At 35.2% G+C, this 100,704-nt stretch carries 86 protein-coding genes, 3 tRNA genes and 4 pseudogenes; 52 read left to right on the forward strand and 41 right to left on the reverse strand.

Going from position 1 to position 100,704, the window contains the following annotated elements; all coding sequences use genetic code 11:
• Positions 1-132: 132 nt before the first annotated feature.
• The 11 genes from BN2628_RS00685 to der all read left to right on the forward strand — a co-directional run bounded on the left by BN2628_RS00685 (position 133) and on the right by der (position 9,452).
• Positions 133-639 (forward strand): NADPH-dependent FMN reductase family protein, encoded by a 507-nt coding sequence (locus BN2628_RS00685; RefSeq protein ID WP_044231042.1) that lies wholly within the window; start codon positions 133-135, stop codon positions 637-639.
• Positions 640-907: 268 nt separating this feature from the next.
• A complete protein-coding gene (gene rplM / locus BN2628_RS00690; protein ID WP_021929979.1) occupies positions 908-1,363 on the forward strand; it encodes a 50S ribosomal protein L13 in 456 nt (151 codons plus the stop codon).
• Positions 1,364-1,368: 5 nt separating this feature from the next.
• A complete protein-coding gene (gene rpsI / locus BN2628_RS00695) occupies positions 1,369-1,755 on the forward strand; it encodes a 30S ribosomal protein S9 (RefSeq protein WP_044231041.1) in 387 nt (128 codons plus the stop codon).
• A 127-nt stretch (positions 1,756-1,882) separates the two neighbouring features.
• Entirely contained in the window at positions 1,883-2,722 is an 840-nt protein-coding gene (gene rpsB, locus BN2628_RS00700; RefSeq protein WP_044231040.1) for a 30S ribosomal protein S2, read from the forward strand.
• A gap of 91 nt (positions 2,723-2,813) precedes the next feature.
• On the forward strand, positions 2,814-3,635 hold the full coding sequence (tsf, locus tag BN2628_RS00705) for a translation elongation factor Ts (RefSeq protein WP_044231039.1): 822 nt from the start codon (positions 2,814-2,816) through the stop codon (positions 3,633-3,635).
• A 144-nt stretch (positions 3,636-3,779) separates the two neighbouring features.
• Positions 3,780-4,931: a sensor histidine kinase gene (locus BN2628_RS00710; RefSeq protein ID WP_044231038.1), complete on the forward strand. Its 1,152-nt coding sequence runs from the start codon at positions 3,780-3,782 to the stop codon at positions 4,929-4,931.
• 201 nt (positions 4,932-5,132) lie between these two features.
• A complete protein-coding gene (locus BN2628_RS00715; RefSeq protein WP_044231037.1) occupies positions 5,133-5,717 on the forward strand; it encodes a YceD family protein in 585 nt (194 codons plus the stop codon).
• A gap of 12 nt (positions 5,718-5,729) precedes the next feature.
• On the forward strand, positions 5,730-5,915 hold the full coding sequence (gene rpmF, locus BN2628_RS16610; protein ID WP_021929986.1) for a 50S ribosomal protein L32: 186 nt from the start codon (positions 5,730-5,732) through the stop codon (positions 5,913-5,915).
• 89 nt (positions 5,916-6,004) lie between these two features.
• Positions 6,005-6,997 carry a beta-ketoacyl-ACP synthase III gene (locus BN2628_RS00720; protein ID WP_044231036.1) on the forward strand — a complete coding sequence of 331 codons (993 nt, stop codon included), beginning with the start codon at positions 6,005-6,007 and terminating at the stop codon, positions 6,995-6,997.
• A 181-nt stretch (positions 6,998-7,178) separates the two neighbouring features.
• Positions 7,179-8,063, forward strand: coding sequence for a GTPase Era (era, locus tag BN2628_RS00725; RefSeq protein WP_044231045.1), 885 nt, complete (start codon positions 7,179-7,181; stop codon positions 8,061-8,063).
• 75 nt (positions 8,064-8,138) lie between these two features.
• Positions 8,139-9,452, forward strand: coding sequence for a ribosome biogenesis GTPase Der (gene der, locus BN2628_RS00730; RefSeq protein ID WP_044231044.1), 1,314 nt, complete (start codon positions 8,139-8,141; stop codon positions 9,450-9,452).
• Between the two features lie 138 nt (positions 9,453-9,590).
• Here the strand turns inward: der and BN2628_RS00735 are convergent, their stop codons facing one another.
• Together BN2628_RS00735 and BN2628_RS00740 are read right to left on the reverse strand one after the other, a co-directional pair.
• A complete protein-coding gene (locus BN2628_RS00735; protein WP_044231035.1) occupies positions 9,591-9,785 on the reverse strand; it encodes a PG1828 family lipoprotein in 195 nt (64 codons plus the stop codon).
• 131 nt (positions 9,786-9,916) lie between these two features.
• Positions 9,917-11,590, reverse strand: coding sequence for an AMP-binding protein (locus tag BN2628_RS00740; protein ID WP_044231034.1), 1,674 nt, complete (start codon positions 11,588-11,590; stop codon positions 9,917-9,919).
• Positions 11,591-11,742: 152 nt separating this feature from the next.
• Between BN2628_RS00740 and mtaB the strand changes: the two genes are divergently transcribed.
• The 3 genes from mtaB to BN2628_RS00755 are packed head-to-tail and all read left to right on the forward strand — an operon-like array spanning position 11,743 to position 14,978.
• The gene (mtaB, locus tag BN2628_RS00745) at positions 11,743-13,065 is read left to right on the forward strand and encodes a tRNA (N(6)-L-threonylcarbamoyladenosine(37)-C(2))-methylthiotransferase MtaB (protein WP_044231032.1); all 1,323 of its coding nucleotides are present in this window, start codon (positions 11,743-11,745) and stop codon (positions 13,063-13,065) included.
• A 6-nt stretch (positions 13,066-13,071) separates the two neighbouring features.
• Positions 13,072-13,977 carry a lysophospholipid acyltransferase family protein gene (locus BN2628_RS00750; protein ID WP_044231031.1) on the forward strand — a complete coding sequence of 302 codons (906 nt, stop codon included), beginning with the start codon at positions 13,072-13,074 and terminating at the stop codon, positions 13,975-13,977.
• An 8-nt stretch (positions 13,978-13,985) separates the two neighbouring features.
• On the forward strand, positions 13,986-14,978 hold the full coding sequence (locus BN2628_RS00755; RefSeq protein ID WP_055095661.1) for a glycosyltransferase family 2 protein: 993 nt from the start codon (positions 13,986-13,988) through the stop codon (positions 14,976-14,978).
• Positions 14,979-15,051: 73 nt separating this feature from the next.
• On the opposite strand, the gene BN2628_RS00760 is transcribed toward BN2628_RS00755, so the two are convergent.
• Positions 15,052-15,618, reverse strand: a complete 567-nt coding sequence (locus BN2628_RS00760) for a hypothetical protein (RefSeq protein ID WP_044231129.1) — start codon at positions 15,616-15,618, stop codon at positions 15,052-15,054.
• A 154-nt stretch (positions 15,619-15,772) separates the two neighbouring features.
• On the opposite strand from BN2628_RS00760, the gene BN2628_RS00765 reads away from it, so the two are divergent.
• Positions 15,773-16,765: a GSCFA domain-containing protein gene (locus BN2628_RS00765; RefSeq protein ID WP_044231127.1), complete on the forward strand. Its 993-nt coding sequence runs from the start codon at positions 15,773-15,775 to the stop codon at positions 16,763-16,765.
• A 4-nt stretch (positions 16,766-16,769) separates the two neighbouring features.
• Positions 16,770-19,235: a bifunctional UDP-N-acetylmuramoyl-tripeptide:D-alanyl-D-alanine ligase/alanine racemase gene (locus tag BN2628_RS00770; protein WP_044231124.1), complete on the forward strand. Its 2,466-nt coding sequence runs from the start codon at positions 16,770-16,772 to the stop codon at positions 19,233-19,235.
• 156 nt (positions 19,236-19,391) lie between these two features.
• On the opposite strand, the gene BN2628_RS00775 is transcribed toward BN2628_RS00770, so the two are convergent.
• Genes BN2628_RS00775 through BN2628_RS00785 form a run of 3 tightly spaced genes read right to left on the reverse strand, consistent with a single transcriptional unit; the run spans position 19,392 to position 21,780 of the window.
• Positions 19,392-20,408, reverse strand: coding sequence for a nucleoside hydrolase (locus tag BN2628_RS00775; RefSeq protein ID WP_055095617.1), 1,017 nt, complete (start codon positions 20,406-20,408; stop codon positions 19,392-19,394).
• Positions 20,409-20,417: 9 nt separating this feature from the next.
• The gene (locus tag BN2628_RS00780) at positions 20,418-20,798 is read right to left on the reverse strand and encodes a MerR family transcriptional regulator (protein ID WP_055095620.1); all 381 of its coding nucleotides are present in this window, start codon (positions 20,796-20,798) and stop codon (positions 20,418-20,420) included.
• 10 nt (positions 20,799-20,808) lie between these two features.
• A complete protein-coding gene (locus BN2628_RS00785; RefSeq protein WP_044230607.1) occupies positions 20,809-21,780 on the reverse strand; it encodes a M23 family metallopeptidase in 972 nt (323 codons plus the stop codon).
• A gap of 206 nt (positions 21,781-21,986) precedes the next feature.
• Here BN2628_RS00785 and alaS point away from each other — a divergent pair, with 206 nt between their 5' ends.
• Entirely contained in the window at positions 21,987-24,611 is a 2,625-nt protein-coding gene (alaS, locus tag BN2628_RS00790; RefSeq protein WP_044230608.1) for an alanine--tRNA ligase, read from the forward strand.
• Between the two features lie 524 nt (positions 24,612-25,135).
• Here the strand turns inward: alaS and BN2628_RS00795 are convergent.
• Entirely contained in the window at positions 25,136-25,678 is a 543-nt protein-coding gene (locus tag BN2628_RS00795) for an FKBP-type peptidyl-prolyl cis-trans isomerase (RefSeq protein ID WP_044230609.1), read from the reverse strand.
• Between the two features lie 379 nt (positions 25,679-26,057).
• Between BN2628_RS00795 and BN2628_RS00800 the strand changes: the two genes are divergently transcribed.
• Complete coding sequence (locus tag BN2628_RS00800) at positions 26,058-27,335, forward strand: pseudouridine synthase (RefSeq protein ID WP_044230658.1); 1,278 nt, start codon at positions 26,058-26,060, stop codon at positions 27,333-27,335.
• Between the two features lie 83 nt (positions 27,336-27,418).
• Positions 27,419-28,825, forward strand: coding sequence for an asparagine--tRNA ligase (asnS, locus tag BN2628_RS00805; RefSeq protein WP_044230610.1), 1,407 nt, complete (start codon positions 27,419-27,421; stop codon positions 28,823-28,825).
• Between the two features lie 55 nt (positions 28,826-28,880).
• Here the strand turns inward: asnS and BN2628_RS00810 are convergent, their stop codons facing one another.
• Genes BN2628_RS00810 through BN2628_RS00830 form a run of 5 tightly spaced genes read right to left on the reverse strand, consistent with a single transcriptional unit; the run spans position 28,881 to position 32,066 of the window.
• Positions 28,881-29,414 (reverse strand): GNAT family N-acetyltransferase, encoded by a 534-nt coding sequence (locus BN2628_RS00810; protein ID WP_052431620.1) that lies wholly within the window; start codon positions 29,412-29,414, stop codon positions 28,881-28,883.
• On the reverse strand, positions 29,380-30,165 hold the full coding sequence (locus BN2628_RS00815) for an energy transducer TonB family protein (RefSeq protein ID WP_044230611.1): 786 nt from the start codon (positions 30,163-30,165) through the stop codon (positions 29,380-29,382). Before BN2628_RS00815 ends, BN2628_RS00810 begins: the two co-directional genes overlap by 35 nt.
• 17 nt (positions 30,166-30,182) lie before the next feature.
• Complete coding sequence (locus BN2628_RS00820; protein WP_044230612.1) at positions 30,183-30,605, reverse strand: ExbD/TolR family protein; 423 nt, start codon at positions 30,603-30,605, stop codon at positions 30,183-30,185.
• Between the two features lie 11 nt (positions 30,606-30,616).
• Positions 30,617-31,321 carry a MotA/TolQ/ExbB proton channel family protein gene (locus tag BN2628_RS00825; protein WP_044230613.1) on the reverse strand — a complete coding sequence of 235 codons (705 nt, stop codon included), beginning with the start codon at positions 31,319-31,321 and terminating at the stop codon, positions 30,617-30,619.
• Positions 31,322-31,352: 31 nt separating this feature from the next.
• Positions 31,353-32,066, reverse strand: coding sequence for a pyridoxine 5'-phosphate synthase (locus BN2628_RS00830; RefSeq protein WP_044230614.1), 714 nt, complete (start codon positions 32,064-32,066; stop codon positions 31,353-31,355).
• Positions 32,067-32,253: 187 nt separating this feature from the next.
• On the opposite strand from BN2628_RS00830, the gene BN2628_RS00835 reads away from it, so the two are divergent.
• Together BN2628_RS00835 and BN2628_RS00840 are read left to right on the forward strand one after the other, a co-directional pair.
• Positions 32,254-32,913 (forward strand): CBS domain-containing protein, encoded by a 660-nt coding sequence (locus BN2628_RS00835; RefSeq protein WP_044230660.1) that lies wholly within the window; start codon positions 32,254-32,256, stop codon positions 32,911-32,913.
• A 5-nt stretch (positions 32,914-32,918) separates the two neighbouring features.
• Positions 32,919-33,791: an NAD kinase gene (locus tag BN2628_RS00840; RefSeq protein WP_044230661.1), complete on the forward strand. Its 873-nt coding sequence runs from the start codon at positions 32,919-32,921 to the stop codon at positions 33,789-33,791.
• A gap of 67 nt (positions 33,792-33,858) precedes the next feature.
• Here the strand turns inward: BN2628_RS00840 and BN2628_RS00845 are convergent, their stop codons facing one another.
• Both BN2628_RS00845 and BN2628_RS00850 read right to left on the reverse strand, forming a co-directional pair.
• Entirely contained in the window at positions 33,859-34,956 is a 1,098-nt protein-coding gene (locus tag BN2628_RS00845) for a PspC domain-containing protein (RefSeq protein WP_021930012.1), read from the reverse strand.
• Between the two features lie 16 nt (positions 34,957-34,972).
• Positions 34,973-35,320, reverse strand: a complete 348-nt coding sequence (locus tag BN2628_RS00850; protein ID WP_021930013.1) for a PadR family transcriptional regulator — start codon at positions 35,318-35,320, stop codon at positions 34,973-34,975.
• 134 nt (positions 35,321-35,454) lie between these two features.
• Between BN2628_RS00850 and BN2628_RS00855 the strand changes: the two genes are divergently transcribed.
• The 9 genes and pseudogenes from BN2628_RS00855 to BN2628_RS00895 all read left to right on the forward strand — a co-directional run bounded on the left by BN2628_RS00855 (position 35,455) and on the right by BN2628_RS00895 (position 46,623).
• Entirely contained in the window at positions 35,455-36,165 is a 711-nt protein-coding gene (locus BN2628_RS00855) for a M48 family metallopeptidase (RefSeq protein ID WP_055095624.1), read from the forward strand.
• A 176-nt stretch (positions 36,166-36,341) separates the two neighbouring features.
• Positions 36,342-36,809, forward strand: coding sequence for a ribosome assembly cofactor RimP (rimP, locus tag BN2628_RS00860; protein WP_021930015.1), 468 nt, complete (start codon positions 36,342-36,344; stop codon positions 36,807-36,809).
• 4 nt (positions 36,810-36,813) lie between these two features.
• Positions 36,814-38,067 carry a transcription termination factor NusA gene (gene nusA / locus BN2628_RS00865; RefSeq protein WP_021930016.1) on the forward strand — a complete coding sequence of 418 codons (1,254 nt, stop codon included), beginning with the start codon at positions 36,814-36,816 and terminating at the stop codon, positions 38,065-38,067.
• 113 nt (positions 38,068-38,180) lie between these two features.
• Positions 38,181-41,075, forward strand: coding sequence for a translation initiation factor IF-2 (gene infB / locus BN2628_RS00870; RefSeq protein ID WP_055095627.1), 2,895 nt, complete (start codon positions 38,181-38,183; stop codon positions 41,073-41,075).
• Positions 41,076-41,222: 147 nt separating this feature from the next.
• Positions 41,223-41,738 carry a CvpA family protein gene (locus tag BN2628_RS00875; RefSeq protein WP_055095628.1) on the forward strand — a complete coding sequence of 172 codons (516 nt, stop codon included), beginning with the start codon at positions 41,223-41,225 and terminating at the stop codon, positions 41,736-41,738.
• 128 nt (positions 41,739-41,866) lie between these two features.
• A pseudogene (sufB, locus tag BN2628_RS00880) lies at positions 41,867-43,197 on the forward strand (Fe-S cluster assembly protein SufB); the annotation flags it as partial.
• A 26-nt stretch (positions 43,198-43,223) separates the two neighbouring features.
• Positions 43,224-43,976 (forward strand): Fe-S cluster assembly ATPase SufC, encoded by a 753-nt coding sequence (gene sufC, locus BN2628_RS00885; protein ID WP_055095629.1) that lies wholly within the window; start codon positions 43,224-43,226, stop codon positions 43,974-43,976.
• Positions 43,977-44,052: 76 nt separating this feature from the next.
• Positions 44,053-45,396 (forward strand): Fe-S cluster assembly protein SufD, encoded by a 1,344-nt coding sequence (gene sufD, locus BN2628_RS00890; protein WP_055095662.1) that lies wholly within the window; start codon positions 44,053-44,055, stop codon positions 45,394-45,396.
• A 12-nt stretch (positions 45,397-45,408) separates the two neighbouring features.
• Positions 45,409-46,623 carry an aminotransferase class V-fold PLP-dependent enzyme gene (locus BN2628_RS00895; protein ID WP_055095631.1) on the forward strand — a complete coding sequence of 405 codons (1,215 nt, stop codon included), beginning with the start codon at positions 45,409-45,411 and terminating at the stop codon, positions 46,621-46,623.
• Between the two features lie 68 nt (positions 46,624-46,691).
• On the opposite strand, the gene BN2628_RS00900 is transcribed toward BN2628_RS00895, so the two are convergent.
• Complete coding sequence (locus tag BN2628_RS00900; protein ID WP_021930023.1) at positions 46,692-47,549, reverse strand: enoyl-ACP reductase FabI; 858 nt, start codon at positions 47,547-47,549, stop codon at positions 46,692-46,694.
• A gap of 277 nt (positions 47,550-47,826) precedes the next feature.
• On the opposite strand from BN2628_RS00900, the gene BN2628_RS00905 reads away from it, so the two are divergent.
• A complete protein-coding gene (locus BN2628_RS00905) occupies positions 47,827-48,786 on the forward strand; it encodes an ROK family protein (protein ID WP_044230665.1) in 960 nt (319 codons plus the stop codon).
• 197 nt (positions 48,787-48,983) lie between these two features.
• On the opposite strand, the pseudogene BN2628_RS00910 reads toward BN2628_RS00905, so the two are convergent.
• The 4 genes and pseudogenes from BN2628_RS00910 to BN2628_RS00925 form a co-directional block, all read right to left on the reverse strand.
• A pseudogene (locus tag BN2628_RS00910) lies at positions 48,984-50,139 on the reverse strand (acyltransferase).
• 21 nt (positions 50,140-50,160) lie between these two features.
• Entirely contained in the window at positions 50,161-51,162 is a 1,002-nt protein-coding gene (locus tag BN2628_RS00915) for a D-alanine--D-alanine ligase (protein ID WP_021930026.1), read from the reverse strand.
• A gap of 51 nt (positions 51,163-51,213) precedes the next feature.
• On the reverse strand, positions 51,214-52,290 hold the full coding sequence (locus BN2628_RS00920; RefSeq protein WP_154668355.1) for an RluA family pseudouridine synthase: 1,077 nt from the start codon (positions 52,288-52,290) through the stop codon (positions 51,214-51,216).
• Positions 52,287-52,910 carry a PASTA domain-containing protein gene (locus tag BN2628_RS00925; RefSeq protein WP_257606330.1) on the reverse strand — a complete coding sequence of 208 codons (624 nt, stop codon included), beginning with the start codon at positions 52,908-52,910 and terminating at the stop codon, positions 52,287-52,289. The genes BN2628_RS00920 and BN2628_RS00925 overlap by 4 nt, the downstream gene beginning before the upstream one ends.
• A gap of 281 nt (positions 52,911-53,191) precedes the next feature.
• On the opposite strand from BN2628_RS00925, the gene BN2628_RS00930 reads away from it, so the two are divergent.
• Positions 53,192-54,085, forward strand: coding sequence for an AAA family ATPase (locus BN2628_RS00930; protein ID WP_021930029.1), 894 nt, complete (start codon positions 53,192-53,194; stop codon positions 54,083-54,085).
• A 590-nt stretch (positions 54,086-54,675) separates the two neighbouring features.
• Here BN2628_RS00930 and BN2628_RS00935 read toward each other — a convergent pair.
• From BN2628_RS00935 to BN2628_RS00950, 4 genes are read right to left on the reverse strand one after another with little or no spacing between them, the layout of a single operon-like run.
• Positions 54,676-55,437, reverse strand: a complete 762-nt coding sequence (locus BN2628_RS00935; RefSeq protein ID WP_021930031.1) for a creatininase family protein — start codon at positions 55,435-55,437, stop codon at positions 54,676-54,678.
• 33 nt (positions 55,438-55,470) lie between these two features.
• Complete coding sequence (locus BN2628_RS00940) at positions 55,471-56,640, reverse strand: AGE family epimerase/isomerase (RefSeq protein WP_021930032.1); 1,170 nt, start codon at positions 56,638-56,640, stop codon at positions 55,471-55,473.
• Positions 56,641-56,652: 12 nt separating this feature from the next.
• On the reverse strand, positions 56,653-57,570 hold the full coding sequence (locus BN2628_RS00945; RefSeq protein WP_021930033.1) for a dihydrodipicolinate synthase family protein: 918 nt from the start codon (positions 57,568-57,570) through the stop codon (positions 56,653-56,655).
• A 26-nt stretch (positions 57,571-57,596) separates the two neighbouring features.
• The gene (locus BN2628_RS00950; protein WP_055095667.1) at positions 57,597-58,838 is read right to left on the reverse strand and encodes an MFS transporter; all 1,242 of its coding nucleotides are present in this window, start codon (positions 58,836-58,838) and stop codon (positions 57,597-57,599) included.
• 510 nt (positions 58,839-59,348) lie between these two features.
• On the opposite strand from BN2628_RS00950, the gene BN2628_RS00955 reads away from it, so the two are divergent.
• The 12 genes from BN2628_RS00955 (at position 59,349) to BN2628_RS01005 (ending at position 74,727) form a co-directional block, all read left to right on the forward strand.
• Positions 59,349-60,785, forward strand: coding sequence for a TolC family protein (locus BN2628_RS00955; protein WP_055095635.1), 1,437 nt, complete (start codon positions 59,349-59,351; stop codon positions 60,783-60,785).
• Positions 60,786-60,820: 35 nt separating this feature from the next.
• Positions 60,821-61,819, forward strand: coding sequence for an HlyD family secretion protein (locus tag BN2628_RS00960; RefSeq protein ID WP_055095637.1), 999 nt, complete (start codon positions 60,821-60,823; stop codon positions 61,817-61,819).
• A 49-nt stretch (positions 61,820-61,868) separates the two neighbouring features.
• The gene (locus tag BN2628_RS00965; protein WP_055095669.1) at positions 61,869-63,050 is read left to right on the forward strand and encodes an ABC transporter permease; all 1,182 of its coding nucleotides are present in this window, start codon (positions 61,869-61,871) and stop codon (positions 63,048-63,050) included.
• 35 nt (positions 63,051-63,085) lie between these two features.
• On the forward strand, positions 63,086-64,324 hold the full coding sequence (locus BN2628_RS00970) for an ABC transporter permease (RefSeq protein ID WP_055095639.1): 1,239 nt from the start codon (positions 63,086-63,088) through the stop codon (positions 64,322-64,324).
• 195 nt (positions 64,325-64,519) lie between these two features.
• Positions 64,520-64,699: a hypothetical protein gene (locus tag BN2628_RS17350; RefSeq protein WP_021930039.1), complete on the forward strand. Its 180-nt coding sequence runs from the start codon at positions 64,520-64,522 to the stop codon at positions 64,697-64,699.
• 197 nt (positions 64,700-64,896) lie between these two features.
• Positions 64,897-65,970 (forward strand): HNH endonuclease signature motif containing protein, encoded by a 1,074-nt coding sequence (locus BN2628_RS00975; RefSeq protein ID WP_082430115.1) that lies wholly within the window; start codon positions 64,897-64,899, stop codon positions 65,968-65,970.
• Between the two features lie 17 nt (positions 65,971-65,987).
• The gene (locus BN2628_RS00980) at positions 65,988-68,384 is read left to right on the forward strand and encodes an endonuclease (RefSeq protein WP_055095643.1); all 2,397 of its coding nucleotides are present in this window, start codon (positions 65,988-65,990) and stop codon (positions 68,382-68,384) included.
• Between the two features lie 2 nt (positions 68,385-68,386).
• On the forward strand, positions 68,387-69,463 hold the full coding sequence (corA, locus tag BN2628_RS00985; RefSeq protein ID WP_021930042.1) for a magnesium/cobalt transporter CorA: 1,077 nt from the start codon (positions 68,387-68,389) through the stop codon (positions 69,461-69,463).
• A gap of 117 nt (positions 69,464-69,580) precedes the next feature.
• Entirely contained in the window at positions 69,581-70,090 is a 510-nt protein-coding gene (locus BN2628_RS00990; protein ID WP_021930043.1) for an RNA polymerase sigma-70 factor, read from the forward strand.
• Positions 70,091-70,183: 93 nt separating this feature from the next.
• Positions 70,184-71,011: a FecR family protein gene (locus BN2628_RS00995; protein ID WP_055095645.1), complete on the forward strand. Its 828-nt coding sequence runs from the start codon at positions 70,184-70,186 to the stop codon at positions 71,009-71,011.
• The gene (locus BN2628_RS01000) at positions 71,011-73,695 is read left to right on the forward strand and encodes a TonB-dependent receptor (protein ID WP_055095647.1); all 2,685 of its coding nucleotides are present in this window, start codon (positions 71,011-71,013) and stop codon (positions 73,693-73,695) included. The genes BN2628_RS00995 and BN2628_RS01000 overlap by 1 nt, the downstream gene beginning before the upstream one ends.
• A 3-nt stretch (positions 73,696-73,698) precedes the next feature.
• Complete coding sequence (locus tag BN2628_RS01005; protein WP_055095649.1) at positions 73,699-74,727, forward strand: DUF4249 domain-containing protein; 1,029 nt, start codon at positions 73,699-73,701, stop codon at positions 74,725-74,727.
• A gap of 373 nt (positions 74,728-75,100) precedes the next feature.
• Here BN2628_RS01005 and BN2628_RS01010 read toward each other — a convergent pair.
• Both BN2628_RS01010 and BN2628_RS01015 read right to left on the reverse strand, forming a co-directional pair.
• Positions 75,101-75,178 (reverse strand) — tRNA-Val (locus BN2628_RS01010).
• A gap of 59 nt (positions 75,179-75,237) precedes the next feature.
• A tRNA-Val gene (locus BN2628_RS01015) sits at positions 75,238-75,312 on the reverse strand.
• Positions 75,313-75,458: 146 nt separating this feature from the next.
• On the opposite strand from BN2628_RS01015, the gene purB reads away from it, so the two are divergent.
• On the forward strand, positions 75,459-76,802 hold the full coding sequence (gene purB, locus BN2628_RS01020) for an adenylosuccinate lyase (protein WP_044230631.1): 1,344 nt from the start codon (positions 75,459-75,461) through the stop codon (positions 76,800-76,802).
• A gap of 56 nt (positions 76,803-76,858) precedes the next feature.
• Here purB and BN2628_RS01025 read toward each other — a convergent pair whose 3' ends face one another.
• The 7 genes from BN2628_RS01025 to BN2628_RS01055 form a co-directional block, all read right to left on the reverse strand.
• Positions 76,859-80,275: an AAA domain-containing protein gene (locus BN2628_RS01025; RefSeq protein ID WP_044230632.1), complete on the reverse strand. Its 3,417-nt coding sequence runs from the start codon at positions 80,273-80,275 to the stop codon at positions 76,859-76,861.
• Between the two features lie 6 nt (positions 80,276-80,281).
• Complete coding sequence (locus BN2628_RS01030) at positions 80,282-80,992, reverse strand: DUF4919 domain-containing protein (RefSeq protein ID WP_044230633.1); 711 nt, start codon at positions 80,990-80,992, stop codon at positions 80,282-80,284.
• A 180-nt stretch (positions 80,993-81,172) separates the two neighbouring features.
• On the reverse strand, positions 81,173-81,847 hold the full coding sequence (gene phoU, locus BN2628_RS01035; RefSeq protein WP_044230634.1) for a phosphate signaling complex protein PhoU: 675 nt from the start codon (positions 81,845-81,847) through the stop codon (positions 81,173-81,175).
• Positions 81,848-81,905: 58 nt separating this feature from the next.
• Positions 81,906-82,658 carry a phosphate ABC transporter ATP-binding protein PstB gene (gene pstB, locus BN2628_RS01040; RefSeq protein WP_021929527.1) on the reverse strand — a complete coding sequence of 251 codons (753 nt, stop codon included), beginning with the start codon at positions 82,656-82,658 and terminating at the stop codon, positions 81,906-81,908.
• A 19-nt stretch (positions 82,659-82,677) separates the two neighbouring features.
• Positions 82,678-83,541, reverse strand: a complete 864-nt coding sequence (gene pstA, locus BN2628_RS01045; RefSeq protein ID WP_055095651.1) for a phosphate ABC transporter permease PstA — start codon at positions 83,539-83,541, stop codon at positions 82,678-82,680.
• A gap of 1 nt (position 83,542) precedes the next feature.
• Positions 83,543-84,730 (reverse strand): phosphate ABC transporter permease subunit PstC, encoded by a 1,188-nt coding sequence (gene pstC, locus BN2628_RS01050; protein ID WP_055095653.1) that lies wholly within the window; start codon positions 84,728-84,730, stop codon positions 83,543-83,545.
• Positions 84,731-84,837: 107 nt separating this feature from the next.
• Positions 84,838-86,163, reverse strand: coding sequence for an MATE family efflux transporter (locus BN2628_RS01055; RefSeq protein ID WP_021929524.1), 1,326 nt, complete (start codon positions 86,161-86,163; stop codon positions 84,838-84,840).
• Between the two features lie 168 nt (positions 86,164-86,331).
• Between BN2628_RS01055 and BN2628_RS01060 the strand changes: the two genes are divergently transcribed.
• Positions 86,332-86,766 (forward strand): hypothetical protein, encoded by a 435-nt coding sequence (locus BN2628_RS01060; RefSeq protein ID WP_021929523.1) that lies wholly within the window; start codon positions 86,332-86,334, stop codon positions 86,764-86,766.
• A gap of 105 nt (positions 86,767-86,871) precedes the next feature.
• Here the strand turns inward: BN2628_RS01060 and BN2628_RS01065 are convergent, their stop codons facing one another.
• Genes BN2628_RS01065 through BN2628_RS01075 form a run of 3 tightly spaced genes read right to left on the reverse strand, consistent with a single transcriptional unit; the run spans position 86,872 to position 89,575 of the window.
• On the reverse strand, positions 86,872-87,402 hold the full coding sequence (locus tag BN2628_RS01065; protein WP_021929522.1) for a BamJ family beta-barrel-assembly machinery protein: 531 nt from the start codon (positions 87,400-87,402) through the stop codon (positions 86,872-86,874).
• A gap of 14 nt (positions 87,403-87,416) precedes the next feature.
• Positions 87,417-88,025, reverse strand: a complete 609-nt coding sequence (locus BN2628_RS01070; protein ID WP_021929521.1) for a LemA family protein — start codon at positions 88,023-88,025, stop codon at positions 87,417-87,419.
• Positions 88,026-88,027: 2 nt separating this feature from the next.
• A complete protein-coding gene (locus BN2628_RS01075; RefSeq protein WP_021929520.1) occupies positions 88,028-89,575 on the reverse strand; it encodes a glycine--tRNA ligase in 1,548 nt (515 codons plus the stop codon).
• 229 nt (positions 89,576-89,804) lie between these two features.
• Between BN2628_RS01075 and BN2628_RS01080 the strand changes: the two genes are divergently transcribed.
• From BN2628_RS01080 to BN2628_RS01100, 5 genes are all read left to right on the forward strand, one after another.
• On the forward strand, positions 89,805-92,516 hold the full coding sequence (locus tag BN2628_RS01080; RefSeq protein WP_055095655.1) for a DNA gyrase/topoisomerase IV subunit A: 2,712 nt from the start codon (positions 89,805-89,807) through the stop codon (positions 92,514-92,516).
• Positions 92,517-92,532: 16 nt separating this feature from the next.
• Entirely contained in the window at positions 92,533-93,399 is an 867-nt protein-coding gene (locus BN2628_RS01085) for a DUF3316 domain-containing protein (protein ID WP_021929518.1), read from the forward strand.
• Positions 93,400-93,447: 48 nt separating this feature from the next.
• Positions 93,448-94,461, forward strand: coding sequence for a S41 family peptidase (locus BN2628_RS01090; protein ID WP_257606331.1), 1,014 nt, complete (start codon positions 93,448-93,450; stop codon positions 94,459-94,461).
• 43 nt (positions 94,462-94,504) lie between these two features.
• Positions 94,505-94,586: transfer RNA gene (locus tag BN2628_RS01095), tRNA-Leu, on the forward strand.
• A 102-nt stretch (positions 94,587-94,688) separates the two neighbouring features.
• The gene (locus BN2628_RS01100) at positions 94,689-94,970 is read left to right on the forward strand and encodes a putative quinol monooxygenase (protein ID WP_044230644.1); all 282 of its coding nucleotides are present in this window, start codon (positions 94,689-94,691) and stop codon (positions 94,968-94,970) included.
• Positions 94,971-95,102: 132 nt separating this feature from the next.
• Here the strand turns inward: BN2628_RS01100 and BN2628_RS01105 are convergent, their stop codons facing one another.
• Positions 95,103-95,810, reverse strand: coding sequence for an SIMPL domain-containing protein (locus BN2628_RS01105; RefSeq protein ID WP_044230645.1), 708 nt, complete (start codon positions 95,808-95,810; stop codon positions 95,103-95,105).
• Positions 95,811-95,980: 170 nt separating this feature from the next.
• Between BN2628_RS01105 and BN2628_RS01110 the strand changes: the two genes are divergently transcribed.
• On the forward strand, positions 95,981-96,409 hold the full coding sequence (locus tag BN2628_RS01110) for a hypothetical protein (RefSeq protein ID WP_044230646.1): 429 nt from the start codon (positions 95,981-95,983) through the stop codon (positions 96,407-96,409).
• Positions 96,410-96,584: 175 nt separating this feature from the next.
• Here BN2628_RS01110 and BN2628_RS01115 read toward each other — a convergent pair whose 3' ends face one another.
• The 5 genes and pseudogenes from BN2628_RS01115 to BN2628_RS01135 form a co-directional block, all read right to left on the reverse strand.
• Complete coding sequence (locus BN2628_RS01115; RefSeq protein WP_044230647.1) at positions 96,585-97,688, reverse strand: ABC transporter permease; 1,104 nt, start codon at positions 97,686-97,688, stop codon at positions 96,585-96,587.
• A gap of 7 nt (positions 97,689-97,695) precedes the next feature.
• Entirely contained in the window at positions 97,696-98,808 is a 1,113-nt protein-coding gene (locus BN2628_RS01120; protein WP_044230648.1) for an ABC transporter permease, read from the reverse strand.
• A gap of 50 nt (positions 98,809-98,858) precedes the next feature.
• Positions 98,859-99,587, reverse strand: a pseudogene (locus BN2628_RS01125) (ABC transporter ATP-binding protein); the annotation flags it as partial.
• 11 nt (positions 99,588-99,598) lie between these two features.
• The gene (locus BN2628_RS01130; RefSeq protein ID WP_044230649.1) at positions 99,599-100,519 is read right to left on the reverse strand and encodes an ABC transporter ATP-binding protein; all 921 of its coding nucleotides are present in this window, start codon (positions 100,517-100,519) and stop codon (positions 99,599-99,601) included.
• Positions 100,519-100,704 (reverse strand): annotated as a pseudogene (locus BN2628_RS01135) (hypothetical protein); the annotation flags it as partial. The gene BN2628_RS01130 and the pseudogene BN2628_RS01135, both read right to left, overlap by 1 nt.

The following is a 100,704-nucleotide window of genomic DNA, read 5'->3' on the forward strand; positions in this document are numbered from 1 at the left end:
CCTTCCCGGATCACTCAAAAGGATAAGAATATTATTTCCATCCTCTATTGTAGAAATTGATTTTTATGGGGAAGGTAATGAACAAAAGTTCTATCTATGTGTTTCTTCTATGATATTAATAATATTTGTAGTATGGAGCGGATAAGTATAATATATGATTTAAAGAGTGGAATTTCTCAAGAATGTTCTAAAGCATTAGCTGAAAAGCTAAAGGTAGATTCTGATTTGATATTTGATGTGGATAAGGTTTCATCAGATTTATTAAAAGAATCTAATGTTGTTGTATTAATTTCAGCTGCTTGGTGTGAAAATAATTGCGCTTTGATGTTGGAGTGTTTTAATAATATTGACCTTAAAGGAAAAACTATTGCATTGGCTGGTCATTTTGCTAATCTTGAGGATGTTGATGCCTTTTGTGGTGTAATGCGTAATATTGCAAATAAATTGAATACTAAAGGTGCTGTATTTATTGGCAAGCTACCTTTTTATCATTTTTGTCAAGAAAATGAAATTTTTACTCCTGATGAAATTTATGCAGGAGTTGCCATTAATGAAGCAAAAATTGGAACAGTGACATCTAAGAGCGTAATGGAAGAAACTAAATCGTTAAATAATAATCCTCGAAATGAGGATATGTGATTCTTGCTAAAGCTGATACTCCTTTTAATGTAGACTAACTTGGATGTTATGAATTGGAAGTAATAAATTGTGCGATGGAAGAAGTAGGTTAATATGACTACTTCTTTTTTTATTGAAAAGTTTTGTATTTCAGATAAAAAGCGTACCTTTGCGAGCCGATTATTATCAAAATTTGAGAAAATTTTAAGTGGCTATGCTTTGCTTCTGTGTCCGAAGTGGGTGTAGTTGCGTGTAATTTAAGTAATTAACAAATTAAAAAATTAAGCAAGTGGATACTTTAAGTTATAAGACCATTTCTGCAAACAAAGCAACTGTACAAAAAGAATGGGTTGTGGTTGATGCAACCGATCAGGTGCTGGGACGTTTGTCGGCTAAAGTTGCGAAGCTATTGAGGGGTAAGTATAAACCAAGTTATACTCCGCATGTAGATTGTGGCGATAATGTAATTATTATTAATGCGGAGAAAGTAGTTTTGACAGGGAAAAAGTGGACAGATCGTGTATATTTGAAATTTACGGGCTATCCTGGTGGTCAAAGGAAATTTTCTCCTGCTGATTTACAGAAAAAAGGTGATGCCAAATTATTTAATCGCGTAGTTAAAGGCATGTTGCCTAAAAATAAACTCGGTGCTAAATTGCTGGGTAACCTTTATGTATATGCTGGGTCTGAACATCCGCATCAGGCACAACAACCTAAAACAATAGATATAAACTCTCTTAAATAAGCAGTATGGAAGTAGTTAATGCAATAGGAAGACGAAAAGCTGCGGTTGCCCGTGTATTCGTAAAAGAGGGAACTGGTGTTATTACCATCAATAAGAAAGATTTAACAGTATATTTCCCTTCAAGTATCCTTCAATTTATCGTAAAGCAACCATTGTCTACTTTGGGTGCTACCGAAAAATATGATATTAAAGTAAATCTTGACGGTGGAGGTTTCAAAGGTCAAGCGGAAGCTTTACGTTTAGCAATTGCTCGCGCATTGGTGAAAATTAATCCAGATGATAAGCCCGCTTTGAAAGCTGAAGGATTTATGACTCGTGACCCTCGTTCTGTAGAGCGTAAAAAACCAGGACGTCCCAAAGCAAGAAAAAGATTTCAGTTTAGCAAACGTTAATAGTATTTGTAGGGTTTTCACGACAAGTATTAAGCGTTTAGTATCCAAATTGCAGAGATTCCTAATACATGAGGGGACTACCCTGCAATTGATTTAGTAGAAAGTAAACGAATTAAAAAGAAAGAAAATGTCAATTACAAATTTCGACCAATTATTAGAAGCCGGTGTTCATTTTGGGCATTTGAAGAGAAAATGGAATCCGGCAATGGCTCCTTATATTTTTATGGAGCGCAATGGTATTCATATCATTGATCTTTATAAGACAGTTGCTAAAGTTGAAGATGCCGCAGCTGCATTAAAACAGATTGCTAAATCTGGTAAGAAGGTACTTTTTGTTGCAACGAAGAAACAGGCAAAACAAGTAGTTGCAGAAAAAGCAGCTTCAGTAAATATGCCTTATGTTATTGAACGGTGGCCGGGTGGTATGCTTACAAACTTTCCGACTATTCGTAAGGCGGTTAAGAAAATGGCGACTATTGATAAGATGACAAAAGATGGAACTTTTGATAATCTTTCGAAACGTGAGAAGTTACAGGTTACTCGTCAACGTGCTAAATTAGAGAAGACATTAGGTAGTATTGCTGATTTGACGCGCCTCCCATCTGCTTTATTTGTTGTTGATGTTATGAAGGAACATATTGCAGTACGTGAAGCTAATCGTTTGGGCATTCCTGTATTTGCAATGGTAGATACAAATTCTGATCCTTCGAATATTGATTATGTAATTCCTGCCAATGATGATGCAACAAAATCTATTGAGGTGATTTTGAATGCTGTTTGCGGTGCTATGCAAGAAGGCTTAGAAGAAAGAAAAGCAGAAAAAATTGATACTGAAGCTGCTGAAGGTGAAGCTCCCAAGAAAGAGAAGAAAACTCGTGTAGCAAAAAAAGAGAGAACTAAAAAAGAAGACGACGAGGCTTTAAATGCTAATGTCGCAGAGAAGTTCCTCAAAGATACGGAAGAATAAGAAAATCGGATAGGAGAGTAAAAGAGTAGGGCTTATTGTGGTTCTACTCTTTCGCCGCTTATTTTAATAACAAAAAATTAGGAGATAAATTATGGCTGTAACATTGGCAGATATAACTAAGCTTCGTAAAATGACAGGAGCTGGTATGATGGATTGTAAAAACGCATTGAATGAAGCTAATGGCGATTTTGACGGTGCGATGGAAATAATCCGTAAGAAAGGAAAAGCTATTGCTGCAAAGCGTGAGGATCGTGAAGCATCTGAAGGTTGTGTTTTGGCTGCAGTAAAAGATGGTTTTGCTGCTATTGTAGCTTTAAAATGTGAAACTGATTTTGTTGCACAGAATAAAGACTTCATTGCCCTTACTCAGTCTATATTGGATGCTGCATTGGAAAGTAAACCTACGGATATTGAAGCGTTAAAGTCTATGATTGTGAATGGACGTCCAGTGTCAGAATTAATTGTTGATCAGAGTGGTATTACTGGAGAAAAGATGGAACTTGGTTTTTATGAATTCGTTTCTGCTCCATCGACAATATTTTATATTCATCCGGGAAACAAATTGGCAACTATTGTGGGATTTAATATGCCAGTTGAATATCAGGTGGCTCGTGATGTTGCCATGCAAGTGGCAGCTATGAATCCTATAGCTGTTGGACGCGACGACGTCCCAGCAGAAGTTGTGGCAAAAGAATTAGAGATTGCAAAAGAGAAAGCTCGTGAAGAAGGTAAAAAAGAAGAAATGTTAGATAAGATTGCACAAGGTCGTATCAATAAGTTCTTCCAGGAGGCCACATTGCTTGAACAAGCATTTGTAAAAGAACCCAAAGAGAGCATCCAGCAATATTTGAAATCTCAAAATAAAGATTTAACTGTAACAGCATTTAAGCGAGTTACGTTGAATGCTGAATAAAAAATATTTTTTCTATAAAATTGAAAACGGCTGTCTTATATAAGATGGCCGTTTTTATTTGTTTTATAAGTTTGTATTTTTACTATGCTGCAATAAAGGTTTGTATATGTCGTTAATATTTAAGAATAGCAATAAAATTATAGCATGCAAAATATTTATGATACTCGACAGAAAATAAAGACTATCTTTTTACTTATTTCTGTTATATTGGTTGGAGGCTTTTTATATGTATCTAATAAATTAGTTCATGACCTTTCGATTGAAGAAAGAAATAAAATGGAGATTTGGGCAGATGCTACTCGTGCTGTTGCTAGTGAGGATATGAATATGGATATGGGATTGATTCTGAAAATTATTCAGAGCAATACCTCTATTCCTGTTATTATTGCAGATGAAAATGACATAATAAAGCAAACTTTAAATATTAAGATTCCTCAAGATAACCCAGATAAATTCTTGGAGAAAAAACTGCAGGATTTTAAAAAAGGTTCGAACATAATTGAGATTTACCTTGATAAAAATACAAAGCAATATCTTTATTATGACGATTCTATTTTGCTGAAACGACTTTCTTATTATCCTCATGTGCAATTAGGAGTAATGATATTGTTTATTTTGATAGCCTATTTAGCACTCATGAGTAGTAAGAAAGCTGAGCAGAATAAAGTTTGGGTTGGGCTTTCGAAAGAGACTGCTCATCAATTAGGAACTCCTATTTCATCTCTCATGGCGTGGATGGATTTGTTGGAGCTTAATGGTGTTGATAAGGGCCTTTTGGCAGATATGGGAAAGGATATAAAACGATTGTCTATTATTGCTGAGCGCTTTTCTAAAATAGGATCTAAACCTGAGATGGATTTTGTCTATGTTAATGAAGTATTAACCAATGCGACAGAATATATGCGTCGTAGGGTTTCTAATAAGGTAAAAATAACGACACATGTACCTGAAGAAGCTGTAGGAGCTATGATGTGTTTGCCATTGGTTGAATGGGTCATAGAAAATCTGTGTAAAAATGCGATTGATGCTATGGATGGACAGGGAAGCATAGATATTTACTTAAAAATAGATGCTCAAAAGTGCTATATCGATGTAAAGGATACAGGAAAGGGAATATCTCGAAAACATTTTAAAACTGTATTTAATCCAGGATATACAACTAAAAAGAGGGGATGGGGATTAGGTTTGACCTTGGTAAAAAGAATAATAGAAGAGTATCATGATGGTAAAATATATGTAAAGGAGTCGGAAGTAAATAAAGGTACTACATTTCGAATAGAGTTAAAAAAAGTTTAAATGTATTTTGGAGTCATAGGATGATGTATTATTGTCTATAATGAAGAATAGGTGTCAGTTTTTTATATGATAGGAAACATTGAGCCTTTTTAAAAAGTGTTTATTTTGTTGATTTTTGCAAAGATGGAATAAAAAGAGCTGAAAATTTTATTCAGAAAGATTATTTTTTATACCTTTGCAGGGTTTTAACGACTGTAACCGTTGGGAAAGTTTAATTTATATAAGATTCCACTCAAAAGCCTTCCGGAAGGAAGCCAGATTTATGAGTATCAATTGGACGATCAGTTCTTTAGGAATATTGATAGCACTGAAGTTCAAAGGGGAAAGGTGAGTGTTGTGTTGACTGTGAGAAAGTCGGCAGAAACGTTTGAGTTGAATTTTGAGATTGCTGGCGTTATACAAATTCCATGTGACCGATGTCTTGATTACATGGATTTTGAGGTTGCTACGCATGAGCGGATATACGTGAAATTTGGGAAAGAATATAGTGAAGAAAGTGATGATATAGTGATTGTCCCTGAGACGGAGGGTGAGATTAATGTGGCTTGGTTCATATATGAGTTTATAGCATTAACTATTCCGTTAAAACATGTACATCCGGTAGGAAAATGTAATAAGGCGATGAGCTCACAGTTGAAAAAGCATCGGGCACATATAGTAGGAGAAAATGATGATGACGCTGAAGAAGATGACGGTGCCCTTTATGATGACGATGATTCTGAAATTTCAGAAGTAAAAACAGACCCGCGATGGGACGAGTTAAAAAAAATAATAGATAATAATTAAAGTAATAAAAAAATGGCACATCCTAAAAGAAAACAATCGAAGACAAGAACAGCCAAAAGAAGAACTCATGATAAGGCTGTAGCCCCAACTATGGCAGTATGCCCTAATTGTGGAGCATGGCATATTTACCATACTGTATGCGGTGAATGCGGTTATTACAGAGGTAAATTAGCAATTGAAAAAGAAGCTGCTATTTAATGGGGCCCGAAAGGCGAAATTAAATACGCTATAGAATTCAAGCCCTAAAGACGCTTTTTAGGGCATTTTTTTTATAATACTAAGTTTTTATGCAAAATGCTGTAATTACGGGTGTCGCTTCTTACGTTCCCGATTATATTTTGACTAACGAAGAGTTGTCTCATATGGTAGATACCAATGATGAGTGGATAACTACTCGTGTAGGAATAAAAGAACGTAGAATATTGAAAGGAGAAGGGTTAGGCTCTTCCGAATTAGGCTATCGAGCGGTAAATGAGCTTCTTAAAAAAACGGGAATTTCTCCAGATGATGTGGAACTTATTATTTGTGCAACATCTAATCCTGATTATCGGTTTCCTTCGACTGCTTCGATCATAGCTGAGAAATCTGGTATTAAACATTGTTTTGGTTATGATATACAAGCGGCTTGTGCCGGTTTTATTGTTGCTTTGCAAGCAGGTGCTGCATATATTAAGAGTGGCTTATATAAAAAAGTGATTGTGTTGGCAGCAGAAAAGATGTCATCAATGACTAATTATACGGACCGAAATACTTGTCCTCTTTTTGGAGATGCAGCTGCGGCAGTAATGCTTGAGCCTTCTGATAAAAATTTAGGAGTAATAGATGCAGTGATGCATACAGACGGTATAGGTCTTCCTCATTTGTTAATGAAAGCGGGAGGGTCAGCATATCCGGCAACTCATGAGAGCATTGACCGAATGGAACATTATGTTTATCAAGAAGGCCGCGCTGTGTATAAACATGCTGTTTCAGACATGCTTGAATCGACATTGAATGTTGCTGAACGGAATCATTTGACATTTGATTCTATTGATTGGTTTATACCTCACCAGGCCAATGCCCGTATTATTGAAGCCATTGCTGGCCGGATTAATATTGCTCCTGAAAAAGTTGTGATGAATATTGAGAAGTTTGGGAATACTAGTGCGGCATCTATTCCTTTATGTTTATCAGAATGGGAAGGAAAATTTAAGCAAGGAGATAATATAATTCTTACAGCCTTTGGTGCGGGGTTTACCTGGGGGGCACTTTATTTGAAATGGGCCTACAATAAAGTATAAGTTGATATCTCGTTTGAGTAGAATTATAGAATACGCCAAGTAACGTCGATACCTGAAATTGGGAATTTAACGCCACTTAGCGTATTTTATTTTTAATAGGAATGGGATGAATACAAAAAAGATTTCTTTTTTGTATATTTGTTTAGGTCAGGAGTACAATGTTGTTTAAAAGGTAATGAATATGCATAAGGCTGGTTTTGTAAATATAGTTGGGAATCCGAATGTTGGAAAGTCAACATTAATGAATTCTTTAGTTGGGGAACGTATTTCGATAATTACTTCTAAAGCCCAAACGACCCGTCATCGTATTATGGGAATAGTTAATACAGATGATATGCAGATTGTTTATTCGGATACTCCAGGAGTTTTGGTCCCTAACTATAAATTGCAAGAATCGATGCTGAATTTTTCACAGTCAGCTCTTAAGGATGCCGATATATTGTTGTATGTAACAGATGTTGTGGAAACTCCGACTAAAAATAAGGTTTTTCTTGATAAAGTTGCGTTACAGACTATACCTGTATTGCTTATAATTAATAAAATAGATTTATTGAAAAGCCAGCAAGATTTAGAAAAATTGGTTTCTGGATGGCATACTATATTACCTGATGCTGAAATTATACCAGTATCAGCTCAATATAAGTTCAATTTGGATTATTTATTAAAAAGAATAGAGACTTTATTGCCTCCTTCTCCTCCATTTTTTGAAAAGGATGCTTTGACCGACAAGCCTGCTCGCTTTTTTGTTACAGAAATAATTAGGGAGAAAATTTTGCTAATTTATGATAAGGAGATTCCTTATGCGTGTGAAGTTGGAGTTGAGCAATTTAAGGAAGATGAAAGGCATATACATATAATGTCTGTTGTTTATGTTGAACGTGATTCTCAGAAAGGAATTGTAATTGGTAAAGGAGGACGAGCACTGAAAAAAGTAGGAATGTTAGCACGGAAAGATATAGAGGCTTTTTTCCAGAAAAAAGTATTTTTGGAATTATATGTGAAGGTTGAAAAAGATTGGAGAAATAAAGATAATAAACTGAAGAGTTTCGGTTATCAACCGGAGTGATAGAATTGAAGTTGAATAACAGAAGCCCGGAACATCTGGCTGGGATAGCCGGGATTAACAATGTAAGTAAAAATTATGGGAAATATTGTTGCGATTGTAGGTCGACCTAATGTTGGGAAATCAACGTTGTTTAATCGATTAACCAAGTCTCGTCAGGCTATTGTAAATGAAGTTGCAGGAACAACACGAGATCGCCAGTATGGTAAGGTTGAATGGTGTGGTCACGAATTTTCAGTAATTGATACTGGAGGATGGGTAGTAAATTCTGAAGATATTTTTGAGGAAGAAATAAATAAACAAGTTGCATTGGCTATTGAAGAGGCAGATGTTATCTTGTTTGTTGTTGATGTTATGAATGGGGTTACCAATCTGGATGATCATGTTGCAGATATACTTCGTAAGTGTAAGAAACCGGTATTCTTGATTGCTAATAAGAGTGATTCAAATGAATGGCAATATACTGCAGCAGAGTTTTATTCCTTAGGATTAGGAGACCCTTATTGTATATCGGCTATAAATGGTGCAGGAACTGGAGATTTGTTAGATGAAGTTGTTGCGAAATTTCCGAATATAGGAAATGAAGAGCCCGAAGAAGAATTGCCCAAGGTTGCGGTTGTAGGTCGCCCTAATGCAGGAAAATCGTCGATTATAAATGCTTTTATTGGCGAAGATAGAAATATTGTAACAGATGTTGCTGGAACTACTCGAGATTCAATATATACACGATATAATAAATTTGGTTTTGATTTTTATTTGGTAGATACAGCCGGAATAAGAAAAAAAGGAAAGGTTACTGAGGATTTAGAATATTATTCAGTTATCCGTTCGATTCGTGCTATTGAAAATTCAGACGTGTGTGTTCTGATGATAGATGCTATTCGTGGAATTGAGAGCCAAGACTTGAATATTTTTTCTTTGATTCAAAAAAATAAGAAAGGACTGGTCGTTTGTGTCAATAAATGGGACTTGGTAGAAGATAAGTCAAACAAGGCAATAAAAGAATTTGAAAGGGCTATTCGGGAACGATTTGCTCCGTTTGTGGATTTTCCGATTATCTATACTTCGGCTTTAACAAAACAACGAATATTTAAGGTTCTGGAGTCTGTCTCAGAGGTATATAGAAATCGGAAGAATCATGTCCCTACAGCAAAATTGAACGAAGAGATGTTGTCTGTTATCGAGAACTATCCACCACCAGCACATAAAGGTAAGTATGTAAAAATTAAATATGTGACACAAATTAAAGGTTCATTTGTACCAACATTCATTTTCTTTTGTAATTTACCTCAGTGGGTGAAGGAGCCATATAAGCGATTTTTAGAAAATCAGATTCGTTCAAAATGGAATTTTACAGGTACACCTATAAATATATTTATGAGGGAAAAATGAAAAAAGGCATAAAAAACGGAACTGTGAAGATTCACAGTTCCGTTTTTTATATAAGAATATTCTTAATTAAAAAAAAGATAGAGCAGCTCCATCCCGGGACCACTCTATCAACATCCTTTTGTTCTCTTCGCTAATTTATTATTCAGCAACAGCAGCAGAATCAACAGCTACACTGTCAACTGTAGCTACAGAATCAGTAACAACAGTTTCTTCAATTACTGTAGTATCGACAGCAGTTGAATCAACGGCAGCAGCATCACTGGCTGTTTTAGATGTACAAGCTGCAAAAGACATTGCAAATGCAACAGCGAAGAACAAGACTAACTTTTTCATTTTCTTTAAATTAAATATAAAACAATAAATTATTGCTTCAAAAACGGTTCAAAGGTATATATTATTTTTTAATGTTATGCTCTTTAGCAGTTTTTTTTTCGAAAAAAACTCAATTTTTTTTTGTAAGAGTATTAAATCTGAGAAAAATTGGTATAAAGGTACCTTTTTATACTCTTTTTTGGAGTTTTCTCAAATTCAGTGGGATAGAGTTGGATCTTGGAGATATTTTCGAAAGGGGCCAGTTCATTATTTACGTTTTTTCTGATTTCTTCCATCGCAATTAAAATATCTTTGCCTGATATTCCATTTTCATCGACAGCTTCATAATCTGGGTAAACGAGGGCTATGAGTTTTCCATCTTTTTCGATAACTAGGCTTTCGAGAATAAAGGGCATATTATTTAGTTTGGCTTCTATTGCTTCAGGGTATATATTTTGTCCGTTTGGCCCTAATATCATTGTTTTACAACGTCCTTTAATAAAGATTGTATTATCTTTATTTATGGTACCCATATCGCCGGTATGTAGCCATTCGTCATTATCAAGAACAGCATCTGTCGCTTCTTGATTTTTATAATACCCTTTCATTACATTTTCCCCTTTTACGCAAATTTCTCCAGGAATATTATAGGGGTCTTCAGAATCAATACGAACCTGCATATAGCCGTCGAGAATGCGTCCCGCAGATGTAGGTATAAATTCAGTATAATGAGTATAACTGATTAGTGGACCACATTCTGTCATTCCATATCCGACTGTAAAAGGAAATTTTATTTTGTGTAAAAATGTTTCTACTTCTTTGTTTAAAGGTGCTCCTCCTATTATGACTTGTTCAAATCGTCCTCCAAAAGCGTCCACTAATTTTTTTCTGATCTGAGCATAGATTTGGCTGTCGAGAAGTGGTATGTTAACTGCCCATTTTAGTGCACGTTTATTGAGCATTGGTAGTATTTGTTTCCGATAGATTTTTTCTAAGATCAATGGGACACAAATTATGAGATTTGGTTTTACTTCTTCAAGAGCTTTTAATAAAATCTTAGGAGAAGGAATTTTCCCTAACATTGTTATGTGAGTTCCTACAGCAAGAGGAACAAGTATATCAAAAGCACAACCATAAGCATGGGCCAAGGGCAAAAAGGATAGACACTTGCTCCCTGGATAATGGAGTTTAGAATGGATACCGAACATAGTATTTCCTGCTAGATTATTACCAGTGAGCATAACACCTTTACTAAATCCTGTAGTACCAGAAGTATAGTTAATCAGTACTACTTTATCATTACTTAGTTCTGCATATTTTATATCTTCACGGCTAAAACCATTAGGGTACTTGTTCTTGAAATTAATGTTCATTTCACTTAAGCATTTCGATATGCATTCCCCATCTCGTTGGTCTAGGCAGGAGTAGTCACGTAAAGATATGGTTGCTCTTAAATTATTTAATTTATCAACTTCAAGATTTTCCCAAATCAGATCTCCAACAAACAAAAGGACTGAGTCTGAATGACTGACGATATGATGTATGTCATTTGCATTGAAATCTTGCAAGATAGGGACAACTATTGCTCCATACGTTATCGCAGACATGAAAGCAATACACCACCTGGGAGTATTTCTTCCGACAATAGCTATTTTGTCTCCACGCCGAATTTGGCAATGTTTGTATAGTATATGAAGTTTAGCGATTTCTTCCGCAATTTGTTGATAGGTAAATGATTCTTTAGTATTATAATCTGTCAAAGCCGGTCTTTCCCAGTTTTCTTTGAATCCTTTTTCGTAAATTTTTATAAAGTTTTCAGTAACCATATCTTTATTAATTGGCTTATTTGTACAAATATAATCATTTTGAATATATAATGGTTTATATAAAGCTAAAGGAATGTTACCTTGTAGTAAGTATTATGCTAAAATCATTACCTTTGTAGCAGATATTAGAGTAAGAGAAGTATCTTTTTTAAATGATAGATTATAATACTTTTGAGAATAAAACAGCAGCCTATTATACTTTGGGCTGTAAGTTGAATTTTGCAGAAACGTCTTCAATTGGAAAACTTTTGGAAGAGTGCGGTATACGTCGTGTACGAGCAGGAGAAAGTGCAGATATATGTGTTATAAATACGTGTTCTGTAACAGAGTTAGCGGATAAAAAATGCCGGCAGGCTATTCGTCGGATTGTCCGTCAACATCCAGAAGCCTTTATTGTGGTCACTGGATGCTATGCTCAATTAAAACCTGAAGATGTTGCGGATATTCCGGGTGTTGACCTTATATTAGGCGCAGAGCAGAAATTAGATATCCTATATTATCTTGGAGATTTGCATAAGAAACAGCATGGTGATATCGTGACAACGGGTAGTGAGGATATCAGGACTTTTAGTCCTTCATGTTCTAAAGGGGATCGAACCCGATATTTTTTAAAAGTGCAGGATGGATGCAATTATTTCTGTACATATTGTACTATTCCGTTTGCTCGGGGACGTAGTCGTAATGGTTCTATAGATAGCATGGTAAAGCAGGCGGAAGAAGTTGTTCGTAATGGAGGAAAAGAAATAGTTTTGACGGGAGTGAATATTGGTGATTTTGGCCATTCTACAGGTGAGACTTTTTTTGATTTGATAAAAGCCCTCGATTCTGTTGAGGGTATCGAAAGGTTCCGTATTTCGTCAATAGAGCCTAATTTGCTTACTGATGAAATGATTGATTATGTAGCTACTTCAAAGAGGTTTGCCCCACATTTTCATATTCCGTTGCAGTCGGGAAGTGATGATGTATTGAAGCTAATGCACCGACGTTATGATACGCATTTGTTTGCTCATAAGATAGAGAGAGTGAGAATGGTATTACCAGATGCTTTTATCGGAATAGATCTTATTGTTGGTGTTAGAGGTGAGACAGAAAAACTTTTTGAAGAGACTTATCATTTTGTTAATAGTTTAGATGTATCACAATTACATGTATTTACATATTCTGAACGTCCCAATACTCAGGCATTAAAGATTTCTCATATCGTCACGTCCCAAGAGAAACACGAACGTTGCCGTAAGATGCTTGAGATTTCTGAGCAAAAACTTCAAAAATTTTATGAAAAGCAACAAGGGAAATTACGTCCAGTTTTGTTTGAACATCCCAAAAAAGGGATGCCGATGCATGGATTTACAGATAACTATATTCGTGTAGAAGTTCCATACGATAAAAATCTGGTAAACAAGCGTTGTTTGGTTGTATTGGGCGATTTCAACGATGCAAAAGACGCGCTAAAGGCAGAACAAATTCTTGAGTAAGAAATTATGAAAAAGGTTACTATTGAAAATATATTATATTCACCTCTTTATTTGTGTTTTAAATTACATGCAATGTTGCCGTTGCGTGTATTATATATTTTATCTGATATTTTATTTTTTCCTCTATATTATGTCATCCGTTATCGACGAAAAATGGTTATTGAAAATATGAGAAATTCTTTTCCCGAAAAAGATGATAAAGAGATATTGAGGATAGAAAGAGCCTTTTATCACCATTTTTGTGATTATATAGTTGAAACAATAAAGTTGATGCATATTTCCGATAAGGAAATGCGTAAGCGAACACAATTTTATGGTATAGAACTTTTAGATAAAGCTACTGCAGAGGGGCGTTCTTGCCTGATGTATTTAGGTCATTATGGTAATTGGGAATGGGTTCCATCTGTTACTTTATGGATGCATAATCCAGAGGTGATTTTTGCTCAAATATATCGTCCTTTGAAAAATAAATGGTTCGATCATTTTTTTTTGAAACTTCGTTCTCGATTTAATTCTCATTGTATACCTAAACAAGATACTTTGCGCGAAATAATTCGTTATCGAAATTCTGGTCAACCATCGATTACCGGATTTATGGCAGACCAGACTCCATCTCCTGCAAATATTCATTTTTGGGTGACTTTTTTGAATCAAGACACCCCGGTCTTGACTGGAGTGGAAAAAATTGCTAAAAAAGTCGATTTTGCAGTATTTTATTTTGATGTAGAAAAAGTCAAACGGGGATATTATGCCGTTACTATACGGGAGGTAGAACTCCATCCCAAAGAAGCTCCGGAGTTTGATATTACTCGTAAATATATGGACCTGATGGAAAATACGATTAGACGTGCTCCAGAGTATTGGTTATGGACTCATAATCGATGGAAACATAAAGGTTTAAAGAAAAAATGATGGAGAGATTGAAGAAAGTTGCTGTTGTCATACTGAATTGGAATGGTAGGAAATTGTTAGAAGAGTTTTTACCTTCTGTATATCAATTTACGACATCGGAAATTGCAGATATTATTGTTGTGGATAATGGCTCAACAGATGATTCTGTGTCCTTTTTGTCGCAAAATTATCCCAATATACAATTATTGCTTTTTTCTGAAAACTATGGTTTTGCAGAGGGATATAATAGAGCTATTTCCCAGCTTGATTATGAGTATGTGGTTCTTCTTAATTCTGATGTTGAGGCTACACCTTATTGGTTAGAACCGCTTTTATCTTATTGTGAGGAGCATCCAGAAGTTTCGGCATGTCAACCAAAGTTACTGTCATATCGTAATAAAGACTATTTTGAATATGCTGGAGCATCTGGAGGTTTTATTGATCGATACGGATATACTTTTTGTCGAGGACGGATATTTGATACAGTAGAAAAAGATAGTCACCAATATGATAATATAACTAATATTTTTTGGGCAACGGGTGCTTGCTTATTTATTAAAAGGAAAGATTATTTGGATGTAGGAGGGTTAGATACTCACTTTTTTGCACATATGGAGGAAATTGATTTGTGCTGGAGAATACATTTACTAGGTAAAAATATTGTCGTTGTCCCTCAAAGTATTATGTATCATTTGGGAGGAGCAACCTTGGATGTTTCTAACCCTAAAAAGACATATTTAAATTTTAGAAATAATCTACTTATGCTATATAAGAATTTGCCTTTAAGGGATGGGCGTTTTTTATTATTTATAAGAAGATTGCTTGATACCGTTGCGATGATAAAATTTTTATTAGGAGGACATTGGGCAGATGTGAATGCTGTTTGGATGGCTCATCGTGATTATCGTAGAGATAAAAGGAAGTATAAAAATCAACCTTCTATAAATTTATTAAAGATATTTCCCGAGGCTCATCGAAATATTGTTGTTGATTATTTTTTTAAGAGAAAAAAATATTTTTGATGAGAGAACTGATTCTAAATTTTTATAGACTTTTTTCAAAGTATGTTACGTATTTATTCTCTTTTTTTAATATTTAGTCTATACTATACATGTCATTGAGACATACAAGCCCGGCAGTCGAAATTTCATTTATACGTTTTTGTGTACGATCAAACCTCCAAGCTTTCTTTATGTCTGTAAATTTTTCTGAATCCATCCAGTCCGTATTATCGGGGAGTAGAACTATGATTTCTGGGTCAATTTCGCCTTCATACATTACATTTCCGGTCCATCCGATATTTAGACCTATACCTGGAATAATTAATGTATCTAATAGTTGCCAAGAAGGCATCCCTTTTTTATCTCTTCCTGCAAACTCGTCAAAAAGGAAAAATGTTTGTTGAGTGGAATCGTTTTGTAAAATATGTATGCCGTAATCATCAGATATTAGAGCACCACCTAAGTCAATACAATGCTTGAATTCGGGTAAATCGAGTGCATTTGCATAAATAGTAGTTGTCGCTTCAGCAAAATCAGATGTTGGATCAATTGTGATATTAACAACTTGGGTTGTATCTTCGGAAATATTTATTTTCCTATTTTTTGATGAACAGCCGTACAAAAAAGAAAACAATAAACAAGAAAAAATTAATTTTTCCATACTAAGTTTATATTATTAAAAGCTTTAAGCAGCTTTAAGGTACAAAAATCTCATTCCGAAAACGACGTAAAATTAATAATAAAGATCTATCCTTACTCAAATTTATGCAGATAATTTTGATATTTTTCTTTTCTCTTTTATTTATATTTGTAATATGGAATTCAGAACAATTGTATCTATAAAAAAATTACCATACTCAATAACTCATGAACAAAAGATTATGGTGCTTGGGTCATGCTTTGCTGAGAATATAGGCAAGTATATGGTACAGTATAAATTTAATATTGATCTGAACCCTTTTGGAATTTTATATAATCCTGCTTCGATAGCCCATTCGTTATATATGTTATTACAGAATAAAACATTTGCGGAGTTTGATTTGTTCCGGGAAGGGCAGTTATGGCATAGCTTTTCACATCATTCTCGGTTTTCCCATACTGATTTGTATACTTGTTTAAATGAGATAAACACTCGATTGGAACAAGGGGCTATGATTTTAAAAAATGCAGATTGGCTTATAATAACATGGGGTACAGCTTGGGTATATCGCTTAAAAGAAACGGGAGAAATTGTCTCAAATTGTCATAAATTGCCAGAAAAATATTTTGTTCGTCAGAGATTGTGTCCAAATGAGATAACTGATGTGTGGATTCCTTTGATATCTGAACTATTACAAGAAAATCCACGATTAAAAATATTGATGACAGTAAGCCCTGTACGTCATTTTAGAGATGGGGCTCATGCCAATCAGCTGAGTAAATCTACTCTTTTGCTGGCTACAGAGTTATTATGTTGTACTTTCCCGGATAATTGTTTTTATTTTCCTTCATATGAGATTGTGATGGACGAATTAAGGGATTATCGGTTTTATGATAGTGATATGGTTCATCCGTCAGAACAAGCGGTTGAATATATCTGGGAACAGTTTAGTTTAAATTATTTTAGTGAAAAAACGAGACAAGAGAATGCAGAATGGGGTAAGATATTTAAATCTTTGAATCATAGTCCATTGACTTCAGATTTAAATGCATATAAAGATTTCGTAATGCAAAACTTGTTTAAACTGAAAAAATTTCACCAAAAATACCCTTACTTTGACCTTTCAAATGAGCTAAAATCATTAGAATGTCTCTTGAAAACATTATGATATAATGAATTATACTATTTCTGAAATAGCACTTATTATTAAGGCTGAAGATTATAAGTTTCCTGAAAAGGAGGTTTCTGTGATATTGACAGACAGCCGTTCTCTTACATTTCCGGAAGAGACTCTTTTTTTTGCATTGGTAACAGAGCGTAACAATGCACACCGGTATATTTATGATTTGTATCGTAAAGGTGTGAGGCATTTTGTTATTAGTGATGATATTGCTAATAAAGATGAGATGCCGGATGCTAACTTTTTGAAAGTTTCTGATACATTAGTAGCTTTGCAACAGTTAGCAGCAGTGCATCGTAAACGTTTTGATATTCCAGTAATTGGTGTAACTGGTAGTAATGGAAAGACGATTGTTAAAGAATGGTTATATCAGTTACTTCATGAAGATTATAATATGGTTCGTTCTCCACGGAGCTATAATTCCCAGATAGGAGTACCGTTGTCTATATGGCAGATGAATGAAAGTACCGAATTAGCGGTTATTGAAGCTGGTATATCTCGCCCAGGAGAAATGGATAAGTTAGAAGCTATTATAAAACCGACAGTAGGCATCATTACCAATATAGGAGGTGCTCATCAAGAGGGTTTTGCTTCAATGCAAGAGAAAAGCTTGGAAAAGTTGGCCTTGTTTAAGGATTCTGATTGTATAATTTATAATGGAGATTCTGCATTGATATCTGATACTGTTGAAAAAATGTGCCTTGGCACACGGGAAATAGCTTGGTCTTATAAAGATAAAAATGGGCCTCTGTATATCATAAAAGTCTCTAAAGAGGAGGAAAATACTCGTATCCGTTATTCTTATTTGCAGTACGAGGGTGAATTTGTGATTCCTTTTGTTGGGGATGCTGCTGTTGAAAATGCAATACACTGTTTGGCTGTTATGTTATACCTTGGAAAGGGACCGAATGAGATAACAGAAAAAATGGCAAAGTTAGAACCTGTTGCTATGCGTCTTGAAGTGAAAGAGGGCCGAAATAATTGTTTAGTTATAAATGATACATATAATTCAGATATAAATTCTTTAGAAATAGCTCTTGATTTCCAGGTAAGAAGAGCAACTGCGGGTATGCGTAGAACTCTTATTTTGTCAGATATATTACAATCGGGAATGTTGCCTGCAACTTTGTATCGAAAAGTTTCACAAATATTGATGCATAAAGGAGTAGATCGTTTAATTGGCATTGGCCCAGAGATTTCTGCTTGTGAGAAATCTTTTGGAATGGATGCCGAATTTTATTTGACAACTGATTCTTTCTTAAATTCAGGAGCGACAGAACGTTTCAATAATGAATTGATATTGATTAAAGGTTCTAGAGATTTTCATTTTGAACAAATATCAGAAGCTTTGGAGTTGAAACAACATGAAACAATTTTAGAGGTTAACTTAGATGCTTTAATTGATAATTTTAATTTTTATCGTCAAAAGCTTAAGCCTGAGACGAAAATTATCTGTATGGTGAAGGCTTTTGGGTATGGAGCTGGTTCTTATGAACTGGCGAAATCATTGCAGGATAGGGGATGCGATTATTTGGCAGTTGCAGTTGCGGATGAAGGTGCAGAATTAAGAAAGGCCGGAATAACTATGCCTATAATGGTGATGAATCCGGAAATGAATAGTTTCCGTACTTTATTTAGTTATTCTCTTGAGCCGGAAATATATAGTTTTAAGCTATTGAAAGCATTTTCAAAAGAGGCAGAGCAGTTGGGAATAATGCATTATCCTGTACATATAAAAATTGATTCTGGGATGCACCGTCTTGGATTTACGTTTGAAGATATGCCTCTTTTGGTTAATGAATTAAGTGCTATGCCGTCAATAAGGGCACGCTCTGTATTTTCTCATTTTGCAGGTAGTGATGAGGCTCGTTTTGATGATTTCTCATTGCGTCAGATAGCAATATTTAAAGATTGTGCTCGTATAATACAAAATGTTACACCATTTCCTATTATGAGACATATATTGAATACTGCAGGAATTTCAAGATTTACAGATGAGCAGATGGAAGGTGTACGTTTGGGATTGGGGTTATATGGAATTTCGCCTATTGGGAATGAACCGGGTTTACGTAATGTGAGTACTTTGAAGACTACAATTTTGCAAATTAAGGAATTGAATGCAGACCAGACTGTTGGTTATAGTCGTAGAGGTGTATTATCAAGAAAATCTCGAATTGCTGCTTTACCCATCGGTTATGCTGATGGAGTTGACCGTCATCTGGGGAATGGTAAGGGATATGTGATTATTAATGGTAGGCAGGCACCTTACGTTGGCAATATATGTATGGATGTGTGTATGGTCGATGTGACAGACATAGATTGTCAAGAAGGAGATAAAGTTGAGATATTTGGTGATCAGCTGTCCGTTTGTGTGTTAGCAAAATGGTTAGATACAATTCCGTATGAGATTTTGACATCAGTTTCATCTCGTGTAAAACGAGTTTATTATAGAGAATAAAAGAGTTCTTTGGAATGAAAGGGAGTATAATTTGATTATTCAGTGATATTAATTAAAAAGTATAAATAAAATTGACTGAATTATTGCGATTCAGTCAATTTTATTTTAAGAATTTAGTTTAAGGTTGTGTTTTTTTATATTTAGCTGGTATTTGCGTTATAAGCTGGATAAAATATTTTTTATTTTTAATGCCTGTTCTTTATTTACTGTTAAATAACGATGTTTCCCTTTAGGATTGACGATAAAAGTTGTTGCTCCGGTATTGTCAATATTCAAAGTTCCCCATTCAGAATTTCCAAAAAATTTTTTTTCTCTTTCAACAGCATAGAGTACTGCTGTTAAATCCCATGTTTGACGATCATATGGCATTTGCATATAATTTATATATCCAATGACTAATGGGTTAGGAGATTTCCATTTGAAGTCATTCTCAATAGACTGAGCTGGAAATAAGATAGCATCACCGACTTCGTAGGGCGAAATCATAATAGGGGTAGGCCATTCATTAATAAATTTTTGTGCAGATGGAATGTCGCAAAAGACGTTGAATTCTTTGTGGTTTTGATCTTTAATATTACCCATCATAGCAGATACATATTTTACTTTTTTTCTTACTAGTTCTGTTCCGGAGAGCGTAGAATATTTGTCTGCTGGAGAATTGAGTAATTGTGCTAAATTAGTAGAAAATCCGACAGAGATGATTATAACAGAACTATCTGGTTGCTCGGATAAAATTTTTCTATAAAGAGAGACTGATTTATAAAAATCATCATAGTTATTGATTGTGCGATTAAAAGCTAAACTCCCATTTTGCTTTAGTTCACATGCATGTCGAGTGAAGGGGGCATTGTTATCTTTGCTGGTCCCATTTTCGACAACTCCTATTGGAATATTATGACCATACCATGTATTCATTATATCTAGATATTCTGCGCAATATTTTCCTTTCTTGCTTGTGGGAATGGCTAATAAATTTATCTGTCCGTTTTCAATATATTTGTATAACATATCTAGAGCGAGAGCATCATCTATATCGTTACCCATATCTGTATCGAAAATAATGGATAAAGGAGTTTTATCAACAGAGGTATTATTTATTTGTTTTTTGTTACAACATCCTATGACTATTAAAGGAAATAAGAATAATACAGTTAAATAAAGTAGTGTTTTCATGGTTATTTTTTATATATTATGAGTATCGTCGGATTCAGAAATTTCTTCTATAACAGAAAATTCATCCCGTATAGCAATTAATTCTGATTTTATGTTTTTCAGATGGTGAATAATCTCGTGATTTCGTATGACACCATCTTTATTTTCTTTTAGTTTTTTTTTGGCTCCGCTTAATGTCAAGCCTTTTTCTTTGGTAAGATAATAAATAAGTCTAATATTTTCTATATCAACAGGAGAATAATACCGAGTACCTTTGCTTGATTTCCGAGGATTGATAATATCGAATTCTTTTTCCCAAAATCGAAGTAATGACTCGTTAACATTAAAATAATCAGCAACTTCACCGATAGTATAATATAGACGATGTTGATTGGTTTCGTTATTTTTCATTGTTTATAATTTAGTCCATTACACGTCCTTGATTACTTGCGATTTGAATCATCTTATCATAATCTTGAGGACTTAAATCAAAGAAATAATAATTGATTGGATTATCATGCTTTCCTTTATAAAGGACTTCGTAATGAAGATGTGGACCAGTCGATTTCCCTGTATTGCCAACCAGTCCGATTTCTTCTCCTCGTGAGACTTTTTGACCATTTTTTACTTTGATTGCACTTAGATGGGCATATCGAGTTTTGTAATCGTATCCGTGGTCAATGAGTATCGTGTTTCCGTAACCTTGTTTCCATCCGGTTTCTATGATTGTTCCATTCCCAGTAGCATATACAGGAGTCCCTATATCTGAAGCAAAATCCATTCCTGCATGAAATTTACGTGTATTATAAATAGGGTCGATGCGTAGCCCGTATCCAGATGCAGTTTTTTTTAAGTCTTTGTTTGAGATAGGTTGTATTGCAGGTATACTTTTTAGACGATCTTCTTGTTGCTGCCCTAGTTTTACTAATTCATCGATAGAATTACTTTGAACATATAGTTGGCGAGTTAATAGGTCGACTTTGCGAGTAGTAGATACAATTAGTTCTGCGTCACTTAGTTTCATTAATTCCTTGTACTGAGCTTCATTATTTAATCCGGCATTTCGAACGGCGGCATTTATAGGTTCGGCTTGTAATATGACACGATATAAATTGTCATCGCGTTGTTGTATATCGGACATTACCTTTAGGGCTTCATCCAATCGACGAGAAAGTAATTTATATTGAGCTTTTATTGTTTGATTTTCTTGTTTTAGTAACCGTTCTTGTGGAGAATCTATAAAATAGTTGAATATAGTAAAAATCAAAAATCCAATAATAATTCCTATTATTAAATGTCGTAATACGGTGAATATTTTTTTTCGAAAAGAAGGGTAAACTCTTTCATAGGAAAGTGTATTCGGATTATATATGTAAAAAATTTTTCGTTTCATTTTCAGTATGTTCCTAAATTGGGGACTTTAACTTGGAATAAATGACAAATATCGTATACCGATTAGAAAATTTTTATGCAACGATAGCCACAAAAATAATATTTTAGACTATTTTTGCAAACTGTTTTTCAGAATATTAATATACAGGAATGACTAAATATTAGTATTAGAAAAATTTTTCAATTGTAATTATTAAACGAACAGATATGCTTACAGCTAAAGAAATCCGAGAATCGTTCAAAGACTTTTTCAGATCGAAAGGACATCAAATTGTTCCTTCTGCACCTATGGTTATTAAAGATGATCCTACATTAATGTTTACTAATGCTGGGATGAATCAGTTTAAAGACATTATACTGGGAAATGTGCCAGCGCGTTATAAACGGGTAGCAGATTCTCAAAAATGTTTACGAGTAAGTGGAAAACACAATGATTTGGAAGAAGTAGGTTTAGATACATACCATCATACGATGTTTGAGATGCTAGGTAACTGGTCTTTTGGTGACTATTTTAAACAAGAGGCTATCGATTGGGCTTGGGAATATCTGGTAGATGTATTGAAGTTGAATCCAGAACGGTTGTATGCGACTGTTTTTGAAGGATATGTACCTGAAGGTCTTGAACGAGATAATGATGCTGCAGCATTTTGGGAAAAGCATTTACCGAAAGAACATATTATAAATGGAAATCGGCATGATAATTTCTGGGAGATGGGAGATACTGGTCCTTGTGGTCCTTGTTCGGAAGTCCATATTGATTTGAGAAGTGAAGAAGAAAGAGCAGAAATTGATGGACTGAAATTAGTGAATGCAGGGCATCCTCAGGTAATTGAAATTTGGAATCTTGTGTTTATGCAGTATAACCGTAAAGCAGACGGAACGTTAGAGCCACTACCCGCTAAAGTGATAGATACAGGTATGGGATTTGAACGTTTATGTATGGCTTTACAAGGGAAAAGATCAAATTATGACACCGATGTATTTCAGCCTATAATTGGTGCAATTGGAAAGTTATGCGGAAAGAAATATGGAGAAAACGGACAGGCTGATATTGCAATGCGTGTTATTGCTGACCATGTTCGAACTATTGCATTTTCTATTACAGATGGACAGTTACCGTCAAATGCAAAGGCTGGATATGTAATACGTCGTATATTACGTCGTGCTGTTCGGTATGGATATACTTTTTTAGGACAACATCAGGCGTTTATTTATACGTTGATACCTACGCTCATTGATACGATGGGTGATGCCTATCCTGAGTTGGTATCTCAACAAACGTTGATTGAGAAAGTGATAAAAGAAGAAGAGGAGTCTTTCTTACGAACACTTGAGACAGGTATTAAATTGTTGGATAAAGTCATGGAAGATACGACTGTTTCAGGGAGCAAATGTATCAGTGGTAAAGATGCGTTTACATTATATGATACTTACGGCTTCCCCCTTGATTTAACAGAACTTATTTTAAAAGAAAAGGGGCTGACGGTAGACATTGAGGAATTTAATATCCAGATGCAGCAACAAAAGGAAAGGGCTCGTAATGCTGCAGCTGTTGAGACAGGAGATTGGATAGTCGTCAGAGAAGGAGAACCCCATTTTGTTGGATATGACTTTACAGAATGCGATACAGAAATTTTACGTTATCGTAAAATAAAACAAAAAAATCAGGAATTGTATCAGATTGTTCTTGATAAAACTCCTTTTTATGCAGAAAGTGGTGGTCAGATAGGTGATAAGGGGACATTAATTAGTGAAAATGAGATTATTGAAATTGTAAATACAAAAAAAGAAAACAATTTAAGTGTACATATTGCCAATTGTCTTCCAAAAGATGTCACGGCAACATTTAGAGCTGCGATAAATAAAGATGCTCGTATTGCTACCGCGTGCAATCACTCGGCAACCCATTTGTTGCATGAAGCTTTGAGAGAGGTCTTAGGTACTCATGTAGAACAAAAAGGATCGTTGGTTACTCCGGATTCATTAAGATTCGATTTTTCTCATTTTCAGAAAGTCACCGATGAAGAGCTCCGTCGAGTAGAGAAACTGGCGAATATAAAAGTTCGACAAAGTATTCCATTAGAAGAACATCGTAATATGCCGATTGCTGAAGCTAGAGCAATGGGTGCGATGGCTTTGTTTGGTGAAAAATATGGAGAAGAAGTACGGGTAATTAAGTATGGGTCTTCTGTTGAATTGTGTGGAGGAACACATGTTAAAAATACGGGAAATATCGGAATGATACGTATTATATCAGAAAGCTCTATTGCCGCAGGAATACGACGAATAGAGGCCGTGACAGCAGCTAAAGCAGAAGAATTGGTAAATTTTCAACAGGATGTATTGAAAGAAATACGAAATGTATTTAATAATGCTCCTGATATTATGGTAGCTATACGCAAAGCAATAGAAGAAAATGATGAATTAAGAAAGCAGGCAGAAGACTATCTGAGAGAGAAAGTCGAGATTGTTAAAGACCAGTTGATTAAAAATATGGTCGATCGTTCTGGTGTGAAATTAATTCGATTCAATGCTATTATAATGCCTGAGATCGTTAAAGATGTTGCATTCAGAATAAGAGCACAAGTAACTGACCATTTGTTATTTGTTGCTGGTACAACTGAGCCATCTAGTGGAAAGCCACTTCTTACAGTTATGTTAAGTGATGATATGGTTACGGCAGGGTTGAATGCTTCAAAAATTGTTCGGGAAGCTGCTAAACAAATTCAAGGAGGAGGAGGAGGACAACCTCATTTTGCTCAGGCAGGAGGGAAAAATGCGGATGGAATTGTTGCTGCTATTGATAAAATAATAGAACTGGCAGAAATTTAGATGTTTAGATTTCAATTGATTTGTTTAAAGTTTTCTAGTATATTCTAAACTAATAACCATAAGAGAGGAGCTATCTTTAATTGTTTTGATACTCCTCTCTTATTTTTGCTAAATAGGTTTTAAAGATTTGAATCACTTCCAAAAGACAATGGCCAAATTCATCCGAAAGAAATCGGCATTTTCCCTTTTTTAAGATAGCACCTCAAATCTTCCAAGGCTAATATTCTCTCAAAAACTACAGTTCCCGAGTCTCCTTATCTTTGAGAAGGCCGAGGGTGTATGACGATAAAATATACAACAAAACAGAAGAGCTCTTTTGTCGGGAAATTCAAAGAGGATATTAATCAGATAGTGAGAGTAATGTTTTTGTAAAAGGAGTTTTTTATAATATAAAATCCTCTCCTATTTTAACCTTAATTCATTACAATACAAGGCAAGAAATAGGAGAGGACTTTGTATTGAAGTTTCAATCTATGAAATTTTCAACTTTTGATTTCCATTTAGAGAAGGCTTCTTCTTTATTTTTAATGGCAATTACTACTACCACAATCAGAATGGTTGCAGTTGCAACCCTCGCAGCCACCACAGGTTGGATGAAGTTCTTCGGGAGTGGCTTCCCGTACCAATTCAATGCTTCCGATAAAATGGAGATCTTCTCCGGCTAATGGATGATTAAAATCCATAACTACAATATCCTCCTTTACTTCAAGAACTGAACCATTTAATCTATTTCCATTTGAGTCCATCATAGGTACAGTATTCCCTTCGTAAATCATATCTTTATCGAAGACTCCGTTTACTTCGAAAATTTCTTTTCCAAGTTCTAATACGTGGTCTTTATCATATTCACCGTATGCATCATTACAAGGAATAATGAAATCAAATTTGTCTCCGGCTTTAAGGCCTTTTAATTTTTCTTCAAAAGCAGGAAGCATTTGGTCTGTGCCAAAAACAAATTTTAAAGGGTTTTCTTTGGTGGCTTTTTCCATCAATTCCTGTTCATTATTTTCTCCAACATAAAGATCATAAGTTGCCTCTACATATTGTCCGGGTTTGATAATTTCCATATTCGATATTTATTTTCTATATATTAATATTTTACAAAGCTACGAAAACTTTTTAGTTATCTTTTAATATGAAGGTTTTTTACTTTACTTTTTGATATTATTAATGGCCGACTCGAAAGAGACTTATACTAAAGAAACATTAAATAGGAAATTTATTATAATACCTTTTTAAAAACAAAAGTGAATTTATTTTGTTGTAATAGATGATTTATTATTTTTTATTTAAAAAATAAAGAAAATCATTGAAGATAGCTGATAATTCAAAAAACATTTGCATCTTTGCAAAAGATATTCTACCTTTCAATTTAGATTTAATTAATTGAAGGGAAAAGGCCGAGAGGCTCAACTCTGTAACTATTTAAAATTTATAATGTCTCCTATGGAAAGAGAAAACAAAGTAAGGCGCCCACGTATTGGTGAAAATAAGGGGTTAGCCGGCCGTGATGGTAACACAACAAGATACGAAAAAGTAGATTACTCGCGAAGAGACGAAAATTCGTATAATTCGGAACAACGTAAGCCACGTATAAATTTTAATAATGACCGGAATTATAATCGAACTTCGTACAGCAATGATTATAACCGTCGTTCGTATAATAATCGGCCTTCTTCCGGAAATTATAATCGAAATGAAATGACCGGAGAACGGAATTATAATACTGATCGCCCGTTTAATCGTCCTAGAAATTATAATAATGAGGGAGGTGGATATGGCAATATTGAGAGACCATATCGGCCGACAGGAAATCGTCCGTCATACGGAAATTCCAATAGTGGAAATCGTCCTTATAATAATAGAAATAATTATAATCGGAATAATGGGTATGGTTCAGGAAATAATCGACCATATGGAAATAATCGACCACAACACCGGAATGATAATGCATATAGTAACCCTCGGAAACGTATTATTTATGAAGAGGTAAATGTAGATCCTAATGAGCCGATTCGTTTAAATAAGTATATGGCAAATGCCGGAGTTTGTTCACGCCGAGAAGCTGATGAATATATCCAAGCTGGACAAGTAAAAGTTAATGGGGAAGTTGTGAGTGAATTAGGCACTAAGATTACGCGAAGTGATGTAGTTACTTTTCAAGATAAAGTTGTTACTCTTGAGCATAAAATATATGTCTTGTTGAATAAGCCAAAAGATTGTGTGACTACCTCTGATGATCCGCAAGGTCGTCTTACAGTCATGGATATTGTGAGAAATGCTTGTACAGAACGTATTTATCCTGTAGGACGTTTAGATAGAAATACAACAGGTGTACTTTTATTGACAAATGATGGGGATTTAGCTTCTAAACTGACGCATCCTAAATTTATAAAGAAAAAGATATACCATGTATGGACCGATAAGGATGTCAGTGAAGAAGACATGCAGAAGATTGCAGATGGAATTGAACTTGAGGATGGACCTATTCATGCCGATGCAGTCAGTTATGCTACTGATACGGATAAGAACCAAGTAGGTATTGAGATTCATTCAGGGCGTAATCGTATTGTCCGTCGTATTTTTGAAGCATTAGGCTATCGAGTAACTAAACTTGACAGGGTTTATTTTGCTGGCTTGACCAAAAAGAATCTGCAGCGTGGGCGTTGGCGTTATCTGACTCAGCAGGAAGTGGATATCCTGCATATGGGCTCTTTTGAATAATTAATATATCATATTGCTGCATTTATTATAATAGGCAACTAAAAGTCCGGATATAAGATTTGTAGTAGAAAAAACAAGTATGGATGGAAACAATAAGTAGAACTAAAATCGTTGATTTGTGCAGAAGTAAGGAGTTTGGCACAATCGTGAATGTAAAAGGATGGGTACGTACTCGACGTGGTAATAAACAGGTAAATTTTATTGCATTAAACGATGGATCAACGATAAATAATATGCAGATTGTCGTAGACTTGGTGCAGTTTGAAGAGGATACGTTGAAGTCAATTACTACAGGTGCATGTATTAGCGTGAATGGTGTTCTTACTGAATCTCAGGGAAAGGGGCAGTCTGTTGAAATTCTGGCTAAGGAAATAGAAATATATGGAAGTGCCGACCCACAGACATATCCATTGCAGAAAAAAGGTCATTCCATGGAATTTTTACGAGAGATAGCTCATTTACGTCCTCGGACTAATACTTTTGGAGCCGTCTTCCGCATGCGTCATAATATGGCAATTGCTATACATAAATTTTTCCATGATAGAGGTTTCTTTTATTTCCATACACCGATTATTACCGCATCAGATTGTGAGGGAGCTGGACAAATGTTTCAGGTGACGACGATGAATCTTTATGATTTGAAGAAAGATGATAAAGGCTCTATTAATTATGATAATGACTTTTTTGGTAAACAAGCAAGTCTGACTGTATCGGGACAACTGGAAGCAGAGTTAGCAGCAATGGCATTAGGTGCAGTATATACTTTTGGTCCGACTTTTCGTGCAGAAAATTCAAACACACCTCGACATTTGGCTGAGTTTTGGATGATTGAACCGGAAGTTGCGTTCAACGAAATCGGAGAAAATATGCAGTTGGCAGAAGAGTTTATTAAATATTGTGTTCAATGGGCGTTGGATAATTGTAAAGATGATTTGCAGTTCTTGAATGATATGTTTGATAAAGGTCTTATTGAGCGACTTCAGTCTGTTGTTGCAACGGAATTTAAAAGATTGACATATACGGAAGGAATTAAAATCCTTGAAGACGCTATTTCTTCGGGACATAATTTTGAATTTCCAGTTTATTGGGGAGCAGATCTTGCAGCTGAGCATGAGCGATATCTTGTTGAGGAGTATTTTAAACGGCCGGTAATTCTTACTGATTATCCGAAGGAGATAAAATCATTTTATATGAAGCAAAATGATGATGGAAAAACGGTACGTGCTATGGATGTACTTTTTCCAAAGATTGGAGAAATAATCGGTGGATCTCAGCGTGAAGAGAATTATGACAAATTAGTAACTCGAGCAAAGGAAATGGGAGTTCCAGATAAAGATATTTGGTGGTATCTTGATACCCGTCGTTTCGGGACAGCCCCTCATTCTGGATTTGGTCTCGGATTCGAACGATTGTTGCTTTTTGTTACAGGTATGACGAATATACGCGATGTAATACCTTTCCCCAGAACCCCCAAAAATGCTGAATTCTGAAAAATAATATTTGAATAAAAAGAGTGATAAGTCTAATGGAAAAATTTAGGGCTTATCACTCTTTTTTGTTATGATGAGGTGGAGTGTAAGATAGATATACCATATCGATACATTGTAATCCGTTATATTCATAGATAGGCTCGACATAGTTATTTTTGAAAAAGTCTTTAATAGTATAAACATATTCAAAACCAAACCTTTTGTAGAAGGAAATTTGGTAGAATTCTTCTTTATTTATACCTGGGCTTCCTGTACCTACCCAAATTTTGTCAGCGTTGCTATATAGTTCAAGAATTTTGGTCAATAAGATTGAGCCATATCCTTTTTTTTGTTGGTTATATAAGGTAGATAAGTTTTTCAGTTCAAATTCTTTGTCTCCGACAGATATTATTACTGCAGCAGATATTGCTTGCCCGTTAGAGGAAAGAACATAAAGCTCTCCTTTAAATAGATAACTCTGTATCATATTGACTGATGGGTCAGCGATAGAGAGAAGAGGAATAAATTGTTCTTTATCAAAAAGAATCTTCTGTATATTTATTGTACGGAGAATATTATCGTTGTTTGAAGTAGTATGTGATGGTTCCACTTTGATTCCCGGTATTATTAGATTTTGTAAAAACGGCCTTTTTAGCAGCATTTATAGCTTGTTGTCGTAAGGTTGAGTTTGATGCTGCTGAGCCTATTGAACCTTTGGTAATACTTGCAGCAATCACTTTACCCGCAGCATTTACTGTTATGGAAACAACAATAGTTCCCTCGTCATTACTGTTATCGTATCCGGGGCGGGGAAGAGAACCGAGAATACCCCGCCCACCTAAGTCATAATTACCATATCCAGGAGAACCAGATGTAGCACCGGAAGAAGAGTTCCCATTTACACTTCCTTGTATTCCAGAGCCAGAGGAAGAGCTCCCATGATTGTTGTTACTGCTTCCTTTACCTTTACTAAAAGCGTTTGCCACTTGATTCTTGATGCGATTATCTTCTTTAGGTTGAACAGGCTTTTGTTCTTCTTTTTTTATCTCTTTTTTTTCTGAATCTTTTTTCTTTTCTTCAGGAGGTGTTATTTGTATAGTTTCTTCTGTTTCTTGGGAAATGATTTCATTATCATCTATAGTTTCTTCAGGAGAATTTTTTTCTTGTGATTGGATATCAGAAGAAGAGTCAAGGGTACCTTGAGATTCACTTACCAATCCGACTTGTACCAATATTCCTTCCCCATCATCTGGTATTGACGGTTGAGAAAAGGTGACCAAAAAGAGAATTAAGATAAGTGTGACATGGAATATTACCGTACCACAAATACCGAATAATCTATTTTTTGAAGACTCTTTCACTCTTGACTATTTAGTGGTTAATTACCTTCTTTTATAGGACGGGTGGCCAATACCATCTTTAGTTTATTTTCGTTAGCGATGTTTAGTATTCTAACGATTTCACGATATGGAACTGATTCGTCAGCATAAAGTGCGACAAAAGTGTCCGGATCTTTTTGTCGGGTGTTTGCCATGAATGTTGTCAACTCTTCTATACTTGATAATTGGTGAGCACCATCATTTCCGAAAGAAACATAATAGTTGAGCTCTTTATCTATAGTGACTCGGGAGAGGGGTTTTGCTGCTGATTGTTGCTTACTTTGGGGTAGTAATACTTTTATTGAGTTTGGAAATACAATGGTAGAAGTTACCATAAAGAAGATGAGTAACAAGAAGATTACATCGGTCATCGACGCCATGCTGAATGAAGCTTCAATTTTGTTTCTTCGTTTTAAAGCCATAATTCACAGTTTTAATTGGCTGGTTCATTTAACAAGTCCATAAATTCCATGGTTTTAGCCTCAAGCTGGTTTACAACACCATCGACGCGTGCTACTAAATAATTATATGCAAAAAGTGCAATAATTCCTACAACTAAACCTGCGACTGTGGTCACCAAAGCTTCATAGATACCTCCAGATAAGGTCGTAATATCAGCACTTGACCCAGCTGCAGCCATATTATAAAAAGCCCTTACCATTCCGGTAACTGTACCTAAAAATCCCAGCATTGGAGCTCCTGCTGCGGCTGTTGCCAACCAAGGAAAACCTTTTTCAAGTTTTGCAACTTCTAAATTCCCTACATTTTCTATAGCGACAAGCACGTCGTTCATTGGGCGTCCAAGCCGAGAAATGCCCTTTTCAATCAGTCGTGCATAAGGAGTATTTGTTTTTCGGCATAAACCTAATGCAGAATCAATTTCTCCATCATGAATATAATCTTTTATTCTGTCCATAAAAGTATGGTCTTCTTTAGCGGCTTTACGTATTACAATAGTACGCTCTATGAAGATGTAAATAGCTAGTATTGAAAGAATAAGTAGAGGAATCATTATAATCCCTCCTTTGAGAGAAAGTTCCCACATATTTAAGTCGGCGGTGGTAGGAGTAATGTTCTCTGCTACTGTAGAAACAGGGGCAACCATATTGGCATCACCTAAAATTGATAATATGTTCATAATGGTAGTATTTTATTACTTCAAAATATTTTTATTTAAGACATTCTTTATATTGTCTGATTGTTTCTTGCAATCCGAGATAGAGGGCGTCTGAGACAAGTGCATGCCCGATTGACACTTCGTCTAAATATGGAATGTTAGCATGGAAAAAGTGTAGGTTTTTAAGGCTGAGATCATGGCCTGCGTTGATACCTAATCCCAACTTATGAGCAGTTTTTGCAGCTTCTATAAATGCTTCTATCGCTGTTTTAGGATTGGTTTCATATATAGATGCGTAAGGTTCGGTGTATAGTTCTATCCTGTCTGTCCCAGTTTTTGCTGCTTTTTCAATCAATTCTGTGTCTGTCCCTACAAATAAAGATGTTCTAATACCTGCTTGATTAAAGACATCTACGATTTCACTTAAAAAGTCGAAATGTTTATTTGTATCCCATCCTGAATTAGAAGTAATTGCATCAGGTGCATCTGGAACGAGAGTAACTTGTTCTGGTTTTACTTTGAGGACCAAATCAATAAATTTCTTTGAGGGATAGCCCTCTATATTAAATTCTGTTTTTATGACGGAGCGTAGAGCAAAGACGTCATCATAACGAATGTGTCTTTCATCAGGACGAGGATGTACAGTAATACCGTCGGCACCGAATATCTCACAGTCCATAGCTACTTTTGTTACATTTGGCACATTTCCACCTCGTGCATTTCGAAGAGTAGCTATTTTATTAATATTTACACTTAATTTGGTCATTTTTCCGTAATTAAAACTATCTCTTAAAAAGGTATGCAATGTTACTAAAAAAATATTTGTTTATCCGAATATTAATACTATTTTTTGTCTCAAAACATAAAATAAATAGATAAACAAATTTTTTTATGTACGTTTGTATATTGATTTTGTTGCAAAATTAATAGGATTTACCCAAAATTGGAGAGTTATGACAGCAAAAGATTTAATTTTAAATAGTATTCCTGTGTTAAATCCTGCTATGTATGTGTCGGACGCACTGTTGCGCATGGAAGAAGCAAAGTTAAGTTTTTTGCCTGTTACAGATGGAGATATTTACCTGGGAACGATTTGTGAAAAAAGTTTACATGATTTTGTTGATGTGCAGCAGCCAATAGGCACAGATTACCTTTCGTTTCCTTTTGTTAGGGACGAAAGCCATATTTTTGATGCTTTAAGCCAGATAACCCAATTGTCTATAGATATGTTACCTGTTATTTCATTTGATAATCGTTATTTGGGTGCTATAGGGAGAGAATCTTTGCTTAAACAGCTGTCTGTTGTGTGCAATACGAATCAGCAAGGAGCTGTTATATTGTTGGAAATGTATCCAGAAGATTATTCTCTTTCTGAACTGTCTCGGTTGGTTGAAGATAATAATTTTAAAGTTGTAAATCTTCTTACCTATCCCTATGAAAATACCGGCATGTTACGAGTAAATTTGAAAATAGATAGGGAAGATGCAACACCATTGTTGCGTTCACTTGAACGATTTAATTATAAAGTAGTATGTTGTTTTCAACAACAAGGATTTATAGACGAGACATTGCGTCAAAGATTAGATGAGTTGATGTACTATCTTGAAATGTAAAGATGATGAGAATAGCTGTTTTTGGAAATTTATATCAGGCGGAAAAGAGTGCCCAAGCAAGGAGATTATTTGATGCATTAGATCGATACGATGCTGAGATATTGGTGTGTGAAGATTTTTATCGCTTTCTTAATACTGTAATGAATATACATCCTCGTCATATAGGTCTGATATCAGATAGACGCTTTGAGGCGGATATGGCTCTGAGTATTGGGGGAGATGGGACATTTTTGAAAACGGCAGAGCGTGTAGGTGATAAAAATATACCCATAATTGGTATAAATACTGGACGATTAGGTTTTTTGGCTGATATCTCTGAAAATGAAATAGATGAAGTTGTTACTGAGATATTTGAAGGACATTATAGAATAGAAGAAAGAACTTTATTGCAAGTTGAGGCGGACTCTTTGCCTTCTGGATTTTGGCCTTATGCATTGAATGAAGTCGCGGTTCTCAAAAGAGATACATCTTCGATGATATCTATACATACTGATATGGATGGTGCCTTTTTGAATACATATCAAGCTGACGGATTAGTTGTGGCTACGCCTACAGGTTCTACAGCGTATGCATTGAGTGTGGGAGGTCCGGTGTTGGTTCCACAGGCATCTAATATTGTAATAGTGCCCGTTGCACCTCATAGCCTGAATGTACGTCCTTTAGTAGTGAATGATAGCTCAGTTGTTCAATTAAAGGTAGATAGTAGAAGCCATAATTTCTTGCTTAGTCTCGACGGTCGTTCGGTGATGATGAATATTTCCCAACATTTGACTATAAGAAAGGCTGCATATGCTATTCGAGTTATAAAACGATATAATCATTTTTTTATCGATACTTTGCGTAATAAATTGATGTGGGGTGCAGATAGGCGTAAATGAAACACAAATTCGGAAATTAATCATCATAGCGATTAGTTTCCGGATTCATGTGAAAGTTACATCTATATTATTTAAATAAAAATGGTATAATTTCAGCACTGAATATTGCTAGGGCAATGAATGAAATAATCCAAATAAAGCTAATGACATTTGTTGTTATTTTGGTTTGAGGAGTCCAGTTGAACATGCGCCCTAGCAATAAGCGTAAAAGTGCATAAAAAGGAATTCCTATTACGAGTAGAAGAGAAAGAAGAAATGCTTTGGGATGTTCTATTCCAGTAAGTATGTTCATTACAACAGGAGGAAGAGTTGTTCCATAAGTCGTTACCGTAAAATTTCCAAAAAGGAAAGAAAATATACTTACACCGATAGAAAATAAAATAATTAGCAAAATGAATCCTAAGCATCCACCAAATAATAAAAAGAGTGCTTTGAATAATCCTCTAATAATACATAAAAGCAAATCCCCCAAACGAGTGAAAAAAGAATCTGTTTTTCGTTCTATACCACTTAAATTTACTTCTGCCTTATCCATTTCTTCCTTTACAGCCTTTTTTATGTTCTCTATGGTAACAGGTTCCCCTTTCATTTCCAGCTTTTGGGCAGCGGTTCGAGCCTCAGGAATACATATCCAAAGTAACATGTAAATCAGTATTGCGGTTCCCCAGAAAAATGTCAATATGACAAATAATACACGAATGAATACAGGGTCGACATTTAGATAGCAGCCTATTCCAGAAGCAACACCACCTAAAATTCGATTTTCTCCATCTCTGAAAAGTCTTCTTTTAGTTTTTATTTCATTTTCATTAATTGGAGTTTCTATATTATTCCCTTTTTTCTCATCATATTGTTTGTTTTCTGAATCAAATTGTGTCTCAGAAGTTTCATCATCAATCATATCTCGGTCAAAATCTTCAGGATGCCCCATAATGGTAATGATTTCGTTTACTTCGCGAAGTGTTATAATTTGCATTCCGAAACGGAGACGTTCTTTAAATAATTCTGCTATGCGGGCTTCTATATCGCTTAAAATCTCTTCTGCTCCTTCTTCTTCAGAAAAATGGTTACGAAGAGAATTGAGATATTCTTGTAGACTTTCGTATGCGTCCTCATCAATATGGTATACTGTATTGTTGAGATTTACAGTGAGTGTTTTTTTCATATTTTGAAGTTTTATTTTATTTAGAATATATTTCTGGTTGTCTTTCCCTAATATGATTAACGACATTATTGAGCTCGTTCCAAGAATCTTCCAATTCTTTTAAAAAAAGTTTTCCTTTTGGGGTGAGCTCATAGTACTTGCGGGGTGGACCTTGTGTAGATTCCTCCCATTGATATGTCAATAATTCAGAGTTTTTTAGGCGAGTCAATAATGGGTACAAAGTACCTTCAACGACAATGAGTCGAGATTCTTTTAGTAAACGTATAATATCGGATACATATGCCCTTTGTTTATTTAAAATCAGTAAGGTACAATATTCAAGTATCCCTTTTCTCATTTGAGATTTTACATTTTCAGTATTCATATCCATTTTCATTTTCAATACAAAGATAGCAAAATGTATGGTACTATGTAATGCAAACTACCTTATAAATTGAAATATTGACAAAATATAACATTTAATGTAGTTTTATTCTGTATTTTAAGTATGTTTGCCAAATGGAAAGATATGTTTGGAAAGATAGAGAATTGGGAACAATAATGTTGAATGTGAGGATAACAGCCCGACATTTTATATTTAGGGTAAAGGATGGGGGTATTGTGGTTACAGTGCCTCCTTTCGCCAAGATTCAGGATATCTCGAAAGTTATAGATTCTAATAGATTGAAATTGCAAGTAATGTTGCAAGCGGCAAAGGCTCATAAGAATGTTTTTGATGAAGGAGATATAATTGTAACACATGATTTTATGGTTGTTTTTAATTATTTGCCGTCGTCCCAAATTGTGTATCGATTGCAAAATAAATGTCTATATATAGGATGTCCTTCGAAATTTGAAATGACTTCTCCTGATGTACAAAATATAATGATAAATGGTTTGAAAAAGTTTGTGAAAAGGTCGGCTGAAGCCTACTTGCCTTCTCGGATAGAAGAATTATCTGCATCTTTAAATCTGAGATATAATAAAGCTTCGGTTACATTTGGACGAAAAAGGCTTGGATGTTGTGATGCCAGGAAAAATATTAAGTTGTCTTATTATTTGATGTTTTTGCCAGATCATCTTATAGATTATGTTATATATCATGAATTAGCTCATTTGACAGAAATGAATCATGGAGAGTTTTTTCATTACTTATGTAATCGATACTGCAATGGAAGAGAACAGGAATTACGGAAAGAGCTTAGAGAGTTTCGATTTCCTATAGATTAAATGTTAAATAATATAAAATAATTATAATATAAGCCTGTTTATAGGTAGCTTCTTTTAAAATATGGAGCTTGGGTTTGGTGTAGTAACGGATATTTCGTATATTTGTACCCAGAAAAAAGGTGAAGATGGAGGGGGCAAGTTGTCCCCTCGTTTTATTCTGATACAGGAGAAAGTAGATGATAGAAAAGGGTATTGTTTATCAGTTAGTCAGGGAAGGCCTTGCAGGTACAGATTGTTTTATTGTTGATGTGCAGGTAAAGCCAGACAATGTAATTATCGTTGAGATTGATAATAAGGAAGGTGTTGATATTGACAGATGTGTTAGTTTGCATCGTTTTATTGAGTCACATTTAGACCGGGATACCGAAGACTATGAATTGGAAGTTGGGTCAGCTGGTATTACATCTCCATTTAAGGTCATTGAACAATATCAAAAAAATATTGGTAACGAAGTTGAGGTTTTGACTAAAGCAGGGATGAAATTGAATGGTATTTTAAAAAGTGTGTCAGATGACAAGTTTGTTATAACGATAATTAAGAAAGTAAAGACAGAGACAAGTAAGCGAAAAGTTGAAGTGGAAGAAGATTTGACTTTCGGTTATGATGAAATAAAGTATACAAAATATTTAATCAGATTCAAATAAGAGTATGGCCAAGAAAGAGGAAACAATCAGTATGGTTGACACGTTCTCCGAGTTTAAAGAGCTGAAGAACATAGACAGAACGACAATGATCAGTGTTCTAGAGGAATCGTTTCGGAATGTCTTATCAAAAATGTTCGGGACTGACGAAAATTTTGACGTGATTGTCAATCCAGATAAAGGTGATTTTGAGATATGGAGAAATCGTGAAGTTGTTGCTGATGAGGATGTTACCGATACAAACTTGCAAATTTCATTGTCTGAAGCTAAGAAAATAGATGAGGACTATGAAATAGGGGAAGAAGTTACAGATGAGGTATTCTTTGAAAAGTTTGGCCGTCGTGCAATTTTGAATCTTCGTCAGACACTGGCTTCAAAGATATTGGAGCTTCAAAAAGATAGTATTTATAATAAGTACAAAGATAAAATAGGCCAGATTATTAGTGCAGAAGTTTATCAAATATGGAAAAAAGAGATGCTTTTGCTTGATGATGAGGGCAATGAACTGCTATTACCTAAGACAGAACAAATCCCGACTGATTTCTATCGAAAAGGAGAGACTGTAAGAGCAGTTGTCGCTCGTGTGGACAATAAAAATAATAATCCCAAAATTATTATTTCGCGTACTTCACCTGTATTTTTACAGCGTCTTTTTGAACTTGAAGTGCCGGAAATACATGATGGGTTGATTTTGATTCGTAAAATTGCTCGTATACCTGGGGAACGAGCTAAAGTTGCAGTTGAATCATATGATGACCGTATTGATCCGGTAGGAGCATGTGTCGGTGTAAAAGGTTCTCGCATCCACGGTATTGTGAGAGAGTTGCGGAATGAAAATATCGATGTAATAAATTATACAAATAATATTTCGTTGTTTATTCAACGGGCTTTAAGTCCAGCGAAAATTTCGTCGATTCGTTTGAATGAAGAGGAACATAAAGCGGAAGTCTTTTTAAAACCAGAAGAGGTTTCTTTAGCTATCGGTAAGGGTGGATTAAATATTAAGTTGGCATGTATGCTTACAGAGTATACCATTGATGTTTATCGTGATATTGACGAAGGAGAAGAAGAAGATATCTATCTTGATGAATTTAAGGATGAGATAGATGGCTGGGTGATAGAAGCATTGAAGGCGATTGGTTGTGCTACGGCAAAAAGCGTATTGGCAACTCCTCGTGACGTATTAATAGAAAAGGCCGACTTGGAAGAAAGTACGGTTGATGAAGTAATCAATATTTTAAAAGCAGAATTTGAAGAATAATTAGATATATTTATTGGACTGTGAAGTCGGATAAGTTAATATTTAGGTAATATCTGTTATCTTACGGTTAATCGAAAAATTATTCTTCATTTTTTATAAACTAAAAACTAAGTATGTCAATAAGGTTAAATAAAGTAGCAAGAGATTTAAATGTGGGAATTCAGACGGCAGTCGATTTCTTACAAAAAAAAGGATTTTCGATTGAGTCTAATCCTAATACGAAAATCAGTGACGAACAGTATGCTTTACTCGTGAAAGAGTTTAGTAAAGATAAGAATTTGAAGATTGAGTCGGAGCGTATTAGCCAAGAACGTCACAATAAAGATAAAAATAAAGCTACTGTGTCTATCGATGGATATGAGGAACAACCCGCTATTGATAAAGAATTGGTTGAACCGCAAGAGATAAAAACAGAGATAGCAGAGGAGTATAAGCCTAAGATAAAGCAGGTTGGCAAGATTGATTTAGATAATCTTTATAAACCGGTTAGTGTTCAACCTGCGTCAATATCTGAACCGACATCAGATCCTGAACCTGAAGTCGTGGAGGAGCCAGAGGAAGAGGAACTTATTCAGCCTGAACCTGAAATCGAATCTGAACCGGAAGAAGAATCCGTTTTAGAGGCAGATGAAGAAATGGGGACAGAATTGGAAGAAGATTCTTATGAAGAGGAGGAAGAGGTTATTCCTGAAGAAATTGAAGAAGAGGAAAATGTAGAATTGGAAGAAGGAGAAGAAGAAGAAAAAGAAAAAGATTCTGAAATATTTACTCTTCGTACGCCTAAACTTACAACTAATATAAATGTTGTTGGAAAAATCGATCTGAATGCATTAAATCAGCAGACTCGCCCAAAGAAAAAAAGTAAAGAGGAAAAACGAAAAGAGAGAGAAGCTAAGGAGAAGATGCGTCAGGATCAAAAAAGGATGTCAAAGGCCGATGTAGATAATAGGGCAATAGATACTGATGTAGATAAAAAGAAACGTAAGCGTATAAAAAAGGAAAAAATAGATATAGAAAAGAGTGCTGCAGGAATAAGCCCGATACCTCGTCCTATACAACAAAAATCTAGTAATAAACAAAAACTTCGTAAGCCTGTAAAAGCAGAGATTAGTGAAGAAGATGTTCAGAAGCAGATCAAAGAAACATTAGCCCGATTGACAACAAAAGGACAGAAGAAGTCTGCTAAATGGAGGAAGGAAAAGAGAGAAGCATTCTCTTCTCGTGCTCAGGAACAGGCAGAACAGGAAATCGAAGAAAGCCATGTATTAAAGTTGACAGAGTTTGTTACAGCCAATGATCTAGCTGTAATGATGGACGTACCAGTGAATAATGTAATTGCTACATGTATGAGCATTGGTATCATGGTATCAATTAATCAACGTTTGGATGCTGAAACTATTAATATTGTTGCTGATGAGTTTGGATTTAGGACTGAATATGTAAGCGCAGAAGTTGTTGAAGCTATAAATGTTGAAGAGGATAGAGAAGAAGATTTGACTCAACGCCCACCGATTGTTACTGTCATGGGACATGTTGACCATGGTAAAACATCGTTGCTTGATTATATTCGGAATGCTAATGTTATTGCCGGTGAAGCGGGAGGAATTACCCAGCATATAGGAGCGTATAATGTAAAATTGGAGGATGGCCGTCGTATTACTTTCTTGGATACTCCAGGGCATGAAGCATTTACGGCTATGCGTGCCCGTGGTGCTAAGGTAACAGATATTGCTATTATTATCGTTGCTGCAGATGATAATGTAATGCCTCAAACTGTCGAAGCTATAAATCATGCTTCGGCTGCAGGTGTTCCTATTGTATTTGCAATTAATAAGATAGATAAGCCTTCGGCTAATCCAGATAAGATAAAAGAAGAACTTGCTAATATGAACTACCTCGTAGAAGAATGGGGAGGTAAATATCAATCTCAAGAAATATCTGCAAAGAAAGGTACGGGGGTACATGAGCTAATGGAAAAAGTCCTGTTAGAAGCTGAGCTACTTGATTTGAAGGCAAATCCTGATCGTCGTGCAACTGGTTCGGTGATAGAATCGACATTGGATAAAGGCCGAGGTTATGTTGCAACGATTTTGGTTGAAAATGGTACACTTCATACGGGAGATATTGTATTGGCTGGAACACATTATGGACGTGTTAAAGCAATGTTTAATGAACGTAATAGCAAAATTTCAGAAGCAGGACCTTCTGCTCCAGCTCTTATTTTAGGTTTGAACGGTGCTCCGCAGGCAGGAGATGTATTTCATGTCATGGAATCGGAACAAGAAGCCCGGGATATTGCGAATAAAAGAGAACAGTTGCAACGAGAACTTGGCTTACGTACGCATAAACTGTTAACATTAGATGATATAGGTCGTCGTATTGCTATTGGAAATTTCCAAGAATTGAATGTTATTGTAAAAGGTGATGTTGACGGTTCGGTAGAAGCATTAAGTGATTCGCTGATCAAGCTTTCCACGGAAGAAATTCAGGTAAATGTTTTGCATAAAGCCGTTGGGCAAATATCAGAATCAGATATTACTTTGGCAGCTGCATCGAACGCAATTATTATCGGATTCCAAGTCCGGCCTTCGATGGCTGCTCGTAAATTAGCAGAAAAAGAAGGGGTTGATATACGTCTGTATTCGATTATATATGATGCTATTGAAGAAGTAAAATCAGCAATGGAAGGTATGTTGTCTCCGGAAATAAAAGAGGAGATTACTGCTACAGTAGAAGTGCGAGAGACATTCCGTATTACTAAGGTTGGAACTGTTGCCGGATGTATGGTAAAAGAAGGTAAGATAAAACGGAGTAATAAGATACGGCTGATACGTGATGGTATTGTGATATATAGTGGAGAGTTAGGATCATTGAAACGTTTTAAAGACGATGTAAAAGAAGTAGCTACTGGATACGAATGCGGTTTGAATATAACAAATTATAATGATGTGAAAGTCGGTGACCTAATTGAAGCTTACGAAGAAGTCGAAGTAAAGAAAACATTATAATTTCCGGTTGAGGTGAAAGTGTACTTTAATTTATAAGTACTTTATAATATTTAGGAAAAACACAGACGTGTAAAGATGGCTAGTTATATAGAGTTCTCTTCAGCGCCTGTGTTTTTCTTATCTAAAAGACGTGGATAAAGAACAAAAATGCAATTTATTGATATACTGATATTAGTAATTATTTGCTTTGCAGCCATTCGAGGGTTTGCCCAAGGATTGGTACGTCAAATAGGATCATTAGGAGGTTTATTATTGGCTATATTAGGTGCTATTTATTTAAGTAAATTTACCGAAACATTACTTGTTGGCATCTTTAAATTGCCAGATTATGTATATCATCCGTTAGCGTGGTTACTGACGTTCTTAGTTATATATTTGTCTGTATGGACTTTGGCGTGGTTTTTGTTGCGTATGGTCCGATGGGCCCAATTAGGAGGGATTGATCGGATGAGTGGAATCGTTTTTTGTATATTTAAGTATGTTTTGGTATTAAGTGTAATATTAAACATTTTTGAACTTATTGATAGAGATTCTCGTCTTCTGAGTCAGAATAAGAAAGAAAATTCTTATTTTTATTCTCGAATAGCGAAAATTGCTCCATCTATATTCTCATTAGTTACTGATAAAGTGATGAGTAATGATTTAAAGTACGGAGAAAACTAAAACTGAGAGGTAGTTGTTACATAATAATATCTTTTGTATAGAGAGAAAATAGATTTTATGAAACAAGATAATTCAAATCAAATATTAGATGATGTCACATCTGGAGATTATAAGTATGGTTTTGTTANGTCTGATTTCTGAAAAAAAGAAAGAACCCGAGTGGTTGCTTGAGTTCAGGCTCAAAGCTTATGAATATTGGAAAACGTTAGAAATGCCACATTGGGCACATTTGAATATCCCAAGAATAGATTATCAGTCTATTAGTTATTATGCTGCTCCTAAAAAGAAGGAAGGTCCTAAAAGTCTGGATGAAGTAGATCCTGAATTATTAAAAACATTTAATAAGTTAGGAATTTCTTTGGAAGAACAGATGAAACTTTCTGGAATTGCTGTGGATGCTGTGATGGATAGTGTGTCGGTGAAGACGACATTCAGAGAAAAATTAGCCGAATTGGGAGTCATTTTTTGTTCATTTAGTGAAGCTGTAAAAGATTATCCTGATTTGGTGAAAAAGTATTTGGGTTCAGTAGTGTCTTATCGAGATAATTTTTTTGCAGCGTTGAATTCTGCAGTATTTAGTGACGGCTCTTTTGTTTACATTCCTAAAGGAGTACGGTGTCCTATGGAATTGTCAACATATTTTCGGATCAATGCCGCGAATACAGGTCAGTTTGAGAGGACTTTAATTGTTGCAGATGATGATAGTTACGTTAGTTATCTTGAAGGATGTACAGCTCCAATGAGAGATGAGAATCAGTTGCATGCTGCTATTGTCGAAATTGTGGTGCATGACCGGGCAGAAGTAAAATATTCTACTGTGCAAAATTGGTATCCTGGAGATAAGGAAGGAAATGGTGGAATATATAATTTCGTGACAAAGCGTGGATTGTGCAAAGGAGATCATTCAAAAATATCATGGACTCAAGTTGAGACAGGCTCTGCAATTACTTGGAAATATCCGAGTTGTATATTAGCAGGAGATGGCTCTGTTGGAGAATTTTATTCGGTGGCTGTGACAAATAATTATCAACAAGCTGATACAGGGACAAAGATGATACATATTGGGAAAAATACAAAGAGTACAATTGTTTCAAAAGGGATATCGGCGGGGCATAGTCAAAACAGCTATCGTGGGCTGGTGCGGGTAAGTACAAAGGCTGATAATGCTCGTAATTATACGCAATGTGACAGTTTATTGTTGAGTTCCACTTGTGGAGCACATACATTTCCTTATATGGATATTCGTAACAATACAGCAATAGTTGAGCATGAAGCTACAACTTCAAAAATAAGTGAAGATCAGATTTTTTATTGTAATCAACGAGGAATCAGTACCGAGGACGCTGTCGGACTTATTGTAAATGGTTATGCCAAAGAGGTAATGAACAAGTTGCCGATGGAATTTGCGGTCGAAGCTCAGAAACTACTACAGATTTCATTAGAAGGTTCTGTAGGATAAAGATAAAGAATAAAAAAAATATATATATGCTAGAAATAAAAGACCTGCATGCCGATATTAATGGCAAAGAGATATTGAAAGGGATTAATTTAACGGTTAAACCTGGAGAAGTACATGCAATTATGGGACCTAATGGTTCTGGTAAAAGTACGTTGTCTGCAGTTTTGACAGGTAACCCTGCGTATGAAGTTACAAAAGGTGCTGTTACTTTTTATGGTAAAGATTTGTTAGAGCTTTCTCCGGAAGATCGGGCTCATGAAGGAATATTTCTTAGTTTTCAATATCCTGTAGAAATTCCAGGGGTGAGTATGGTAAATTTTATGCGGGCTGCAATAAATGAGCAGAGAAAGTATCGAGGGCAGGAACCTATTTCTGCAACAGATTTTTTGCGAATGATGCGTGAAAAGCGGGCGATAGTTGATCTCGATAATAAATTAGCCAGTCGTTCAGTAAATGAGGGCTTTTCCGGTGGAGAAAAGAAGAGAAATGAAATTTTCCAAATGGCGATGCTTGAGCCTCGTTTATCTATTTTGGATGAAACAGATAGTGGGCTTGATATAGATGCTTTACGTATTGTTGCAGAAGGTGTAAATAAACTGAAGTCAGAGAAGAATGCAACGATAGTTATTACTCATTATCAACGTTTACTTGATTACATTGCTCCAGACTTTGTGCATGTTCTGTATAAAGGTCGTATTGTGAAATCCGGAGGTCCCGAACTTGCTCTTGAGTTGGAGGAAAAAGGATATGACTGGATAAAGAAAGAAATAGATCAATAACAGGGATATTAAAATATAAGGAAAATATGCCGGAAGGTATATCGAAGATGTATTTGTATCTATCATATAGATGAAAATGAGTGCCGAGAAACAATATATTGAATTATATGAAAGATTTGCATCATTGATTGATGCAAAATCTGCTCCTGTACTTAATGCACAGCGTATCGACGCTATATCTGTGTTTAAAAAAATGGGCTTTCCTAAAATTACGTCGGAAAATTATAAACATACAGACATTCCAACGGCTTATGCTCCTGATTATGGGCTGAACTTGAACCGGTTGGATATTCCTGTGAATCCATATGAGGTTTTCCGTTGCGATGTCCCTAATTTAAGTACACTATTATATTTTATTGTAAATGATAGTTTCTATACATATCATGAGAATAAAGCCCGGCTTCCAGAAGGTGTGTTGGTCGGAAGTTTGAGAGAATTAGCTTTGTCGCACCCAGAATTAATAGAGAAATATTATAATAAAATTGCTGATAACTCCAAAGATGGGACTGTTGCATTAAATACGGCATTAGCGCAAGATGGTTTCTGCCTGTATGTCCCTCAACGAACCATATTAGAAAAGCCATTGCAGCTAATCAATATACTAAGAGGTGAGAGTGATTTTATGGTAAATAGACGTTTGCTGGTCATTTTAGAAGAAGGGGCTCAAGCAAAACTCCTGGTGTGTGATCATACGATGGATAATGCGAAATTTTTGGCATCTCAGGTGACAGAAATTTATGCAGGTAAGAATTCCGTATTCGATTTTTATGATATGGAAGAGTCTACCCTTACTACGACAAGAGTGGCATCTACATTCGTTAGGCAGGAAGCAGGATCAAATGTACTAGTTAATGGAATTACTTTGCACAATGGAGTTACTCGGAATAATTATTATATAACCCTTATGGGAGAAAATGCCGAAACTAACCTTTGTGGAATGGCCATTGCCGATAGGAAAGAATCGGTCGATAATTATACATTTATTGATCATGCTGTTCCTTTTTGTCATAGTAATGAGTTATTTAAATATGTAATTGATGATGACGCACAAGGCTCATTCAGTGGTAGAATATTGGTTCGGACAGATGCGCAAAAAACAGTTGCGTATCAGAGTAATAAAAATTTATGTGTTACACCGGAAGCTAGGATGTTTACAAAACCTCAGTTAGAGATTTATGCTGATGATGTAAAATGTAGTCATGGGGCTACAGTCGGGCAACTTGATCAGAATGCGTTGTTTTATTTACGTTCTCGAGGGATATCTGAGTCAGAGGCAAAGATGTTGTTAATGTTTGCTTTTACTAACGATGTAATTGAGAATATTCGTTTAGATGCGTTGAAAGACAGATTGAGGCAGTTGGTAGAAAAGCGTTTCCGGGGGGAATTGTCTAAATGTGCAGGATGTGGAGTGTGTCGATAAAAATATAAAATTATGCTGGATACGGAGAAAATAAGAGGAGATTTTCCAATATTATCTCGTGAAGTATATGGAAAACCGTTGATATATTTTGATAATGCAGCCACAACGCAAAAGCCCATATGCGTTATTGACAAGATAACGGAAGAGTATTATAATACTAATGCTAATGTCCATCGAGGGGTTCATTACCTAAGTCAAGAAGCTACAGAGGCTCATGAAGCTTCGAGGAAAAGAGTCCAGAAGTTTATAAATGCTTCAGATTCAAAAGAAATTATATTTACGAGAGGTACGACTGAAGCAATAAATTTAGTGGTAAGTAGCTTTGGCAATACTTTTTTGAAGGATGGGGATGAAGTAATTCTTTCTGAGATGGAACATCATGCTAATATTGTTCCATGGCAATTGTTACAAAATTATCGAAAAATAAAACTTCGTATTGTCCCGATTAATGACAAAGGGGAACTGGACATAGAAACATATCGTAAGTTATTTAATGAAAAAACTAAATTTGTTTCTATTTCTCATATGTCAAATGTGTTGGGTTCTATTAATCCAGTAAGAGATTTAATCGATATAGCTCATGGTTATGGTATTCCTGTTTTGTTGGATGGAGCTCAGGCTGCTCCGCATGTATCGGTTGATGTACAGGCCTTAGATGTTGATTTTTACGTGTTATCTGCTCATAAGATTTATGGCCCGACAGGTATAGGGGTACTTTATGGGAAAGAAAAATGGCTTGATAAGATGCCTCCATATCAAGGAGGAGGAGAGATGATTGCTCATGTATCTTTTAACCGTACGACTTTTAATGAATTACCTTATAAATTTGAAGCTGGTACTCCCGATTACATTGGAACTACAGCATTTGCTACAGCGCTTGACTATGTAGAAGGTGTAGGATTGGACAAGATAGCAGCTCACGAACATGAGTTATTAGCTTATGCTACCAACCAGTTGATGACAGTTGGCGGAATGTATATTTATGGAACGGCACAAAATAAAGGCTCAGTAATTTCGTTTAATGTAGGAAATATCCATCATTATGATATGGGAATGTTACTTGATAAATTCGGTATAGCTGTAAGAACTGGGCACCATTGCGCTCAACCATTAATGGAGCGTTTGGGCGTTGAAGGTACGGTTAGGGCTTCATTTGCCATGTATAATACAAAGGAGGAAATAGATGCTTTTGTTACAGCTGTGAAACGGGTGTCAAAGATGTTTTGAGGGAAATTTCTTTCATATATAGAAAAAGCCGGATTATCCGGCTTTTTCTATATATGAAATGTACTTTGTTATCCGTAGCAAATATCACCTTTTTCATTTCGATATTCGTCAAAACTTTTATTGTACTGATCCATTGCCCTGAGGCTCATCCCCATGCTGGAGAATCCTCCATCATGATAGAGATTCTGCATTGTAACTTTACGAGTGAGGTCAGAAAACATGACGATACAGTAATCTGCACATTCTGCAGCTGATGCATTTCCGAGAGGAGACATACGGTTTGCAAAATCCATTAGAGATTCCATTCCTTTGACTCCACTACCAGCAGTAGTCATTGTTGGAGATTGTGATATGGTGTTAATGCGGACACCTTTCTCTCGGCCATAGATATATCCGAAGCTTCGTGCGATAGATTCTAATAATGCTTTTGCATCAGCCATATCATTATATCCGAATAAGGTTCGTTGCGCAGCGACATATGAAAGTGCAATGATAGAACCGTAATCAGCTATGGCATCCATCTTTTTTGCAACTTGAATCATTTTATGGAAAGAGATGGCTGAAATATCTAATGTTTTGTCTAGCATATCATAGTCGAGATCATCGTAAGGCCTTTTTTTACGTACATTAGGAGACATTCCGATGGAGTGTAAAACAAAATCAATTTTTCCTCCTAATATTTCCATTGATTTTGCAAATACATTTTCTAAGTCTTCGACGCTTGTTGCATCGGCAGGAATTACTTCTGCATTCGTTTTCTTTGCCAATTCATCGACTTGGCCCATACGTACAGCGACAGGAGTATTCGATAAGGTAATAATTGCACCTTCTTCGACAGCTCGTTCTGCCACTTTCCATGCAATGGACATTTCATTTAAAGCCCCAAAGATAATACCTCTTTTCCCTTTTAATAAGTTATTACTCATAATTTAATTAATTTATTAATAGGCAAAATCACAAGTTGTAATTAATAATTATACGTGTTCTTTTTGCGTGACAAATATACAATATATTTTTTATACCACAATCTTTTACCTCTATTTTGCAATGTAGACATTGCAAAATAGAGGTAAAAGATTGTGGTTGATTTTTTGGGGAAGAAAAATTAACAGAAAATAGGGCGTTTTTCTTTCTATTTTCATCGTCAACAAAAAGAATATCTTAACTTTGTCTGGAAATTAATAAAAACACACAAGTATGACCATGAGTAAACCATATGTAGTTGGTATTGATATTGGTGGAACCAATACTGTATTTGGCATTGTAGATGCACGTGGAACCATTATTGCCAGTGGTTCTATAAAAACTCAAAAGTATAATCAGGTAGAGGATTATGTTACAGACCTATATACTGAATTATCTCGTTTGTTGGAGCAAGAAAATGCAACAGATAAGATTATGGGTATAGGTGTAGGGGCACCTAATGGCAATTATTTTAATGGTACAATAGAGTTCGCACCTAATTTGCCTTGGAAAGGGGTTATTCCTTTAGCCCAAATGTTGAGTGATCGTTTTGGAATACCGGTTTCTTTGACGAATGACGCAAATGCTGCGGCAATTGGAGAGATGACTTACGGTGCAGCTCGAGGACTGAAAGATTTTATCATGATTACTTTAGGTACAGGAGTTGGTAGCGGTATTGTAATAAATGGACAATTGGTTTATGGTCATGATGGCTTTGCTGGAGAATTAGGTCATGTGATCATACGTCGTACAAATGGACGTCTTTGTGGATGTGGACGCACAGGATGTCTGGAAGCTTATACGTCAGCAACTGGAGTTGCCCGTACTGCGCGAGAGTTTCTTGAGATACGCAAAGATGATAGTTTATTACGTCAGATTCCGATTCAAGATATTACTTCAAAAGATGTATATGATGCAGCAGTAAAAGGCGATAAACTTGCATCAGAAATATTTGATTATACCGGAACTATTTTGGGTGAAGCATTTGCTGATTTTGTAGCCTTTTCAAGCCCTAAAGCAATTATTCTTTTTGGTGGATTAGCAAAATCAGGAGATTTGATTATGAAGCCTATTTGCGAATCGATGGAGCGTAATATGTTGGCTATATATAAAGGCAAAGTTAAAGTAATGCTTTCTGAATTGAAGGAAAGCGATGCAGCTGTATTAGGTGCAAGTGCTTTAGGTTGGGAAGCTAAATAAAAAGAAGTTAAAATATTCTTAATAAAAAAGGAATGGTAATTGTAATATTACCATTCTTTTTCTGTATAGTTTAATGTTCAATTTCCATTTTTCATAAGAAGGTCTGAGTGTCTTAAAGAAAAGTAATTGATTTTGGTAAAAACAATTACAGGAAAATCTGGTCAATGAAAAAACTATTATTAAGATTTGCAATTTAATTAAAAGTCTCCTATTGCTATAAGCTTGTTTTTTAATGGATTAGAGTACATTTCTAAGATTTTGTGTTTCAGGAAAGACTCATCCTTGTTAGGGATGTCTTTTATTTTATTTATTTGTTGTTGTATATAATTTTCAAAGAGTTCTTTTTCCTCTTGTGTGTATTTGTCGATAAAGCGTTGGTCTTCATTTAATAAATCATAAGCTATGTAATTTCCAGTATATATTTTGTAATTACTATGGATAGCTTTATCTATAATATGGGTAATTTCAGTGATTGTTTCTGCTTTTCCCAATTTATCGTTTATCAGAGTTAATTGTTTATTTATGGGAGAAGAGACAGCAAAGTGAATGTGCCCTTTATATCCGAGAAGACCTTTTTCCATACTTAAAAGATCGTCATGAGGGGTTTTTTTGAAAGATGGATTATCTCTTTTAAGTTGAAATTCTCTGGCTTTCAGATAATCACATGGATCATATTCATAAGATATGGATACGGGGACAATGTTCAGACTTGCAATATTACTTTTAAGATCACTTCCACCACCTAAATTGAACATTTTAATCATACTTTCCTGTGTTCGGTCATCAGAATCTTTTGCGCGACCCTCTCTTTGGGCTATCCATAGAGATTGATGTTTTATTTTAATGGCAAAATGAATGTAATTTGACAGACGCTTTGATACTTCAAGCATTTTGCGCACAGGAACATTCCGGTTGACGATGACGCTCTTGTTGATTCGTACTAAATTAGATATCCAAGGATAAATGAGCAAATTATCTCCGATAGCTACTTCACTGGTATCAAATCCATTTTCAAGAAGCATAACATTCAAAAACGAAGCATCGAGAATGATGTCTCTATGATTTGACATGTATGTGTAGCTTTCTGAAGGACTTAAATTTTCAAAACCAGAGCCATCTACTCCGGAAGAAGATGCGTGTATCAATTGATATAAAAAGGGTACGGCCAGTTTGTCTTGAAAATCTTTCTTCGAATGACAAGAAAGCATTTGATTACAAAATTTATTGTAATCGACATCNGATGTATTTGACGGCATGTTCAAATCCTTTTTCTGAGATGATTGACGGAATAATTTCCGGAACTTCTTCATCGTAAAAAGGTCTGATTTCATCAAAATCAAAAAGCTGTTTCATTGCAAAAATAATATTTCAACTTTATCTTTTTACTACTGTATTATGTGTTAATTCATTTTCGATAATATCGGTCATTACCTCTTTCATGTCGATACCCATGGCTTTTACTTGTTGTGGAATGAAACTTGTTTCTGTCATTCCGGGAGTAGTATTTACTTCAAGTAAATGGGGTTCTTCGCCTATGATAATATAATCAACACGAATGATTCCTTTACAACCAATAATATCATAGATACGAGAAGTCATTTTTTGCACTTTCTCAGTTATTGCTTGGGATAATCGAGCCGGAGTTATTTCTGAGGCCTTTGATGCTGTATATTTTGCCTCATAATCAAAGAACTCATTCTTACTTATTACCTCTGTAATAGGAAATACAATATCATGCTCTCGTGTTTTGTAACATCCGCAAGTTATTTCAGTTCCTGACATAAATGACTCGATAATAACTTCTCCTCCTTCTTTAAAAGCGAGTTGGATAGCTGGTTGAATCTGGTCATTTTCCTTGACTTTTGTGGTACCAAAACTTGACCCACCCACATTGGGCTTTATAAAACAAGGCAGCCCGATTTTTTCTATAACCTCTTCGTTACTTATCGATTCGCCATTGCGCAATAATATAGATTGGGCAATGGGAAAACCGAATGATTGTAAATAATGATTACATATATATTTATTGAACGTCAAAGCTGATGCTAATACTCCACATGAAGAATACGGCATGCCTATCAGATCAAAGTATCCTTGTAAAAGACCGTTTTCACCCGGTGTACCATGTATTGTTATGTAGGCAAAATCAAATATATGTTTTTTACCTTCAAAGCAAAAACTGAAATCATTCTTGTCTATTTTTACAGTTGTTTCACCGGGCAATTCTACATGCCAATCATTTTTGGATAATTTCACTATATATGCATCGTACCGTTTGGTATCTAAAAAAGAATAAATACCTTTTGCACTTCTAATTGAAACAACCATCTCCGATGAGTCTCCACCAGCGACAATAGCAATTTTTCGCTTGTCCATTTTTATTACAATATAAATTTACCTATAAATTTTAAATAAGCCTATAGTCTTTCAGTAAATTTCTCTGTTAGACATATAATTTCTCCATTTTTCTATTAGTTTTGACATATCTTCAGGTATATTAGAATCGAAAAAAAGCTCTTTGCCTGTACGAGGATGGATAAAACCTAACGTTTTGGCGTGTAAAGCTTGTCTAGGACATATATCAAAACAGTTATTTACAAATTGTTTGTATTTTGAGAACGTTGTCCCTTTTAGAATTTCATTTCCTCCATAACGAGCATCATTGAATAATGGATGACCGATATATTTCATGTGAACTCTGATTTGGTGGGTTCTACCTGTTTCAAGTCGGCATTCAACGACTGATACATAGCCCATTCTTTCAAGAGTTGTATAGTGTGTAACTGCCGTTTTCCCATAATCTCCATCAGGAAATACTGCCATTTGTAGTCGGTCTTTAAGGCTGCGACCGATATTTCCTTCTATTCTTCCGTGATCTTCGGCCATATTGCCCCATACGATAGCAATATATTTGCGTTGTGTTGTTTTATTGAAAAATTGTAGACCAAGATGCGTTTTTGCCTCAGGCGTTTTTGCAATAACTAAAAGTCCAGATGTATCTTTGTCAATTCGGTGTACTAAACCCAGACGAGGATCTGAAACGTCAAATGTCGGACTGTTACGGAAATAAAATGCCAGAGCATTGACCAAAGTTCCAGTATAGTTGCCATGTCCTGGATGTACAACTAGCCCCGCAGGTTTATTTACCACCAATACATCATCGTCTTCATAGACTATATTAAGAGGTATATTTTCTGGAATAATTTCAAGTTCGTAGCGAGGTCGGTCCATTACGACCGATACAATATCGTAGGGTTTTACCTTGTAATTCGATTTTACGGGATTTCCATTTACAAGGATGCACTTAGCTTCGGCTGCTTGTTGTATTCGATTACGTGAGGCATTTTCGATTCTGGCAGTTAAAAATTTATCTACTCGTAGTAGATTTTGTCCCTTATCTGCGACAAATCTGAAATGTTCGTAGAGTTCATTCCCTTCTTCGTCAGTGAATTCATTGTAATCAGGGAGGATATTTGTTAATTTATCTAATTCTTCATTCATCATTCTAACCACTCTTCATCAATTACCGGAGCTTCAACTTCAATAGAATCTGAGTCGGATATAAATGTTGGTTGCATATGTCCATCACCAACTTTTAATGTTAATTGAGCGTCGGCAGGCAATTTTGTACCCTTCTCAACAGGATGACCTTTATAATATATTTCAATTACGAGATCTTTATATTCAGATGTGATATATTCCGTTGAAGGTTCTGGGAATCCCATTCCGGTAATAAATGCTATTGCTTGTCGTTGAGACATATCTTTCACATCTGGAACGGCAATTTTTCGAGGTGAACGGGCATTAACTGTAACAAAAATGATACGATTTTCCTTGACTTTCGAACCTTCTTGCGGAGTTTGGTCTATGATGCTTCCTGGGATAGCACCTGAAACATATATCGAATCTATTATTTCACATTTTAAATTGTATCGTGCTAATAACGGTACAGCATCTTCTATAAACATTTTTTCTATATTAGGGACATTTATGGCATGTCCATGGCGAGTGTATCTATTAAGCCCGAATAATAGAGTCGCTAATAGTATTAATGCTACTAGAGATATTAGTAAAAGAGTTCTTATGATGAGGTGATTCCTCAAAAAATCTATCAATCTTTTCACCGTCATTATGTTAAGTACATAGGAAGGGCAAAGATAAGTATTTTCATTTTGTTTTACAATTGGCTTTTCATTTTATTCATAAGACGATGCTTGTCTGTTGCGTGTATGTTTAGTTAGATGAGTACGTAACTTTGGGAAAAATAAAATTTTCTTAGCCTTGATTCTTTAAAAAATCTAATATACATTGATAATAAAAGGTAAAACTTGTACATTTGTGGCCATTAAGCCTTTGTCTGTAAATCAGTAGGCCGAATCTAAGAAGTTGGTAAACCGGACTGGATATGAAGAAAAATTCTGTAACATGGATCATTATTACTGTTGTGTTGGCCGTTATTTTAGCCATTGCAGCTTATTTTATTTTCCGCCAGCATAAAGAGATGGAGGAATTTAAAACTCGAGTAGAAATGGAGAAAGAAAGAGATGCTCTTGAGAGAGAGTATGCAGACTTGGCTCTCCAGTATGATCAGTATGAAGGAGGAAAATTATTGATAAATAATGATTCTTTGGTTGAAAAACTTGATGCTGAGAAGATGAAAGTTCAGCGGTTGCTTGAGGAACTTCGGACTGTTAAGTCTACAAATTCGGCTCGGATTAATGAATTGAAAAAGGAATTAGCAACCTTGAGGAGTGTAATGAGAAATTATATTATACAGATTGATTCGCTTAATTCTTTGAATGAAAAACTCGTTAAGGAGAATAAAACTGTTACCAGAAAATATCAAGAAGCATCTCAGGTTGCGTCCCGTTTACAAAAAGATAAGGAACAGTTAAGTCATAAAGTAACTTTGGCATCGAAACTTGATGCGGTAGGGATAACGGTTACATCTATAAATGGTAGGGGAAAAACTGTTTCCAAAATTAGTAGGACAGAACAACTGAAAATTTGCTTTGCTCTTGCTAAAAATGTAACGGCTGAGGTCGGTGAAAAGTATATTTATATACGTATAGTGAAACCGGATGGTGATGTATTGGTAAAAGATCGTAATGCTCTTTTTCACTATGAAGATAGTGATATAAATTATTCAAGTCGTAAATTAATAGAATATACAGGAGAGGAAATGAACTTATGTATATATTGGCCGGTAGAAGAGTTTTTATATCCAGGTGATTATCGAGTTGATATTTTTGCAGATAATTATCTTATAGGAAGTCGCAATTTTGAGTTGAAAAAATAGTATGAGAAAAAGTCAAAGACGCTTATGTAAATAAGCGTCTTTTTTATTGTATACCATATTATTATATTGTTGTATTTTTAGGAAATAGGAGTATATTTTTATTTTATATACCAGTTTTTTTACTAAAAAAAATTGTATATTTGATTATCCTCCTTTATGTTGGTGTCTTTAGTCTTATAATCTGATCATTTTTAATTAATGAAGTTGCGTACCTATGAGTGAAGAAAAACTGCTGTTTATAAAAATTGCCGATTTAAAAAAGAAATCTGAGCTGGTTGGTACAAAAGGTAAATCGAGAAAATGATTTGTTGTTTGTAGTTACAGATAGGAATGTAATGAATTTGCTGGCAATAGGGAAAGGTATGTTTTTTGAAATCGTCGGGATTACCTCGGATGATAAGAAAATACTGAAATCTCAGTATTGATGAGACTCATAATCATAACCCGTTAGTTGGTCGGATGGATGATAAATAGTTTATAATCCGAATATACCCTCAAAAAATATTGTTAAGGATATTTTGCCTGATGTTGTAGCAAGAAAGAATAATCTCACTTTCATGTTCAAACAAAAAAGTGAGATTAAATAAAGATTAATATAACTTATGTTTTGTAATGTCAATAAATAAGTCTGCTAATTTTTCAACTATAGCATGGGCGTAATCTCTCCCTTTTTCAACAGAGGCCTTTCTGGGATTTCCTATGCCACTGTCGGTGGAAGCTTTGTCCCAATGGCGGGGAGTCCAAGCAATTTTTTTATTTAGAGATGGAATTGCAAAATTTTTGACTTCTCCATTACCAGCTTCACTAAGTTTTACCAGCTCGGGATGATAATACATCATAACCGATGTTTCTGATTCCCCGGCATGGTCATCTATCTCTGCTTCAAAAAAATCTTTTCCAGAAATAATTTCGAACCAGTTAGTTGCCAATATGAGAAAATCCGGATAGTCTATATACAGGTCACGTATCATGCCTTTGAAGTCATTTCCTCCATGCCCACCTAAAATAACTAAACGTCGTATCCCTTGGTTGTATAAGGATGCTGCGATATCTTCTAAAATGTATTGACGGGTGATTTGTCGTGTATGTATACAAAATGGCAAATCTCGTTGTCCGGGATTATGTGCCCCGAAAGGAACAGGAGGCATTACCATGCAATGAATTCCCGCACGTTCTCTTGCTAACTGGGCTGCATCGACAGCTATATCATGAGGCAGAATACAGTCAGTAAGATAAGGCAAGTGAAAATTGTGAGGTTCTATTGCTCCCCATGGCAATATGACAACATCATATTTTTCATCTTTTGTTTTTCCGTAACATGAGATTGTGAGATCAATTTTTTTTCTATCCATGTTGAATTTATTAAAAAAATAAAGAAGCTCATCTTATTCTGAACAAAGAGTATGGCTGAGTATCATCATTCGAGGAATATGGAAAGGACCTTTAAAAAGATTCCCTTTTGCTGGTTGGGCAATTGAGCCATCTCGGTGTAGATATCCATACCATTCACCATATTCTTTATCTGGGAAATGAGAATATGTCCATTCGCTGATTTGTTTGTGCATTGACAAATATTTTTCATCATAAGAGGCTCGGTAAGCATAAAGTGTTGCAATGATAGCTTCAGTTTGTGGCCACCAAAATTTCATGTCCTGGGAATAATCTTGTGAAGGAAAATTTTTGCAGTCACGAAAGTTAATGATACCTCCATATTCTTTATCCCATCCCCAAGACCATGACCAATCAAGAATTTGAAGCCCCAAAGATATCAGATCTTTATCCCAGTTGCGGAATTTAGCTTCTTCCAAGATAAACCATGCAGTTTCAATGCAATGACCGGGATTGATTGTACGTCCGTTGCATGTGTCAATGAATTCCCCGTTTGGCCCGACCATTTCAAGCAAAGCATTAAATTCTGGATGGATAAAGTATGTTCGGATGGCTGATATAGATTCTTCTATCTGTTGGTCTAGTATTGGATCTGGAATGGCTGCACGGATGCGAGATGCTGTGTTTATGAGAATCATGGTTATAGAATGTCCTCGAGCTTGCAAAGCCGGCAAATATTTAGGCTCTAAAAATCCGGGGGTAGATAGAAATCTTTTGATACGCATAAATAGTTCTAAAGCTTTTATTGCATATTCTTTTTCTCCGGATGCAATGGCATATTCAGACATTGCAATAGCAGCGAAACATTCAGAAAATACATAGCGTCGTTGGCGAAGAGGAATTCCATCTTCTGTTACTTCGAAATATAGATGTCCATGAGCATCTATACAATGGGCTTCGATGAAGTCTATGCAACTTTTTGATGCGGCTAGCCAGTCAAGATTCTTTTCTATGTAATTGTAAGCGTAAGCAGCGATAAATCCAAAACGTCCTTGGAACCATACAGACTTAGTTGTATCCATTAAACGACCTTCTCGGTCAAGGCATGTATATATGCCACCATATTTACGATCAAGACCATACTTTAGCCAGAAAGGCATAATATTTTCTGTAAGATCTTTCCGATAGATTGCTGCCCATGATTTTAAATAATCTGTAGCTTTCATAATGTGTGAGATTTAAAATTTGTTACAGCGTTCAAAAAAGTTTATTGCTTCGAGTTCTGTTTTCATTTTAATTTCTTCTTCGTCTGTCATGTTTTGAAATGGAGTTCGATTTTTGCCCAAGTCTAAGCCAATGAGTTTCATTATGCGCTTGCCTCCTACAATATTGCCACGGAAATGGCAAATAATATTGATTACTTCTTGAGCAAAATTTTGGCGTTCACGAGCTAAGTCTAAGTTTCCGTTTTTCCAGGCTTCTATGATGCCTACCAATTCTTTTCCATTATAGTTGGTTGTTCCCCCAATTCCGCCTTGAGCTCCTCCCATGGCTAAGCAGGGGAGAATGGTCTCGTCTTGTCCGTGTAACATGTCATACTTGCCATTTTTGTAAAGGCGGCATTGATTGTATTCATACAGGCTTTCGAATGTATATTTGATACCAGCAAAATTAGGTATTCGCCCGTCTACTTCTTCAAGTAATTTAATCATAGGTAAGAAGGCTCCGTTGAAGGCTGGGATGTGATAGTAATAAAACGGAAGCGTTGGAGCACCTGTTGCAATTTCTTCGATATATTTTACTAATTCTTCAATACGTCCGATTTTTGGGAAAGGAGGAGCCATTGCTCCGATACCCCAAGCTCCTATTTTTTGTGCATGTTCAGCTAATATTTGACTAGATTTTACACAACAGCTTCCGACGTGTACAATTACTTTAAAGTTCTTGGGTACTACAGCCATCCAGCGTTCGGCAAGTTTCATACGTTCTTTTTCGGTCAACATATACCCTTCTCCGGATGAACCATTAATAAAAACGCCCTGTAATCCATTTTTTTGTAGCATTTTAGCATAAGCCTCAATAGGTTCATAATTTACATCTCCATTCTCATAAAATGGTGTAAATGGAGCATCTATTAATCCGATAATTTTTTCCATAATTATAATTATTGTATTTTGTTATTTTATTTCATATTGTCTGTTTGGGGACGTAAGAAATATAGTTGAAGGAATACTGCAGCGACAACAATTATACTTAACATTGCAAATCCTTGCCCTAGACTTCCGTTGTCGGACCATTTCCCGAGTAGTTCTGTTACAGCAGCTCCTGCAAAAACTCCAATCATATTCATTATTCCATATGCAGTACTGCGATATTTAGTGGAAACGAATTGACAAAGAATAGGCATATTATTGGCATCAAAAATACCAAAACCTATGCCAAAGAGAAGTCCAGCCCCGATAACAGCAATGAGGTTGTGTCCGAATCCTAATAATAATAAGGCTGGGATAGTTAGGCTTAAGCCGATGGCTCCGGTATAAATACGCCCTCGTATATTTTTCTGTACCCAACGATCCGAGAGAATACCTCCGAAAATAACACCTATAAAAGAAGAAAAAGCGATAGTTATAGTGGATAATGGACCCGCTTGGGACATCGGGATATTTAGATTTTCTGCAAACAACGTCGGCAACCAATTTTTTGTTGCCCAACCAGGTAGACTGGGAGCTGCAAAATAGAATAAAATAATCCAAAAAGCCCAGGAAGAAAACAGAATACTTATACCAGCCAGAAATGTTGTTTTTTTGAGTTCAGGATTTCTTTTTGTTTCTATTTCTTTTGCTAGAATATGAGTGGGATTTTCATGTAGTAATACTATTAATATCAATGAGTAAATAATCCCGATGATTCCAAACCATTGAAAAGTCGATTGCCATGAAAACATGGCTGCGGCTGTTGCTCCAAATCCACCTATAGCTTGTCCAACATAAAGACCTGTCATGTGTATTCCTATTGCCAAAGATCGAGATTTGTCACGATGCCAATCGGCTATGAGAGAAAGAGCAGATGGAATGTAAAGTGCTTCGCTGATTCCCATTATAGCCCGGAGCCAATAAAGCTCATTGTATGATTTTGCATATCCCATTAAGAAAGTAACAGCGGACCAGACAAAGAGGCTGCCAACAATAAGCCATTTCCGACTAAATCGATCTGCTATCATCCCTGCAATTGGGCTCATAAATCCGTAAATCCATAGAAAAATGGCCATCAATGCTCCGAATGCTTCTGCCTTGTTTAGTTCCGTAATGTCTATTTTCATAGAAGCTTGCATGGTAGAGAGCATCTGCCTGTCCATATAATTAAGCAAAGCTACTACCCATAGTAAGCTTACTACTATCCAGGGATAAATACTTTTGTTTCTCATTGGTATCATATATAAATTAATAATTTAAATTTTGATGGCAAAAATAATAAATATATTTATTATGTGTCGCATTTTTTTATGATATAACGAATAATATTATTGTTAAAGTACTTTATTGAATAATAGTGAAGAGATATTTTTGAAAGACTTAAAATAATTTGTGGGCCTAATTGCTTTTTAGGAGATTAAAATTGTTATAGAATAAGAAAACTATACTATTTTTATTAGTTTCTAATTGTGTTTATGTTATTATTATATTGTATATCAGTGTATTATGTATTTGGATATAATACCGTTTTATGCACTTTCTTGTATTAAAAAATGATAAATACTGTGAACTTAACGAAGTAAAAGCTTGTTATGTTTGATAAGTAATATATCTTTGCAGCATGTGAAAAGATAGGGCTGTGAAGTCGCTATTTTTTTTAAAGAAAAAAGATTGTTTATGCAATTATTGCATAGATTATTTTTAAAAAAGAAGATAAAACATTATCTTAAAAGAAGAGCAGAATGAAAAAATTAATCTCCCTCTGTTTGCTGACTGCAATAAGCAGTACTGCTATTTCACAACAAGTTTTTACGCTTGATTCTTGTAGGAATATGGCGTTGAATAATAATAAGCAAATACGTATTGCCGAAGAAAAGATTAAAGCAGCTGGTTATGAAAAAAAGTCGGCATTTGCTAACTATTTACCAGGGATTGATGTGATGGGTACTTATATGTACAATTCTAAAGAGATTTCATTGTTGAGTAAAGACCAAAAAGCTGAGTTGTCTCAGTTAGGAACACAAGCTGCTAATGCTGTGCAGGGAATGATTCCTCCGCCTTATGAAACTATACTTGGACCTATGTTATCTGGGCTGGTAGCTCCGTTAAATGCTGTCGGGGGGTCTTTGGTTGACGCATTACGGACAAATACAACAAATGTTTTTGCCGGAGCAGTGACGATAACTCAGCCTTTGTATATGGGAGGAAAAATCAGGGCATATAATCAGATAACCAAGTATGCTGAAAAATTAGCTCAGTCTCAAAAAAATACAGCCGTAAAAGATTTAATTTTTAAAGTAGATGAAGCTTATTGGCAAGTAGTTTCGTTGGTTTATAAGAAAAAATTAGCTGAGAGTTATGTAAGTCTTTTGGATACTTTAAATAATAATGTCCAGGAGATGATTCTTGAAGGTGTAGCGACGAAATCGGATGGACTTACGGTCGCAGTAAAATTGAATGAGGCGCAGATAACCTTGACGAAAGTTGACAATGGATTAAGCTTGTCTAAAATGTTGCTGGCTCAAATATGTGGTTTACCGGTCGATTTGCAATATAACTTGGCCGATGAAAATTCTTCTCCTCAGGTAGAATTGGTTCCACAAGCATTTAATATGGATGAAGTATATGCTCATCGTAGTGAAATACATAGTTTGACATTAGCTACTGATATTTATAAATACAAGCAGCGAGTAGCTTTATCTTCTATGCTACCTAATTTAGCTTTAACGGGAAACTATATATTTTCTAATCCAAATGTTTTCAATAGTTTTGAGAATAAACTATCGGGGATGTTTAGTGTCGGTGTAGTTTTAAAAATTCCGATTTTTCATTGGGGAAAAGATTATTATAAAGTTAAGGCTGCAAAAACAGAGCGGAATATAGCGATGTTAAATCTGGAAGATGCAAAAGAAAAGATAGAGTTACAAGTAAATCAAGCTTCATTTAAAGTAAATGAAGCAAATAAAAAGTTGGAGATGACCCGTAAAAATATGGAAAAGGCTGAGGAAAACTTACGGAATGCTCAATACGGCTTTGAAGAAGGTGTGATGACTACTGATAATGTATTGGAAGCACAAACGGCATGGTTACAGGCCGAATCAGAGAAAATAGATGCAGAGATAGATGTACGTTTATGTAATGTATATTTGTCTAAAGCCCTAGGAATAATGAATAAATAGAAAATAAGAATATAATAATAGAAAAAATAGAAACAATGGATACTCCGGAAAGAAAAAAAGAAAAAAGTCTGGCTATAGGTCTGGTTGGGCTGATAATTGTCATTGTTATTTTAGCTCTTATTGGCTTTTTTATGTTAGAGCCAAAACCTGAGATTATTCAAGGGCAGGCAGAAGCTACACAAGTTCGTGTTTCTGGTAAGTTGCCAGGGCGTGTTGCTGAGTTTATGGTACAAGAAGGCCAGCAAGTTCATATGGGAGATACTTTAGTTCGTATTTTTTCTTCTGATGCAGAGGCGAAGTTGATGCAAGCAACAGCGATGGAGAATGTATATAAAGCTCAGAATCAAAAAGTAGATAAAGGTTCTCGTATTGAAGTGATTAATTCTGCTCATGATATGTGGCAAAAGGCTATTGCAGGATTGGAGATTGCGAAGAAATCTTATGATCGGGTACAGGCTCTTTATAATAAAGGGGTAGTTTCTGCCCAAAAGAGAGATGAAGCAGAGGCCAATTATAAAGCTATGCAAGCGACGGAAAGAGCTGCTCGTTCTCAATATGAAATGGCAAAGCGAGGAGCACAAATAGAAGATAAAGATGCTGCGGCAGCAATGGTGGAAGTTGCAAAAAGTGGGGTAGCACAGGTTGAATCAGTGTTGGCTGATTCTTATCTTACGGCACCGATTGATGGTGAGATTTCTGATATTTTTCCGAATGTTGGGGAATTAGTTGGCCAAGGGGCTCCTATCATGAACGTTTTGGATTTAAGTAAAATGTGGGTGACATTTAATGTTCGGGAAGAATTATTGAAAGACTTAACAATGGGAAAAGAGTTAAAAGCAATTATTCCTGCGTTAGGAAATAAAGAGGTAATGTTAAAGATTTACTATATTAAAGATATGGGGTCTTATGCTGTGTGGCGTGCTACAAAAGTTACGGGTCAATATGATGCTAAAACATTCCAAATTAAGGCTCGTCCAGTACAGGCTATCAAAGACTTGAGACCGGGAATGTCTGTATTGATAAAAGAAAAATGAACAGTTGAGCTTTTCTGAAAAATTGAGAGAAGCAATAAAAAATATGAAAATGGTTGATTTAAGATCTGGGTTTAAAATCCTTGGGACAGTCATTGTTCGGGAATTGCATCGATTGGTATCCCGTCCGATATATATATTGTGTCTGATTGTCGCACCTCTTATCAGTTGTATTTTTTTGCTGACATTGATGGATAAGGGATTGCCAGAAAGGTTACCGACGGCAGTCGTTGATCTTGACCATTCTACAGCTTCTAGAAATTTTATACGGCAACTTAATTCTCTTAGTTTGATACAAGTCGTAGAGCAGCCTAATAGTTTTACCGAAGCTCGTGAATCTTTACAAAGAGGTCAGATATATGGATTTTTGGTTATTCCAGAATCATTTGAGGCTAAAGCGATGGCTGGTAGGCAACCAGAATTATCTTTTTACACAAATAATGGCTATTATATCCCGGGAGCATTGCTTTATAAGGGGTTTAAAACTATGTCTGTGTTAGCTTCAGGGGCGATTGTTCAACAGACATTGTTAGCACATGGACAATATGGTTATGAGATAACTCCAAAGCTACAACCAATAGTTCCCGATGTACATGCGTTAGGAAATCCATGGTTAAATTATTCTGTTTATCTTAATAATACGTTTATTCCGGGGATGCTTCAGTTGCTTATTTTGTTAACTACAGTTTTTAGTATCGGTTCCGAGATAAAACATGGTACTTCGAGAGAGTGGCTGGCGAAATCTCATAATTCTATTATATTAGCAATAACAGGTAAATTATTACCACAAACGGTTATATTTTTTGTAGTAGGGGCTTTGTGCCAATCGTTGTTATATGGTTATTGGCATTTCCCTTTGCATAATGGAATATGGCCTATGTTGTCAGCCATGTTACTATTGGTTATAGCATCTCAGAGTTATGCTGTAATAATGATGAGTATTGCCCCTTCTTTACGTATTGGCTTAAGTATGGCTGGCCTGTTCGGGATTGTATCTATTTCAATTACAGGTTTTTCATTCCCTGTACCGGCAATGTATTCTCCGTTTAGGTTATTGACCAATATATTTCCGTTGCGGCATTATTTTTTGATTTATGCCGATCAAGCATTGAATGGAATACCTCTTTACTATTCACGGATACAATATTTAGCTCTTTTTCTTTTTGCTTTAGCTTCATTGCCTTTGTTACCTCGGCTTAAGAAAGCTTTGCAAAGACAGATATATGTCCCATAATATAATCCGAAGTTTATATAGTAAAATTGATAAAAATGAAAATATCAATATTAAAAGAGCAGTTAAAAACAGGTTTCCTGGATATATGTTATATCTGGAGAAAAGAATATATAACAATTTTTCGAGATTTTGGAGCCTTGATATTTTTTCTGGCCTTACCTTTCGCTTATCCTCTTTTATATGCTTTGATTTATAATCCGGAGGTTGTCAGAGATGTCCCAATGGTAGTTGTAGACAATGCCCGTACTCCATTGAGCCGAGAGTTAGCACGTAATATGGATGCATCCCCTAATGCTAAGATTGTATCATATTGTGCAAATATGGAAGAGGCGAAAGAGCTGATGTATCGAAAAGAGTGTTATGGGATTCTGCTAATTCCAGAAGATTTCAGTAAGAAGTTGGTTAGAGGAGAACAAAGTCCTGTGATGTTTTATTCAGATATGAGTATTATGCTTAATTATAAAGGTTTTTTAATGGCGATTACTGATGTGACTATGGATTTGGGAGCTAAATTACAAGTAGAGACTTTGGGAGGAGCAACACCAGAGCAGATTAGTATGGCTACTTCTCCTGTTCCATATAGTTCTATTACTATGTATAATCCAGAGTCGGGATTCGGATCTTTTTTAATACCTGCAATTCTAGTTCTTATATTACAGCAAAGTTTAGTTTTAGGGATAGGTCTTTTAGCAGGAGGAGTATATGAACATAAAAAGCTTCACCATTATTATTCCGGTCGAGAACGTATTCATAATAATATTATTCATATCGTTTTAGGTAAAGCTATATGTTATTATAGTATATATATTGTACCTACAGTTTTTATATTGCATGTGGTTCCATGGATATTTAGTTTCCCACAAATAGGAAATCAATGGGAAATATATGCATTTATGGCTCCTTTTTTATTTGCTTCAATCTTTTTTTCAATGACATTATCCGTATTTGTGCGTGAACGAGAAACGTCATTTTTACTTTTTGTATTTACTTCTCTCTTATTTTTGTTTGTATCTGGTATTACGTGGCCATATTATGCAATGCCTGAGTTTTGGAAAATTATAGGAACAGTGATTCCTTCGACATGGGGTATTCAAGGATTTGTAGGGATAAATACAGCCGGAGGCACAATTAATGATGTCCATGAGTCTTTTATTTGGTTATGGGTTCTAACAGGATTTTATTTTATTACTACATGCTTAGTATATCGTTATCAAATTTATAAGGATAAAAAACGGGGTTTTAAAGGAAATTTAGTATTGACAGATGAAGTGTAATATAAAGGGAATAAATAAAAAGTAAAATCTCTATCCTATTCAGGGATGGAGATTTTTTATAAGTGTTATGTCTGATATACAGATATTTTTGTGTTACATTTATATTAAATTTTTCAGTATGTTTTATCTTTTTGTTTAATTCTTTAACTTTGTTGTCTTGCTCCAAAATAAATAGTCTCTCTAAACCTGAATAGAATGAAGAAATTTTTATGTATTATTATTGCAATGTTGGGTATTTGGGCAATATTAGCATTCTTCTATGTTCAAATTCCAGATTATTATCAAGATAGAACCGGGAAAAGGGGAGAAATATGGCAGAATGTATTATCTAAAGTAATATGCAAGGTTGGAAATGGTAGTAATTTCTATTTTTAAAATATATTTATTAAACAATAAAGTGTTATAACGATTTTGTTTGTCTTTTTAGATTTACATTTTTGAGTTTGGAAGATATGAGTAGGAGAGTATATAAAGTTATAAAGGGACTCGAAATTTTTGGTAAAGGTATATAATTTAGGTTATTGCCTCGAATATATTGAAAAGTGAAAATGTTGTACGGTAATCGAATGTTTATGAAGAAATTGAGCTATTTTTCTGTTAGTTTTTTGTTTTTTTGGGTCGTATCGTTTTATTTAATTGCGCAGGCTCCGGCTAATTATTATCAAAGTGCAATAGGGAAAAAAGAAAGAGAACTAAAAACAGCCTTATATAATATTGTAAAAGACCACACGGTTCTGTCTTATACTCCAGGATTATGGAATGCGTATAAAGATACAGATGCAAAGTCTGACGGTACAGTGTGGGATATGTATTCAAGCATATCGAGATTTACATTTGGTGTGGATCAAGACTCTGGTTCAGGAGGTACTACGGAAGGTGATAAGTATAATAGAGAGCATTCTTTCCCGCAAGAATGGTTTAATGGTAAGTCGCCAATGAAAACAGACCTTTATCACGTATATCCTACAGATAAGTTAGTGAATAATAAAAGAGGAAGTTATCCTTTTGGAGAAACAAATGGAGAATCGTATAAATCAGCTGGCAATTTTAGTAAATTAGGTCGGTGTACATATCCAGGTTATTCGGGAACTGTATTTGAACCAAATGATGAGTATAAGGGTGATTTTGCCCGTTCTTATTTTTATATGGTAACTTGCTATGAAGATAAAGTGAGTGGTTGGAATAGTGAGATGCTAAATAATACTTCATATCCTGCATTTACAACTTGGGCGATGAATTTATTGTTAGAATGGAACAGAAAAGATCCAGTTAGCAAGAAAGAAACAGATAGGAATAATATGGTATATTCTGAGTATCAGCATAATCGTAATCCTTTTATTGATTATCCTCAATTGGCTGAACATATTTGGGGTAACCTTAAGGATATGCCTTTTGATGGTACTACATCTGTAGAAGAGTGGGCGCTGGATAATATCTCCGTTTTTGTTACTTCTGGAAATATCTTGACGGTAGTGGATGCACCAGTTAATTCGATTCTGAAACTATATAATATGTCAGGAGAATTAATAGTTGAGCATCAGATTCTGTCTGACAGATATGAAACTGAAGTTGGAACTGAAGGTGTTTATATAGCACATGTTATTACTTCTTCAAGGGTTTGTGCAGTTAAAGTTTTTATTAGGTGATATAAGGAAAATTTAAGATGAAAAAAAACATGTTGAAAGGTAATATTGTGTTGCTGTTATGGGTTGTCAGTCTCTTATTGTCTGCTCAAATTCCTGCGGGTTATTATGAGGGTACTCGAGGAAAGTCTGGGGCGGAGTTGAAAACGGCATTGCATAATATAATTAAAGACCCGAAAGTCTTATCATATGGCAGTGGTGCGAATTCTACTTGGTATGGTTTTACGAAAACAGATGTCCGTCCTGAAGATGGTACGGTTTGGGATATGTATTCTAACAATCATGTGGAGTTTAATGGTAATTCTGCTGCTGCAGGGATGAATATCGAACATTCATTTGCAAAAAGTTGGTGGGGAGGAGCGAAACGAACAGCATATCGAGATTTACACCATCTGAATCCATCGAATCAACAAGCCAATTCGGCGAAGGGAAGTTGGCCTATGGCTTATGTTACGGGCAAGAAGACTTTCGATAACGGAGTTATAAAGGTTGGTAAATCCAATAATCGTCCGGGAGGTGAAATTTCAGCATGGGAGCCTGCTGATGAATATAAAGGTGATTTTGCTCGGGCGTATATGTATATGGTTACGTGTTATGAGGATTATGCTTCTGATTGGACGGGAAATTCTGTAAACCAATTGGATAATAATACCTATCCGGTATTCGAGCAATGGACCGTTGATTTATTATTGAAATGGAATCGGGAAGATCCGGTAAGTGAAAAAGAGAAAACGCGCAACGAGGCAGTTTTTTCGTTGCAGAAGAATAGAAATCCATATATAGATTTTCCTGATTTAGCGGAATATGTATGGGGTGACCGTAAAAATGAATCTTTTGATCCAGATGCTGGTTCTTCACCGGCCATTATTCATCCGGTAGATGGAAGTATTGTTGATTTGGGAATTAATACTGTAAATTCTCAATTATCTTATATGTTGAATATAAAAGCTCGTAATCTAAAGGGAGATATAAGTCTTTCGGTAACAGATAATCATTTTTCCGTATCTCGGAGTGTGTTGACTAAGGAAGAGGCTGAGAGAGGTGTAAATGTAGAACTTACTTGTAATTTGGCAGATGTTTTAGAGTATTCTGGTACATTAATAATAACTGGAGGAGGATTGGAAAATGCGGTAAGTATATCTTTAAAAGCGCAAGCAGTGTCGAATATTCCTGCATTGCCGGTGACGGATATCACTTCTGAAGGTTTTTTAGCTCGTTGGGTACATTTACCTTCGATAAAAGAGGTAACCCTTCATGTATATACACGAGATGGAGATAAGATTTTGCCTTTGGATGGCTATCCTCGTCAGTGTTTTAGTGAGGACCAGGAAGCATGGGTTACAGGTATTTCTTATGATACTACGTATTATTATCGAGTGACAAGTGGAGATATGGGCTCAAATGAAATTTCGGTTTTTATTCCGGCTCCAGTGCCGATGATATCAGTGGCATCCCTTGATGGAGATTTGAATTTTTCTACAGAACCGGGCATGGCTTCTGAAACGAAAAGAGTGAATATAACAGGAAAATATACGTATGAGCAAATACATGTAATGGTAGATGAGCCTTTTGAAATTAGTGTAGACAATCGAGAGTGGTTCCGGCAAATAGATTTGTCTTCTGCAGGAGGTACAGTTTGGGTACGATTATCTGATTCTGCTCCAGAGGGTGAACATGTATCAGAACTATTAGTATCGAGTGAGGAGATTGAGGAAGAAGAAATATTACCTCTTTCGGGTTTAGTTGCTGTAAAGAAAGCATTTTTTGAAGATTTTGAGACTGGCTCTAAAGGAAGTTATGCTTCTGGGGTAGTGACTTGTTCTAAGGGGAGATGGCTTTTTGATGATGCCTTGATGGGTGCTCAAAATGGAGATTTGAAACAAGGGAAAAAATCTGCACGAATAAGAAATGGATATATTGAAATGCAGGATGATAAGGCGGGAGGAATCGGTACATTATCTCTATATGCTGGATTATACGGTAGTGATACAAATGGAAAATTATCGATTTGGTATTCTTCTGATAGTGGTATGAGCTGGAATTTGATTGCAGAGGATATAGCTTTGACAAAAACATTGACTAAGTATATATATCCGGTCAATGTATCCGGAAATCTTAGAGTAAAAATTGAAAATACGGGTGGAAATCGTATTAATGTTGATGATATAGAAATGAGTGATTATCGTGTTTCAGGAGTTGATGATATCAGTACCTCCACAGTAAAAGTAGGGGTTTTGAATGGTGTTTTATGGATTGAAGCTCCTGAAAAATCTTCATATTCTATATATGATATCAATGGCGTTTTGGTACGGACAGTGGCTGTTATTAATCGTACAGAAGTGTATGGCTTGCCATTGGGTACTTATATTATATCTGGGAAGAATGTGAATGGAGGAGTTAAAATATTAGTTCGATAGTAATGCATAAGCAAACATATAATCTTAGAAAAAAAAAGAAAGGTGTAAAAAATGACCTTTTAGTTGATGGATTTGTTTATACAGGAGAACATAAAGATCCCGTACGGATAAATTTTGTTCAGTACGACGGGCTGAATTATAAGCAGAAAGAATTATCGACAGACGATAATCTTTCGATGATATTTCAGCCAGGAAAAGTGAATTGGATGCATGTTTCCGGTCTTTCCGATACTGCATTGATTTCTCGTATTGGGAAAATGTTGAAAATGCATTCAACTGATATTCAAGATATACTTACCAGTCAACATATTGCAAAAATTGAACAGTACAGTGATAAGACGATATTAGTTGTTAATACATTCTACTATACAGACCAGAAAGAACTCCAACAAGAACATATCTGTGTAATCTTGGGAAAAGATTATGTCGTATCTTTTCAGGAGTCAGAACTTCCACTTTTTAATAATATTATAACAGCTATCGAAAGAAATACGGCTTTAGTAAGAACACATACAGTTGATTATCTTTTTTTTCTATTAATGAACAATATATTGGGAAATTATCTTGATGTAATTGCTGCTCTTGAAGAAGAATTAGAGAAAATGGAAGACGAAGTTTTGACAAGAGATCCACGAGAAGATTTCGGCAATAGAATACAGGCTAATAGGAGAGATTATATGCAATTGAAGAAATCTATATTGCCATTGAAAGATGATTGTAATAAGCTGATTCATAATGAAAATAAACTTATTAAAGAAGAAAATATGGTATATCTGAATGATTTGGAAGACCGTATAGTATTTATTATACAATCGATAGAGATATGTCGCGAATCTATGGCATCTTTGCTTGATTTGTATTTTTCTGATAATGATTTGCGGATGAATGGGATTATGAAGCAGTTGACGATTGTTGCGACCATATTTATACCACTTACTTTTGTTGTGGGAGTATGGGGAATGAATTTCAAGATTATGCCGGAACTTGAATGGAAATATGGCTATTTGATGGCTTGGGCTTTGATGATTCTTGTTGTTCTGATTGTATGGTGGTTTATAAAACGGAGGCGTTGGAATTAATGGGACGATTTTTATTTTATAAAAGCAAAACAAACGTAGGGACTTTTTAAATAAATTACTACGTTTGTTTTTGTTTAAAGTGATAAATATTTGAAGTTGATGCTTATTTGAGACTTTATGGAATTGACAGTAAAAGAATTTGAACATTTTTATCGCTGTTTATATCGTCCTTTGGGAATGTATGTGTTGCGATACACAGAGAATATCGACGATGCAGAAGATATAGTTCAGGAAACATTTGCAAACGTATGGGATAAAGTATCATCTGGAGAAGTTATTTCGGATTTTAAATCATATATGTATCGGGCAGTGAAGAATCGTGCATTGTCTTTTCTCCAGAGTTCTCCTTATGAATTGTCTCAAGAGATACAAAATGATAATTCTGATGAAGTTGAGGAAGAGCAGATATATATTGCAGAACGAGATGCACGTCTTTGGACAGCTATTGATAAATTACCTGCTCAAAGACGTAAAATATTTTTGTTGGCTAAGCGGGATGGGCTTACTTATGCTGAGATAGCAGAAGAACTTAATCTTTCAGTAAAAACTATTGAACATCAAATAAGTAAAGCATTAAAATGCTTGCGTGATAAGGCTGTAAAGATATATACTTTCTTTTTTGGATAAAAAAAGAAGGAATAAGAATAGGGGGATTTTGAATTTTTACTGTCTTAAGGGTATATATTTTTATTTGTAGTAGATATGAGACCAAGGGAAAAGATGGAAAATTCAAAATTGAATGAAGAAGACATTCGCTTTGTCGCCCGTTTTTATGATCCATTGAAAATGGACACGTCAGAAGCGTGGAAAAAATTGAAATTGGCGAATGTTACAGAAATCAAATATCATTCCATTTTGTATCGCATAGCTTCTGTTGCTGCTGTTTTGATAATTGTTATTGGTAGTATTAGTGTATATTTGTATACTAACCATGATAAACAAGATTGGATTACTGTGACTACTGACGGAAAGCATTCTTTGGTATATGTATTGCCTGACAGTAGTACTGTATATTTAGCAAAAGAAGCAATATTAAAATATAATAAAGGAGATTATGATGTTAGAAGTCGTAATGTAGAATTGTCCGGAAAAGCTTTTTTTGAGGTATGTCATAAGGAAGAAAGTCCTTTTATTGTAAAAACATCGATCGCTGGAGTACAAGTTTTAGGAACATGTTTCCAGGTACAAGCAGACCTTGATACTACATCTATTTTTGTAGATAGTGGTAAAGTCCGCTTTTATAATAAAAAGTATCCAGATGTTATATTGGAGGCTGGAGAAGGAGCATATGCTGTGAAAGATGGAAATATAAAAAAGGATACAAATGTAGATGTCAATATTTTATCTTGGAAAACGAATATATTTTATTTTCGGGATACGCCTTTGCCCATAGTTATAAAAAAACTTGAAGAGGTGTATGGAGTACATATAATTAATATACCCCAAAAAGATTATCATTTAACTTCTTCATTTCATGATATATCTGTTTCGGAGATTATCAATTTGATAAACGAAGCCCTTGATATTCATTTAAAAATAGAACTCTGATGCAATTTTATATAAAACTTTTATGTCTGTTGCTTTTCCTGTCTTTTATGGAAGGAAAAGCAGCAGAAGAAAGTAATCTCGTGGTTACTGTGGATGTAAAACAGAAAAATTTGTCTGATATTTTAACTGAAGTGGCAAGGCAAACCGGAATAAATTTTATATATGATTCTTCTATTATTGCTGGAATTAGATTGGATTTTAAAGCATATCAAGAACCTCTTTTGCAATGTATGAAACGGTTGATAAAGGATATTCCAATAACATATTATTTATCAGGGAATAATATTATTCTTAAGAGAGCTAATGAGAAAGTAACAATAAGTGGATTTATTCGAGATAAAAATACATTGGAATATTTAGTTGGAGCGTCTGTTTATGATCATTATTCGCGGAGGGGTACAACAACAAATGAGAATGGATTTTTTTCTCTTACATTATCAAGTAAAGTCGTTGAATTGGAAATTTCGTATGTAGGTTATCGGGCTTTTAAGCACACTTTTATGGAGTTAGATAAAGATACGGTAATGCGTGTATCCCTTATTGCTGATCGTCAATTAAAAGAAGTCGTGATAGTAGGAACTCAGTCGTCTAAAGAGCTTATATCCGGTACACAGATGGGTACTTTGTCGATGACCCAGAAGTCTATAAAGAATATTCCGACTATATTCGGTGAGGCCGATGTTGTAAAAGCTTTACAGACTCAGCCTGGAGTTATGGCGGGTGTTGAAGGTTTTTCGGGAATGTATGTGAGAGGAGGAAATGGAGATGATAATCTTTATTTAATAGATGGGGTCCCGGTTTATCAAGTAAGTCATTTAGGAGGTTTGTTTTCAGCTTTTAATGCTGAGGCTGTCGAAAAAGTTGATTTTTTTAAATCGGCTTTCCCTGCACGTTATGGGGGGCGGTTATCAAGTGTTGTAGATATTCGGACAAAAGATGGCAATATGAAAGAGTTTCATGGTAGTGCAATGTTGGGACTTACATCTGGAAATCTAAATTTGAGCGGACCTATAATAAAAGACCGTACTTCCTTTAATATTTCATTACGCCGTTCTTGGCTCGACGTTTTGTCTGCACCTGCTATTGCAATTTATAATAAAGTGAGAGAAAAAGAGGGTGAAAAAATGATTGGCCGGTATGCTTTTACTGATTTGAATTTTAAAGTTAATCATTTCTTTTCCGAAAAAAGCCGTGTTTATGTAAGTCTCTATTTAGGACAAGATTTTTTGAAAGGAGGGAATGTCGAGTTTTCTAAAGGGGATGGAATGTCTTATGAGAATAAAGATATAGGACGTTTGCGGTGGGGAAATGTGGTTACATCTGCAGGTTGGTCTTATATTATAAATAATAAAATATATATTCATAATCAGTTTTCGTATTCTCGATATAGATCCTCCTTGAAAAGGACTATAAATGAAATTTCTGGGGAAAAAGGTTCGGTAGATTATAGTGAAAGTCTAAGTGAATCATCGTCAATAAATGGAATCGAAGATTTGGGGGTTCGTTCGAGTTGGGATTATTTACCATTGCCAGAACATCATGTCCGTTTTGGAACAAGTTATTTTTATCATCGTTTTAAACCTGAGTATGTTCGGGAAAAGAGAGTTGGAGATATTGAAAAACCAAACCCGGTGAATCGAAATGAAATGTTGTTGGCTCATGAATTTGATTTATATATTGAAGATGATTGGTCTTTAGGGAGGGCGACGCGTTTGAACGCAGGATTACGGTTAGGATTATTTAATGTTCAGAAAAAATCTTTTGTGTCGTTGGATCCTCGGTTATCTGCCCGTTTCTTATTATATCCTGATTTTAGCTTTAAGTTTTCATATGCTCGAATGAACCAATATGTACACCAGATAAATGAAAGTTATATCAGTTTGCCTACAGACTTATGGCTGCCAGTTAGTCGTGACTTCAAACCTTTGACGAGCGACCAAGTTTCTGCTGGATTTTATTATAATCTTCGTGATTTATATTCTTTTTCTGTTGAAGGGTATTATAAATGGATGAATCATATTTTAGATTATAAAGATGGTTATAATTTTCTTCCTTCTTTTATTGGTTGGGAGGAAAAATTAGTATCAGGTAAGGGTTGGGCCTACGGATTAGACTTGATTGTTCGCAAAAACGAGGGAAATATAACAGGTTGGATGGGTTATGGATTGATGTGGGCTGATAGGCAAATTCCTGGAGTTAATGGTGGAATTCGTTTCCCTGCGAAATATGATAACCGACATAAATTGAATATTGTAATTGATTGGAAAATTAATAAGAAGATTGAATTAACAGGAAGTTGGGTATATATGACAGGCAATCGAATTACACTTGCTTTGGAAAATTATCAAGATTTGAAAAATTCGGGTATTATAAATGAGAAGATTCCGAATCTCCCTTCTTATTGGGAGAGTGTTGGGCTTAATTATTATGCAAATAGAAATAATTTTCGCCTTCCTGCTTATCATCGTTTAGATTTAGGAATAAATATATATTCTCCTAAAAAACGAGGGAGGATGGGAATATGGAATATAAGTATTTACAATGTATATAGTTATATGAGTCCGATAGCTATTCGGAAATGGTATCAGTTTGGTGGTTATAATTATTCTAAGGCTTATTGTTCTTTCCAAACTTTAGGGCTATTACCTGTTATTCCTTCTTTTTCGTATACTTATAAATTTTGAAGAATGAGAACTGTTATTTATCGTATAGTTTTAATCTTTTGTTCGTTATATTTGGTATCCTGTTATAAGGATATTGATTTGGAGAAGTTTCGTCCTATACCAAAAGTAGTGATAAACGGTGTAATTACTACTGATACTGTTGTGTTAGCAAGTGTAACTCGAACATGGTTCTTTACAGAAAATGTACCGAATGTGAATTTGAAAAATGCAAAAGTTGAATTGTATGTCGATAATATTTTTCGTGAAAATATGGTCTGGCAGGAAAAAAAGGACACAGATGGAAATGTTTCGGGATGTTTCGTTTCGTCAGTAGTCCCGCGAGAAGGCGAAGTTGTAAAAATTGTTGTAACTTCAGAATATGGAATGGCATATGTGGAAGATAAGATTCCGATGTCGACAGATATTGATTTGGTTGAGATGACAGCTAAGAAGGAGTCTAATCCGGATGATGTAAGGATAACGGTAGGTCCGGACGGAGAAGTAGTCGTAGAGCAAATTAAATATTATGTTATACATTATCGAGTGACTTTTCAGGATACTCCAGGACAAAAAAATTATTATTTTATTTATATTGATGAAGGTCCGATGCATGAATGGACATATGGTTCCTTCGATTTTTCTATTGACCCGATTTATGATAACCACCAGACAGTATTGGACGGAGTATTAGGTTTTGATGATGGTGGTGGCTCTGGTTGCGTTTTTTCAGATGAAAAAATAGAAGGACGGCAATATACATTTACGGTTAAAGAATCTTTAGATGAAATGTATGTGAATATGCAGGAAGAAGAAGGTGAAGATAAATATAAGCGGCGTATTTTGTTATATTCTTTGTCTGAATCATATTATCGATATCTTGTTGCTCTTGAGAAAATCTATGGAGGTTCTGTTTCTGGAAGTCTTTCCGATATTGGGTTAGCAGAGCCAGTAAAAGTTTATTCGAATGTGTGTGGAGGAGTTGGAATATTAGGAGCTTGTCAGCGGGCTGAGAAAGTAGTCGATATCCGAAATTTGATAGAGTCCACTGATTGAATGAATAGGAATAATTATGTTTCGGTATGATGGTGGTAGTTCTTTGGGAAATAAGAGTTTTGAGATAATTGATTGTAAGCCAGGAAATATTTTTTTGTGGTTTGGCCAGAAATTGAGAAACAAATCAATTTCTCTTTTTATTGTATATGTGTTAGGGTTTTAGGTGAAGATATTAAAAAAACAATATTATAAATTTGGTGATCAATATGCAAATTTTGCAGAACTTATCAAACTGTTCATTGCAAAGAACCAAAACATTTTATAAAAGAATATCGCAATATATAAATATTTTAATATAGATTTTCGTATTCTTATAATGCATTGTTTGGCACNCAATATATTTTAATTATAACCGACTCTTTCGGCTTCTTATTGGTGGGCGTTGACGGATTCGAACCGCCGACCCTCTGCTTGTAAGGCAGATGCTCTGAACCAGCTGAGCTAAACGCCCCCTTTCGGTAAAAGTTCAATATATTTTAATCATGGCCGACTTTTTCGGCTTCTTATCGGTGGGCGTTGACGGATTCGAACCGCCGACCCTCTGCTTGTAAGGCAGATGCTCTGAACCAGCTGAGCTAAACGCCCGATAGGATTTGCTTCAAAAGCGAGGCAAAGGTAATTTTTCTTTTTTAATTTTCAAAGTGAATATACATTTTTCTCAAAAAATATTTATTATTTTTCGGTTTATCGACTAATAACCATTACCTTTGCCATGTATAAATCTTCAACACATGGAACTATCATCACTAACTGCCATCTCTCCAGTGGATGGTCGCTATCGGAGCAAAGTTGCTATTTTGTCAGATTATTTTTCAGAATTTGCCTTGATTCGTTATCGGGTACGGGTGGAAATAGAATATTTTATTGCATTATGTGAATTGCCCTTACCTCAATTGAAAGGAGTAGATTCTGCATTATTTCCAGAATTGAGAAAGATATATATTGATTTCTCTATTACTGATGCTGAGCGTATTAAATCTATTGAGTCGATAACAAATCATGATGTAAAAGCTGTAGAATATTTTATAAAAGAAAAATTTGATCTTTTGCATTTAGAACAGTATAAAGAATTTATTCACTTTGGACTTACATCTCAGGATATTAATAATACATCGGTTCCGTTATCTATCAAAGAAGCATTAAATCAAGTGTATTATCCGATGTTAGATGAGTTAATAGGTAAACTCCAAGGTTTTGCAGATGAATGGAAAAATATTCCGATGTTAGCGAAAACCCACGGGCAACCAGCGTCTCCAACTCGTTTAGGAAAAGAAATCAAGGTTTTTGTTTATCGTCTGGAACAGCAATTGAAGGTGATGAAGGATGTATGTATCAGTGGAAAGTTTGGTGGTGCTACGGGGAATTATAATGCTCACCGGCTGGCTTTTCCAAATACAGACTGGAAATTGTTCGGAAATAAATTCTTGAGTGAGAAGTTAGGTATTTCTCGGGAAGAGTGGACGACACAAATATCGAATTATGATAATATGGCTGCACTTTTTGACGCCATGCGCCGTATCAATATTATTTTGATGGATTTGGATAAAGATTTTTGGCAATATATTTCGATGGAATATTTTAAGCAAAAGATTAAGGAAGGAGAGGTGGGGTCGTCTGCTATGCCTCATAAGGTAAATCCTATTGATTTTGAAAATTCAGAAGGGAATTTGGGCATTGCGAATGCAATATTGGACCATTTATCTATGAAATTACCTATCTCTCGTTTACAACGAGATTTGACAGACTCTACGGTATTACGCAATATTGGGGTGCCTATGGCACATACTTTAATAGCCTTTCAGAGTACATTGAAAGGTCTAAGTAAACTATTGTTAAACGAATCAGCTATTTATCGAGATTTAGATAATATGTGGAGTGTTGTAGCTGAAGGTATCCAGACTATACTTCGTCGAGAAGGGTATCCGAAGCCTTATGAGACGTTAAAGGCCTTGACAAGAACTAATGGAATTATCAATGAAGAATCGATTCAAGCTTTTATTGAGACGTTGGATGTATCAGAAGATGTAAAAGATGAGTTGAGAAAAATCTCGCCACATACTTATACTGGAATATAGGAACAAAAGGGCGTAATCAATAATATTTCGGATTATGCCTTTTTTGTCTTTGTTAATTATATTTGAAAAAAAGCTCCTTTATTTTTGATATATTCTATCAACTGTCGATAAATAGTATCGCGTTCCAACCAGAGAGGATTACCGATGACAATCATCTGTTCTCTCGCTCGGGTGAGGGCGACATTGAGTTTCCGGTCTATTAGCTGCCCGTTTTCTTCGAATGTGTTGCAGAGAAATTGTAATTGGAAAGGAGTGTTAACACAGCAAGAGAATATCATTACATCTCTTTGTCCTCCTTGGAAGCGTTCCACAGTATCTATTGTAACAGATAGAAGTTCTGTAATTCCCGTATTTCCCAGTTCTTTTTTTATCGTTGCAATTTGACTTCGGTAAGGTGTGATTATTCCTAAATGTTTTTCTGGAACAAATGACTCTTTTTTTGTGATTCTATGATATATGACCGCAGAAATACGCGCAGCCCATTGTGCTTCGTTTACGTTTGTCTTGTATGAGGATATTTTATTTTTTCCGGAAATAGATATGAATGCAATACGATGAGATAAAATTTTTTGTATTTGAGGTTCTGCTTCAGGTATGTAAGGCAATGATTTTTCTTGCTGATGAGGTAAAGGAATTGGATATAGCTCCCCTCCGTAGAAAGTTTTTGCTGGGAAATTTCCTATTTCTGGATGCATACGTCCCTGTCGAGTTAGTTTGTCAATGAATAGAGAATTGGGCTCAATTGTTTTTTCATATCGATATAATCGTTCAAATAGAGACTCACGTAAATTATATAAACCTATATTTCTAAGTTCTGGAGTTTTGACTTCAGAGAGTTCTTGGTTTTGTGTAACGATAGCAGGCAATTGTTTATGGTCTCCAATTAAGATAAACTTTCCGATGGCATTATTGCCGTTAGAATCGATACAGCAGAGCAGTCCCAGTAAGTGGGGTTCCAATATTTGAGAGGCTTCATCTATGATAGCGACATCGAAGTGTTTTAATTTGAATAAATCCATTCTAGCATTTAGAGTTGTAAGGGTGGAAACAAATATTCGATGGTGATTTAAAATTTCTAATACATCACTTCTCCGTTGACAGGTAATTAATATTTTATCAAGAAGATGCTTGTGAAATATTTTATCACAAGAAATTTCGTTTCCTAATCGTATAAATGGTAGGTCGGGACTGATGGATATTAAAGAATTACATATTTCGTCTACGGCTTTGTGAGTATAAGCTATGAGCAAAATATTGGATTCTGACTCTTGTAAATAACTTTCGACTATTTTTTTGAGGGCATGAGATGTTTTGCCTGTCCCAGGAGGACCCACTAATAAAAAATAGTCTTGGGCAGATAATGCTTTCGCTACAATACGGTCGATATCTGTTTCTCCAGATTGTAATAGATTGAGATATTTTTTTTCTCTGATGCGTGGGCGACGTTTACCCAATAATAAGCTACGCCTGTCGTCATTTGCTTGTAAAAAGTAAGCTAATCCGCGATACATTGATGTAAATCCTACGTCTAAGTAATCTCGTTCTATGGCATACTGTTCATTAACTGGAAGTACATGACTATTTCTTTGGCATATACGCATTATTAATAGCAGGTGTTCAGATGTGATAGATTCTATGTAGGCTTTAAATATTTGTTGATTACAAGCATTATCTTTGTCTGAATGGTATCGATATAATATAACGATGTCGCCTTTTCTGAAATTAGGTTCTGTAGAATTACCAGAAGATATGATCCGACAGAAAGAAAGATATTGTCCCGATTCTGTCAGGGTACTTTCTTTCAAGATTAAACCAGTTATCATTTCTCCTGATTCCCTTTTTTCTATTGGAGAAACATTCCATAAAGTTGATAACCCGCGAGTGGAGTCATAATATATTTCTCCGGCTTTTGTCACATATTGTTCTTTGGTAATAAAAGTGAAAATAGACATAAAGTACAGATTATCAATAGTTGGTAGAGTCTTTATTTGATATGCAAAGTTATCAATGGGCTTTCGTAGGTATTTTTCCCAAAATGGACTATTTATTTTCTTTTGATTTAATTCTTGGCTAGATATGTGGAATAATACACTTTGACTATATTCAGGAGAGTTATGTGCTTGCAGTAAATACTCTTGAGCCACGATTTCGTTTCGTAAGTTAATGGCTTTTTTTATTAATGCCTTTAGTACTGTCATCGGGTATAGTTGCGGATAGCGAGAATATAACAGATATGCTTTTATTTTGTTGTAACTGATATTTAAATTAAAATGTAGTACTGCAAAATATAAAAGCATTTGTACATAATGATTTTCACTGTATGTAGACAATTTCCCAATCTGTATTTCTTTTCCTTTACCAGATTTTAATTCGATGAAGGCAGAAAGGTCATCACAAAGGAAATCGAGTCTTCCCTGTAATCCCAATGCCTCACAAATAAAGGATGGTTCGAGCAAAGCCTTTTCTTTTGAAATGCCAAAGAGGGATAACTCATTTCTTACGATATGACATAAGTTATCAAATTGCCGTTTACAATCTGAAAAAAATTCTCGGTTTGATTTTTCGTCTTGTAAGTCAGGACATGCCGCTATTCCAAATGGATTTTGTCGGAATGCCTTTTGCATGACGTCAAAGTAATTTACAGGATGTTCAGCTTTCTCATTTACTAATTCATCTAAAAAAAGATTAGCTATATTTCCAAGTAAAATATATCTTGTGTTTTTATCTATACTTAGTCGGTTCAGCAGATAATTTAAAGGATGAGCTCCATATTCCTTAAAGCACTCTGCTACTGCGCTGATATCTAATAATATATCTGGTTCGATGATAATTATATCAGCAGAATAGGAATTCCTATTTTCATCTGATGTAACTTGGATGAAGTTGAGCTGCATTCCTGGTTGGAGAGCTTTTAAAGTTCCACTAAAAGGCTTCTCTTTTTCTTCTTTAAATGAATGTAGAGTGACAGAAACTGGAGTATTGTCGGCTGAATTGTGCGGTATGACTAATAACTGTCCAGAGCTATCAAAGCCGATAAATGTGGCACGTATCTTTTTTATAACCTGTTCTGGAAGAAATATTGTCTCAGATTGAGTCGGGAAGGGGATAGGAAGAAAATGAATTGGGATTTGTTTGTGGCATAGTTCTCCTATAGCAAATGCCATTAAACGAATATCATTTTGTATCAATTGCTCTTCGTCCTCAGATAGCAGTTCTCTATTCAGAGTTTCCTGAGCATGTATACGAACGGTATTGAGTGCTGTTCGTACTTTTGAATTTCCTTCGCTGATAGCTCCGATACGAGCAAATAAATTCGGATAATTTTTTCCTTTGTCCGATAATAGTTGACGTGAGAATAAATCAAGTAGCTCGTAAAGTTGACGATATCGTTCGCGTATACTAAAACTATCTCTTGTTTGTAAAGAGACAAGTATATCAAAATATTCTGAAATGTAAATAACAGGATTATTCATTTCAGGTCAATCTTTATACTTGCGTTCGTATTCTTGTAATATGCGACTTACATTGAAATAATATCCCTTTACGTTTAATGGATTTTTTTCGACTTCAAGATAGTCGAAGGTCGGTTCTATGAAAGTATATTTAGCTCCTGTAAATCCCATCCGGTTTACAACATCGTATTCATGTGTTGTGTAGATGACATACCAAGCTGTTTCCGGTTTTTCTCCATTTCCAGTTGACAAAATAGCATTGACAATATTTTTGAGTTTATATTCCCATATTGCTGCAATATCTTTCATTTTTTTTTGCTTGTAAGCATATATAAGCATATTTATCTGTCTGAGATCAAATGGAAAATCATCGATAGCTAAAGTTGCATATTTGATGATACTGTCACATTCCGTTGTTGAATGTTCATAGCGGGCATACAAATTAGCAAGTTTTTCTATGTGAGGGGAGATTCGGTAGGGATTATAGCTTTCTTGGAAGCTATACCCTAAATATAGATGTCTGAATTCATTTAGTGTAAGAGTTGTATCATTATTTATGTATCTTCTCATCAGCCTGGGATAGTACATTTCTGAGTTGAAATCTCGGATAGAAGATTCTATTTTTTTTAAGTTAGGAATGTCCATTTCTATCTCTTGTGCTGATCCGGTATTGCCAAAAAGTAAAGTACAAAAAATAATGTAGAGGATATATTTTGCTGATATATAATTATTTTTCATTTGATATAATTTTGAATCTTTACAAATTTACATAATCTTTCGATGAAAAGTGTAAAGAGAAATCTTAAATGTTCTTGATTCTTTCATTACGTAGTATGTTGGAAAAAATAAAAATATCGGGAATAAATATTAGGTGAGTATTTATTCCCGAGAAATAGTATAATAAGAAAATTTTATTTTTTATTCTGCTTTTTTATCAGCATGCTTTAGAATTTTGGCATCAAGATAGAAAATGATTTCTTCTGCCATATTATTACAATGGTCTCCAATTCGTTCCATTTTTCGAATAATGCTAATTAAATTTAGACATTCAAGGGCACGGTCAGGATTGTCCTGTATATATTTAGCTATTATTTCAGTGGCAGCGCGATTTATTTCGTCTACTCGATTATCTAGTTCAAATATTCCGGCAGCAAGAAAAGATTTTTCTTCTTCGAGGGCCTCTTTACCCATTGACATCATTTTTTTTGTCGTATCTATCATTTCACGTATACTGGTTTTGTCTATCAATTCTGCATCGAGGCTGATTTGAGGGAAATCAATGACAAATCTTGACATACCTTCACAAAAATCTGCAATACGTTCAAGGTTCGTGTTTATTTTTAGCATGGCCAGTACAAATCGGAGATCTACGGCAACGGGAGTGTAAAGAGCAATAATATCTTCACAATCACTATCTATTTTAAGTTCAAACGCATTTACTCTTTTTTCCCGTAGAATGACCTCCCGAGCTAAATCTTTATCAAGAGATAACATGGCTTCTCCAGCTCTATTGAGTTGAGAATATACCATTGCCCACATACTGAGTACCTCGTTTTTTAGGTCATCCAGTTCTTTTTCAATATATTTCATAATATTATATATTTGATATTTTAGATAATCGGGTAATCAATCAAAGATAATATTTTATTTTTTATCCAAAACGTCCAGTAATATAATTTTGGGTCGATTGATGGTCGGGATGTGTGAATATTTTACGAGTATCTCCGAATTCGATTAATTCTCCTAAATAAAAATAAGCGGTTTTATCGCTGATGCGGGAAGCTTGTTGCATATTATGAGTGACAATGATGATTGTATATTGCTCCTTTAGTTCATGTATTAGTTCTTCTATTTTTGCTGTAGAAATTGGATCCAGAGCCGATGCTGGTTCATCCATAAGTAACACACTGGGAGTCATGGCCATAGCGCGTGCAATACAAAGACGCTGTTGTTGTCCACCAGAAAGAGCAAATGCAGATTTTTTTAGTTTATCTTTTACTTCATCCCACAAGGCAGCCCCTCGTAGAGATTGTTCAACTCGGTTTTCTATATATGTTTTATCTTTTATTCCATTTACTCGTAGACCATAAGCTACATTCTCGAATATCGATTTAGGAAATGGATTTGGTTTTTGGAATACCATACCAACTTTTTTCCTTAATTCATCAACCTTGACATCTTTTCGATAAATGTCCTTGCCTTCAAAAAGAATTTCTCCTTCCAGCCGGGTTCCGTCAATAAGGTCGTTCATTCTGTTCAATAACCGTAGAAATGTAGATTTCCCACATCCCGATGGACCGATAAAAGCAACAACATTGTTTTTTTCAACTTGTAGATTTATGTTTTTCAATGCCTGAAATTCCCCGTAGAAAAAATTGACATTCTTGGCTTCGATAGTATACATATTTTTGTATTTCTAATGTTTAAATTTTGTTTTTGTCTGTAAAATGTTTTCTTATCATATTTGCGATAAGATTTAATATCAATACAATAAATATAAGTACCAGTGCTGTACCATAAGCCATACCTCTGGAAGCTTCGATATCTGTCCCACTGGTAGATATAACGTATAAATGATAAGGCAATGCCATTACTTGGTCAAATATGCTCGTTGGTAATTGGGGGAGAAAATAGGCTACAGCAGTAAATAGTATGGGTGCTGTTTCACCGGATACTCTTCCTATAGATAGGATAAGTCCTGTAATGATGTTGGGGAGAGCCATGGGTAATATAACTTTACGTATTGTTTCCAATCGAGTGGCTCCTAATGCCAGACTTCCTTCTCGGAAACTGTTGTCAATACTTTTTAGAGCTTCTTCTGTTGTACGTATTACGAGCGGTAAGGACATGAGACCTAATGTTAGAGAGCCAGCAATGATTGAGTCGCCGAACCCTAAAAAATTAACAAAAAGCGACATTCCAAATAATCCGAAAACAACAGATGGTACACCACTTAGGTTATTGGTCATGNTTCCATTCTTAGCATATTCATTCATATATATGCCAGACATGATTCCGATAGGAAAACTGAATAGACAGCTCCCGATAACCAGGCATAATGTCCCAACAATAGCAGGAAATATTCCTCCTGAGGTCATCCCTTCTTGGGGTGCTTTTGAGAGAAAATCCCAACTAATGACACCAATGCCATTTTTGATAATGAAAAATAGGATAGCAAATAAAATGGCAACTATTGATAGGCTGAAGAACCTAAATAAAATAAAGGCTATTTTTTGAGTTAAATGTTTTCTGCTTCCTACAGATTCTTGTATTAATTGAGGTGCCATATTATTTATTCTTTTTATTCGATATGTATTCGACTGAAATACTTAATATTAATGTAATTAGGAATAATATGGCACCTAAAGCGAAAAGAGCTTGGTAATGTGCTCCTCCACTGGGTGCTTCTCCTAATTCTGCAGCGATAGTTGCGGGAATAGTGCGTACAGGTTCTAAAAGAGTGTGAGGAATAATTGCGGCATTTCCTGTAACCATTAATACGGCCATTGTCTCTCCGACGGCACGTCCTACGCCTAAAACAATGGCTGATGTAATGCCAGATATTGAATAAGGTATTACAACTTTATAAATAGTTTGCCATTGGGTAGCTCCAAGGGCAAGACTTGCTTCTTTCATTGCTCTGGGTGTATTTTTAAGAGCATCTTCAGCGACAGTGATAATGGTTGGAAGGGCCATGATCGCCAATACTATACTCCCAGAAAGAGCAGTTTCTCCTACTGGTAAGTTGAAAGTTTTTTGGACAAGTGGAACGATAACGACTAACCCGAAAAATCCGAATACGACAGAAGGTATCCCTGCTAGAAGTTCAATTAAAGGCTTCAGGATTGAACGCATTTGTTTAGAGGCTAACTCTGCCATATATATAGCAACCGATATGCCAAAGGGAAGAGCTAAAAGTATGGCTCCGATACTGACCCATAGAGTCCCTAATAAAAGGGGAATTAATCCGAATTGTGCTGCAGGTTGTGCCGTGGGATACCATTCTTTTCCCCCGAAAAAATCAACTGGCGATATTTTTTCTTTGGCTATTTGTTTTCCGCTAAAATCTTTTGGAAGATAAAGTTCAGGGAAGAAGGCGATAATGTTTTTTTCACGATTGATAAGAGTGTTCAGACATTGAGGAATATTTTCATATTCTTGTCCCAATTCTTCTGGTGAAAAATAATTTTCAAGATCTCCGAATCTGAAAACTAAAATAGGAGAATCTATACCTCCAAGCTCTTTCCAATTCGTGATATTTTCGTCATAAATTTCTTTGATTTGAAATGAAGTAATATGCTCGACAGGATTGTCTCGGTTTACAGTAAGCACATATCCTTCTTCAACGACAGGATTTTTGAATAGACCGCTTCCTTCTTTGAAAAGAAAAATAATGATTAGCAGTATAGTAATACTGGTAATACTGCCACTGATTTTTAGAGCACCCTCTACTAAGTATTCGATAAAACGTTTCACAAATGTTCCTTTATTATGTTGGAGCAAAGAAACGTAACCAATATTACCGATATATGAATACGGTTTTACAAATTTGAGACGAATGTATTACAAATACATTGCAGATATTACAATCTTTTTGTTTGCCAATGGGCTTTTTTCATATAAATGTAGGCTAATATGAACATGAAAATAGCATAAGCATGGTCGGCTGTCCAACAAATGGCAACATTAACTTTTAAGATATCAATAACTAGTATTACATAAGTAATGTATAACGCTAATGCAACTAAGTCTATGGCTAATCCAGATTTTGTATTGCCTGTTCCAGATACTGTATTGAATAAAATGAAAGAGGGTACATTCAATATTTGAGATGATAGCATGACGAATAAGGTCAGTACAGAACTTGTGATGAGCTCATTGTTGTCGGTATATATACGTAATATTGCAGTGGGAAATAATGCTATTAGCACACATAAAGGTAAAATAAATGCATAACACATTTTTGTAATGCGTTTGTACAAAGGCATTACTTCCTCAGGTTTTCCTGCACCCATTAGATTCCCTGTAAGCGAACTTGCTGTCGATGCAAAAGAGCTGATAATAATAAATAATAAAGATGAGATACTACGTACAATATTCGTGATAGCTAGGGGACGTTCTCCGAGATGTTCTATACTGACAAAAAAAACAAACCATGTAGAAAGGGAAATAAATGATTGTAGCATAGTCCAGATGGAGGTTCCTAGAATACGGGACAATAATTTTATATCGGGTTGTAGATGACTGAAAAATCCGTATTTTCGGGTATCGACTTTAATTAATATGTAAATTATAAAGAAAAGAGCAGATACTCCTTCTGCAGCTGATGATGCAATAGCAGCTCCGGCAATACCTAAAGAGGGAAATCCGAATTTCCCGAAAATTAAAATATAATTGAGTACTACATTTGAGAGTACCATAACAATGGAATTGATTGTCAATATTCGGGTTTTAGTGGTTGCCACAAAAAATGCTCTGAACATGATAGAGATGAATGCAAAGAATACTCCATATATACGATAGTCAAGGTATTTTAGAGCTTCTTCATAAATGGCTGGGGAATTGATAACTTTTTTTAAAAAATGAGGGGACCATATGCTTGAGACTGTAAATATAACTGCTGCCAGAAAAAGAAGAAAAAGAATCCCTTGTGATAGTATTACTCCAATATCCGAATATCTTTTTTCTCCGTTGCGACGAGCCATGATGATCTGGGCGCCGATGCCAAATCCAAATCCTAACATGAAAATAGAGATATAATATACCCCTCCAAGAGCTGATGCCCCTAATTGTATTTCTCCGACTCTCCCCAGAAATGCAGTATCGGTAAGCCCGATAAGATGTTCCATGAAAAGACTTATCAACAAAGGATAAACTATATGCCAGATTTGTTTGTATGAATAATTCATGTGATGTCGTCTATTTCTGAATTGTTATTGGGAATGCAAAGGTAGTCACAATGATGTTCCATTCCGAGTCAATAACGTGAAAAATGGTTATGATTTTTGGCCTGTATGCCTTTTTGTATATTTATTAATAAATAATTATTTTTGTTTGACTTAAAGATTTGTAAGTTTATGAGGTATGGAGTCGCAAGGCGGACACTATTAATCACCGCTGGTATAGTCTGGATTATTGCTGGAGGAAATATTTTAAGAATAGGAGTTGTAACCTGGATGAGTGATAATGAGAATTGGCTATTCAGGGTTGGAGAGGTTATTATCATATTTTTACTTTTTTTTCATCTGGTATTTAAAAAGTTGTATTATAAACATACACGACGTATATCTCAAAAAAGTGATAAAAGTTGTCCTTTTTCTTTCTTTGATGTAAAAGGTTGGATAGTGATGGCTGTAATGATTACTTTTGGTATTGTTGCCCGCAATTTAGGATGGTTTCCAGAGTCTTTTATTTCCTTCTTTTATACTGGGTTGTCGTTAGCATTGATGTTTACGGGGTGTCTTTTTATACGTCAGTGGTGGTTACAAAAAGGTTACGATAGTAAGCAATAGTTTGTTGGGATAATTGATTTTATTTTTGAATTATCAAAAAAGATAGAGAAAAGACAGCCTTAAAAAAGAAATCCGGATAGAATCGATTCTATCCGGATTTCTTTTTTAAGGCTGGGGCCTTTCGTAGGTTGGTATTCCAACTAATTTAATATCAAAAATTAGAGTGGAATAGGGATAAATCGTTTTATATAATTGCTCTCCATATCCTAAATTCTGAGGAATTATGATTGTACAGCTATCTCCTGGATGCATACGGGTAAGAGCTATTTGCCAACCTTCTATAAATTCTGATATTTTAGAACGGTGAATACTATCTCCGTAAGTTGTTTGGGTATAGGATGAATCGAAAGGTGTTCCGTCATATAATGTCCCTCTGTATTTTACATCGACGGTGCTGGTAAGATAAGGTGAGGGAACACTTGCATCTCCTTTAGTGTGATATTTCATCAGGATATAGGCCGAATTGTCCCATGTCGGATATATTTTTTGATATTCATGATTGGCCGATTGTTCTGCAAAAAATGCATTATTGGCCTTTCTCCATTCTTCATATTTCGTCCAGTAATTTTCACTTTCTTTACAACTGAAAATAAAGATTACAAGTAGTAAGGCTATTGCACAAGGTAACTTTCTCATCGATTATTTATTAATTAAAATTTTACTTCTGGGGCCCTTTCTGCTCCTGTTTCTGCTTCAAATTGTGGCTTTTTTTCAAAACCATTCATAGATGCAATAATACTGGCAGGAAATTTTCTAATTAAAGTATTATATTCCTTTACACTGTCCGTATATCTGGTTCTTTCTGTTGATATCCGGTTTTCTGTACCTTCTAACTGAGCTTGTAATTCTAGAAAATTTTGGTTGGCCTTTAAATCTGGATAGTTTTCCGTAACGGCAAGTAACCGCCCCAATGCTTGACTTAATTCTCCTTGAGCTTTTTGATATTTAAGCAAAGAAGCCTCGTTAAGATTAGCTGGGTCTATGGTTATTTGAGTTGCTTTGGCCCGTGCTGAGATAACGGCATCTAATGTTTCTTTTTCATGAGAAGCATATCCTTTAACTGTATTTACTAAATTCGGTATCAAGTCTGCACGTCGTTGATATTGGTTTTCGACTTTCGCCCATTGAGAATTGACGGATTCTTCAGCAGTGACGATTTTATTATTCGTATTTATACCGTATATAACACAGGCTATGGCAATAATGATAATTACAGATAGAAAACCTATTAAGCCTATCAGACAACCTTTTTTATTCATATTTATTCTACTATTTTTTTGAACAATGATTTCATGCTTACTTGCTCACAGATAATATCATGGAGATGACTGATAGGAACCCGTTGCTGTTCCATTGTATCACGGTGACGTATAGTTACCATATTATCGTTCAGTGATTCATGGTCGACGGTGATACAAAAAGGCGTTCCAATAGCATCCTGGCGTCGATATCTTTTTCCGATGGAATCTTTTTCATCGTATTGGCATTTGAAATCGAAGCGTAAGCTATTGATGATTTCTCTTGCTTTTTCGGGTAATCCGTCTTTTTTCACCAATGGCAATACTGCAAGTTTTACAGGTGCCAGGGCTGCTGGTAATTGTAAAACGACACGGGTTTCTCCATTTTCTAGTTTTTCTTCCTTATAAGCAGCAGCCATGATACTGAGAAACATACGATCGACTCCAATTGAGGTTTCGATTACATATGGAGTGTATGATTCGTTAAGTTCTGGATCGAAGTATTGGATTTTTTTACCTGAATATTTTTCATGACTGCTCAGGTCAAAATTGGTACGAGAATGTATACCTTCTACTTCCTTAAATCCAAAAGGCATTTCAAATTCGATATCTGTGGCTGCATTGGCATAATGTGCCAATTTATCATGATCGTGGTAACGGTATTTGTGATCGCCTAACCCAAGAGCTTTATGCCACTTTAAACGTATTTCTTTCCATTTGGCGAACCATTTCAACTCTTCTCCTGGACGGACGAAGAATTGCATTTCCATCTGTTCAAATTCACGCATACGGAAAATAAATTGACGAGCAACAATTTCATTTCGGAATGCTTTCCCAATTTGAGCGATACCGAAAGGAATACGCATACGGCCAGTTTTTTGGACGTTCAGGAAGTTCACAAAAATACCTTGAGCAGTCTCAGGACGGAGGTATACTTTCATTGCACCGTCTGAAGTTGAGCCCATTTCGGTAGAAAACATCAAATTGAATTGACGTACGTCTGTCCAATTTTTGGTGCCGCTGATGGGACATGCAATTTCATAGTCAAGAATAATTTGGCGTAACTCTTCCAGATTTGTGTCATTCATGGCTTTAGCAAATCGAGCATGTAATTCTTCTCGTTTAGTCGTGTGTTCAAGTACTCTTGGATTGGTTTTACGGAACATTTCTTCGTCAAAAGTTTCACCAAAACGTTTTGCTGCTTTTTCAACTTCCTTTTCGATTTTTTCGTCCATTTTAGCTAGCAAATCTTCGATAAGAACATCTGCACGATAACGTTTTTTAGAATCTCGGTTGTCAATTAATGGATCGTTGAAAGCATCAACATGCCCTGAAGCCTTCCAAATAGTGGGGTGCATAAAAATAGCAGAATCAATGCCTACGATATTTTCATGCAGTAAAACCATACTGTCCCACCAATATTTTTTTATGTTATTTTTCAATTCCACACCCATTTGCCCATAATCATAGACAGCAGCTAAACCATCATATATTTCACTTGATGGAAATACAAACCCATACTCTTTGCAGTGTGATACTAATTTTTTAAAAACATCTTCTTGTTGTGCCATATCTCAATTAAATTGCATTTTTTGTATTTGTTTCCCTATTTTTTTATAGGAAAAAGATAAAAAGTGATACTGTTAAGCATCTAATAAAGCGCAAAGTAAATGATTTTTTTCGATTAAATTTGTATTTTTGCATGAGCATGTCACTTTAAAGCTGATAAAAATGTTAAAATCCACGCGTTAGTTTTCAAAGTGTCTGAAATTTCCTTTTGAAAATAATAGAAGTAAAAATATGAGCGAAGACGAAAAAGAGCTGAATTCTGAAGACGATTTTCAAAATATTTCTGGCTCCGAGGAGGAAGGGGAGTTGGAGTCTCATTCATCTTATAAGGTGCCAGGTACCAGTGGAACTGATATAAAATATCAGTTGACAGGGATGTATCAGAACTGGTTTCTGGATTATGCATCTTATGTAATTTTAGAGCGGGCAGTACCGCATTTGAACGATGGGCTTAAGCCGGTTCAGCGGAGAATATTGCATTCGATGAAACGTTTGGATGATGGACGCTATAATAAAGTCGCTAATATCGTTGGGCATACGATGCAGTTTCATCCACATGGAGATGCTTCTATTGGAGATGCGTTGGTGCAGTTGGGCCAAAAGGATTTGTTAATCGATTGCCAGGGTAACTGGGGAAATATTTTGACGGGTGATTCTGCTGCTGCTCCGAGGTATATTGAAGCCCGTTTGTCGAAATTTGCTTTGGATGTTGTGTTCAATCCTAAAATTACTCAATGGAAACCTTCTTATGATGGTCGTAATAAAGAACCTATAACTCTTCCTATTAAATTTCCTTTATTATTGGCACAGGGAGTAGAGGGTATTGCTGTTGGGTTATCTTCAAAGATATTACCTCATAATTTTAATGAATTGTTGGATGCTTCGGTTGCTTATTTGAGAGGTGAGGAATTTGAGTTGTATCCGGATTTTCAAACTGGTGGATTTGTTGATATAACTCGTTATAACGACGGAGAAAGAGGTGGTTCAGTAAAAGTACGAGCCAAAATAGAAAAGCGGGATAACCGGACATTGGCTATTACTGAAATCCCGTATGGCAAGACAACTTCTACTCTTATAGATTCGATCCTTAAAGCGCAGGAAAAAGGAAAAATAAAAATTCGAAAGGTAGATGATAACACAGCTCAGCATGCTGAAATATTAGTACATCTTATTCCCGGGACTTCTTCTGATAAGGCGATTGATGCATTATATGCGTTTACTGATTGCGAAGTGAGTATATCTCCTAATTGTTGTGTGATATGTGACAATAAGCCGCACTTCCTGACTGTAAGTGCTGTGTTGAAACAAAGTGTGGATAATACACTTGATTTGTTGCGGCAAGAACTTCAGATACAGAAAGGAGAACTAGAAGAGTCTCTTCATTTTTGCTCACTTGAAAAGATATTTATAGAAGAGCGGATTTATAAAGATAAGGAATTTGAAGAGAGTTCTTCGATGGATGTGGCGATTGCTCATATCGATAAGCGCTTAGAACCGTTTAAACCTGATTTTGTCCGAGAAGTAACCTCTGATGATATTCTTCGATTAATGGAGATAAAAATGGGCCGTATTCTTAAATTCAATTCGGATAAAGCGGATGAGCAGATTACAGCTTTGAAATCACAAATTGAGACGGTAAAGGAGCATTTGGCGCATATAATTGATTATACAATTGATTGGTATACTCGATTAAAGGAAAAATATGGGAAAAGATATCCCCGGTTGACTGTGATACGAGGGTTCGATACAATAGAGGCAACTAAAGTTGTAGAGGCGAATGAGAAACTGTATATCAACCGTGAAGAAGGTTTTATAGGAACCGGATTGAAAAAGGATGAGTTTGTATGTAATTGTTCAGATATAGATGATATTATCATTTTTTATCGTGATGGAAAATATAAGGTAGTAAAGGTCAGTGATAAAATGTTTATTGGTAAAAATGTCTTATATTTGAATGTGTTTAAGAAAAATGATACTCGGACTATTTATAATGTAATATATCGTGATGGAAAAGAGGGATTACATTATATCAAAAGATTTGCTGTTACGGGTATTACTCGCGATAAAGAATATGATATTACGCAGGGGAAACCTGGGAGCCGTATTGTATGGTTTTCTGCCAATCCGAATGGTGAAGCTGAAATTCTGAAGATAACATTTAAACCGAAGCCCCGAATGAAAATGTTGTTTATAGAAAAGGATTTTAGCGAAATTGCTATTAAAGGGCGCCAGTCGATGGGTAATATTGTGACGAAAAATGAAATACATAAAATATCATTGAAAGAAAAAGGCGGTTCGACATTAGGTGGACGTCAGGTTTGGTTCGATAGAGATGTGTTGCGGCTGAATTATGATGGTCGTGGTGAATTTTTAGGAGAATTTCATAGTCAGGACTTAGTATTGGTTGTGTTGCAGAACGGGGATTTTTATACGACTTCATTTGATGCAACCAATCATTATGATTCGAATATTTTGATAATAGAAAAATTTGTATCTGATAAGAATTGGACTGCTGCATTGTTTGATGCTGACCAAGGATATCCTTATCTCAAAAGATTCCGTTTTGAGGCAACGACGCGTAAACAAAATTTTCTTGGAGAAAATCCCAAAAGCCGTTTGATATTATTGAGTGATGAAGCTTATCCTCGATTTGAAGTCATTTTTGGAGAACATGATGCGTTTCGGGAGCCTTTAATTATTGATGCAGACGAGTTCATTGCTGTAAAAGGTTTTAAAGCTAAGGGGAAGAGAATTACAACTTATACTGTTGAAACAATAAATGAGTTGGAACCGTTAAGGAAAGAAGAGCCGAAGATAGAATCTATTCCTGAGGTAGCTCCTGAGGAGGAAAATGATGAGAAGACAGATGATATTTCCGAAAGAAAGGAACTGGGGAACAATGATATATTGGATGAATTAACCGGTCAGATGAGATTATTCTGATCTAAATAAAGTGGAAATGATTTTCATAAAAAGGCTTTTTGTTATAGTAATATTTATTTCTGTTTTGAGGGTCGGCATTACTCAAGAAATAGACAATAAGCCGTTGCGACCGATAATAAATTCAACGATGCTTGAGCTGGGAAAGACCGGTCGACTATATGATTCTTATCTATCAATGATCGGTTATGCAGGTTTTAATGTGGGGCTTAGTAATGAACGGCTACAGATGGCTCGTTGGGGAAAAAACAAAGTCCTTTCACAACAAATGTTTTCTCTCCATTATGCATCGACTAAAAATGAAGCACAAAATGGAAAAATGATTATGGGGATGCTTCACTATGCATATGGGATGTTGTATACGGCTCGAATGCCAGTTCCCGGTTTGATATTATATGGAGGAGGACAGGCTGAAGCTCGGGCTGGATTTATTTATAATTTGCGTAATTCGAACAATCCGGCGACAGCGAAAGTGGATTTGAATCTGTCATTATCTGGTATTGCGGCCTATACATTTAAAATAAAAAAATATCCAATAACTATACGTTATCAGATGACATTACCTTTTGCTGGGATGTTTTTTGGACCAGCATTTGGTCAATCTTATTATGAAATGTTTGAAGTTGGGAATCTGGAAGGTACAATCCATTTTGGTTCATTTCATAATCAGTTTCATATGAATAATCTAGTTACGGTCGATTTGCCTTTAGGCCGAGGGGCGTTACGCTTAGGATATCGTAATATCATTTATTCAACGTTACAGAGTCATATAGATACGCAGATATATACAAATTCTTTTGTTATTGGTGTGACTACAGAGTTTATTCCATGGAACAGACGAAAGCAAGCTCGTCAGAAGCAGCATGTGTTCCCTGTTTATTATTAATGTTGATAAGTTTTGATGAATAGATATTTATTGATATGTCGTTTGTGTATGCTGTGGCTATTATTTGTTGTGGTTACAGGTTTATCTTCATGTCGTGATATTGATACATTTGCGGATAATCCGGAAGGTAATTTTGAAGCATTATGGTCTTTGATAGATGAACGGTATTGTTTTTTTGAATATAAGAATATTGACTGGGATGATATCTATTGGAAATATAAACCAAGGATAAATAATACTATGACAGATGAGGAGTTGTTCAATGTGTTGGCTGATATGTTGGCTGAATTGAAAGACGGTCATGTGAATTTGACTTCTCCATTTAATATGGCTCGTTATTGGGATTGGTATGAAAGTCATCCGACAAATTTTGATATGGAGGTGATTGAAAAATATTATTTAAATCGTCCAGATTATCAAATTGCAGGTGGTATCAAGTATCGAATATTACCAAATACTAATATTGGATATATGTATTATGAGAGTTTTTCATCCGGTGTGGGCGAAAGTAATTTGGACTATATTTTAGCTGCATTCTCTTCTTGTGATGCCATTATTATAGATGTACGAAGTAATAGTGGTGGTATGTTGACAAATGTTGATCGTATTGCTAGCCGTTTTACCAATGAAGATTTGGTTGTTGGGTATATAAGACATAAAACGGGTCCGAGACATAATCAATTTTCTGATTATTATCCACTTACATTAAAGACTGCACCGTCTAACCGAATACATTATCAAAAGCCCGTTGCAGTATTGACTAATCGTAGATGTTACAGTGCTACTAACCAGTTTGTTTCTGTAATGACAATGTTGCCTAATGTTGTACAAGTTGGGGATACGACGGGAGGAGGTAGTGGCTTTCCGTTATCATCAGAATTACCTAATGGCTGGTCGGTACGTTTTTCTTCCTCACCTATATATAATGCAAATAAAAAGCAAATCGAATTTGGTATAGGACCATATCCGGAAAATAAGGCGTATGTTGGAGATTATCCGTTGACGCAGGATGGTATCATAGAAAGAGCTATAGAAATATTAAATAAAAAAGTTGCTCAATAAATTGCGAATCTCATAAAAACATATTACCTTCGCGTTGCGAATTGCGGATGTGGCGTAATTGGTAGCCGCGCTAGACTTAGGATCTAGTGTCTAACGACGTGTGGGTTCGAGTCCCGTCATCCGCACGAAGCCTATAAGAAATTCTTATAGGCTTTTTTATTTAATTATCGGTATTGGGTTTATTACGAATAGTTTTTATTTTTGTGAATATCTAAATTTTTTGACAAATGGAGAAAAAGACTATTGTAGCTCGGGCAAAAGTGCTTGCTGAAAAACAAGCTGCTTTTCTTAATGCAACAGAAGCTCTGATTCAGGGGACGAGAGCTGAAAGAGGGAATATAAGTTATACGCTTTATCAAAGTACAGAGAATCCGTCCGATTTCATTTTTTATGAAGAGTATAAGGATGAAAATGCCATGAGTGTCCATGCAACATCGGAACACTTTAAGTCTTTTGTTGAAACCATAGATGGAATGTTAGCAGAAGAAATGGTTATAGAATCTTTTTAAGAATGAGTTTTTTTATATAGAATTATAGGTTTTATTCCCCGTTATGTGAATAATTTTGTGATTTGTAGATTCTTAATTGTCCTATTTTCATAATTTCAGGACAGTTAAGAAAGGAAAAGTATACTGTAAGATTTATTTTATTTCAAATCGAGCTTGGATTTCGTATTGTAACTTAATTTTACGAAAATTGTTACTATCGGATTGATTGTTTAAAGAAATATTACTTATTCTGTTTTGAGCTTGTCCATATAATGGTTGTTTATTAGCTGGTTCCGTGATTGAAATTATTTCACCTATTTGTTTTCCTACGCTTGCTAATAAGTATTTAGCTTTATCCTCTGCAGCCTTTAATGCCGCAATTTTTACTTTTTTGCGATATTGTGCTATATTTTTATTTTTTAATTCGCTAATGTTCATATATGTTATCCCATGAGTATCGATAGTCTCGATAATTTTATCAATCATGTTGAAATCATATAATTTTATTTCCAGTTGTTTACTGATTAAGAAATCTTTTCCTGGTTCTCTCCAAAAATCACCTATTTCATTTATTGTTATATCATTGGTTGAAATTCCTATTCTTGTTAAGTTATTGATTAGTTCATGTTCTATGACCTTAATGGAGACTTTGGTTTTGTAGTCTTCAGGTTTGCTCCTTTTTTCAAATTCTTCTTTCCAATACTCTTTGATATGGATTGTGTATCGGATTTCATCTGGATTTATTTCCATTTCAGAACTACCGGTAACATCAATAAATCGTATTATTTCTTCATTTCTGTTTTGTGCTGTTATTGTCGTTAGTAAAAATATCCAAGATAGTATAAAGAAAAATTTTTTCATGGTAGAAAGTGTTTTTTATTTATTGCAAGATATATTTTTTGTGAGAGAAAACAATAGAATATCAATTATTTTATAACATTTCAATTATATTTAAAATATAGCATTAAACCTAAGTGTCGCATATATCGTTGTTATATCAAGAAAATGTAATTGTGTGGAGGAATTGAGAGATGATATTAGGAGGAATTGTAATTTTAGTTGTTGTTCTATTATTGACAGGTTTGATGTATGATTTCAAGCAAAGTAATGAAAATAGGTTATTTACCATGTCATTGTCTGGGAGATGGAAGCGAAGTGATTCGGTTAGTTCTTCATTAAGATATGATTTGACAATCACGGGAAAAAAGTGGACTGAGATTGTGTATCGCAATAATATCCCTATTGAAAGATTTGATGCTGAGTATAATTATGATGTGGAAACTGGTGGCATATATTTTGATAATTATCATCAGATATACGAAAATGATGGGTGTAATCATTTAGAATATGTTAACGAAGGGTTGATTATTGTTCAATTATCCGGTAGAGATTTTACTTATGTTAGTAATTGTTCCCATACATATGAGCGACAAACAAATAAAGATAAAAGTTCAATTTAAAAAAGTAATAGGAAAAGAATAAATAGAAATATACGCTGTGTAAAAGGGTATACTTGGAAATTTGTAGTTTCCGGATACCCTTAATCACTAAAAATTTTACAATACTATTTATTTTTAGAAAAGATTTATCATCATAATATTATATAAGGTTTCTATAGATTAAAAACATTTTGGCTTAAGATTTTTTCTTATAACTGAAAATTGCCCATGTGTAGAAAAATGCTGCAAACCCCATTAGTACAAATGCTTGAGCCTTTAATTCGATGAAGTTACTTCCTTTGAGAAATACCATACGCATGACTTCAATAAAATACCTTAGAGGGTTGAAAATTGTGATTATTTTAGCCCATTCTGGCATTCCGTTTATTGGCGTAAATAGACCGCTGAGCAATAGTAAAATCATGATGAAGAAATACATGACGAACATTGCCTGTTGCATGGTGTCAGAATAGTTTGAGATTACTAATCCCATACCGGAAACTGCAAGTACATATATAATAGCGAATGTATATAGGGTTAACAAATTGCCCACAGGAACTAATCCATAAATAAGCCATGCTAATAAGAAACAAATTGATAATACTAAAAATCCGATAATCCAGTATGGTATCATTTTGGCAAGGATAAAATTGAATTTACTTACAGGAGTAACATTGATTTGTTCTATTGTCCCTTTTTCTTTTTCTTCTACAATATTTAGAGCTGGGAGAAATCCGCACAGCATAGTCAGGAGCATAACCATTAAGGCAGGAATCATAAATACTTTATAGTTTAAATGGGGATTAAAGCGGTTTTGAGTTATAATTTGTATCCCTGTTGGACTTTTAGAGGGAAATTTTTCTTCTATGAGTTCATTCCTGAAATTTTGTATGATTTCGGAAATATATGAACTGCCGATACTCCCATTCGTACCGTTGACTGTATTGGCAGATATTAGAACTTCAGATATTCCTTCTTTCTGTATCTTTTGCTCAAAATCTGATGGAATTTCTAAAATGATATCTGCTTTTCCCCATTCTATTTCTTTCATTCCTGCTTTATAAGAGCTGGCTATTCCTGATAATTTGAAATATCCGCTGGATATGGTTTTTTGAATGAGTCGTTTTGATGTAGATGTTTGGTTATTGTCTATGATACAAAGGTTTAGATTTTTTATTTCCATACTTGCAGCCCATGGTAGTATCAAGATAACCATACATGGAAACATTATTATTAGTTTGGGTAGGAAACTATTGCGTATTATTTGTCGAAATTCTTTTTCAATCAGATATTTTATCATAATATTATTATTCTAATCGGTTATTGAACTTTTTAAGACTTATAATTATTAAGAAAATTCCCATGGAAAAGAGTATACAAACTTCTTTCCATACCATGAAAATACTTAGTCCTTCTATCATGATTTTTTTTATTGATATGATATACCACCGGGCAGGAAGTATACAAGATATGGTTTGTAAAATGTGTGGCATGCTTTCTATAGGAAACATCATGCCGGACAAGACCATAATAGGCATAATTAATACCATTCCTGATACCAGCATAGCTGCTACTTGCGTTTGAGTGACAGTAGATATAAGTAAACCGAGTGATAAAGATACAATAATAAACAATAAAGAAATAAAGATTAGACTGAATACATTTCCTGTGATAGGAACATCGAGTACATATACCGATAATAATAAAATACTCGTTAGGTTTATACAAGATAACGCAAAGTATGGAATCATCTTTGCAAAAATGATGAATATAGGTTTTACAGGAGATACGAGCAAAATCTCCATTGTGCCGGTTTCCTTCTCTCGTACAATTGATATAGAAGTCATCATGGCACAAATGAGAGTGAAAATGAGTCCCATTACGCCAGGAACAAAATTGTACGCACCTTTCATCCGTGGATTATATAGTAACTTTACGACAGGTTGTATCGAAAATTTACCAGAGAGAGTTTCTCCAGAATTTAGACTTTGTTGTGCAGATAGAAGTATATTAGTGAGGTAAGTAACATACATTGTGGCCATATTCGGGTCAGTTCCATCTGCTATAATTTGTACGGAAGCTTGTCCTGAGTGTCGTAGGTCATTATCGAAATGGTCGCTAAAAACAAGTACTAAATCTGTTTTATTTTTTCTGAAAATCTCATCAATTTCATCTGTAGTATAAATGTTTTCAGATATGCTTAAATATTCATTTGCATTTATTTGTTGAATAATATTCTGTGTAATATCGTCTTTAGAGTGATCGAGTATTGAGACACGCACATTTTTCACCTCAGTTGTAACCGCGAACCCAAAAAGAATGATTTGGATAATTGGCATTATTAACAAAATGAGGATGGTACGCCTATCTCGTAATATATGATGAAATTCTTTTATGACGAATGCTAAAAACTGTTTCATTTGGGTAAGTTTTTTATCAAATATTATATTAATAATATTGTTTCAATATTTTATTCACCTCTTTTAGCTTTACGTGCTAGACGAAAAAATACATCTTCCATGGATTTAGCATTGAATTGCTGTTTTAATTGTGTTGGAGAATCGAGTGCTTCTATTTTTCCATCTACCATGATGGATACTCGATTACAATATTCTGCTTCATCCATATAGTGAGTGGTTACAAATATTGTTATACCTCTGTCGGCAGCCTGATAAATAAGCTCCCAAAATTGTCGGCGTGTGGCAGGGTCTACTCCACCTGTAGGTTCATCGAGAAATACGATTTTCGGTTCATGGAAAATTGATACGGAAAAAGCCAGTTTCTGTTTCCATCCTAAAGGTAGGTGTTTCACCAAAGTATTTTTTTCGTTTACAAAACCTAATTGATTCAGTAATTCTTCGGTTTTGGGAGCGATTATATTTTCTTTTACACCATATATTCCGGCGAAAAGTCGAATATTTTCCCAGACTTTTAAGTCTTCATATAGTGAAAATTTCTGACTCATATATCCAATATTCTGTTTTATCTGCTCTGATTGTAAGTTTATGTCGAATCCGGCAACTGTTCCGTTTCCGGAGGTCGGCTTACTAAGACCACATAGCATTCTCATCGCAGTTGTTTTACCAGCTCCATTTGCTCCTAAGAATCCGAAAATTTCACCTTTCTTTACGTCAAAGGAAATATGGTCGACGGCTGTAAAACTACCGAATTGTTTTGTTAGTTCTTGAATTTTTATGACTGTGGAGGTATTCATAGATTTCCTTTTGATGAGGATAATTGCATATAACAATCTTCAATTGTAGGATTAATAGGGTTGACGTGAATCCCAGTATGACCTTTTTTCTGTAAGAAAGTAATGAGGCTTTCGAGAGAGAGTATTTCTGTATCGACAGTAATGTGATGGACTTCACCAAATGCAAAGCAACTTTTTACTCCGATGCAGTTTCTTAAATCAGATAACAATGCTGACATATGCTCGGCTTTTACAGCCCATAATGTTTCGGGAAAATTGTTGATAATATTTTGAGGTGGTTCTATTTTCATAAATTCTCCATTTTGTATAAGAGCTATACGATCACATAGGGTGGCTTCGTCCATGTATGGAGTAGAAACTAAAATAGTGATACCTTGTTTCCTTAAATTTCTCAGCATCTCCCAGAATTCTTTTCTGGAAACAGGATCAACTCCAGTTGTTGGTTCATCGAGAAATAGAACTTTGGGTTTATGAATAAGAGCACAGCTAAGAGCAAGTTTTTGCTTCATTCCTCCAGATAATTTACCGGCCTTTCGAGTTTTGAATGGTTCTATTTGACTATAGATGTCTTTTATCAAATTATAATTGTTTTTTATAGTAGTATGGAATACTGTCGCAAAGAATTGAAGATTTTCTTCTACTGTCAAGTCTTGATATAAAGAAAACTTCCCAGGCATATATCCGACTTGGGTGCGTATTTTTTTGTAATCTTTAACGACATCTAAACCTTCTATTGTGGCAGTTCCTGTATCTGGCAGAATTAGAGTGGTGAGAATTCTGAAAAGTGTTGTTTTTCCAGCACCGTCAGGGCCTATGATACCGAAGAGTTCTCCTTTTTCTACTGAAAACGAGATATTATTTAAAGCTTTTGCTTCTTCGTAACTTTTGTTTATATTTTTAACTACTATTGTTTGCATTATTTAGAAAAACTTATTTCTCCATACATTCCTATTTTTATATAGCCGTCATTCTTCACTGCGATTTTTACTGCATATACCAAGTTTGCTCTTTCATCTTGGGTTTGTATACCTTTGGGAGTGAATTCTGCCTTGGAAGATATCCATGAAACAATACCTTGATAATTATGCTGTTGTTTACCTCC

The sequence above is a fragment of the Gabonia massiliensis genome (assembly GCF_001403595.1).
GTDB lineage: Bacteria > Bacteroidota > Bacteroidia > Bacteroidales > Coprobacteraceae > Coprobacter > Coprobacter secundus.

Coding starts and splice junctions, on each gene's coding strand:
- era (WP_044231045.1), top strand. CDS start 7,179: ATGCATAAGGCTGGTTTTGTAAATATAGTTGGGAATCCGAATGTTGGA.
- BN2628_RS00940 (WP_021930032.1), bottom strand. CDS start 56,640: ATGAAAGCTACAGATTATTTAAAATCATGGGCAGCAATCTATCGGAAA.
- BN2628_RS01000 (WP_055095647.1), top strand. CDS start 71,011: ATGCAATTTTATATAAAACTTTTATGTCTGTTGCTTTTCCTGTCTTTT.
- corA (WP_021930042.1), top strand. CDS start 68,387: ATGCATAAGCAAACATATAATCTTAGAAAAAAAAAGAAAGGTGTAAAA.
- BN2628_RS01105 (WP_044230645.1), bottom strand. CDS start 95,810: ATGAAAAAATTTTTCTTTATACTATCTTGGATATTTTTACTAACGACA.
- der (WP_044231044.1), top strand. CDS start 8,139: ATGGGAAATATTGTTGCGATTGTAGGTCGACCTAATGTTGGGAAATCA.
- mtaB (WP_044231032.1), top strand. CDS start 11,743: ATGATAGATTATAATACTTTTGAGAATAAAACAGCAGCCTATTATACT.
- BN2628_RS01085 (WP_021929518.1), top strand. CDS start 92,533: ATGATTTTCATAAAAAGGCTTTTTGTTATAGTAATATTTATTTCTGTT.
- BN2628_RS00975 (WP_082430115.1), top strand. CDS start 64,897: ATGAAGAAATTGAGCTATTTTTCTGTTAGTTTTTTGTTTTTTTGGGTC.
- BN2628_RS01025 (WP_044230632.1), bottom strand. CDS start 80,275: ATGAATAATCCTGTTATTTACATTTCAGAATATTTTGATATACTTGTC.
- BN2628_RS00965 (WP_055095669.1), top strand. CDS start 61,869: ATGGTTGATTTAAGATCTGGGTTTAAAATCCTTGGGACAGTCATTGTT.
- BN2628_RS00760 (WP_044231129.1), bottom strand. CDS start 15,618: ATGGAAAAATTAATTTTTTCTTGTTTATTGTTTTCTTTTTTGTACGGC.
- BN2628_RS00900 (WP_021930023.1), bottom strand. CDS start 47,549: ATGAGTAATAACTTATTAAAAGGGAAAAGAGGTATTATCTTTGGGGCT.
- BN2628_RS00960 (WP_055095637.1), top strand. CDS start 60,821: ATGGATACTCCGGAAAGAAAAAAAGAAAAAAGTCTGGCTATAGGTCTG.
- BN2628_RS00945 (WP_021930033.1), bottom strand. CDS start 57,570: ATGGAAAAAATTATCGGATTAATAGATGCTCCATTTACACCATTTTAT.
- BN2628_RS00795 (WP_044230609.1), bottom strand. CDS start 25,678: ATGGAAATTATCAAACCCGGACAATATGTAGAGGCAACTTATGATCTT.
- BN2628_RS00685 (WP_044231042.1), top strand. CDS start 133: ATGGAGCGGATAAGTATAATATATGATTTAAAGAGTGGAATTTCTCAA.
- alaS (WP_044230608.1), top strand. CDS start 21,987: ATGCTTACAGCTAAAGAAATCCGAGAATCGTTCAAAGACTTTTTCAGA.
- BN2628_RS01120 (WP_044230648.1), bottom strand. CDS start 98,808: ATGAAACAGTTTTTAGCATTCGTCATAAAAGAATTTCATCATATATTA.
- BN2628_RS01060 (WP_021929523.1), top strand. CDS start 86,332: ATGAGGTATGGAGTCGCAAGGCGGACACTATTAATCACCGCTGGTATA.
- purB (WP_044230631.1), top strand. CDS start 75,459: ATGGAACTATCATCACTAACTGCCATCTCTCCAGTGGATGGTCGCTAT.
- BN2628_RS17350 (WP_021930039.1), top strand. CDS start 64,520: ATGAAGAAATTTTTATGTATTATTATTGCAATGTTGGGTATTTGGGCA.
- BN2628_RS00835 (WP_044230660.1), top strand. CDS start 32,254: ATGACAGCAAAAGATTTAATTTTAAATAGTATTCCTGTGTTAAATCCT.
- tsf (WP_044231039.1), top strand. CDS start 2,814: ATGGCTGTAACATTGGCAGATATAACTAAGCTTCGTAAAATGACAGGA.
- BN2628_RS00825 (WP_044230613.1), bottom strand. CDS start 31,321: ATGAACATATTATCAATTTTAGGTGATGCCAATATGGTTGCCCCTGTT.
- BN2628_RS00895 (WP_055095631.1), top strand. CDS start 45,409: ATGCTGGATACGGAGAAAATAAGAGGAGATTTTCCAATATTATCTCGT.
- BN2628_RS00995 (WP_055095645.1), top strand. CDS start 70,184: ATGGAAAATTCAAAATTGAATGAAGAAGACATTCGCTTTGTCGCCCGT.
- sufD (WP_055095662.1), top strand. CDS start 44,053: ATGAGTGCCGAGAAACAATATATTGAATTATATGAAAGATTTGCATCA.
- BN2628_RS00800 (WP_044230658.1), top strand. CDS start 26,058: ATGGAAAGAGAAAACAAAGTAAGGCGCCCACGTATTGGTGAAAATAAG.
- BN2628_RS00980 (WP_055095643.1), top strand. CDS start 65,988: ATGAAAAAAAACATGTTGAAAGGTAATATTGTGTTGCTGTTATGGGTT.
- BN2628_RS01100 (WP_044230644.1), top strand. CDS start 94,689: ATGGAGAAAAAGACTATTGTAGCTCGGGCAAAAGTGCTTGCTGAAAAA.
- BN2628_RS01030 (WP_044230633.1), bottom strand. CDS start 80,992: ATGAAAAATAATTATATATCAGCAAAATATATCCTCTACATTATTTTT.
- BN2628_RS01005 (WP_055095649.1), top strand. CDS start 73,699: ATGAGAACTGTTATTTATCGTATAGTTTTAATCTTTTGTTCGTTATAT.
- pstB (WP_021929527.1), bottom strand. CDS start 82,658: ATGTATACTATCGAAGCCAAGAATGTCAATTTTTTCTACGGGGAATTT.
- asnS (WP_044230610.1), top strand. CDS start 27,419: ATGGAAACAATAAGTAGAACTAAAATCGTTGATTTGTGCAGAAGTAAG.
- BN2628_RS00740 (WP_044231034.1), bottom strand. CDS start 11,590: ATGGTTACTGAAAACTTTATAAAAATTTACGAAAAAGGATTCAAAGAA.
- BN2628_RS00750 (WP_044231031.1), top strand. CDS start 13,072: ATGAAAAAGGTTACTATTGAAAATATATTATATTCACCTCTTTATTTG.
- BN2628_RS00935 (WP_021930031.1), bottom strand. CDS start 55,437: ATGGATAGAAAAAAAATTGATCTCACAATCTCATGTTACGGAAAAACA.
- BN2628_RS00990 (WP_021930043.1), top strand. CDS start 69,581: ATGGAATTGACAGTAAAAGAATTTGAACATTTTTATCGCTGTTTATAT.
- BN2628_RS00710 (WP_044231038.1), top strand. CDS start 3,780: ATGCAAAATATTTATGATACTCGACAGAAAATAAAGACTATCTTTTTA.
- BN2628_RS00735 (WP_044231035.1), bottom strand. CDS start 9,785: ATGAAAAAGTTAGTCTTGTTCTTCGCTGTTGCATTTGCAATGTCTTTT.
- BN2628_RS01110 (WP_044230646.1), top strand. CDS start 95,981: ATGATATTAGGAGGAATTGTAATTTTAGTTGTTGTTCTATTATTGACA.
- BN2628_RS00845 (WP_021930012.1), bottom strand. CDS start 34,956: ATGAAAAAAACACTCACTGTAAATCTCAACAATACAGTATACCATATT.
- BN2628_RS00915 (WP_021930026.1), bottom strand. CDS start 51,162: ATGGACAAGCGAAAAATTGCTATTGTCGCTGGTGGAGACTCATCGGAG.
- BN2628_RS00765 (WP_044231127.1), top strand. CDS start 15,773: ATGGAATTCAGAACAATTGTATCTATAAAAAAATTACCATACTCAATA.
- BN2628_RS00770 (WP_044231124.1), top strand. CDS start 16,770: ATGAATTATACTATTTCTGAAATAGCACTTATTATTAAGGCTGAAGAT.
- BN2628_RS00820 (WP_044230612.1), bottom strand. CDS start 30,605: ATGGCTTTAAAACGAAGAAACAAAATTGAAGCTTCATTCAGCATGGCG.
- BN2628_RS01055 (WP_021929524.1), bottom strand. CDS start 86,163: ATGAATTATTCATACAAACAAATCTGGCATATAGTTTATCCTTTGTTG.
- infB (WP_055095627.1), top strand. CDS start 38,181: ATGTCAATAAGGTTAAATAAAGTAGCAAGAGATTTAAATGTGGGAATT.
- BN2628_RS01115 (WP_044230647.1), bottom strand. CDS start 97,688: ATGATAAAATATCTGATTGAAAAAGAATTTCGACAAATAATACGCAAT.
- sufC (WP_055095629.1), top strand. CDS start 43,224: ATGCTAGAAATAAAAGACCTGCATGCCGATATTAATGGCAAAGAGATA.
- BN2628_RS00950 (WP_055095667.1), bottom strand. CDS start 58,838: ATGAGAAACAAAAGTATTTATCCCTGGATAGTAGTAAGCTTACTATGG.
- nusA (WP_021930016.1), top strand. CDS start 36,814: ATGGCCAAGAAAGAGGAAACAATCAGTATGGTTGACACGTTCTCCGAG.
- rpsB (WP_044231040.1), top strand. CDS start 1,883: ATGTCAATTACAAATTTCGACCAATTATTAGAAGCCGGTGTTCATTTT.
- BN2628_RS00780 (WP_055095620.1), bottom strand. CDS start 20,798: ATGAAAAATAACGAAACCAATCAACATCGTCTATATTATACTATCGGT.
- BN2628_RS00850 (WP_021930013.1), bottom strand. CDS start 35,320: ATGAATACTGAAAATGTAAAATCTCAAATGAGAAAAGGGATACTTGAA.
- BN2628_RS00970 (WP_055095639.1), top strand. CDS start 63,086: ATGAAAATATCAATATTAAAAGAGCAGTTAAAAACAGGTTTCCTGGAT.
- BN2628_RS01075 (WP_021929520.1), bottom strand. CDS start 89,575: ATGGCACAACAAGAAGATGTTTTTAAAAAATTAGTATCACACTGCAAA.
- BN2628_RS00855 (WP_055095624.1), top strand. CDS start 35,455: ATGGAAAGATATGTTTGGAAAGATAGAGAATTGGGAACAATAATGTTG.
- BN2628_RS01070 (WP_021929521.1), bottom strand. CDS start 88,025: ATGAATAAAAAAGGTTGTCTGATAGGCTTAATAGGTTTTCTATCTGTA.
- BN2628_RS00905 (WP_044230665.1), top strand. CDS start 47,827: ATGAGTAAACCATATGTAGTTGGTATTGATATTGGTGGAACCAATACT.
- BN2628_RS00955 (WP_055095635.1), top strand. CDS start 59,349: ATGAAAAAATTAATCTCCCTCTGTTTGCTGACTGCAATAAGCAGTACT.
- BN2628_RS01130 (WP_044230649.1), bottom strand. CDS start 100,519: ATGCAAACAATAGTAGTTAAAAATATAAACAAAAGTTACGAAGAAGCA.
- BN2628_RS00720 (WP_044231036.1), top strand. CDS start 6,005: ATGCAAAATGCTGTAATTACGGGTGTCGCTTCTTACGTTCCCGATTAT.
- BN2628_RS00830 (WP_044230614.1), bottom strand. CDS start 32,066: ATGACCAAATTAAGTGTAAATATTAATAAAATAGCTACTCTTCGAAAT.
- BN2628_RS00930 (WP_021930029.1), top strand. CDS start 53,192: ATGAAGAAAAATTCTGTAACATGGATCATTATTACTGTTGTGTTGGCC.
- BN2628_RS00785 (WP_044230607.1), bottom strand. CDS start 21,780: ATGAAACGAAAAATTTTTTACATATATAATCCGAATACACTTTCCTAT.
- BN2628_RS00775 (WP_055095617.1), bottom strand. CDS start 20,408: ATGAAAACACTACTTTATTTAACTGTATTATTCTTATTTCCTTTAATA.
- BN2628_RS00920 (WP_154668355.1), bottom strand. CDS start 52,290: ATGATGAATGAAGAATTAGATAAATTAACAAATATCCTCCCTGATTAC.
- BN2628_RS00875 (WP_055095628.1), top strand. CDS start 41,223: ATGCAATTTATTGATATACTGATATTAGTAATTATTTGCTTTGCAGCC.
- BN2628_RS01080 (WP_055095655.1), top strand. CDS start 89,805: ATGAGCGAAGACGAAAAAGAGCTGAATTCTGAAGACGATTTTCAAAAT.
- BN2628_RS00840 (WP_044230661.1), top strand. CDS start 32,919: ATGAGAATAGCTGTTTTTGGAAATTTATATCAGGCGGAAAAGAGTGCC.
- BN2628_RS01065 (WP_021929522.1), bottom strand. CDS start 87,402: ATGAGAAAGTTACCTTGTGCAATAGCCTTACTACTTGTAATCTTTATT.
- rpsI (WP_044231041.1), top strand. CDS start 1,369: ATGGAAGTAGTTAATGCAATAGGAAGACGAAAAGCTGCGGTTGCCCGT.
- rimP (WP_021930015.1), top strand. CDS start 36,342: ATGATAGAAAAGGGTATTGTTTATCAGTTAGTCAGGGAAGGCCTTGCA.
- BN2628_RS01090 (WP_257606331.1), top strand. CDS start 93,448: ATGCTGTGGCTATTATTTGTTGTGGTTACAGGTTTATCTTCATGTCGT.
- rpmF (WP_021929986.1), top strand. CDS start 5,730: ATGGCACATCCTAAAAGAAAACAATCGAAGACAAGAACAGCCAAAAGA.